This is a genomic window from Dongia sp., from assembly GCF_041905885.1.
In the GTDB taxonomy this organism is placed as follows: domain Bacteria; phylum Pseudomonadota; class Alphaproteobacteria; order Dongiales; family Dongiaceae; genus Dongia.
Window position 1 is genome coordinate 1 of sequence record NZ_JAYRKD010000004.1, and the last position, 109,096, is coordinate 109,096.

Genomic DNA, 109,096 nt, shown 5'->3' on the forward strand with positions numbered 1-109,096 from the left:
TTCTGCAAGCTCAAACACTTCAGGCGCATCGCCACTCGCTTCGACAAGCTCGCCAGGAACTTCCTCGCAGCCGTCGCTCTCGCCTCAACCCGCCTCTGGACCCGGTATTTATGAGTCCACTACCTAGCTCAGAAGTTCTGCGCCTCGACCGGCTTCTCGCGGCGGAAGAGGTGCTTCGGCCATTCGAAGAACACATCGAGGCCGAAGCGCCGCAGCACCAGCGCCATCACGATCGGCAGGAACAAGCCCGCCGCGGTGCAGGCGAGGAAGATCGGCCAGAAACTGTCCCAGCCGAACACCCGGACCAGGACCTGCCGCGTCAGCGACGAGAACACGACATGCGCGCAGTAGATCTCCAGCGAGAACTTGCCGAACAGGTTCAAGACCCAGTTCACCCCCGGCACATGCACCAGGAAGCGTGAGATCTGCAGGCAGGCGAGCACGCCGATGATCGAGGCCGGGATCGCGACCAGCTGGTATTTCGAGAAGCCGAGCGCGTCGGTGATCAGCACCGGCACCGCGATCGCCAGCGCGATCAGCACGCAGCCCATCACCGTCCCGAACGGAAATCCTTTCGCCCGCAGGATCCGGTTGAAGCCGATGCCGAACAGGAAGAACAGGAAGAGATAGGGCAGGCGCCGGATCTCCTCCGGGTCGAAGAAGGGAATGATCGCCAGGGCCAGGATCGAGATCGCGAAGGTGGTCTTCAACCCGCGCTTCAGCAGGAAATAGACCGCGACATAGTAGATGAACAGCGACTGCAGGAACCAGAGATGCGAGCCCGGCACGATGATCGTCAGCAGCACGTCGTTCAGGCTGCGGCTGTCGAATGCCGAGGGCTTCACATACCAGTAGATCGAATAGACATGGGCCCAGACGATGTAGGGCCAGACCACGCGCTGGGTCTTGCCGGTGAAATAGGCCTTCGGCCCTTTCCGGAGCGAGTATTCGACGAACAGGCCGGCGACGAACATCATCAGCGGCATGCGGATCATGTCGCCGACCGGGGTCCAGAAATCGAACAGACCCTTGGGCGTCAGCCCGGCATTGTTCATCGCCTGCAGGATGTGGAAGGTGACGACCGAGACCTCGGCCATGCCGCGGGCCATGTCGATCCAGGCAGTGCGCGACGGGGCCGCCGTCGCCTTGGGCAAGGGCCCCTGCTTCTCTGCCGCAACCGTGCTGACCATCCGATACTCCACCCGCAATGCGAGGGAGAATGCAGTGTTGCACTGCGGCAGACAAGATCAATCCGGTAGATTCCGCGCGGGAGACACCTCTCGCCGCTCACAATGCTGTAAAGCAATCGTCATCCCCGGGCTTGACCCGGGGATCTGGTTTCAAGTGGAGAGAGATGCCCGGGTCAGGCGCGGGCATGACGATTATGAGGTTTTCAGCGGATACATGAACTGGTTCCAGTAGCCGTCCGGCACCGGATGGCCGCCGACGCCATAGCCCGAGGGCCAGTTCTTGCCCGGCAGGTGATGGGTGCCGAAGACCTTGTCGAGCAGCGGGAAATGGACCGCGAAATTGACGTCGATCGCTTCCTTCTCGATGCCGTGGTGCCAATGGTGGAATTGCGGCGTCGCGATCACATGCTTCAGCGGGCCGAAGTCGAAGCGCACATTGGCATGCAGCAAGGTGGAATGGAGGAAGACGTAGAGGATATAGGCCTTGAGCGCCGTCTCCTCGAAACCCAGGGCATACATCGGGATGACGGTGAAGCCGCGCAAAGCCACGATCTCGAAGAGATGCATGCGCGAGCCCGCCATCCAGTCCATCGCCTGGGCCGAGTGATGCACCGCGTGGAACTTCCACAGGAAGGGGATCTGGTGGAACAACCGGTGCACCCAGTATTGCACAAGATCGGTCAGGAACATGATCTCGAGGAACTGCAGCCAGACCGGCTGGCTCGCCATCAGCGCGCGCAGCTCGGTCCATTGCGTGTTGGCGACCACGGTCAGCGCCGGCTTCAGCGAGAGATAGGTCAGCGACTGCACCAGCAGCGAGTTGACCAGGAAATAAAAGAGATCCGCACGCCAGTCCTGGCGGAAGATCGACTGCTCCTTCAACCGACCGAAGATCCGCTCCAGCGGAATAAAGATGATGCCGAGGAAGGCGAGGTTCATCAGGAACCAGTCGAGCCCGAAATAGACTCCGGTATCCAGCACGTCGCTGGTCTCCGCCTTGGATCCGCCGAGCAGGGTGGCGATCAGGATCCCGGTCACCGCGGTGAAGCCCATGATCTTCTGCCGGCGCAAGGCGAGGTTCAGCACCGCCAGCAGGAATCCCAAGATCAGCACGACGTGCAGCGCAAGCCGCACCAGCCCGACATCGAGCTGCTCGCGCAGCATCGGCGTGGTGAGGAGGTTCGGATAGCGGATGCAGAGCACGGTGATCAGGCCGGCCAGGGAACAGGCGAGCGCCAGAACCCCGCTGATCCAGCCGCTGCCGAATTTCCGCTCCTCGCGCTCCGATTGGAGATCGGCGCGCAAAGCCTGCCTGAGCTTACCCATGATTCCGTCCCCCAACATGCAGAGCCGAACTTGCAGATCTCGAAGCCATTCGCTTGACCTGCCCTAGACGCCTGCTCCGCAAGTCCGGTTCAAGTATTACAGCGGAATGAGGCCCGGCCGCGACGGTGATCCGACCGGTCGGTGATGCCGGTCACGCCGATCAGTTGATCCGGCTGCCGACCCGCTTGAGCGCCGGGGAAAAGTAGATCAGGAAGGGCCGGGCTACGAAGCGCTCCCGCGGCACGCTGCCCATTTCCGGCATGCGGCTGTCGTTGGAATTGTCCCGGTTGTCGCCCATCATGAAATAGGCATCCGCGGGCACCTGGAAGGGACCGACCTGGTCCAGGAAAGAGGCGTCGTCCTTCTCCAGGATCAGGTAACTGACGCCGCCGGGCAAGGTCTCGCGATATCGCATCATTTCCCCGAAGGTCTCGTCCGTGGCCGTACCTTCGGGCTTGCGCTCGACTTCGGCGCCGTTGATCCAGAGCCGTCCCGCCTTCATCTCGATGGTGTCGCCGGGCAGGCCGATCACCCGTTTGACGAAGTCGTCGCCGCGCGGCGTCTGGAAGATGGCGATCTCGCCGCGTTCCGGCGGATGCTCCCGGTAATAGTCCCGCCAGGCCCAGAAGTGGTCGCCGACCAGAAGGTTGGGCAGCATGCTGCCGGCAGGCGTGTTGTAGGCGCGGGCCAGCACCGACAACGCCGTCGCGCCGACCATCACCGCGAGGCCGAGTACTGCAGCCGGATAGAGCAGCCAGCTCCAGCCGCGCCGCACGCTGTTACTTCCGCACCACGACCAGGCAGTCGTGCTTCATCTGCTTGATGACCTCGCACTTGGCCGCGGCGGCGGCCTTATCGGCGAAGGGTCCGGCCTGGATGCGGTGATAGACTCCCTTGGTGCCGAGATCGACCGATTCCACGGTCAGCACCAGGCCGTCGAGCTGCATGCCCAGGGCCTTCTGCAGCCGGCTCCATTCGGGAGTCGCCTCGTCGGCATTCTTCACCGCCGCCAGCTGGATGCGGATGCCGGGAATGACCTCGCCGACCTTGCCGATCACGCCTTCGCTCTGCGCCGGTGCCGCGATCAGCGGCGTGCCCGCCGCGCGCCAGGACTGGACCATGCCTTCGGCCTGCTGCCGCTCGGCTGGTGACAGGCGCTTGGCGATGACGTCGCGGTTGGCTTCGGAGAGGGTCTTCAGCTGGGACTTGGGATCGGCGCCCTGGGCGGCGAGCGAGAACCAGCGATAGGCCTCGATGTTGTTGACCGGCACGCCCAGCCCCTTGGCGTAGATGATGCCGAGCCGCGCCTGGGCCTGGGCATAGCCCTGCTCGGCCGAGGCGGTCATCCATTTCAGCGACTGCTGCATGTCGCCGCCATGGCCGCCGAAATAGATCTCGCCCAGCAGGTATTCGGCGGTCGGGCTGCCCTGGTCGGCCAGAGGCTGCAATTCCTGGATCGCCTTCTCGTATTCGCCGGCCTGCATGAACTTGCGGGCCTCGTCCTCGCCGGCGGTGGCGAGAGGCGCGGTGCTTGTCAGGCCCGCACCCAAAGCGGCGATCACGGCAATCCATGCCGTGCCGCGTTGCAGGGTCAGGCGCATCGACAAGCTCCCACGATGGTGCGACTCAAGGGGACGCAGCATAGTCGAGCCGTCCGAGTCGGGGCCAGAGGTCGGATCACAAAAGCGGCAAGGGGCACGGCGGGTCTTTTGCGCCGGCGCGCGCTGGCGATAATGCTTCTCTTCTCTCCGATCCTTCCTTCCCCCGATTATCCGAAAACCAGGAGGCCCCGATGACCGAGCTCAAAGCCTATCTCCGTTCCCCTGGCCGCCGCGAAGTGCTGACCGGCTTTGCCGGACTCTCGCTCGCCGCCTTGCTCGCCGATCCGGTCCGCGTGGCGCAGGCCGCCGCCGGCTTGGAGACCGTCACCGTGAAGACGCCGAGCGGGCGCTCGGTCTCCGCGGCTTTGGCACTGCCGGCGACGACACCGGCCGGCGGCGTGATGATCATCCACGAATGGTGGGGCTTGAACGACCAGATCAAGGCGGTCGCGTCCGAACTCGCCGCCAACGGCTTCGTCGGTCTCGCCATCGATCTCTATGACGGCAAGGTCGCAACCGATCCCGACGGCGCGAAGGCGGCGATGGGTGCCGTCAAGGACGAAGAGGCGACCGAGACCACCAACACCTGGATCGATTATCTCTACGCCATGAAAGAGGTGAACGGGAAGGTCGCGACCCTGGGCTTCTGCTTCGGGGGCGGCTGGTCGCTGAATGCCTCGATCGCCCATCCGGTCGATGCGACGGTGATCTATTACGGCCGGGTCGACAAGCCGGCGGCGGATCTCCGCAAGCTCAAAGGTCCGGTGCTCGGCCAGTTCGGCAAGCAGGACACGTTCATCAACCCGGAGATGGTCAAGGCCTTCGGCGGGAACATGAAGGAAGCGAACAAGCCGCACGACATCTACAGCTACGACGCCAACCACGCCTTCGCGAATCCCACCGGCCAGAACTACGACAAGGAAGACGCGCGCATCGCCTGGGACCGGACGATCGACTTCCTGAAGCGGAATATCGGGTAGCAAGCAGGAATCTTCAGTCGCACCCCCACCCAACCTCCCCCGAAGACGGGGGAGGAGTGCACCGCGCCTGCCTTCTCCCTCACCCGTCTTCGGGGGAGGGTTGGGGTGGGGGTGCCCCAGACTGGCTTCGGCGTCGACGAACCAAGGTGCCTCACGCCACCGCCGGCTTGAGCTGCGCCGCATCCTGGCCCGGTCGCGCGATCAGCAGCGAGATCACCGCCGCCACCAGGCCGGTGAAGCCGGCGATGACGAAGGCCTGGATGTAGTTGCCCTGCCAGGAATGCATCCAGCCGGCGAAGGCCGCCGCCGCCGCGGCGCCGATCTGGTGGCCGGCGGCGACCCAGCCGAAGATGATCGGGGAATCGGCGGTGCCGAAATTCTCCTGGATCAGCTTCAGGGTCGGCGGCACGGTCGCGATCCAGTCGAGCCCGTAGAAGACCGCGAAGATCGCCAGCTCATAGAAGCCGAAATCGGAATAGGGCAGGTAGATCAGCGAGAGGCCGCGCAAGCCGTAATACATGAACAGCAGCTTCCGCGGGTCGAAGCGATCGGTGAGCCAGCCCGAAGCGGTGGTGCCGATCAGGTCGAAGATGCCCATGGTCACCATCAGGCCTGCCGCCTGCACCTCGATGATGCCGCGATCGCCGCAGAAGGCGATGAGATGCGTGCCGACCAGGCCGTTGGTGGTGAAGCCGCAGACGAAGAAGGTGGCGAACAGATACCAGAAGGCGCGGGTCTTCATGGCGCGCACCAGGGTGCCCAGCGAGAGCGCCACCAGGTTGCGCCGGTCCGGCGCCGGGTCGGCTTCTTCCGGGGTTGCGCCATAGCGGCGGAGCCCCAGGTCCGACGGCCATTCCGGCAGCAGCAGATAGACGACCGGGATCATCAGCGCGGTGCTGGCGGCGACCGCGAGCACCAGCGGCTGCCAGCCGCCCTGTTCCTGGAGCCAGGCCAGGCCGGGGATGAAGACCAGCGTGCCGCTCGCCGTGCTCGCCGTCATGATGCCCATGATCAAGCCGCGATGCGTGGTGAACCAGCGCGCGACGATGGTCGCCGCCAGCACCAGCGCGACACTGCCCGAAGCGACGCCGGACAACAGGCCCCAGAGCAGGATCAACTGCCAGGCCTCGGTCATGAAATAGCTGGCGCCGACCGAGAGCGACATCAGCGCCAAGGCAATGGTGACGACGCGGCGGATGCCGAAGCGCTGCATCAGCGCCGCGGCGAAAGGCCCCATCAGCCCGTAGCACAAGATGCCGAGGCTGGCCGAGAAGGAGATCGTCGCGCGATCCCAGCCGAAAGCTTTTTCCAGCGGCTGAATGAGAACGCTCGGCGCGCCGCGCTGCCCGGCGGCGACCAGCAGGGCAAGGAAGACCACGCCCACCACCACGAACGCATAGTTCTTCCCAAACGGCGCGCGACGCATTATCTTGTTCATGTAACTAACCGGTACGTATCCAAGGGAGCGCCTATATACGTACCGGTCCGTACGAGTGTCAACTGATGTTTTAGGCTGCTGATTTGGCTAGGAAAAGTTCAACTAAGGAATCCGCCCGGCCGGTACTCGCCGCCGACCGGATCCGCAAGACGGCGCGGGAGCTGTTCTACCGCGAGGGGATCCGCGCGGTCGGCGTCGATGAGATCGTCGCCAAGGCCGGCGTCACCAAGCCCAGCCTCTATCGCAGCTTCACCTCGAAGGATGAACTCGCCGCCGCTTACCTGCGCGACTATGACGGCGAGTTCTGGGCCCGCTTCAACCACTCGGCGGAAAAGCATCCGAACGATCCCAAGGCGCAGATCCTCGATTACATCCGCGGCCTCGGCGAGCGTGCGCAGCGTCCCGACTATCGCGGCTGCGGGCTGAGCAACGCGGCGGTCGAATACCCGACCGCCGATCATCCGGCGCGCCTGGTCGCCGAGAATCACAAGCAGCGTCTGCGTGCGCGCCTGACCGAGATGGCGAAGGGCATGGGTGCGAAGCGCCCGCCGGTGCTGGCCGACGGCCTGCTGCTGCTGATCGAAGGCGTCTTCGTCACCGGCCAGCTGTTCGGCGATCGCGGCCCGGCGATGCATGCGGCCGAGATCGCCGAGATGATGATCGAAGCCAGCCGCTGAACCATGGAGCTGCCGCGCGCCCTGCGCCAGGCGGTCGATGCGGCGCTCGAAGGCGTCGCCGCACGCGACCTCGCTGCCGCATCGGACCGCCTGTCCCAGCGCTATCGCGCCGAGCTGCGCGACGGCCGGCTGCATGTCGGTGACGGCATGGCCGCGCGGGCCTATCTCGCGGCCCGCTTGCCCGCGACCTATGCGGCGATCCGCGCGGCGATGGATGCGGTCGCCGCCGTGCGTCCGGACTTCTCGCCGCGCCAGCTGCTCGACTTCGGCGCCGGCCCCGGCACGGCGCTCTGGGCCGCCCATGATTGCTGGCCCGATCTCCAAGCCGCAGTGCTGATCGAGACCAGCCCGGCGATGCGCAAGTTCGGTGCGGAATTCGCGCCGCAGAGCGGCGTCGCCGCGATCGATTGGCGCGAAGCCGCGCCGGCCTCCGGCGCCAACGATCTGGTGACGCTGGCCTATGTGCTGGATGAGCTCGATGATCCGCAACGCGCGGCGCTCGTTCGGCAGCTCTGGTCCTTGACCGCCGACACGCTGCTGATCGTCGAACCCGGCACGCCCGCCGGTTACCGGCGCATCCTCGATGTGCGCGATCTGCTGCTGCAGCAGGGCGCGCAGATGGTGGCGCCCTGCCCGCATGCGCAGGCCTGTCCGCTCATTGCGCCCGACTGGTGCCACTTCTCCCGCCGCGTCGCCCGCAGCCGCGCCCATCTGCAGGCCAAGGGCGCCGAAGTTCCGTGGGAGGATGAGAAGTTCAGCTATCTCGCCGTCGCGCGAAACTCGGCGACGTTGCCGGCTTCCCGCGTCATCGGCCCGCCGCGCGCCGGCAGCGGCAAGGTCGAACTCAAGCTCTGCGAGCAGAATGGCGCGGCCGGTTCCGTGCTGGTCACCCGCCGCAGCGGCGATCGCTACAAGAAGGTAAGGCGCCTGTCCTGGGGCGATGCCGTCTTCTAGGCGGATTCTCTCTCGCCACTCCTGAGGTCGGCAAGACCGTACACGATTGTGTGAGCTTGGTCAAGTGGCGATCAACTCATTGACCCTGCAAGCAAATCCCACGACGCCGCCGCAAGATTGTTGCTCAGGCCGGTTTCCGAGCCCGCAGGGAGAAGCTGAGCGGCAGCGGCAGGCGGTCCTTGGGCAGCCGGTACATCCGGTCGCCGTCGTATTCCAGGCAGGGCCAGAGCTGCCAGGCGATCCGGTCATGCTCGTGGAACATCTCGATCGCCAGGCCGGCCTCGAGCAGTGCGCCGAGGATCTGCCGGAAGGGATGCGCCCATTCATGGGTCCGGGTATGCGCGAGCTTGGCCTGCTTGTTGGCGTAGGTGCCCTCCTCGTCGACCACCTGCGGCTCGTGATGTTCGAAATAGGGCCAGCCCGGGACCAGCGGGTCCTCGGCCTTCTTCTGCTCGAGGCTGAGCGCCATCGGATGCCCTTCCAGCAGATAGAGGACGCCGCCGGGCTTCAGCACCTCGGCCACCACGCGCGCCCAGCGGTGGAGGTCGGGCAGCCAGACGATGGCGCCCCAGGTGACGAAGGCGATGTCGTAGGTGTCACCCAGCGCTGCGACGGCGTCGTAGACGTTGCTTTGCACGAAACGCGCGTCGATCTTCGCCTCGGCGGCGAGTGCCTGCGCTGCCGCGACGGCATTGGGGGCGAAGTCGAGCCCGGTGACCTTGGCGCCGCGCCGGGCGAGCGAGAGGGTGTCGAGCCCGAAGTGACATTGCAGATGGACCAGGGACTTGCCGCGGATGTCGCCGATTTCCTCGGCTTCAATCGGGTGCAGCGTGTCGCCGCCCTGGCGGAAGGCCTGGGTCAGGTAGTCCGACGAATTGACATGGGTCTCGACCACGCCGTTCCACCAGGCGAGGTTGATCGCAAAGGATTCCAAGTCCGACATGATGATTCCCCGCATCCAAGCGTGTAATTGGTTCGTTCTAGTATCTGGGCGGCGCTGCGGCAATCCGCGCGGGAACGTGACTTGAGGGTGTCGCGCCGGCTGCCCATCTATGGTCGATCGGACAGCGAGGGTCCTCGCCATGCGCGAAGCGAAGAACATCCAGACCAAGACCAAGCTGGCGATCGTTGCGGTCGTCGCGATCGGGCTGCTCGGCATTGCGGCGCCCTTGGCGCTGGCCGATGGCGTCGGCGCACCGACCTCGGCCGCCGGCGGCGTCGGCAAGCCGTCGAGCCCGAGCCGGCCGGGCGCCGTCGGTCCGCAAGGCGGCACCAACGGCAGTTCGGCGCGCAGCGGCAGTGGGAGCTCGAGCTATGACTACGAGCCGCTGAAGCTGGCACCGCCGAGCACGGGCACCGGCAAGTTCGACGACCCGAAGTCGCCCTGCATCGGTACGACCGGTTTCGGTTCGAGCAGCGCCCAGCCTGGCCACGGCTGCTGATCTGAAAGTCTAGCGCTGTCCGGCGGCGGCGAAGCGACGCTGCGCCGGCGCGGAGTCTTCTTCGAACAGGGCGGCAAGCTGCTCCAGCACGGTACCGCCCAGCTGCTCGACATCGACCAGGGTGACCGCGCGCCGGTAGTAGCGGGTGACGTCATGCCCGATGCCGATCGCGATCAGCTCCACGGGTGAGCGCAGCTCGATCCAGTCGATCACCTGCCGCAGGTGATGCTCGAGGTAATTCCCCGGATTGACCGAGAGCGTCGAGTCATCGACCGGCGCGCCGTCCGAGATCACCATCATGATCTTGCGCTGCTCCGGCCGGCCGATCAGCCGGTTATGGGCCCAGAGCAAGGCTTCGCCGTCGATATTCTCTTTGAGAATCCCTTCGCGCAGCATCAGCCCGAGATTCTTGCGCGCGCGCCGCCAGGGCGCGTCGGCCGACTTGTAGACGATGTGGCGAAGATCGTTGAGCCGGCCGGGGTTGCTCGGCTTGCCGCCGGCGATCCAATGCTCGCGCGACTGGCCGCCCTTCCACATCCGCGTGGTGAAGCCGAGGATCTCCACCTTGACGCCGCAGCGTTCGAGCGTGCGCGCGAGAATATCGCCGGTCATCGCCGCCACGGTGATCGGCCGGCCGCGCATCGAGCCGGAATTGTCGATCAGCAAGGAGACCACGGTGTCCCGGAACTCGGTATCGCTCTCCTGCTTGTAGGAGAGCGGCAGCTCCGGGTTGACGATGACCCGCGGCAGCCGCGCCGCATCCAGGAGGCCTTCCTCGAGATTGAAATTCCAGGAGCGGTTCTGCTTGGCGAGCAGCCGCCGCTGCAGCCGGTTGGCGAGCTTGGCGACGACCGCCTGCAGGTGGCTGAGCTGCTGGTCCAGCATATGGCGAAGCCGCGTCAGCTCGTCGGCGTCGCAGAGCTCGGCCGCGTCGATCACCTCGTCGAACTGGGTGGTGAAGGCCTTGTAGGCGGGCTCGTTGCGGCCGCGGTTGAAGTCCGGCTCGTGGCGCTTCGACGGACGGCCGGGCTGCTCCTCGCCGGCCTCCATGTCCATGTCGGAATCCTCGGTGTCGTCGGCCTCTTCGGCCTCGGTCGCCTCGGCCTGCGCGGCGTCCGCTTCCATCTCGACGCTGGATTCCGACTTGTCCTTCTCGCCGCCCTTGGACTGCTGGTCGTCGGGCTGCTGCTGGTTGTCGTCCTGGTCCTCGGATTCCTCGTCGGAATCCGATTCCGCGTCCTCCTGCATGTCCTCGAGCTGCATATCCTGCAGCAGCCGCCGGGTCGCCTTGGCGAAGGCGCGCTGGTTGCCGATGACGTCGGAAAGCTGGCCGATATCCTCGCGCACCTGGGTGGTGAGCTCGCTCCGCCAGGCATCGACCATCGACTTCGCGGTCGAAGGGACGGCCTGGCCGGTCACCGCCTCGCGCACCAGCAGGCGCATCACCTCGGCGAGGTTGTTCTCCTGCTTGGCGTTGATCCGGGCATAGCCCTTCTGCCGGCAGTGCTCCTCGAGCTGGGCGGTCAGGTTCTGCTGCACGCCGGCCATCTGCTTCGAGCCGATCGCTTCCACCCGCGCCGTCTCGATCGCGTTGAAGATCTCGCGCGCGAGCGGAGTCCGCGGACTCTCCTTACCGTGGGTCTTGGCGTTATGATGCTTCAGCTTCAGGGCGATGGCATCGGCCTCGCCGCGGGTGCAGGCGACTTCGTTGGCCGGCATGTGGCGCGACGGCGCGGTCAGCCGCGCCTCGCCGCCCAAGAGGCCGGTCTGGCCGCCGCCGGCGGCACCCGGCGCGAAGCTCACCTGGACGTCGCTCTTCTCGCCGATCGCGCGGATCGCCGCACCCGTGACGCGGCGGAACTCGTCGATCGGGTTTTTGCTGCCCGTCATCGTCTAGTGCGCGAGCTGGGCCTTGGCGGCGCTGTCCTTCAGGTCGGTGCCGAAGCAGCGCTGGTAGTATTCCGCCACCACCGGCCGTTCGAGCTCGTCGCACTTGTTGAGGAACGAGACCCGGAAGGCGAAGCCGACGTCGTTGAAGATCCGCGCATTATCGGCCCAGGTGATCACGGTGCGGGGGCTCATCACGGTCGAGATGTCGCCGTTGATGAATCCGGCCCGGGTGAGGTCGGCGCAGGCCACCATCGCGTCGATGGTCTTGCGGCCTTCGGCCGTGTCGTATTGCGGGCACTTGGCGACGACGATGTTGCTCTCGTCGTCATGCGGCAGGTAGTTGAGGGTCGAGACGATGTTCCAGCGGTCCATCTGGCCTTGGTTGATCTGCTGGGTGCCGTGATAGAGGCCGGTGGTGTCGCCGAGGCCCACCGTGTTCGCGGTCGAGAACAGGCGGAAGGCCGGGTGCGGGCGGATGATCTTGTTCTGATCGAGGAGCGTCAGCTTGCCCTCGACCTCGAGCACGCGCTGGATCACGAACATCACGTCCGGGCGGCCGGCATCGTATTCGTCGAAGACGAGCGCGGTCGGGTGCTGCAAGGCCCAGGGCAGCAGGCCTTCGCGGAACTCGGTCACCTGCTTGCCGTCCTTCAGCACGATCGCATCCTTGCCGATGAGATCAATGCGGCTGATATGGCTGTCGAGGTTGATGCGAATGCAGGGCCAGTTGAGGCGCGCCGCGACCTGCTCGATATGGGTCGACTTGCCGGTGCCGTGATAGCCCTGGATCATCACGCGCCGGTTATGCGCGAAGCCCGCCAGGATCGCCATCGTGGTGTCGTGGTCGAAGCGATAGGCCTCGTCCACGTCGGGCACGTTCTCGCTGCGCTGGCTGAAGGCGGGAACCTGCATGTCGGAATCCAGGCCGAACTGCTGACGCACGGAAATGGTGATGTCCGGCAAGGTGGACTTGTCGTACGCCGAGCCGTTCTTCGCGGTGGAGGATTGCAGGGCCATCAGGGCGGATTCCAAAAACCAGAAATGGGGGGAAGTTCAAGCCAATTCAAGCACTTGGACAGGTCCGCCCAGAATCCGGCCGACCCGCCAAACGCTTGAACCGGCAAGCGTTTTAACGGCTTTGCCCTGTGCTGACTAGGGGGATGGCCGAAGGCCGGGGTTGCGAATTTGGTAAGGGTCGGCGCAGCATACTGGGACCGCAAGCAGGCTCGTTCAGCCCCCCACAGGAGCGAGGCGGTCATGGCCACCCAGGTTAGAGACAATCGAGACAATCCGGTCTGGAGCGATCCCGTTCCGCGCGCCCCCGTCGGCGGCAGCAAGGCCGTCATCCAGAGTTATGTCGAAGCCCTCAACGCCGGCGATTTCGGCCGTTTGCGCGGCCTGTTCGCGCCGGATGCGGTGATCTACGGCGCATTGGGCTGGGGCTCGCTCGACGAGGTCCTGCCCGGCTGGTACGACCTGCACCACGGGCTCCAGCTGAAGCTCGCGATCGAGGACATGATCGGCGAAGGCGATGTCGTCGCAGTGCGCTACCGCGAGAGCGGCGCCTTCGTCGGGCCGTATCGCGGGCAGACGCCGACCGACCGCAGCTACGAACTGGTCGCGATCGAGTGGTTCGAGGTGAGGGACGGGAAGATCCGCCGCCGCTGGGGCGCCCGGGATTCCGCATCCCAGGCGCGCCAGCTCGGCATGCAGTAGATGAAGCTCGCGCTTACTGAGATACGCCTATTGGGCGATCTCGTAGGGAACGACGATCTTGTCCTGGTGCGCGAAGACTAGGCAGTCGCGGCCGCCGTTGCGGGTCGAGCATTCGTTGATCGCCGCCTGCGGGGTGAGCGAGCCCACTTCGCAATAGGTGTCGGGGCAGCCGGTCAGCCCCCAGCCGCTGCCGTCGGTGGTGACGGCGAAGTAGCCGTTGCCGACCGGACCGGAATAGCTCTTCGGCATCAGCCAGTGCTTGTAGTTGATGAAGGCGTCCCAGACGCCCTTCTTGATGACGACCTTCTGGCCGCTCGCCACCTGGGCGACGGGCGCGTCCTTCTTGCCGGAGGAGCCGCAGGCGACCAGGAGCACGGACAGTGCGGCCACCGTGGCGAGCGCGATCGATCTCATGACGTGTAATCCCCTTGACTGAAATCGGTAGGCTTTCATACACGGCAATCGCCTGAAAAGCGATTCCCCTGATTTCGCAGCGGTGTGAGGATTCGGATCGGACGGCGCTGCCGGCCGGGCGGACGATTGGACAAGCCGGCCCGGCCATGGCATTGGAGGGAAATGGGGTCTCGGACCATCATCGGCCTGATCTTCGGCGGCGCCCTGTTCGCCGCCGCAGCGGCATCGCCGGCCTCGGCCGATGACAGCGACCTTTGCCTGGACGCCATTGCCCTGCAGGAAACTCAATACGGCATGCCGGCCGGTCTCTTGAAGGCGATCGCCCGCGTCGAATCCAGCGGCAGCCCCTATGGCGATATTTCCAAGCCCTGGCCCTGGACCCTCAATGTCGGCGGCACGGGCCATTACTACCCGGACAAGGAAGCCGCACTGACCGCGCTCACCGCCTACAAGGCCGAGAGCGACGTCAACATCGATGTCGGCTGCATGCAGATCAGCCTGCGGCATCACCCGAATGCGTTCCCGGACCTCGCGACCGCGCTCGACCCGGCGTCGAACGTCGCCTATGGCGCGCTGTTCCTCGCGGCCCTGCACGACAAGTCGGGCGACTGGATGATCGCCGCCGGGAACTACCACTCCAGCACGCCCGGCTTCGGGGACACCTATCGCGGCCTGGTGCAGGTGGCGATGACCGGCGGGCGTCTCTCGTCGCACAGCGTCAACGTGGTGCGGGCGACCATGCCGGACGGGCCGGCGATCATCAACATCAGCCAGGTCGGCGGCGAATTGGTGATCCGCCGCTTGACCACGATGGGCCAGCCGATCGAGGGCAGCGAGGCCGCGGCCGCCGGCTACGGCGCCGGCTGCAGCCATAGGCAGAACCAGCCGGCGATGAGCGCCGGCCAGGGCGTGCGCGTCTGGTCCGGCGTCTGCAAGGATGAGCCGGACGCCGGCAGCGCCGGCAACCGGATCACGATCGTCCAGCCCTGAGCCGCCGCGGCCCTTAGTGCAGGTGCCGGAGCTTGTCGGGGTTTCGCACCACATAAATTGCGACGATCTTGCCGTCCTCGATCTCCAGCGCGGTGGTCTGCAACTCGCCGTCGGCCTCGCGCGTGACGAAGCCGGGCAGGCCGTTGATGAATCCCGCGCGCAGCAATGTCGAGCCCTTCTCCCGGAACAAGGCGGCGAGGCGCTCCTGCACTTTCATGACCGCGTCGAAACCGAGGATCGGCGCGAGCGCCGCTGCACGCTTGCCGCCGCCATCGGCATAGATGCCGATGTCGTCGGCCAGCATCGCGCCCAAGGCCTGCATGTCGCCGCTGCGCGAGGCGGCGAAGAAGGCCTCGGCCAGCGCGATGCCGCGCTGCTTGTCCACCTGGTACCGCGGGCGGGCCTCGCGGACATGGGTGCGCGCCCTTGCGGCGAGCTGGCGGCAGGCCGCGGGATCGCGCTGGACGGTTTTCGCGACTTCCTCGAAGCCGAGGCCGAACACGTCGTGCAGCAGGAAGGCGGCGCGCTCACGCGGCGAAAGCCGCTCCAAGGCTAGCATCAGCGGCAAGGTAACGTCTTCCTCCACCTCCGCCTCGACGACAGGTTCGGGCAGCCAGGGGCCGATATAGGTCTCGCGCTGCGCCCGCGCGGATTTCATCTGGTCGAGGCAGAGCCGCGTCACCACCCGGCGCAGGAATGCCTCGGGCTCCAGCACCGCGCCGCGGTCGGCCTTCATCCAGCGGATGAAGGCCTCTTGCAGGATATCCTCGGCATCGGCGACGGAGCCGAGCATGCGGTAGGCGACGCGCTGCAGCTTCGGCCGCAGCGCGTCGAACTCCGTCGCATCGGCATCGTCGGAACGGGCCGGCGTCATGCGGCGGCGGCCTTGAGGCTGGCCTTCACCGCCTCGGGCTCGATCCAGAGCCCGAAGCCGACCGCGAGGCGGTTCCAGCCGTTGATGATGTTGATCATCAGCGTGAGCTTGACCTGCTCCTCCTCGCTGAACTGCGCCTTCAAGGCTGCATAGGCGCTCTCCTGGGCATGGCCTTCCGAGAGCTTGGTCAGCGCCTCGGTCCAGGCCAATGCCGCCCGCTCGCGTTCGCTGTAGCAGGGTGCTTCCCGCCAGGCCGGCAGCAGGTTGATGCGCTGCTCGGTCTCGCCCTTCTCGCGGGCGAACACCGTGTGCATGTTGAGGCAGTTGGCGCAGCCGTTGATCTGCGAGGCGCGGATCTCCACCAGGTGGACCAGCGCGGGGTCCAGGCTGCCGGCAATGGCGATCGACGCGGCCTGCCACTTTTTCATCGATTCGGGCGCGGCGGCGAATGGATTAAGCTTCGGTGTCATGGTCGTCTCCATGTTGCTACAAACACCATGACGAGCGAGGCACCCCGGGATGTGACATCGGGGCCGATTCTTTTTCGGAGGGGCCCATGGCCGAGACCAACCTATCGGGATCATGTTTCTGCGGTGCGGTCCGCTATCGGCTGACGCGGCCGCCCATGTTCGTCAATTGCTGCCATTGCCGCGACTGCCAGAAGCAGACCGGCGGCGCCTTCGCCATCAATGCCCTGATCGAGCGGAGCTGCATCGAGCTCGACGACGGATCGCAGGAGCCGCTGCGCATAACGATGCCGACCGAATCCGGGCGGCCGCACGACATCTATCGCTGCGCCAAGTGCCAGACCGCGCTGTGGAGCGATTACGGCCGCCGCGGCGTGATGGTCTTCGTCCGCGTTTCAACGCTCGACCAGGCTCATAACATCGTCCCCGATGCGCATATCTTCACGCGGTCCAAGGCTCCCTGGGTCGTCCTGCCGCCGGGCGCCCGCAGCTTCGACGTCTACTACGACATGAAGAAGGAATGGCCGAAGGAGAGCCTGGCGCGCCGCGCCGCCATCCTTGGTGCCGGATGAGCGGCGCTATTTCGACTTCGCCGCCAGCTCCAGGACCGCGTCGACCATCTTCTGCGGCGCCTCGCGGGGAAAGAAGTGGCCGGCGACCGGCACGACCTCGCGGCGATAGAAGCCGGTGAAATAGGGCGCGTGCTGCGCGGAGGTCTCGGGCACATCCACTTCGTCCGCGGCGCCATGCAGCACGACCGTCGGCACCGTGATCCTGGGGCTCAAGGCCAGGCGCCGCTCGATGTCTTCGTAAGCCGGATCGCTGGGCGCCGCCTGGTAGCGGTGGCGATAGGAGTGGATGACGATATCGACATAGTCGGGATTGTCGAAGGCGGCGCCGGTCGCGGCATAGGTCGCGTCGTCGAAGGCCCAGTTCGGCGACCACATCTTCCAGAGCAGCCGGCAGATGTCGTGGCGGTTGGCGGCGAGGCCGGCGACGCCGCGCGCGGTGTTGAAATACCACTGATACCAGAAGCGCCATTCCTGGTCGGCCGGTTCCGGCTTCACGTTCCCGGCGATGTTCTGGATGTTGTAGCCACCGACCGAGACCAGGCCGCGGGCCCGCTCCGGCCAGAGCGCCGCGGTGACGCAGGCGGCGCGGCCGCCCCAATCGTAGCCGGCGAGGAAGGCGCGATCGATGCCGAGCGCATCCATCAGCTCCTTCAAGTCGCTGCCGATGGCACCCTGCTGCCCCGAGCGCATCGTGTTCGGCGAGAGAAACCGGGTCGGCCCATAACCGCGCAAGTAGGGGACGATGACGCGATAGCCCAGCGCCGCCAGCGGCGCGGCGACGCCATCCCAGGTGCGCACGTCGTCGGGAAAGCCGTGCATCAGGAAGACCGGCGTGCCGTCGGCCGGCCCGCTTTCTTCATAGGCGATTTCGAGAACCGAGGTGCGGGCGCGCCGCAAAGTCGCGCTCGTCATGCTTCGGCCGCGGCGGCCTTCAAGGTGCCATAGGCCTGGTTGACCAGCTTCAGCTGTTCTTCGGCACTGGTATCGCCGCCGTTCGCATCGGGATGCAGCCGCTTCACCAGCGACTTGTAGCGGGCGCGGACCTCGGCCCAGGTCACCGGCGGCGAGAGCTCGAGCACGGCCAAGGCCGCCTCTTCCTTGCTGGCGACCCTCTGCTTTTGCCGGCGGCGCTCCTGCTCGGCGCGGTTCTTCGCGGCGTTCATGCGCGCGTTGACCGCCTCGCGCACGTCGTCCGGCATGAATTCCGTCTCGTCCATGGCGGCGAAGCGGCGTGCGGCGGCGCTGGTGCCCCATTGGCCGAGCGGCCAGGTCGGGCGCTGCCAGACCGTGTCGAAGCGCACTTGCTTCTCGATCTGATCGGTGTTCATGCCCGCGTAGAAATCCCAGGACTTGTTGTATTCGCGTACGTGATCCAGGCAGAACCAGAGATATTGGTTCAACTGGTCCGGCGATTTCGGCGCGCGATACAGCCCTTCGGCCTCACATCCGGCATGGTGGCAGCGCATCGACTGCGGCGGCGGATCGGGTATGTGATAGCGTTTGGCCATTGTTCCAGTATGGCGGAGTGGGGCGCACCGGTGCAAGCTGAGGCCCCATGCCGCGCCTGCATCGCTGCCGTCCGTGATTAGCCCCAGGTCGGGATTGTCTCTCGTGATCATGCAGATATGGTGACAATATCCGACCGGACAAGTTTGCGCCTGGGCAGGCAGGCGCGTGGGAGTGTGAATATGGGTGGTGCGGTGAAGGCGCGGATCGAAAGCAAGCTGAAGGCGGCCTTTGCGCCCGACGCGCTGGATGTGGAGGACCAGACCAATCAGCACCATGGTCACGCCGGCTGGCGCGAGAGCGGCGAGACGCATTTTCGGGTCGCGATCCGCAGCGCGCAGTTCTTGGGCCGCAGCCGGGTCGAACGGCAGCGCGCGATCTACCAGGTACTCTCGGAGGAACTGGCCGGACCGGTGCATGCCTTGGCGATTTCGGCCAGTGCGCCGGGCGAAGCGGAAGCCTGAACAATACCCGAAATTGGGCAGGGCCAAACTCCGGGGCAATGTTTCCTAACTTACTAGGATTGAAGCGAAAAACTCTACAACCCGGTTGACTTAATACTGAATAACATCTAGCGATAAGCGTACTCGATTTGAGTAGGGACGGCGTCGGCGCTGGTGGGATGACCAGGGCCGGTGAAATCGGGGTCGGAAGAAAAATGGCAAAACGGCCGAAGGCGGCAATGATTGCCCGCAACGTGACAGTGGCGGGCAGGCGAACCAGTCTGCGTATGGAACCCGAGATGTGGGATGCGCTGCAGGAAGCGGCCGCCCGCGAAGGGTTGAACCTGCACGACTTCTGTACCGGCGTCGCGAAGAAGCGCGGCGGCTACAGCATGACGGCGGCGATCCGCGTGCACCTGCTGAACTACTTCCGCGATGCTTCGACCGAGGCCGGCCATCGTGCCGCCGGCCACGGCAAAGCGAAGGCCAAGCGCTGAGCGATCAGTCTTTCGGCTGATAGAAATCCGGCCAGCTCTGCTTCACCACCTCGCTGTCCGCGGCGAGCGCGTGACAGGTGTCGATGAAGGCCGGCCGCTTCTTCCTGACGCCGCTGCTGTCGCCAGGCGCCGTTGCGGGTTGCGCGCGCCGCCGCCGTTGCTGCTCGCCATAGATGGTCTGGAACGCCACCGTCGCCAGCGCGCGCAACAGCTCGACATGATGGGTACAGCCTTGCACGCCGCCGAACTTCTCCTTCAGCAGCGCGCTCCAGCCGCGGCCGATCCGGGCACCCTTCAATGACGCGAAGACCGGCGTGATCGCCGGGCAGATCTCGAACGGCCCGGCGGCGGTCTCGGCATTCACCTCGAGGATCTGGAACTCCTCGTCGAGGGTGACGCGGATCCGCATGTCGTGCAGCGGCTCGTCGGCCTGGATCTCGCCGCGAAAATCGTTCGGAAAGGCATAGGTCTTCCGGTCGGTCATCCGGCCTTCGATGTCATAATGGCCGTCGGCGCGCCGATAGCCCTCGAAAGCGAAGTCGCGCTTGTGCAGCAGCTCTAGCCCTGCGGAATCCTCCGTCACGCCGCGGCTCCGGTCGTGCCGCCGCCGCCGGACTTCTTCGGCTGGATCTTCACGGTCACGGTCGTGTTCGGCGCGGATGCGGGCGCCGCGGTCGGCGTCGCGTCCGCCGTCGCGCCTTCCGCCTTAGGCTCGGTGGCCGGCGGCGTCAGCTTCACCCGGGTGATCTGGTTGCGGCGGCGATCGAGGATCTCGAAGCGGAAGCCGTAGAAGACGAAGACCTGCCCGACCATAGGGATGCGCCGCGCCTCGTACATGACCAGCCCGGCGATGGTCGAGGCATGCTCGTCCGGCAATTGCCAGCCGAACTCGCGGTTGAGGTCGCGCAGGGTCACGGTCCCGTCCATCACGTAGGACCCGTCGGCCTCGGCGGTGACGCCGCTGACCTTGATGTCGTGCTCGTCGGAAATGTCGCCGACGATCTCCTCGAGGATGTCCTCGAGGGTGACGATGCCCATCAGCGCGCCGTATTCATCGACCACGATGGCGAAATGCTCGTGGCGCGCCCGGAAGGCTTCGAGCTGGGCCAGCAGATCGGTGCTGTCGGGAATGAACCAGGGCTTACCGGCCAGCGCGACCACGTCGAGCTCGTCGAGCTTCCACTGATTGGCATGCATCGCGCGCAGCAGAGCCTTGGCATGCAGCACGCCGACGATGTTGTCGGGGTCGCCGCGATAGACCGGGATGCGGGTATGCGGGCTGCTCAGCGCCTGGTTCACGATCTCCTCGACCGGCAGGTCGGCGTCCAGCATGGTCATGTTGCGGCGATGGACCATGATGTCGGAGACCGGCACGTCGTCGAGGTCGAGGATCGAGTGCAGCATCTGCCCGGTATCCTGGATCTCCTCGGCCGAGCCGGCATGCAGCTCGATCGCGCCCCGGAGCTCCTCGATGCGCTCGGCGGCGCCGGGCTCGTTGACGATCTTCAGGCCGAACAGACGCAGGAAGCCGCTGCAGATCAGCTGCGTCACGTGGGTGACGGGATAGGTCAACGTGACGAAGAACTGCACCAGGGGCGCCACGGCCAGCGAGAAGCGATCGGCGTTGTTGATGGCGAAGGTCTTCGGCAGCACTTCGGCGAAGATGAACAGAAAGGCGGTGGCGACGCCGGCGGCGATCAGCGGCATGGCGCCCCGCTCGCCGAACTCGGCGCTCAGGAACGCGGTCATCAGCGCGGCGGTCGCGGCGTTGACGAAGGTGTTGCCCAGCAGTACGGTCGCGATCACCTTCTCCATCTTCTCGTGGAGCTTGGCTACCCGCATCGCCCGTTTGTTGCCCTGGCTGATCAAGGCCTGCATGCGGGCGCGGGAGACGGCCGTGACCGCGGTCTCGGATCCGGAGAAGAATCCGGAGCAGACCAGCAGCAATATCAGGCCGATGGCGTAGACAATCATGGCGTCATCCATTCATTGAGAACAGATCAGGCGGCGATGGCGGTTTCGAGCAGGGCCGAAATTTCATCGAGCTCGGCATGGGCCGGGAAGAAGGCCCGGCCGATGCCGTGCGCGAGAACGAAGGCGATGCGCCCGTCCTGCACCTTCTTGTCGCGGCCCATATGGCGGATCAGGCGCTCGGCCTGCCAGTCGCGGCCGTCGATCCAGTTGGGCGAGGTCGGCAGCCCGACGCTGGCCAGATGCCGCTGCACCCGCGCCGCGTCTTCCAGCGAGCAAAGGCCCAGCCGGGCCGAAAGATCGAAGGCCATGACCAAGCCGATCGCCACCGCCTCGCCGTGCAGCAGCTCGTCGGAATAGCCGCATTCGGCTTCCAGCGCATGGCCGAAGGTATGGCCGAGATTGAGCAGGGCGCGCGCATCCTGCTCACGCTCGTCGGCGGCGACCACGCGCGCCTTGTTCTTGCAGCTCTCCAGCACCGCGTGGCGCAAGGGTCCGTCGGCGCGCTCGATCACATCGACGCCGTTGCTCTCGAGCCAGCTCCAGAAGGCGGGATCGTTGATCAGGCCGTATTTCGCGACCTCGGCATAGCCGGCCAGCATCTGGCGGCGCGGCAGGGTGTCGAGCGTCGCGGTGTCGGCCAGGACCAGGCGCGGCTGGTGAAAGGCGCCGACCAGGTTCTTGCCCTGGGGCGTGTCGATGCCGGTCTTGCCGCCGACCGAGGAATCGACCTGGGCCAGCAGAGTGGTCGGGATCTGCACGAAGTCGATGCCGCGCAAGGCGACCGCTGCCGCAAAGCCGGTCAGGTCGCCGATGACCCCGCCGCCCAAAGCCACCAGAGTGGTACGCCGCTCGATGCCGAGCTCCAGCAGCTGCGTGAGCAGGCTCTCCAACCCGGCGAAGCTCTTGGTCTGCTCGCCGGCTTCCAGCACGATGCTGTCGATGGCGATGCCGGCGGCCTGGACCGAACGCTCCAGGCTCTCGAGATGGTGCCGCGCCACGTTGCTGTCGGTGACCGCGACGACGCGCTTCTGCTTCAGATGCGGCAGCATCAGCGAACCCGCATCCGCGATCAGGCCGCGGCCGATCAGGATCTCGTAGCTCCGCTTGCCGAGGTCGACGCTCAGCCGGTCGATCTTAGGTCGGTCGCTCATTCCGCTGCGTCCGAATGCAGATAGGCATCGAGCGCGTCGAGCACGCGGTCCATGGTCATCTCGGGCGGGCCATCGGCGCTGTCGACCGTGACATCGGCCTCGGCATAGACCGGATAGCGGATGTCCATGAGCTCGGTCAGCTTGGCGCGCTGGTCGACATTCTTCAGCAGCGGCCGGTCGTTGCGGCGGCCGACCCGCTTCAAGAGCTGCTCCAGCTCGGCGCGCAGCCAGATCGAGATCGACTTGTCCTTGATCAGCGCCCGGGTCTGCGGGTCCATGAAGGCGCCGCCGCCGGTCGCCATGACATGAACCGGGTTGTTGAGGAGACGCGCGATCACCCTTCGCTCGCCGTCGCGGAAGGCCTGCTCGCCATGCACCTCGAAGATGTCGGAGATGCTGCAGCCGGCGGCGGCTTCGATCTCGCGGTCGGCATCGACGAAGGGCAGCCCGAAATGCTGCGCCAGCCGCTTGCCGATGCAGCTCTTGCCGGCACCCATCAGCCCGACCAGGACGATGGTGCGGTCGAGATTGCCGCCGGGACTCACTCTGCTCATCCGTATCCGCCGTAGCTTCGCTGGAAACGCCGATCCGGCCCGTTCACCCGGGCGTGATCGAAAACGAGACTAGCATAGAGAACAAGCCCTATGGCAAGTTACCCGGCACCGCAGCCGGCCCGCGCCGGCAAAATGAAGCATTTCTTTTCAAGAACTTGGGCATGAATCGGATCATCCTCGGAGTCGTGGTCATCGTCGTGGTCCTGCTGGCGGGCGGGGTGGTCTTCCTCGGCACCTATCAGCAGCCGCCGGCCACTTCCAAGATGGAAGTCCAGGTCCCGAATGACCGGCTCACGCTGCAATGACCAGGCCCCGCGGCGGTCAGCCGTTCTGAGACCGGCCGTCTTCGCCGCGCTCGCGCTGTTGGCCGCCGCCAGCGGCGCCGCCTTCGAGACCGCCTGGGCCTTGTCCCCGCCGACCGAGCTCGGACCCTCCGCGCCGTCCACCAACAATCCGTCGCCGCCGGGCGGATCGGGCTCCTCGATCGATGCCCAGCCGCTGCCGGCGCCGACCGAGGTCCAGCCGCTCCCGCCGCCGGATGCGACCGGGCAAGAGCCTGGTGCGGCCCTGCCAGGTGCGACCTTGCCGGGTGCGGCTTCGCCGCCGCCAACCGCCGCCGTGCCGCTGCCGTCGATCGGTACCGACCTCGGACCCAATCTCTGGCTGGGCTCCGAAACCTCGCGGCTGATGTCGTTGATCTCGCAATTGCCGGCGCCGGTCACCGTGCCGGGGCCGCGCGATCTGCAACTCCGATTGCTGACCAGTTCGGCGGCACCGGCGGGCGCCGCCCCCGGCACCGATCCGCTGCTGGCCTTCAAGGCCGATCGGCTGAACGCCATGGGTTTTTCCGAACGGGCGATGGGCATGACCAGCGCCGCGGCGAATCTGCCGCCGGCCGATCCGCAGCAGGCGGTCGAGCAGGCGCTCGGCGCCGGCGATTCCGGCACCGCTTGCGCCACGGTCGATGGCGAGCTTGCCAAGATGGCGACGCCGGATCTGTTCTGGCGAAAGGCGCTGATCTACTGCCAGCTCGCGCGCCAGCAGACCGACCAGGCCTCGCTTGGCCTCGACCTGCTGCGCGAGATGCCGAACCAGGATGCGGCGACCAGCAACTTCGTCGCGGTCGCCTCGGTGGTGACCGGGGACGCGAAGCCGAAGTCGGTGAAGAAGATCGCCAGCGCCGATCCGCTGCTGGTCGCGACCCTGCAGCTCGCGGGACTGCCCGCGCCGGCCAAGGCGGCGGCCGTGGCGCCGAAGCCGAGCGGCCTCGCCGCCGCGGTTCTCACGTCGCGCGACGGCGCGCAGCCGCTGCCCAATCGCATCGAGGCCGCTGAACGCGCCTTCGCCGCCGGCCTCGTTCCGATCGAGGAGCTGATTGCGCTCTATCAACAGGCGCCGGCAGCCACCGGCGATCCGGTGGCGTCGCTGGCGGGTGCCGATACGCCGATGACGCGCGCCGCCCTCTACAAGGCCGCTGCTTCGGCTTCGACACCCGACGTGCGGGCGCGGCTGATCGGCGCGGGCTTGCAGCGCGGCCGGCTGCGCGGCGATTTCTTCACGCAGGTCGCGCTCTACACGCCCTTTGCGCAGCAGGTGCAGCCGGCGCGCAACCTCGCCTGGTTCGCGCCGGAAGCGGCGCGGCTGATGTTCCTCGCCGGCAACGACGATCGCGGCGCCTTCTGGCTGAACCTGGTGGAATCCGCGCCGGGCAATCCCGATCTCGCGCGCCAAGCGCCGGGCTTGCGCCTGCTGGGACGTCTGGCGCGCGGCAAGGGCGGCATCGTCGGCGACCAGGATCCGGTCGCGGCCTGGGCGACGTCCAGCGGCGCCGGGCAGGACAAGGCGGCGCAGGTCTACGCGCTCTTCGCCGGCCTCGGCCAGAAGATCGGCGGCTGGACCGGCTACACGCCGATCACCCAGAGCGGCAGCGTCGCAGCGCAGATCAACCAGGCCGCCATGTCGGGGCGGCGCGGCGAGACCTTGCTGCTCTCGCTGATCGCCTTCGGCGGCGACCGGCTCGCCGCCACCGATCCTGCGGCGCTGACCGCGGCGCTCGGCGGGTTGAACTCGGTCGGGCTCGGCAAGGAAGCGCATGACATCGCGCTCCAGGCCGCGGTGCTGATCGGCCTCTGACAATGGCCGAAACACCCTCAAGCGACACGCTGATCGAACGCTTCCTCGAGATGCTGAGCGCGGAACGCAACGCCGCCGCCAACACGGAAGCCGCCTATCGCCGCGATCTCGAAGATGCGGCCGCGTTCATGGCGTCGCGCAAGATCTCGCTCGGCGACACCGCCACGGCGGATCTCTCGGCTTACCTCGCGGCGCTGAAGAAGCGCGGTTTTGCCGCACGCAGCAGCGCGCGGCGACTCTCGGCGCTGCGGCAGTTCTTCAAATTCCTGGTCGCCGAGGAAGTGCGCGGCGACGATCCTTCCGCCGCGCTCGACGGGCCGAAGCTCGGCCGGCCCTTGCCGAAGCTGCTCGACGAAGACGAGATGGCGCGCCTCATCGAAGTCTGCGCCGCCCTGGACGGGCCGAGCGGCGCGCGGCTGAAGGCGCTGGTCGAGCTTTCCTATGCCAGCGGCTTGCGCGTCTCCGAGCTGGTCGGCATGCCCCTGGCCGCGGTCTTGCGCGAGCAGCCGGTGCTGATCGTGCGCGGCAAGGGCTCGAAGGAGCGCATGGTGCCCTTGAACGCACCGGCCCGCGCCGCGCTCACCGCCTATCTCGAGCAGCGCCAGGCCTTCCTGCCGAAAGGCCCCGATGGCAAGCCTGCGGTTTCGCCGCATCTCTTCCCTTCGCGCGGCCAGGAAGGGCATCTTACGCGCCAGCGCTTCGGGCAGTTGCTGAAGGATCTCGCCCTTAAGGCGAACATCGATCCGGAGCGCATTTCGCCCCACGTGCTGCGCCACGCTTTCGCGACCCATCTTCTCGACCACGGTGCTGACCTCAGGAGCCTGCAGAAGATGCTGGGCCATGCCGATATCGCGACGACGCAGATCTACACCCATGTCGCCGGCAAGCGCCTGGCCGAGCTGGTCGAGGCGCATCATCCTTTGGCGGCAAGCGCCCGGCGTAAGAAAGCCGAGCATTGACCCAAGGCCACGCATTGACCCCAGGATTGACAGCGCCCTGGATACCCGCCACAAACCCCGGAGCCGAGCCCCCGCGGCATCTTCCAGCATTCATTAGGAAAGAGTCCGCAAGGGACTAGGAGCAGGGCCAGGATGAGCTTCAAGATCGTCGACCAGGCACCGGCGCGCCTCAACCGCAGCGAATTGGCGGTGCCCGGCAGCCAGCCGCAACTCTTTGAAAAGGCCGCCAAATCGGCGGCGGATGTGATTTTCCTCGACCTCGAGGATGCAGTCGCCCCGGACGATAAGCCGCAGGCCCGGAAGAACGTCATCGCGGCGCTCCGTGATATCGACTGGGGAGCCAAGGTGATGTCGGTCCGGATCAACGGGCTCGACACCCATTTCATGTATCGCGATGTGGTCGACGTCATCGAGCAGGGCGGCGAGCGCCTCGACCTGATCATGATCCCGAAGGTCGGCACCGCGGCCGATGTCTATGCGACCGACATGCTGGTCACGCAATGCGAGGCCGCGGTCGGCCGCAAGAAGAAGATCGGCTTCGAGATGATCATCGAGACCGCGCTCGGCATGCAGAACGTGCACGAGATCGCGGCCGCCTCGAAGCGCAACGAGAGTCTCCACTTCGGCGTCGCCGACTACGCGGCCTCGACCAAGGCGCGCACCACCAATATCGGCGGCGCCAACCCGAACTATGCCGTGCTCACCGACAAGGACGAGTCGGGTGAGCGCGACGTGCATTGGGGCGACATGTGGCATTATGCCGTCGCCCGCATGGTGGTCGCGGCGCGCGCCAACGGTCTGCGGCCGATCGACGGTCCGTTCGGCGATTTCTCCGATCCCGACGGCTACAAGGCCGGCGGCAACCGCGCCGGCGTGCTCGGCTGCGAGGGCAAGTGGGCGATCCATCCGTCGCAGGTGGCGCTCGCCAACGAGCTCTTCACGCCCTCCGATGCCGAGGTGAACAAGGCGCACCGGATCCTCGAGGCGATGGCCCAGGCCCAGAAAGACGGCAAGGGCGCGGTCTCGCTCGACGGGCGCCTGATCGATCTCGCTTCGATCCGGCAGGCGGAAGTCCTGGTCGCCAAGGCCAGGCAGATCGCCGCCGCCGCTTAAACTTCTGAACGGACCCAATCTAGAAGACGGGCATGGCCACTTTCCTCGACTTTGAAAAACCGATCGCCGAGCTTGAAGGCAAGATCGCCGAGTTGAAGCATCTTGCCCAAGGCGACGAGGTCAACATCGCCGAGGAAGTGGCGAAGCTCCAGGCCAAGGTCGAGAAGCTCACCAAGCAGACCTATGCCAAGCTGACGCCCTGGCAGAAGACCCTGGTCGCGCGGCATCTCGATCGGCCGCATTTCGGTGACTATGTCGCCGGTCTCGTCACCGACTATGTGCCGCTGGCCGGCGACCGCGCCTTCGCCGACGACAAGGCGATCATGGGCGGGATCGGCCGCTTCAGGGGCAGGCCGGTCGCGGTCATTGGCCATGAGAAGGGCAACGACACTTCCGGCCGCGTCCGCCACAGCTTCGGCATGGCCAAGCCCGAAGGCTATCGCAAGGCCATCCGCCTGATGGAACTCGCCGACCGCTTCAAGCTGCCGGTGATCACCCTGGTCGACACGCCGGGTGCCCATCCCGGCATCGAAGCAGAATCCCGCGGCCAGGCCGAGGCGATCGCGCGCGGCATCGAGACTTGCCTGAAGATCGGGGTGCCGCTGGTCTCGGCGATCATCGGCGAAGGCGGATCCGGCGGTGCCATTGCGCTCGCCGCCGGCAATCACGTGATCATGCTGGAGCATTCGGTCTACTCGGTGATCTCGCCGGAAGGCTGCGCCTCCATTCTCTGGCGCAGCGGCGATCAGAAAGAGGTCGCGGCTGAAGCCTTGAAATTGACCGCGGAAGACTTGAAGCAGCTCGGCATCATCGACGAGATCGTGGCCGAGCCCCTGGGCGGCGCGCACCGTGCCAAGCAGGAGACGATCGAGCGCCTGGGTGACTCGCTCGCCGCGGCGCTCGGGCGCTTCGACAACATGGACGGCGACACCGTCCGCCGCGAGCGCCGCGAGAAGTTCCTGGCCATGGGCCGCGGCGGCCTCGCGGCCTAGGTCGCTTCGCCGCACCCCACACCCCAACGAAATTCGTGATCGGAATCCGGCCGCAGGGATTCTTTTCAGCTGTCGTACTACTTGCATCGGGGCCGCAATGGAGCCCCCGGCACAAGGAAATACGATGAATATCAAGCGTTTAGCCCTGCTGACTGTTGCCGCGACCACGCTCGCCACGGCGGCTTTCGCCGACGGTGGGAAGGGTCCGGGCGGCTTCCTGAAGTCCGCCGACCTCAACAAGGACGGCGTGATCGACCAGACCGAGTTCCAGCAGAGCCGCGACAAGTGGTTCGCCGATCTCGACACCAGCAAGGACGGCTACGTCAGCGCGGACGAGCTCAAGGCCTTCGGCGACAAGATGCACGCCGAATGGGCGAAGAAGCACGGCGACCAGGCCGACAAGCCGGACGCGAACAAGAAGCACGGCGACTTCTCGCAGCGCATCCTGGAGCGCGTCGATGCCGACAAGGACGGCAAGATTTCCAAGGCCGAGTTCGACGCCGAGGGTTCGAAGATGTTCGGGAAGCTCGACGAGAACAGCGACGGCAAGATCGCCGAGAGTGAGATGCCGCAGCGTCACTGGGCGAAGTTCGGCGGCAGGATGTTCGACCGCATGGACGCGGACAACGACGGCAAGGTGACCAAGGCCGAGTTCCAGGCCGCCGGCGAGCAGATGTTCCAGCGGATGGACAAGAACGGCGACGGCATCATCGAGAAGGACGAGATGCAGAAGCCGCAGGGCGATATGCCGCCGGCCGACGATCAGGCGCCGACTCCGTAAGCTTGCGGTCGCTGGGAGTTGATGAAGCTTGACGTGCGCGATGGCGGGTGCTCGGGTCATAATCGGAGTCATGCAGTGTTCGACAATTCTGTTGCAGTGATGCCGAGAATGGATCTGGCCGAGCGCCCGCCGCGCGAGTTCACGGCGGAAAACAACGACGACGGCTTGCTCTCGCAGATTGCCGAGGGCGACCGCCGCGCGTTTTCGCAGCTGATGGACCGCCATATCGACCGCGCCTTCGCGCTGGCCCGTCGCGTACTCGGCAACAAGAGCGACGCCGAGGACGTGGTCCAGGATGCGTTCCTGAAGGTCTGGCAGAAGGCGGGGCAATGGCAGCCCGGCCGCGCGCAGTTCTCGACCTGGCTCTACCGCGTCGTGGTGAACCGCTGCCTCGACCTGAAGCGCAAGCCCGTCAACGCCGCGCTCGACAACGTGGCCGAGCAGAGCGACGACCGGCCGGACGCCTACGAGGACATCGAAACGCGGCAGCGCAACGCGAAGATCCAGGCGGCGGTGGCCGACCTGCCGGAGCGGCAGCGGACGGCGATCGCCTTGAGCTACACCGCCGGGATGAGCAATGCCCAGGCGGCGGAGACGATGGAAATATCGGTGAAAGCATTCGAATCGCTCCTGGTACGGGCGAAGCGCGAGCTGCGGGGGCGGCTCGCCGGGGATGGAGAGGAATGACCATGCGAATGGATGAAGAGAAATTCGAGGCCGAACTCCGGGCTGCAATGGCGCCCGAGCCGGCCAGCCTCGCCTTGCGCCAGCGCATCCTGGTGCAGGCGACCCAGGAGAATCTCGCGCCGAAGCGCAGCGGCTGGTTCGCGGCCTTGGACCCGCGCGGCTGGCGCCTGCTGGAGCTGAGCTCGCTGGCCGCGGTGGCTTCGCTGGCGATCGGCATCTTCATGGGTGCCAGCGGCCTGGTGCCTGACAGCAGCACGACGACGAGCGTCGCCGCCACCGACAGCGGCAGCACGGTGGACCTGGTGGCACTTGCCTACGACGACAGCGGCCTTTCCGGAGACCTGCAATGACGATCTCCGGCTCGAAGGCGAAGTGGCTGATCGGCGTCGCCGCCGTCTCGCTTTGCGTCAACCTGTTCGGGGTTGGGCTCATCGCCGGCCATCGGATCTATGGCCCGGGCTTCTTCGGCCCCGGCGGTCCCGACGGACCGCGCCGCGGCATGGAAGCGATGATCGCCGGCGTGCCGGAGGATCTCCGGCCGATGATCAAAGAGAAGTTCGAGGCCGCGAAGCCGCAGTTCCAGGCGCAGCGCAAAGAGATCAAGGCCGCGCGCGACAAGCTGGCGGCGGCCGCGGAAGCCGATCCCTTCGATCCCGCCGCGTTCGACCAGGCCTTCGGCGATTTCCAGCAGGCGATGAGCGGCATGGGCAGCATCGCGCACCAGACCATTCGCGAGATCCTGCCGCAGATCCCGGCCGAGCAGCGCAAGCAGCTGGTCGAGAAGTGGTCGAAGCGCTGGGGTTCCAAGAGCGGCGACGGTCCCGACGGGCCGCCGTCGCCGCCGGGTGATGCGCCGGAGTGATCGTCTAGCCACGAGGTCGTCCGATGACCGCCGCACTGCTCGCCGCCAACCGCTTCGGACTGGGTGCCCGGCCCGGCGAGCTCAAGGCGATCGTCGGTGACCCGCGCGGCTGGCTGAAAGCGCAGCTCGATCCCGGCCACGCCGTGCCGGCGCCGATCGCTGCACTCCCCGGGACCGAAGCGCGGCTCGCGACCCTGCCGACCCTGATGGGGGATCCCGCCGAGGTGCAGAAGAAGCTCGCGCAGGCGGTGCTCAAGGCCGCGCGCGATCAGCTTCCGCAGGACAGCGCCGCGCGTCTGCAGGCGGCGATCACCGCGCAGACCCCGCTGGTCGAGCGGCTGACCGCCTTCTGGTCCAACCATTTCACCGTCTCCGGCGCGCGGCCGGTCGCCGCCGGGCTGATCGGGCCCTATGAGGTCGAGGCGATCCGGCCGCATCTCTTCGGCCGCTTCGTCGATCTCTTGAAGGCGGCGACTTTGCATCCCGCGATGCTGCTCTATCTCGACAACGCGATCTCGATCGGCCCAAACTCGCGCGCCGGGCAGCGCCGCGACAAGGGCTTGAACGAGAACCTCGCCCGCGAGCTGATGGAGCTGCACACGCTCGGCGTCGATGGCGGCTACAGCCAGGCCGACGTGACCGAGCTGGCGAAGGTCCTGACCGGCTGGACCATCCGCCGGCCCAACCAGCCGCAGCGCGCCATCGCCGCGACCCGCGGCAGCGCCGTCTTCATCCCGGCGATCCACGAACCGGGCGAGAAGTCGCTGCTCGGCCGGACCTATCGCGACACCGCCGAGAACGAAGCCGACGCGGCGCTGGAGGATCTCGCGCGCCACCCGGCGACCGCGCGCTTCATCGCGACCAAGCTGGCGCGGCATTTCATCGCCGATGCACCGCCGCCGGAAGCGGTGGCGGCCCTGGCGGACACCTTCGCGAAGACCGACGGCGATCTCACCGCGGTCTACGCGCGCCTCATCGACCTCGACGCGGCCTGGAGCGGGGAGGGCAAATACCGCTCGCCCTATGACTGGGTGGTCGCGATCTTTCGCGCCTTCGCCGCCGATACGCCGGATCGCGCCAGCCGCGCGGTGCAGGCGCTGAACCAGCTCGGCCAGCGGCTCTATTTCGCCCCTTCGCCGGCCGGTTGGCCGGATGATTCCTCCTCTTGGCTCGCACCGGAATCCCTGCTGGCGCGGGTCGACTACGCCGAAGCCGTCGGGCGCAGCAAGAGCGAGAGCGATCCTCTGCAGCTCGCCGACCAGAGCGTCGGCGCATCGCTCTCGACGGAATCGAAGCTCTCGATCCAGCGTGCGCCGAGCCGGAGCGATGCGGTGGCGCTGCTGCTGGTCAGTCCCGAGTTCTTGCGGAGGTAATGATGCTGAACCGCCGCCACTTGCTCTCCTTGACCGGCTCGCTCGCGGTGTTGGGCGCGTTGCCGGCGCGGCTGGCACTGGCCGATGCGCCGACCGACGCGCGTTTCGTGCTGGCGATCCAGCGTGGCGCGATGGACGGCCTGCACGCGGTGCCGCCCTATGCCGATCCGCATTACAAAGCGCTGCGAGGCAATCTGGCGCTGGCCGACGACGGCGGCGCGAAAGGCCTGCTCGATCTCGACGGCAAGTTCGGCCTGCACCCGAAGCTCGCTGCGTTGAAATCCTGGTACGACCAAGGCGAGATGCTGGTCGTGCATGCGGTGGCGACGCCCTATCGAGAGCGCTCGCATTTCGACGGCCAGGACTTGCTGGAGAACGGCAGCGCGCAACCGCATGCCGGCAATTCCGGCTGGCTGAACCGCGCGATTGGCTTGATGGGCGGCGACGACCGTCGCCTCGGCCTCGCCTTGGGTCCTGAAGTGCCGCTTGCTCTGCGCGGCGAGACGGCGGTTGCCTCCTGGGCACCGGACAAGCTGCCTTCGGCGGCGCCGGATTTCCTCAACCTGGTGCAGGCGATGTATGCCAAGCAGCCGGCTTTGCAGACCGTGCTGCGCCAGGCGATCGATGCCGACCGGTTGGCGCAGGCCGCGGTCGGCAGCACCGCCGGCATGGCTTCCTTCCGCCCCGGCAACGCGGCGCGCATCCTCGCGGAATCCGGCGGCAAGCTGCTGGCGCAGCCCAACGGCCCGCGCATCGCTGTGCTGGAATTGCAGGGCTGGGACACACATACCAATCAGAACGGCCGCATGGCCCAGGCGCTGGCGCAGATGAATGATGCGCTGGCGGCGCTGAAGCAGTCGCTCGGCCCGGTCTGGGCGAAGACCGTGGTGATGACCGCGACCGAGTTCGGCCGCACCGCGCGCCCCAACGGCAGCAACGGGACCGACCACGGCACGGCGACCGCGCTCTTCCTGGCCGGCGGCGCCGTCGCCGGCAAGCGCGTGATCGCCAACTGGCCGGGCCTGGATTCGGGGCGGCTCTACCAGGACCGCGACCTCGCCCCGACCACGGATTTCCGCAGCGTCGCCAAGGCGGTGCTGCAGGCGCATCTGGGACTGCCGCCGGAGGCCCTCGACCGCGTGGTGTTTCCGCAAAGCGCCGCCGCAAAGCCGATGGCGGACCTGCTGCGCAGCTGACGCGACAATCTTCACGCGGCACCCCCACCCAACCCTCCCCCAAAGATGGGGGAGGGCTTTGCGCCGCGCTTGCTTCTCCCTCCCCCGACTTCGGGGGAGGGTTGGGTGGGGGTGCCGCAGCCGCGATGCGAGCCGGCCTAAGCCGACTTCCGCTCGACCGCGAATTTCACCAGCGCCGCGCTGGTGCGGATCCTGAGCTTGCTCTTCAGCAGCGCCGCGGCATTGGCGACGGTCTTATAGGTGACGCCAAGCTCGCCGGCGATCTCCGCCAGGCTCTTGCCGTCGCCCAAGCCGTCGAGGATCGCCTTGTCGCGCTCGCCGAGCTCGGGCGTGTCCGGCTGCAGCCGGGTCATCGCCAGCGCCTGGGCCACGTTCTGGCCGAGATAGGTTTCGCCCGCCAGCACCTTGTCGATCGCGGCCAGGATCGCCGTCGGGTCGTCGTTCTTGGTGACGTAGCCCTTGGCGCCCTTGGCCATCGCGCGCGAGACGCGGCCGGAATCGCCATACATGCTGAGGATGATGATGCGCGCGGCGGCATTGTCGGCACTGAGCTGCGGCATCAGGTCGAGCCCGTTCCCATCCGGCAGATCGAGATCGAGCAGGACCACGCCCGGCCGATGCCGCTGGTTGAGCGCGAGCCCCGCCTGGCCACGCTCGGCTTCCAGCAGCTCGAAGCTCTTGCGCTGGGCCAGCAGCCGCCGCACGCCGGCGCGGATCAGCGGATGGTCCTCGATCAGAAGGATGCGCGTCAGCTCAGGCATGCGCCACCGCGAAGGCCGGCGTGCCGCGCTGTTGCGCGTCCGCCGGCGGCGCCAGCCAGGGAATGACCGCTTCAATGAGCGTGCCGCCGTCGGCGCCGTTCCCGACCGAGAGATTTCCGCCCAGCCGGCGCACCCGCTCGCCCATGCCGAGCAGGCCGAAGCCCATGCGGAAATCCGCCGGCAATCCGGCGCCGTCGTCGCGGATCGAGACAATGAGATCGCCGGCCTGCAGCGCCAGAGAGACCTCGACGGTCTCCGCCCGGGCATGGCGAAGCGCGTTGACCAGGCCTTCCTGCACCATGCGATAGACGGTGAGCGTGGCTTCTTCGCCGGCCCCGTCGATCTCCTCCTCGATGTTCAAGAGCCAGGTGACCCCGCGATGCCGCTCGGCCCAGGCATCGATCAGGTCGCCGATCGATTCGCTCAGCCTTGCATGTGCCAATGAGCCCGGGCGCAGCCGGTCCAGCATCCGGTAGTTCTGCTTCTGGATGTCGTCGATCATGCCGGACATGGTCGCGCTGTGCTGGCGGATCGCCTTGGGATCGCCGGTGTCGCGGATCAGGGCGAGCTCGGTGCGGATGCCGAACAGGGTCGCGCCGAAATCGTCGTGCAGCTCGCGGGCGATCTCGCGCCGCTCGGATTCCTGCACCGCGATCAGCTTGCCGATCAGCAACCGGTTGTCGCGCTGCGCCCGGTCGAGCGACTGCGCCAGGGCGTTGAACTTCTCGCCGATCCGCTGCAGCTCGGAGACGCGGAAGCGGCCGACCGGCGCGAACTCGCCGCGGCCGAGGCGATCGATGCCGAAGCTCAGCGCCTGAATCGGCCGCGCCACCAGCTGCGCGGTCCAGAGCAAGGCGATGAGGATCAGCAGCGAGGCGCCGGCCAGCAGGCCGACCAGGAACACGAGCTCCGACCAGACCTCGCCGATCTCGTCCAGGGGATTGCCGACCACGATCACCTCGCCGCGCCGGGCGCCCTGGATGGTGACCGGATAGGTCTCGACCGGCCGGTCGCTCTCGAAGAGATCGACGAACCAGTCCGGCGCCTCGATGCGCGGCGGCTCGGCGTGCAGCAGCGGCGGCGCGCCGCTGACGTCGGCGCTCGGCAGATAGACAAACTGCACATGCCGCACATTGGCGAGATTGCCCATCAGGTGCCGGATCTCGGCATCGGGATTCGGCGTGTTGCCGATGGTGCGCAGCGAATAGGCGACCAGCACGCGGCCGGTCTGCATGCCGGAGCGCGTCTCTTCGGCGATGCGCTCGCCCGCGCCCGAGAGCAGGATCGTCACGGCGAAGATGAGCATCGCCGGCAGGATCAGCAGCGGGATCAGGATCAGGCGCGCGCGGATCGATTGCAGTCGGGCGAGGCTTCGCATCTTGTCCGTCCTCGAATGATGTCGGCCGAGAGTAGAACGCCGCAGCGCCGAAGGCCTCGGGAAAAAGTCCCGAAGCGGCCGGGACTAATGGAATTTGCGCCACGCGCTGTGCGCCGCTCATAGTGACTCGCACCGATGGATCGCGGGTTGAACGCGAAATCCACCTTTAGGATGAGGGGGTTGGGCGATGCGCGCAGGATGGATGATGAGCGGCTTGGTGGCGGCGGCCTGGGCAATGATGCCGGGTTCCGCTTCGGCTTTCACGGCCTATGTCTCGAACGAGAAGGGCAACACGGTCAGCGTCATCGACCTCGACAAGCTGGAGGTGACCGCGACCGTCGAGGTGGGCGAGCGCCCGCGCGGCATCACCATGAGCAAGGACGGCAAGCACGTCTATATCTGCACCAGCGACGCCGACCATATCGAGGTGCTCGACACCGAGACGCTGAAGGTGCTGCACACCTTGCCGAGCGGCCCGGACCCCGAGCTCTTCGTGCTCTCGCCCGACGGCAAGACCCTGTTCGTCGCCAACGAGGACAACAACATGGTGACGGTGCTCGACGTCGAGGCGGGCGACGTCGCCGGCGAGATCGCGGTCGGCACCGAGCCCGAGGGCATGGCGGTCAGCCCGGACGGCAAATGGATGGTGAACACCTCCGAGACCACCAGCATGGCGCATTTCATCGACACCGCCACGCTCGAGGTGAAGGACAATGTGCTGGTCGACACAAGGCCGCGCTTCGCCGCCTTCACCCCGGACGGATCGAAGGTCTGGGTCTCGTCCGAGGTCGGCGGCACGGTCGCGGTGATCGACAGCGCCACCCGCAAGATCCTGAAGAAGATCGAGTTCGCGGTGCAGGGTGTGCGCAAGGAGACCTTGCAGCCGGTCGGCATCTCGCTGACCCCCGACGCCAAGACCGCCTTCATCGCGCTCGGGCCGGCCAACCGCATCGCCGTGGTCGACATGGAGAGCTACGAAGTGAAGGACTACCTGCTGGTCGGCCAAAGAGTCTGGCAACTCGCGCTCACCCCCGACGGCAAGACTCTCCTGAGCGCCAACGGCGAATCCAACGACGTCTCGGTGATCGACGTCGCGTCATTGAAGGTCCTGAAGTCGATCCCGGTCGGCGAGCTCCCCTGGGGCATCGCGATCAAGTAGCCGTTTCCCGGATGACCATTCACGAGTGAGCTTACAAGATCGGGGGCCGTCCACATATGGATGGTCCGCCTTCTACGAACGGGAGCTGTTTCAATCCCGTCTATTCGCTCCCAATCGACTGATATTCAGTTTCCGCGACGCGTCGTGGCGTTAGCATGATCTCAAGAGTTCCGTTCGGCCCGGGCGCTACGTAAAACTCACCCTCCAGCGGACTCCGAGAATAGCTGGCGCAAATCAGGAAGAAGGCTGGGTTGTTGCTCCATCGATCGAACTTGCACATCGGTCTATGAATCTGCCCGACGATCCGGAAGCTACCGTCGATCTGATCGATCATTAGGATGTCGCCGGTGCCCTCCCCGGAAGTCGGTCCGATTCCATTGTCCACAATGGCCCAGGCACGCCTATCCGGTGCCGCCTCGGGCAGAGTTTTGAGTGTAATCGTGCTTCCAGAGTTGATGTCGATCAGTTCGTACTGAATCCACTCGTGCTGGAACTTTTCAACAAGAAGTACTTGGCGCTGTGGATCGAAATCCCGAGCAAAATACCGGGTACAGTTATCGTAGTCGTTTATTTCGCAGCCACTGCGGTTGTCTTCGAAGACGCGCTGTCCGCCGCTTCTGAATCTGACAACGAGCTTCTGCTTTTGCCGTTCACCGATTGCGGGAAATGTGTCCAAGAGCTTCCGCTCGCGGGCGAGCGCGACATCAGGGTCATAGGCATACGCGCTCTTCGCCGCGCCGGCAAAGCTCGCCAGCAAGACCAGTAAGCAGAGTTTTCGCCGAATGCACATTTCGAACCCGCTGGAGAGCCGGGCTCGAATTATCCCCTAATACGCGAACTCCGCATAGACCGGATCGACCGAGCCGTTCCATTTGCCGTGGAACAGCTTCAGCTTCTCCTGGGCCGGGCATTCGCCGGAATCGGCGATGGTCTGCAGCACGTTCAGGAACCCGCTCTCGTCGGAACCGGCGAGGTCGCCGGACTTGCGGGCGTTGAGGCCCGCGCGGGCGATCTTCAGCACTTCCAGCGAGAGATCCTTCACCGTGCCCTTGCCGAACTTGGCTTTGAGCGCTTGTTTCGGCACCGCGGCCTTCAAGTTCGCGCGGTCTTCCGCGGTCCAGTTCTTCACCAGGTCCCAGGCGGCATCGAGCGCGGTCTGGTCGTAGAGCAGCCCGACGAAGAGCGCGGGCAGGGCGCAGAGCCGGTCCCAGGGGCCGCCGTCGGCGCCGCGCATCTCCAGGAACTTCTTGAGGCGCACTTCCGGGAAGGCCGTGGTCGCGTGATCCGACCAGTCGGCGGTGGTCGGGGTCTCGCCGGGCAATGCCGGCAGCTTGCCGTTCAGGAAATCGCGGAACGACTGGCCGCTGGCATCGATGTACTGGCCGTTGCGATAGACGAAATACATCGGCACATCGAGCAGGTAATCGGCATAGCGCTCGAAGCCCATGCCGTCCTCGAAGGCGAAGGGCAGCGGCCCGGTACGGCCGGGATCGGTGTCGGTCCAGATATGGGCGCGATAGCTCATGAAGCCGTTCGGCTTGCCTTCGGTGAAGGGCGAATCCGCGAACAAGGCAGTCGCGACCGGCTGCAGGGCGAGCGAGACGCGCAGCTTCTTCACCATGTCGGCTTCGCCGGAGAAATCGAGATTGACCTGCACCGTGCAGGTGCGGGTCATCATGTCGATGCCAAGCTTGCCCACCTTCGGCATGTAGTTGCGCATGATCTGGTAGCGGTTGCGCGGCATCCAGGGCGTGTCTTCGCGCGGCCATTTCGGGCGGAAGCCCATGCCGAGGAAGCCGACGCCGAGCTCCGCGCCGATCGCCTTCACCTGGCTGAGATGGTTGCCCACCTCGGCGCAGGTCTGGTGGATCGACTGCACCGGCGCGCCCGACAATTCGAACTGCCCGCCGGGCTCGAGGCTGACGTTGCAGCCGTCCTTGGTGAGGGCGATGACCTTGCCGTTCTCCTCGATCGCCTCCCAGCCGAAGCGGGTGAGGCCGGTCAGGATCGCGCCGATGCCGTTCGGGCCCTCATAGGGGATCGGTTTCAGGGTCTTGGCGTCGAAGACGAACTTCTCGTGCTCGGTGCCGATGCGCCAGGCGGATTTCGGCTTCGAGCCCGACGAGAAATACTCGACCAGCTGGGCTTTGGACGTGATGGGCTCGCCCTGTGACTTCGGTGGTGCCGACAAGCCGTACTCCCCAGGAAAATCCTGTTTGGAAAAATTCTAACAGGCAAGCCGCCGGAACCGGTGCCTGCCGAACCCCCGCTGCCGGGGCGCCCTACGGCCTGGGCGGCCGTTTCGCGCCGTCGCCGAGGATCGCCTGAAAGGCCGACAAGGCCGCCAAAGCAGCCGTCTCGGCGCGCAAAATGCGAGGCCCCAGCCCGACGGGCGTAACAAAGGGCAGTTTCTTCAGCCGGTCAAGCTCATCGTCCTGAAATCCTCCCTCAGGACCAATCAGGACAGCGTACTTGTGAGGTAATCTCACATCGGATGTTAGGGCGGATAACGCCTGGCCGATGGGAGCCGCATCTCCCGCTTCGGCGCAGACCAGGAGATGCCGGTCCTTGGGCCAGCCGGTGCGCAGGGCTTCCAGGCTGATCGGCTCCAGGACCTCGGGCACGGTCAGCCGCTCGGATTGCTCGGCGGCCTCGGTCGCGACCGTGGTCAGGCGGCTCTGGTTGATCCGGTTGCTGGCGCTGTGCTGGGTCAGGACCGGCTGGAAGCGCGCGACGCCGAGCTCAGTGCCCTTCTCGACCAGGAAATCCACCGCATCCTTCTTCAGGGGCGCGAAGCAGAGCCAGAGGTCGGGCTCGGAATCCTGGGCGCGGGTCTGCTCCACGGCCTCCAGGGTGAGCCGTCGCTTCTGGGCCTCGGCGATGCGGCCGCGGTATTCGCCGTCGCGGCCGTTGAACAGCAGCACCGGATCGCCGCTGCCCCGGCGCAGCACGTTGACGAGATAATGCGCGGCGCGCTCGTCGGCCTGGAACCGCGCGTTCTTCTGCAGGTGCTCCGCGACATAGAGTCTCGGAATCATCGTTGTTGTGGGCTCCCCGCCCAGCCACTAAGGTCCCGCAAATTATGAGCAGTGCCACCGACATTCAAGCCGGCGACTGGATCGACCGGCACGTTCCGGAAGCGATTCGGCCCTATCTCCGCCTCGCCCGGGTCGATCGGCCGATCGGCACCTGGCTGCTGCTGTTCCCCGGCTGGTGGTCGCTGGCGCTCGCGGCCCCGCCGGGCGGGCTGCCCGACGGCTATGTCATGGTGCTGTTCGCGATCGGCGCGCTGGTGATGCGGGGCGCCGGCTGCACCATCAACGACATCGTCGACCGCGACTTCGACAGGCAGGTCGCGCGTACCGCGACGAGGCCGCTGGCTTCCGGGGCGCTGAGCCTGAAACAGGCGCTGGTCTTTCTCGCACTCCAGCTCGCCGTCGCCTTCATCATCCTGCTGCAGCTGGAACCGCTCGCGATCAAGCTCGGCGTGCTCTCGCTGCTGCTGGTCGTCGCCTATCCCTTCATGAAGCGGATCACCTGGTGGCCGCAGGCCTTCCTCGGCCTCACCTTCAACTGGGGCGCGCTGATGGGCTATGCGGCGGTCACGAATGATCTCGCCTGGCCGCCGCTGCTGCTCTACGCCGCCGGCTTCTTCTGGACCCTGTTCTACGACACGATCTATGCCCACCAGGACAAGGAAGACGACGCGCTCATCGGCGTCAAATCCACCGCGCGCTATTTCGGCGACAAGACGCGCAGCTGGCTCACCGGCTTCGCGATCGCGACCATCCTGCTGCTGATGCTGGTGGTGATGACCGCGGGTCTCGGCTGGGTGGCGAAGCTCGGCGTCATCGGGGTCGCGCTGCATCTCGGCTGGCAGACGGTCTCCTGCAATTTCGACGATGCGAAGAATTGCCGCGACACCTTCTACAGCAACCGCTTCATCGGCTGGATCCTGCTCGCCGGGCTCGTCATCGCCAAGCTGATGCAGTGAGTGTTCCACCATCCACGCCGGAACAACGGCGCAGCTTCATCCAGTCGCAGACCGCGCTCGCGTCCCCGCCGCTGACGCCGGAGATCAAGCTCAACCTCGCGACCGAGATCACGCCGATCTGGGAAGCGACCGAGGCGACGCTCGAAGCCAACAACCTGCCGCCGCCCTATTGGGCCTTCGCCTGGCCCGGCGGCCAGGCGGTGACGCGGTTCCTGCTCGATCACCCGCAATGGGTCCGGGGCAAGCGCGTGCTCGATTTTGCGGCCGGCAGCGGACTCTCGGCGATCGGCGCAAGGATGGCCGGCGCCGAGCGCGTCCAGGCCAACGAGATCGACGACTTCGCGATCGAGGCGATCCTGCTGAACGCGGCGTCGAACAACATCGCGGTCGACGTGTTGCGCCACGATCTGATCGGCCGCAACGAAGGCTGGGATGTCGTGATCGCCGGCGACGTGTGTTACGAGAAGCCGATGTCCGACCGCGTCATCCCCTGGCTGCGCGGGCTCGCCGGATCCGGCGTCACCGTGCTGATGGGCGACCCCGGCCGCGCCTATCTGCCGGCGCAGGGCTTGGTGGAGGTCGCCAGCTACGACGTGCCGACCTCGAAGGAATTGGAAGACCGCGAGCTGCGCGTGACCCGCGTGCTCAGATTGATGCCTTAGGAGTTGCGTATGCAGGTTTCGGCGCTCTGGCTCTATCCCGTCCAGTCGCTGCGCGGGCAGAAGATGGAGGCGCTGGATTTCGCGCCGGACGGCCTGCGCCTGGACCGCTGGTTCGGCATCCGCGACGTCGAGACCGGCGGCATGGTCGGCTCGTCGATGGGCAAGAAGGCCTGGCTGCCGCTGATCACCTGGGATGCGGTCATCGTCGACGCTGGTGCGGCGCCGAAGGTCGAGATCCGCTTTCCCGATGGCGGTCACCTGGTGAGCGACGACGCGGATGCCGATCGCGTGCTCTCCGATCGCCTCGGCCGCGCCGTCGAGCTCAAGGGCAGGGACGGCATCAAGGCCGATCACCGCTACCGCATGGCCTCCTGCCACCTGCTCACCAGCGCCACGCTGAAGCGGTTGCGTGCAAGCTATCCCGAAGGCGATTTCGCGCCGGAGCGGTTCCGCCCGAACATGGTGCTGGATTGCGGCGACACGGTTGGTTTCATCGAGCAGCCCTGGCTCGGACACCTCATCCAGGCGTCATCCGGCGCGGTGCTGGAAGGCACCGAGGATTGCGCCCGCTGCGCGCTGACCACCCGCGCGCAAGGCGACCTGCCCAGCGACCCCAAGATCCTGCACACGGTGATGCTGGAAAACGGCACCAACGCCGGGATCTACGCGAAAGTCTCGCAGGCGGGACGGGTGGCGGTGGGGGATTTGATTTCGGTGGAGAAGTAGCGTGAGGGGTCACGTCGACCCCTCACCCTGTCCCTCTCCCGCAAGGGGAGAGGGGACGCTGTTGCGAGAATCTTAGAACTCTCTCACACCGCAGCGAAAAGAACCACCCTCTCCCCCTGCGGGAGAGGGCTGGGGTGAGGGGTCGACGGGTCTCTCCGTTCAGCCTTACAGATTCGGCTGCTTCGTCGTGCGCAGGTACGGCTTGATCTTCTTGTAGCCCTTGGGGAAGAGCTTGTCGGCGTCGGCGTCGCTGACCGCCGGCACGATGATGCAGTCTTCGCCGTGCTTCCAGTTGACCGGCGTCGCGACCTTGTAGTTCGCGGTCAGCTGCAGCGAGTCCAGCACCCGCAGGATCTCCTCGAAGTTGCGGCCGGTCGAAGCCGGATAGGTGATGATCAGCTTCACCTTCTTGTCCGGGCCGATCACGAAGACCGAGCGCACGGTCAGCGTGTCGTTCGCGTTCGGGTGGATCATGTTGTAGAGGTTCGAGACCTTGCGGTCGGGATCGGCCAGCAGCGGGAAATTCAGGGCATGGCCCTGCGTCTCCTTGATGTCGCCGGCCCAGGCCTTGTGGTCGGCCAGCGGATCGACCGAGAGGCCGACTACCTTGGTGTTGCGCTTCTCGAATTCCGGCTTCAGGCGCGCGACCTCGCCCAATTCGGTGGTGCAGACCGGGGTGAAGTCCTTCGGATGCGAGAACAGGATGCCCCAGCCGTTGCCGAGATATTCGTGGAACTTGATCTTGCCTTCGGTCGAATCCTGCTCGAAGTCAGGGGCGGTATCGCCGAGTTGCAGGGCCATGGTGTCCTCCTTCTGCCTTGTGACGGTCCGATGAAAAATCTGAATGGGACTATTGCTATTCGCCGGCGACGCGCAGAACGGGCTGCGGCCGCGCATAGTCCCGGTCATGGCGCAGCGACGGTATCATGGCCCGCGCCGCCGCCACCTTCGAAAAATCGAGTTCGGCTGTGACGATGCCCACCTGCTCGCCGGCTTCCGCCAAAATCTCACCCCAGGGGGCAACGATCAAGGAATGGCCATAAGTGCGCCGGCCACCGGCATGCTGGCCAGATTGCGCCGGCGCCAGCACGAAGGCGCCGGTCTCGATCGCGCGCGCCCGCAGCAGCACATGCCAATGCGCCTCGCCGGTCGGCACGGTGAAGGCCGCGGGGATGCCGATCAGTGCGGCGCCCGCATGGGCGAGATCGCGATAGAGCTGCGGGAAGCGCAGGTCGTAGCAGACCGTCATGCCGAGCGGCCCGAACGGGGTCGGCGCCAGCACCGCCTGCGAACCCGGCCGGATGCGCTCGGATTCGCGATAGACCTCGCCGTTCGGCAGGTCGACGTCGAACAGATGGATCTTGTCGTATTGAGCGATCAACCGGCCCTGGTCGTCGATCAGGAAGCTCCGATTGGCGAGCCGCTCCGGCTCGACCCGGATCGGCATCGAGCCGATCAGCAGCCAGACGCCGAACTCCTTCGCGAGCTTCGCGAAGAATGGCAGCCCGGGATGCTCATCCTGGGTGAAGGACTTGGCCAGCGCCAGTTCGCGGTTGGGCTCGATGATGCTGGTATTCTCGGGGGTCGCGATGAACTTCGCGCCGCCGGCCGCGGCTTCGCGAATCAGCGCCGCGGCGGCGTCGAGATTGGGCTGGACCTCGGGTCCGGCCGTCATCTGCACGCAGGCGAATTTCACCGCGGCGTCGGTCACGCGAAAACTCCCAGATTTGCGGTCGCGTTACTCCGCGGCCGGTTGGGCCAGCATGGGGGCGAGACCCCCGGCGCGGTCAAGCGCGTATAAATCGTCGCTGCCGCCGACATGCTTTCCGTTGATGAAGATCTGCGGTACCGAAGTCCGGCCGCCGGCCCGCTGCACCATCTCCGCCCGGCGCTTGGAATCCGCCATGACGTCGATCTCCTCATACGGCACCTGGCGGTCGTCGAAGAGACGCTTCGCCCGGTAGCAATAGGGGCAGATCATGGTCGTATAGATTTCGACTTTGGCCATTTCACACCATTGGGGTGGGACCAACCCTCCCACGGGGTTCCTTAATAGATCGCCTCTCCTGTCCATTTTGGCAAGGCTCGAGCCTCCTAATCGGCCCGCACCACCTTGGCCAAAGCCAGGACATCGACATTGCGGGCACCGGCCGAAATCAAGGCCTTAGCTGCCGACTCGACGGTCGCACCCGTGGTGATCACATCGTCGATCAAGAGAATGCGCCGGTTGGTGACCGCCACCGCCTGGCGCTCGGCGACCGCGATGGCGCCCTTCACGTTGCGGAACCGGGCGAGCCTACCGAGATGGCCCTGGCTGCGGGTCGCCCGGCGCCGGCACAGCGCCTCGGGCAGGACCGGCAGCTTGGCGGTGCGGCCGATCGCCTGGGCGAGCAAAGCCGCCTGGTTGAAGCGGCGGCTGGCAAGCCGGGTCCAATGCAGCGGCACCGGTACGATCAGCTCGGTCGATTCCAGCAACACGGCGCCGGCCCGGGACATCCAGCCGGCCAGCGCCGGGACGCTCTCGGTGCGGTCGGCATGTTTCAGCCCGATGACCAGGTCGCGGCTTTCGTCGTCATAGCGGAAGACGGCGCGGGCGCGATCATAGGCCGGGCGTTTCTGCAGGCAGGCGCCGCAGAGCGATTCCGCGCCGGCGTCGAAGGGGAAGGGCTGGCCGCAGCAGGCACAGCAGGGGGCGCCCAGCCAGGTGAGCTTGCGCCAGCAATCCGGGCAGAGGCCCTGCGCCTGGCTCAGGATATCGCCGCATTTCAGGCAGCGCGGCGGCAGCACCGCATCGAGCACGGTGCGGGAGACGCGGCCGGAGAGGCGCCCCAGATTCTGCAGCATGGGCGCCAGTCTAGCGGGCCGTCGCGCGATGCTCTAGTACTGCGCGCATGAGCACGCCCGGCACCCCGCCGAAGATTTTCGACCGCGCCCTGCTGCGCCGGCGCCGCGAACGCGCCGCGCGGGTCATCGATCCCAAGCGCGACTTCCTGTTCGCGGAATCCGGCGAGCGGATGCTGGACCGGCTGGACGACGTCACGCGGCGCTTTCCGCTGGCCCTCGACCTCGGCAGCCGCGACGGCCTGCTCGGCCGCCTGCTGCAAGGGCGCGGCGGAATCGAGGCCTTGATCCAGGGCGACCTTTCCTTGGGCATGTTGCGCAGGGCCGGCGGCCAGGTGCTGCAGCTCGACGAGGAAGCCCTGCCCTTCGCGCCGGAGAGTTTCGACCTGGTGCTGGCCAATCTAGCGCTGCATTGGACCAACGATCTCCCCGGCGCGCTGGCGCAGATCCGGCATGTGCTCAAACCCGACGGCCTCTTTCTCGGTACGCTGTTCGGCGCGGGGACGCTGGCTGAGCTCCGGAGCGTGCTGATGGAGGCCGAGATCGCCGAGACCGGCGGCGCCAGCGCCCGCGTGGCGCCTTTCGCCGATCTCCGTGATGCCGCCGGGCTGATGCAGCGCGCGGGCTTCGCGCTCCCGGTCGCCGATGTCGAGACGGTGACGGTGACCTATGCCGGGTTGATGCCGCTGCTGGCCGATCTCCGCGCCATGGGCGAAGCCAACATTCTCGATGCGCGGCTGAAGCGGCCGACCCGGCGCGCGGTGATCGCCCGTGCCGCGGCGCTCTATCAGGAGAAGTTCGCGATGCCGGATGGCCGGGTCCCGGCGAGCTTCCGGCTCATCTTCCTCACCGGCTGGGCGCCGCATGAATCGCAGCAGCAGCCGGCGCGCCGCGGCAGCGGCAAGGTCAACCTCGGCGAGGTGCTGCGGCCGGGGCGGGACTAGAAGCCCGGCGTGCCGCCCGGCCCCTGCTGATTTTCCGTCTCTCCGCTGCCGGCGCGGCGATGCTCGGGCGGATCGCTCGGGTCGCCGTCACCGCCGAGATCGGTCGAGGGGTTGGTGCCCCCGAAATCGCCGTTGCCGCCGCTTCCGAAAGTGGCGCCCTGGCCTTCCTCGATGTCCATGTCGTCATTGGTGACGTCGTTATGCCCATCGACGCTGCCTTCGTTGACCGTCGTATCGGTGGTGCCGTCCGGATGGACGTGCACGGTCACGTCGGTGCCGCGCAGCACCAGGGTGGCGGTCGGCGTCTTGATGACGGTCTTGCCCTTCGGCATCTCGCCGGTGACGAAGCGCAGGGTGCCGACCGAGATCTTGATCAGCGCATTGCCCTCGGCCTTGGTCGGATCGAACACGAAGGCGTCGATCAAGACCTTGGACTTCGCGCCGATCGCCAGCGTCGAATCGTCGATGAAACGGATCAGCGCCGAACTGCTTTCGACCGTCTCCAATTCCTCCTGGAACTGGACCGGGTCGCCCTGGCGCTTGACCGATTGGCTGCCTTGCGGCGGCACGCCGTAGACGGTGCGCTGGACCTGCGCCATGGCCCCGACCTCCGCCGCATCGGCGGCGGTGCTCATGAGAAGGCACAATCCGGCTGCGACGGCAGCGGCAAGTTCAGAACACCGGCCCACGCATCGTCTCCCCAATTGGAATCGATGCCTAGCTTACGGACTCCCTGGACCGGGGTCCAGCGCTTGCCGCCGCTGCGGGTCGCGTCAGATGCAGTCGCAGCCGCCGTCGTCGTCGCCGCTATCGTCGCCGCCCATGTCGGTATCCGACGTTCTCGCCGTGGCCGGCCGGTCCGGCTCCGGCGCATCGGCCCGGCGGTGCTCCGGCACCTCGTCGCCCCCGTTCTTGGCGGGAACGCTGCCGAGGCTCGGCGCGTCGTCGCTCTCAAAGCGGGTCGTGCCGTCGCTGCCGATGGTCGAGCCTTCCCCGGGCAGCATGTTGGTCACCTCGTTGGTGACCATGTTCTGCGCCTCCACCTTGCCCTCATAGACAGTGGTGTCGGTGGTCCCGTCGGGATGAACGTGCACCACCACATCCGTGCCGCGCAGCGTCAAGGTGGCGGTCGGCGTCTTGATGACCACGCCGCCCTTGGGCATGTCGCCGGTGACGAAGCGCAGGGTCCCGACCGAGATGTCGATCAGGGCGTTGCCTTTCGCATGCTCCGGGTCGAACACGAACGCGTCGATGACGACCTTGGACTTGGCGCCCAGGCTGAGCCGCGAATCGTCGATGAACCGAATCAGCGCGCCGCTTTCGTCCAAGGTCTGCAGGGTCTCCTGGAAGACGACCTTGTCTCCCTTGCGCTTGACCGCTTCGCTACCTTGCGGCGCCACGCCGTAGACGTTCTGGCGGACCTCTTCCATCGCGCCGACATCCATCGCCTCGGCGATGCCGGCACGCAACAGTACACTCATCGCCGCGACAGCCGCGGCGATTTTCCAACTCTTTTCCAACGGATGACTCCCCAGTCACAATTCGGCCGCGATTTCGGGCCGGTCTTTTCTCACGAAGCCTTCAGGGCGAAGGCAGGCACTCAGGTCAATTCAGTCTGCTCCAGTCACGGCCGCGGGCCGGGCCTGATCGAGATCAGCCCGGCCCGGCCGATGGGTTCAAGGTTTCTCAGCCGCCGAAGCCGCCGGTGCTGTTGCCGCTCGGTGTGCTGCGGGTGGGCTCGCTGCGATCGTTGCCGCGGCGCTGCTCCGGCGTGCTGTTGTTGTTGCCGTTGCCGGTCTTGGTGGTGATCCCGTCATCGACGGCCGGATCGCCGGTCTCGTCCTGGTCGGTCGCGCCGAATCCGGTGCTGCTGATCTGCAGGCTGTTGCCTTCGTCGACGATCGTATCCTCGTTGGTCAGCTTGTTGTGGACCTTGACGCTTCCTTCCTCGACCACCAGCAGCGTGTCGGTGCTGCTGGTCAGGACTTTGACGATGGTGCCGCGCAGCACCATGGTCGCGGTCGGCGTGTCGATGGTGGTCTGGCCTTTCGGCATCTCGCCGGTCACGTAGCGCAGGACGCCGGCCGGGATCGAGATCAGCGCCTTGCTGTTGGCGTCGCCGGGGGCATAAACGAAGTTGTCGACCACGACCTTGCTGCTGGCGCCGAGCGTCAGCTTCGAGCCGTCGTTGAACTTCACCAGCATGCCGCTCTTCTGCAGCGTCTCGAGCATTTCCTGGTAGACGACGCCGTCGCCACGGCGCTTGGCTTCGCGCGCGGCCGCCGGCGGCGTGCCGAAGGCTGCTTCCTGCACCGCCTCGACGTCACCCACCGGCGGGGTGGAAGCCGCGCCATAGGCGACGGCAATGGTGGCGGCGCCAAACAGGATGGTGGCGATGGCGGTGTGGATCGAGCGCATGATCGAATTCCCCTCAGCTACTGTTCCGACGCGATTGCCGCTGAGATAGAAGGGGTCCGGCATTCCGTCGAGTGATCTTAGTCACTTTCGGCTGCCGGGCGCGAACAACAGGATGTGTGTATCGCGCCCGGCTCCCGTCCTTGCAATCTGGCCGATCTGGTGCCCCGCAGCATCGTTTGGGCGGCACCAGTTAGGTTACTGCAGCTCCGCGGTGCTGGTGGTGACGCCGGCCGGGGTGATGTCCACGCTCTGGCCGGCGTTGTAGACCAGTTCCTGGCCGGTGGTCCGGGACCGCACGGTGACGACGCCTTCCTCCACCATCAGGTGGGTGTTGCCGCGCTCGTTCACGGCGACGGTGATGTCGGCGCCGTTGAGCTGCATGGTCGCGGTCGGCGTGTAGATGGTGGTGTGATCCTTCGGCATCGCGCCGGTCACGTAATGCATCCTGCCTTCCGGCAGCGAGACGATGGCGTTGGCCACCTTCTGCTCCGGCTTGTAAACATAGGCGACGACGAAGGCCTTGCTTTCGGCGCCGAGGTCGAGCTTCGAGCCGTCGGTGAACTTCACCTTCATGCCGCCGGACTTCGAGGTCTCCAGCAGCTCGCGATGCTGGACCGCATCGCCGGCCTGTTTCAGGGTCTTGGCGTGGCTGGGCGCGGTGCCGTACGCCATCTCTGCGACGGTCTCCACCACGCCGGCGTCGCTGGCCAGCGCCGCGCTGCTCAAGACTGCAGTGAAAGCGGCCGCGACTGCGGCGATGATCTGAGTACGCATCGAGAGGTCTCCTGGATAAGGTTAGTTTTCGATGAACGGCGGCGACATTTACGCGCCTCGAGCGAATGGGTCGAGTGACGTGCCGCACATGTTCAACCAACCGGCGTGATGCCGGTCACAGAGACCTGTTCAAAGCGGGGAGCAGCGCCGCGCTAGGCGCGCGCCGGCGCGATCCAGCGGTGGCGGGATCGCGCCGGGCATGCTGTCGGCCGGCTCAGTCGCCGTCGCCGCCGTCACCGCTCTCGCCGCCGCCCGACGAGTCGGACTGGCCGCCCGAACCCTCGGACGAGCGGTCGCTGCGACCGGTGCGCCCGGAATCGCCGGAGCGCTCCTTGCGGCGATATTCGACGTCGCTGCTGGCGTCGGTCGGCATCGCGTTCTCATCGCTGCTGGAGACATTGGCTTGGCCATTCTCGCCGGCCATCTGGTTGGCGGTGCCAACCTCCTCGGCGGAAGCCAGATTGGCCATCATAAGCCAAGCCGCAGATCCAATGGCCAAAAACAGTCGGGTATGCATGATCGGTCGATCTCCTTGTTGTGGGAAGATCCACATAAAGGCGACCGACTCTATGCAACAGTGAGCAAGCTCACCCCCATGCCTCAGGGGATCACAGCAGGTCCTGCAGCATCGCAATCAGCGGCTTGTCCGCCGGCGGCATCGGATAGTCGCCGAGCTTCAGCGGCCTGACCCAGGCGAGCGTCTGCCCTTCGCGCGGCCGCATCACGCCCTTCCAGCGCCGGCAGACATAGAGCGGCATCAGCAGGTGAAATTTCTCGTAGCGATGCGAGGCGAAGGTGAAGGGTGCCAGGCAAGCCTCGGTCACATCGATATCGATTTCTTCCTTGAGCTCGCGGATGAGTGCCGCTTCCGGACTCTCGCCCGGATGGATCTTGCCGCCCGGAAACTCCCAGAGCCCGGCCATGGCCTTGCCTTCCGGACGCTGCGCCAGCAGCACGCGCCCGTCCACGTCGACCAAAGCGACGGCGACGACGGTGAGGATCGGCAGAGCGGATTCAGTCATGGCAGGTGACATCAGACGGTGGTCGCCTGGGCCGCGGCCCATTGCGCGCGGGTCAATTGGCGGATGATCACCGGCAGCGGATGGCCGCGGACGTCGGACGGTCGCTCGCCGGCGCCGACGATGACGAAACCGTTCTTCTCCATCACCCGGTGCGAGGCATCATTGGTCGGCACCGCGGCGCCCCAGATCTCCGGCAGGTCGAGCTCGGTGAAGGCGAAGCGCACCAGCCGGCCCACGGCTTCGGTGGCATAGCCCTCGCCCCAATAGCGCTTGCCCAGCCAATAGCCGAACTCCATCCCGGTTCCGGCCTCGGCGGGCTGCAGGCCGATGCAGCCGACCAGCCGCCGATCGCTGTTGCGCTCGATCGCGAAGGCGACTTCCTCGTCGGGCACCCGGGTGCCGGACCAGGCGGCCCAGCGCTTCTGCTGGCTGGCGATGAACTCCTCAGCCATGCCGCGGTTATATGGGAATGGGATCGACGTGGTGTAGCGCACGACGTCCCAGTCGTTGACCTGCTCGGCGATCGAAGGGGCATCGGCTGCGTGGAGCGGCCGCAGGCGGAGCCGCTCGGTCGTCAGCTCAACTGCGATAGTCGGCATTGATCTCGATGTAGCGGTGGGTGAGGTCGCAGGTCCAGACCCGCGCCTTGCCCGTGCCGACGCCGACATCGACCTCGATCCTGATATCGCGGCTCTTGATATGCTTGGCGACCGGCGCTTCGTCGTAGTCGGCGACGCGCTGGCCCTTGGCGGCGATCAGCACGCCGCCGATCTTGATCGCGAGCTTGTCGCGCTCGGCCTTCTCGCCGGCCTTGCCGACCGCCATGACGATGCGGCCCCAGTTGGCGTCCTCGCCGGCGATCGCCGTCTTCACCAGCGGCGAGTTGGCGATCGAGAGCCCGATGCGCCGCGCCGCGGCGGCACTGGCGGCACCGGTCACATCGATGGTGACCAGCTTCTCCGCACCCTCGCCGTCCATCACCACCTGAACCGCGAGATCGGTCAGCAGGGTGTCGAGCGCGACGCGGAATTCCTTCAGCAGCGGATCGCCGGCCGATTTCGGCTTCGGATTCTTCGCCGCACCGGTCGCCGCCAGCAGCAAGGTGTCGCTGGTCGAGGTGTCGCCATCGACGGTGATGCAGTTGAAGGACCTATCCGCGCCCTTGGCCAGCAGCGTCTGCAGGATATCCGACGGCAGCTTCGCATCGGTCGCGACGAAGGCCAGCATGGTCGCCATGTCCGGCGCAATCATGCCGGAACCCTTGCAAATCCCGTTCAGGGTGACCGTGACGCCGCCGATCTTCGCTTCGCGGCTGGCGAGCTTCGGAAAGGTATCTGTCGTCATGATCGCCGCGGCGGCTTCCGCCCAGGCGTCGGCCTTGAGCGCCGCCTTCAGCGCCGGGAGGTTGGCGGTGATCTTTTCGGCCGGCAGCGGCTCGCCGATCACGCCGGTCGAGGCGACGAAGATCTCGCCGCGCTTGCAGCCCAGGGTCTTGGCTGCGGCGTCCACGCAGGCCTCGGCGGCTTGGCGGCCGAGCTTGCCGGTGAAGGCGTTGGCGTTGCCGGCATTGACCAGGATCGCCCGTGCCTTGCCGCCCTTGAGATGCTTGCGGCAGAGATCGACCGCGGCGGAGGGAGAGAGCGACCGGGTGAGCACGCCGGCCATGGTCGAGCCCGGCGCGAGCTCCATCAGCATGACGTCCGGGCGGCCCTTATAGCGGATGTTGCATTCGCGGATCGCCAGGCGCACGCCGGCCAGCGCCGAGAGTTGCGGCGCATGAGTAGGCGCCAACGGCGAGACCTTGTGGCTCATCTCATTTCCCCCGAAATGCGCGTGCCTCCCGTCGCGGAAGGCACGCGGTGCTCTCGCGCTGTCTAGCTTATTGCGGCTGGTTGCTGGGCGCCAACGGCAGTTTGTACTCTTCCTTGCCGTATTCGACCTTGGCCGCCTTGATCAGGTCCTCGACCTCGCTGTGGATCACTTCCTGGGTCTTGGCCTGGCGCAGGTCGTCCTTGCGCTGCTCGTATGGCGCCGGGGTCTGCATCCTTGAATCGGTGATCTTGATGATGTGCCAGCCGAACTGGCTCTTCACCGGCAGCTTGCTGACATCGCCGCGCTGCATGGCGAAGGCGGCGTCGGAAAACTCCTTCACCATGGTGCCCTTGGTGAACCAGCTGAGGTCGCCGCCCTGCTCGCCGCTGCCCTTGTCGATCGACTTCTCCTTGGCCAAGGTCGCGAAGTCGGCGCCGCCTTCCAGCTGCTTGATGATCTCCTTGGCCTCGTCCTCGGTCTTCACCAGGATGTGGCTGGCGCGGATCTCGATCTGCGGCGGATTTTCCGCCAGCGCGGCGTCGTAAGCCTGCTTGAGGGATTCTTCGGTGACCCGCTCGCTGACGATCTTTTGGATGTAGATCCGGCTGATCGCATCTTCCTCGGCCTGCTTGACGATGCGCTTCACTTCGGGATCGTCGGCCAGGCCCTGCTCGCGGCCTTTGGCCTCGACCAGCCGGATGCCGATCAGGCGGTTCAGCAATTGCGGGAACAGCTTGTCGATCTGCGCCTGGTACTGCGGCGGCAGGTCGGAGGCGGAATCCAGCACGTCCTGGCGGGTGATCTGCGTGCCGTTGATGGTCGCCACCACTTCCGCGGGATCGGCCGGGGCGGGGGCCGGCGCGCCGTTGGCGGTCGGCGTCGGGGTGCCTTCCGGCGCAGCCTCGGCCGGGGCCGCCGGCGTCTCGGTCGCCGGCGCCTGGGCGTCCGGCGCGGGGGTCGTGGTTTCCGTATTGGTGGTATTGGTCGTGGCGTCCTGGGCGCCCGCGGGGCCGCCGCTCAGAACCAATCCAGCAGTCGAGAAGGCAACGGCGCCGGCAAGCAGAGCGGCGCGAAACGACACATTTGGCATCAGCCGGGATCTTTCCTGGTTCCGGGGTTCGCGGGGCCGGCCTCTGGTTCCAACTCCCAGAACGAGGCCGGAAGGCGGCGTTTTGCGCCGCAAACGGGCGGCATCATGCCGAACCGCCCCACCCGATACAAGCGGAAACCCAGCCAAAGTATCCAAGGAAATCAACGCAAATCGATGAGATTCCCGTGACTTCCTGCTCCGTTGACAGGCCCCCTCCGGGGACCTATCTGTTGCCCACCTATAAAGCCGGAAATCAAAGGTTTTTTGAACATGTTCGCGGCGCTTGCCAAGCGGGTCTTCGGATCCGCCAACGACCGTTTCATCAAGTCTCTCAATTCGACGGTCGCGGCGATCAACGCGCTGGAGCCGGAAGTCCAGAAACTGGACGACGAGTCCTTGAAGGCCCGCACCGCCTGGCTGCGCGACCGGCTGGAGAAGGGCGAGACGCTCGACGACATCCTGCCCGACGCCTTCGCGACGGTGCGCGAGGCGGCGATCCGCACGCTCGGCCAGCGGCACTTCGATGTGCAGATGAAGGGCGGCGTCGTGCTGCACCAGGGCAAGATCGCCGAGATGAAGACCGGCGAAGGCAAGACCCTGGTGGCGACCCTCCCGGTTTACTTGAACGCGATCGAAGGCAAGGGCGTCCACGTCGTCACCGTCAACGACTACCTGGCCAAGCGCGATTCCGAATGGATGGGCCAGGTCTACCGCTTCCTGGGCCTCACCGTCGGCGTGATCGTGCATGGGCTCAACGATGCGCAGCGCCGCGAGGCCTATGCCTGCGACATCACCTACGGCACCAACCACGAGTTCGGCTTCGACTATCTGCGCGACAACATGAAGTTCCGCCTGGAGGACATGACCCAGCGGCCCTTCAACTACGGCATCGTGGACGAGGTCGATTCGATTCTGATCGACGAGGCGCGCACCCCGCTCATCATCTCCGGCCCGACCGAGGACAACTCGGAGCTCTACAACAAGGTCGACAAGCTGATGGCGCATCTGAAGCCCAGCGACTTCGAGAAGGACGAGAAATCCCGCCACGTCGCCTTCACCGAGGAAGGCACCGAGCATATCGAGCAGCTGCTGAAGGGCGTCGGCTTGCTGAAGCAGGGCGCGCTCTACGACATCTCGAACATCGCTCTGGTGCACCACGCCAACCAGGCTTTGCGCGCCCATACCCTGTTCAGCCGCGACGTCGATTACGTGGTGAAGGACAACAAGGTCGTTATCATCGACGAGTTCACCGGCCGCATGATGGAAGGCCGCCGCTATTCCGAGGGCCTGCACCAGGCGCTGGAGGCCAAGGAAGGCGTCGAGATCCAGAACGAGAACCAGACCCTGGCCTCGATCACCTACCAGAACTATTTCCGCATCTTCCCCAAGCTCTCCGGCATGACCGGCACGGCGATGACCGAGGCGCCGGAATTCTCCGAGATCTACGGCCTCGACGTGATCGAGATCCCGACCAACAAGGCGGTCAGCCGCGAGGACGAGGAAGACGAGGTCTATCGCTCGGCGCGCGAGAAATACGACGCGATCATCGGGGAGATCAAGAAGGCGCGCGAGCGCGGCCAGCCGGTGCTGGTCGGCACGGTCTCGATCGAGAAGTCGGAAGTGCTGTCGTCGCTGCTGAAGCAGAAGGGAATCCCGCACTCGGTGCTGAACGCCCGCTACCACGAGCAGGAGGCGCATATCATCGCCGAAGCCGGCGTGCCGGGTGCGGTCACCGTCGCCACCAACATGGCCGGCCGCGGCACCGATATTCAGCTGGGCGGCAACCTGCAGATGCGGGTCGAGCGCGAGACCGCGGGGATGACCGATGTCGCCGCGATCCAGGCGAAGATTGCCGAGATCAAGGCCGACATCGCCGCCAAGCGCGAGCAGGTCCTGAATTCCGGCGAAGTCCTGGTCATCGACGAGGCGAAGAAGAAGACCGAGACCTTCCCGGGCGGCCTGTTCATCATCGGCACCGAGCGGCATGAGAGCCGCCGCATCGACAACCAGCTCCGCGGCCGCTCCGGCCGCCAGGGCGATCCCGGCCGATCCAAGTTCTATCTCTCGCTCGAAGACGACCTGATGCGGATCTTCGCCCCGGCGCGCATGGACAGCATGCTGCAGCGCCTGGGCCTGAAGCAAGGCGAGGCGATCGTCCATCCCTGGGTCTCGAAGGCATTGGAGAAGGCGCAGCAGAAGGTCGAGGCGCGCAACTTCGACATCCGTAAGAACCTGCTGAAGTTCGACAACGTGATGAACGACCAGCGCAAGGTGATCTACGAGCAGCGCCGCGAGCTGATGGCCGCCGAGGATCTCAAGGAAGAGATCGCCACCATGCGCAAGGAGACGGTGGATCAGCTGATCTCCGCGCATATCCCGGAGAAGGCCTTCGCCGAGCAATGGGATGCCGCCGGCCTGCACGAGGAAGTGCTGCGCATCTTCGGCATCGATCTTCCGGTGGTCGACTGGGCCAAGGAAGAAGGCATCGCCGACGAGGCGATCCGCGAGCGGGTCACCGACGCGGTCGACCGCAAGGCGGCCGAGAAGGCCGCCAATATCGGCCCCGAGGTGATGCGCTCGATCGAGAAGTCGCTGCTGCTGCAGCTTCTCGACCAGAACTGGAAGGAGCACCTGCTCTCGCTCGACCATCTGCGGCACGGCATCGGCCTGCGCGCTTACGGACAGCGCGATCCTCTGAACGAGTACAAGCGCGAAGCCTTCGAGATGTTCGAGGCGATGCTGGATCGCCTGCGCGAGCAGATCACCACCTTGCTCGCCCATGTCGAGATCCGGGCCCAGGAGCCGGCGCCACCGCCGGCCGTCACCGCCGCGCCCGTCCCCGCGCCGCAAAGCGGCGGCGCACGCCAGGTGATCGCGCAGGGCGGGGGTGCCACCAACGGCGCCTCCCGCACCAAGGCCGACCTGCCGGCGGGCGTCGATCCCAACAACCCGGCGACCTGGCCGCAGCTCGGCCGCAACGCCGAATGCCCCTGCGGCTCCGGCAAGAAGTACAAGCACTGCCACGGCCGCCTGACGGCGTAACGACTCGACGCCTCGGCGGAAAAGCAACATTGCGGATTGCGGCGCGCCACCAGCGGTGAGCGCGCCGTAATCCGTTTAGACTATTGCCCATCGCGCTGCATTCCTCTCACCTCGCCCGGCTGAACCGCGATGAGGAGGCGAGGTCATGTCCAAGGCTGCTTGCTGCAGAGTTGCCCGCCGGATGCACCCCTGGCTCGGCTTCCTGGCGGGATCATGGCTCGCGACGGCGGCGGCCTTCGCCGGCGATCTCACCGAGGAGAACATGACCCAGCGCGACTTCAACGCGCTGACCGAAATGGCGCCGAGCGGTTCCACCGATACGCTGGAGGAAGCGCCGACCCCGGTTCACAACATCAACGAAGCTACCGAGAAATTCATCAAGGAGCCGAAGCCGGGCGCCCCGCCGATCGGCAAGAAGATGATCAAGGGCGAGGATTGGAAGGCCGAGACGGCGGAGCAGCGCAATGTCCATATCCGCAACATCCGCGAGAACGCGCCGCCCGGGAGCTGGGTGGTGATCTCCGTGCCCGACGGCGACGTATGGGTGTTCTTCGACGCCGAGCAGAACTACGTCTTCCTGAACATGTATGTGGTTCGCCAGTGGGGTGACTGGGAGAAGGCCGAATTGCCGGTCGCCGTGCCGCGTGGGCGGAAAGTGTCGCAGAGTGACCGTCGCGGCGGCAGCGGCGAAGGCGTGGCCTTCGCCCCGAAAGAGCCTTAGCCGGACTGCCTCGGGACATAGTCCGTTTGCATTATTGCCTCCGGCCCCCGCCTGCCCCTGACTAGGGGTGGGGACGCGAGCGTGTGGAGGCCGAGATGCGCGGTTTCGAGGGTGGCGTTGGCCGGACCCGGATCATTGTTCCGGCATTGGCGTCGTTGATCTTCGCTTTGCTTCCCGAAGTCGCTTGGTCCGACTCCACCGACCCGATCCCGGATATCGAGATCACCGCCGACGAGTTCGACGATACGATCGCCTTCACACCCGACGACGATACCGAAGCGGCAATTCCGCCGCTCGAGGTGCACGAGATCGACGCCGCCAAGGCCACCGCGGCCGGCGGCCAGAAGGTCGTGGACGGCCGAGTATGGCTCGACGCGGACGACTACGACCGCAACGACATCCTCAACGAGGTCGAAGCCGACCTGCCCAAGGACACGATCCTGGTCATCGACGTTTCCACCGGCGACATCTGGCAAGTGCCGCTCGCTGACGGTGCGCTGCTGCCTGACGGATTCCGCCCCTGGACCGACGAGGAATATGATTGGCTGGATGAGGATTGGTATCCGCCGCGCATCAGCTGGGGCCCGCTCACGGTCAAGGGATTCCTGCGGGTCGGCGCCGTCGACAAGCGCGAAGACACCAGCGATGAGATCGAGCCTGTCCGCTATCTCAAGACCTTCGGCCCGATCGGCCAGCAGGAGATCAGAAGCCTGCAGGGCCGTCAGGTGGCGCTGATGGCGACCTGGCTGCGGGAAACGCCGCTGCAGCGCTACCTCAGGATGGTGATGCTCTATAACTACTTCTCGCGGCTGCCGCAGTTCCAGGGCGCGGACAACCGGTTGATCTTCGCCCTCATGGTGCCGGACGGCGCGCTCTATGCGCTGCCCTATTTCCAGTATCGCGACATGCTCGCCCGCAGCGGCATTCAGGCCTGGTCGCTCTATGACATGGCGATGCTGCCGGTCGTTCTGACGCTGGTCGACCGGCAGATCCGGGGCGAGCGGCTGGTGATCGGCCCGCTGCGGGACTAGGCGGTCTTCAGCGTCGCCAGCAAGGCTGCGAGTGTCGCGTGCAACGCGTCGTCGCGGACGCGCGGCAGCAGCGCCGCCAGGATAGCCTCGGGTGCGCCGCCGTCCGGTGACGGCGGCGCCTCGACCCCGACCTGCCACAGCGCATAGTCGATGAGCGCTTGGCGTTCCGGCGCCAAGGCGCCCCGCAGGCAGCCGAGCGCGGCCGTGATCTCCGCCGGCGTCGCGAAGCCGGCATAGGCCGCATCGGCCTCATCGAGATAGCAGACCTTCGAGGCGGGGGCAGCCTCGGGCGTGAGCGCGCCGATCTCAGTCACGATCGCCGCCATCGCGATGTCATGCGGTTGCGGCTGGATGCTGGCAAGGCGGAACATGCTGAAGCCGACGCCGATCGCCGCGACCGCAGCGCCGGGCTTGGCCGCCCCCAATTTCGCGAGTGTCCGGTCGAAGAAACCGCCGCCGTAGCCGAGGCGATAGCCGGCGCCGTCATAGCCGACGATCGGCGCGATCAAGGTCCGTGGCTCGACTTCGGTCGGATCGGCAGGCACCGGAATGTCCCAGAAGCCGCGCTCCATCTTGGCGCCCTGGGTCCAGTGCCGAAAGGTGAGCGGCTCGCCGAGCTTCACGCAGACCGGCAGGCAGACCGCGATCCCCGCTGCGTCCAGTTCGCGCATCAGCGGTTTGAGATCGGGCTCCGCCTTGATCGGCCAGTAGAAGGAGATCGGCGCGGGCCGGTCCTTCAGCACCGGCTTCAATTGCTCGATCAGCCGACGCGAGAGATCCTCGCGCACCGCTGTCGTCATCGCGGCGCGCGCGGCCAGCAGCTTCTGCCGCGCTCCCTTGCGCCAGACGCGGACCTCCGGCCAGTTCATGCGGTGATCGCGGCGGCATTGGCGCGGATCGCCGCGATGGCTTCCGCCATAATGCGCTCGACGATCGCGCGGGCGGGCTCGATCGCATTGACCCGCGCGACCCCGTCGCCCGAATAGAGCGCCATGGCTTCCAGGTCGCCGGTGGTCCGCCGCAACGGCGAATTGGTGTCGAGGCGGTGGATCGGATTGCCGTCGTCATGACCGATGACCTCGCGCGGCATCTCATCCGGATCGTAACCCCAGAGCTTGTCGCCGGCGGCCTCGGTCTGGCTGTTCTTCAGGACCCGCACCGGCGCGCCCTTCGGCCAGTTGATCACGAAGAGATCGGTATGCACCGTCTCATCCGGCCCGGCCGCGACCAGGCGCTGCTTGTGATAGTCATGGGCGAAGGATTCGACGCTGGCGAGGAAGGCGGTGCCGCAATGGATGCCGTCGCCGCCCAGCGCCAGGGCCGCCGCCAGGCCGCGGCCGTCGACGATGCCGCCGGACGCGGCGACCGGCACCTCCACCGCGTCGGCGACTTCCGGCAGCAGCACCGACAGGCCGCGTCGGCCCCAGACATGGCCGCCCGCCTCGACGCCCTGCACGATGATCACGTCGGCGCCGGCATCTTCCGCCTTCTTGGCGTCGGCAACCGAGCCCACCTGGTAGAGCACCAGGCAGCCGGCCCGCTTGGCCTTCGCGATCGCCGCGGCATCGACATCCCAGAAGAAGCACATCGCCGGCACTCCGGCGTCGAAGCAGGCGGCGAGCTCGTCTTCCAGCAGCTTCGGCTGGGTGCAGGCGGGAATGAGGTTGACGCCGAAGGCGCGGTTGGTGCGCTGGCGGACCGCGGCGATCTCTTGGGCGATCAGCGCCGGGGATTCCCGGACCATGCCGAGCAGGCCGAAGCCCCCGGCCTGCGAGACGGCGGCGGCGAGCTCGGACCGCGCCGGCCCGCCCATCCCCGCCGAGATGATCGGATAGCGGCAGCCCAACCGCTCGGTCAGCGGGGTGGCGATGGTTTCCTGAGCCTCATCCATGGCGTCTCAACTCCTCTCGGCGAAATATAGTATCGCATTCCGATGCACGGGATAGCCTGGCCGCGCCTTCGAATAGTCCGTTTGCATTATTGAACCGCAAGGGGTCGCGCTGTGAAGTCCATGGCGGGGACGGCACGAATGGAGGCAGAGATGCATCTTTGGGCACGCTTACTCCTGATGTCGCTGCTGCTCGCATGGCCCTCTGGGGCGAGCTGGTCCGACGACGATCCACCCAAACCCACCCAGGACGAGGTCCGCGCCAACACGCGGATGGCCGTGGCACCGGACCAGACCGAACCGGCGCAGCCGCCGCAGCCGATCCATCCGCTCAGCAAGGCCCAGCGCAAGGCGCTCAAGGATGAGCATCGTGTCTACAGCGGCAAGGACTGGAAGGGGCTCACGCCCGAGCAGCGCGACGCCGTCATCCGCGGGCTGCGGGAGCGCAACACGCCTGGCTCGATCTTCCTGATCGATGTGCGGACCGGGGACATTTACAAGTTCGATCCGCTGCCGCCGACCGAGGACCGGAACAAGACCGAGGCGCAGCGGCTGTCGGAGACCTACGGGGTGCCGATCCGCTACTTCAACATGGAGACCGACCTCGTGGCCCTGCCGACCTCCGTCAGCAGCAGCGACTCGTCGCAGACCAATCGCAACAACCTTGACTACGCGTTGCGCGGCATTTCGCTCAAACCCTGACCGGTCGGGATCGCACGTCTGCGTCACTCTTTGGGAGGCAAAAGATGAAGCGCGGGGGTTGGATCAAGGCGATCGGCCTCATCATGGCGATGGTCACGACCCAGGGCGGCTGCATCGACCCGCGGGGGCAGTCCAATGCGAGGCTGCGCGACTACAGCCTGATCGGCGAGGAAAAGGCGATCGACCCGGAGACCGGCGATACCGTCGTCACCTCGCATTGGGAATACGAGGACGGGGTCACAACCACAACCAAGCGGCGCATTCCGCGCGGCCATGAGGATCGCCGGTGGGATCGGCCGCCGCCGCGTGTCGTCGATTGAGATCGGCGGTTGCGGGTGATGATTAACGGCGTATTCCGCGCGCCCTGGTGCTTCGGGCTATTGACAGGTCCCTGTCTGGAGCCTCACGCTGCATGCGGGGCGGTTGTCGTCTGTGTCGGTGGGGCTCGGCATGGAACAGGCATACGCGGTGGAGGACCTGATCGGCGGCATCTACGATGCCGCGGCCGATCCGGACATGTGGGCGAATGCGATCGGGCAGATCGTCGAAGCCACCGGCTGCCGCACCGGTGTGTTCTACGAGCACGACCTTGCGACCCATCAATCGCAGCCGCTCGGCTTCCATCGCTTCAACACCGAGTTCATGCAGGAGTACGTGGCGCATTACGGTGCGCTCGATCCCTGGAACGCGCGCGTCATGCAATGGCCGGTCGGCGTCGCTGCGCCGACCTATGCGCTGATGCCCGAGGAGGAGTTCCGCCGCACCGAGTTCTACCAGGATTATCTGCGCCGCACCGGCGCCTTCTACGGCCTGGGCGGCCTGGTCGAACGGGCCGACGGCCGGATCGCGGTGTTCGGCGTCCAGCGTGGATATGAGGATGGCCGTTTCTCGGCGGAATCGGTTGCGCTGGTCGGTGCCCTGATGCCGCACCTCAAACGCGCCTACCGCATGCACAGCGCGATCGGCCAGGCGCGGCGCGACCGCGAGACCTTCGAGGAAACGCTCCGCCTGGTCCCGCAATCGGTGCTGATCGTCGACCGCGACGCCCGCCTGGTCTTCGCCAACGATGCCGCCGGGCGGATGCTGGCTGCGGGCGACGGTATCCGGTTGAGCGCCGGGCGCCTGGGCGCCGCGCATCGCGACGACCGGGAGGCCTTCGCGGCCTTGCTCAACCCCGCGGGCGCCCTGGTGGAGACCGGCGCGGTCGCGGCCCTGCGCCGCCCGCTCAACCGCCGCCCGCTGCTGGTCCAGGCGGTGCCGCTGCGGATCAACGGCCGCTTCGATCCCGCCGGTCGTATTGTGCTGCTGATCGACCTCGATCCGCCCGCGCGTCCGTCGCCCGACCGTCTGGCGGCGCTCTTTGGGTTGACTGCGGCGGAGGCCAGGCTCTGGGCCGATCTCGCGACCGGCGCCACGCTCGCCGAGATCGCCCGCCGCCGCCAGGTCAGCGTCAACACCTTGCGGGTGCAGCTTGCCAAGCTGTTCGACAAGGTCGGCGTGCACCGCCAGGCCGACCTGGTGCGCCGTGCCATGGAATTGCGCGGGCCGGAGCCGGAGCGATGACGAGCGGCGCGGACCTGATTGGCGGCATCTACGACGCCGCGACCGAGCCGGCGCTCTGGAACGATGTGATGCTGCGGCTGGTGCGAAAGACCGGCGCCCGCAGCGGCATCTTCTACGACCATCACAACGTGACCCGGCAGTCCCGCATCCTCGGCATGGAAGGCTTCGAGCAGCATGCGCTCGAGCGCTATGAGCAGTATTACGGTGCGCTGGATCCCTGGCACAAGGCCGGGCTGTCCTGGCCGGTCGGCTCGGTGGCGCAGACTCCCTCGCTGATCCCCGACAGCGAGTTGAAGCGCACCGAGTTCTACCAGGATCACCTCCGGCCGCAGAAGCTGTTCTACGCGATGGGCGGCCCGGTCGAGCGCACGCGCAGCCATATGGCGGTGTTCGGCATCCAGGGCAGCTACGAGAACGGCTTCTTCTCGCCCGAGATCCAGGCGCTGGTGACCGCGCTGGCGCCGCATTTCCGCCGTGCCTACCGGATGCAGCAGGCCCTCGACAGCGTGCGCCGCGAAGGCATGGCGTTCGAAACGGTGCTGCATCTCTTGCAGCAACCGGTGCTGGTGGTGGACCGCGAGGCCCGGCTCAGCTTCGCCAACGCGGCCGGCGAGCAGCTGTTGCGCGAGGCGACGCTGCTGCGCCTGGTCGGCGGCCGCCTGCGCGCCGCGCACCGCGGCGACGTCGCTGCATTCGCCGCCGCATTGGCTCCGCAAGGCGCGGGCGACTCTGGCAGCCTGGTCTTGCGCCGGGCCGCCGCCAAGGCGCCGGTGATGGTCCGGATCATGCCGCTGCGCCGGCCGAACCGCGCCGAATGGTCGGGCCGCGTCGCGCTGATGGTGGAACTCCCGCCGCCGCCGCGCGGGCTCGACACCTGGGCCGCCGCCTTTCGCCTCTCCCCGGCGGAGACCCGGCTTTGGGCAGCCCTCACCGCCGGCCGGCGGCTGATCGAAATCGCCGACGAATCCGGTGTCAGCGTCAACACGCTGCGGGTCCAGCTGCGCACCCTGTTCCAGAAGACCGGCGTGCACCGCCAGGCCGATCTGCTCCGCCTCGCCCTCGAGGCCCCCCGCCCCACGAGCGATCCTGGGACCTAGCCCTCTCGCGGGAATTCACGGAGGCATTCTAACCTGATGATTTGCGGTTCAAGGGGCGTTCAACCGCAGCTTTTTGGCGGCCGGCCGCCGCTGCCAGACCGGAATCCTATGAAATCCGGAATTCCGGGTCGAAATCCTTATAATTTCCGGCCAATAGGCAATTCTCCCAGCCTTTTTGCGTGACAGTGGTCACTTCGGCCCGGTTTCCCCGGCATTTGAGCCAAACCCGCCCCGATCGCCCGGCGACAGATCTCCTGAACGACGACAACACACCCTTTCGAAACAGGAGAACATCATGGGCTTGCTCAATTTCGACCCGAAGATCGCGCAGCAGATCCTCGATCTTTCGCTGATGGGTTACTACCGCACTTTCGCGACCACCAAGACCGGTGACGCCGGCGCCAACACGCTCTACGGCAGCAACCTCGACGACAAGCTCGAGGGCGGCGCCGGCGACGACACGCTGAAAGGCGGCAGCGGCAACGATTGGCTGTCCGGCGGCGCCGGCAAGGACGTGCTGGACGGCGGTGCCGATGGCCAGGACGTCGTCAGCTACATCGACTCGCCCGATGCGGTCTACGTTGACCTGGGCAGCGGCCATACCGGCGACAACAACGCCCTCAACAACATCGAGGCCGACAGCGTCGGCGACACCCTGATCGACATCGAGGAGGTCAACGGCTCGCTCTACAACGACCTCATGGTCGGCAACGACGACGCGAACCAGTTCTACGGCTATGACGGCAACGACGAGCTCCATGGCAAGGGCGGCAGCGACGCGCTGCTCGGCATGGGCGGCGACGACAAGATCTTCGGCGGCACCGGCCTCGACTACATCAACGGCGGCGCCGGCGTGGACACCATACACGGCGAGGAAGATGCCGACACGATCGACGGCGGCGCCGACAAGGACTACCTGCATGGCGAGGGCGGCGTCGATACGATCAGCGGCGGCACCGGCGACGACATGATCTGGGGCGGCGACCAGGGCGACCATCTCTACGGCGGCTGGGGCGTGGACAGCATCTACGGCGGCGAAGGCGACGACAAGATCTACGGCGAAGGCGACAAGGACTGGCTGCGCGGTGAGAACGGCAACGACCAGCTGAACGGCGGCGCCGGCAACGACGATCTCGGCGGCGGCGCGGGCAACGACACCCTCAACGGCAACGAAGGCAACGACGAGCTCCGCGGCGATGCCGGCAACGACACCTATAACGGCGGCGCCGGCGACGACATCCTGAAGGGCGACGGCACCGCGCTCAACACCAAGGACATCTTCCAGTTCGACGTGTTCGGCGACAACGGCGACGACATCGTGCTCGACTTCGACCGCAAGAACGACGTCATCGACCTCGGCGATGCGACCAAGAACGGCGGCGATGTCACCGTCGCCCACACCCAGGAAGGCTGGTTGCAGCTGAACTTCGAGGGCGGCGGGCAGGTGGTGTTCGAAGGCAACGCCGAGCTGGCCACGGCCACCACCATGAACCACCTCGCCATGATTGCGAACGTGCAGTACGCCGACGGCATGGCTTGAGCGCACAGGCCGGCGGCGGAAGGCGGCGGGGCAGGTACCAGCGCCCCGCCGCTGCTTTTTGTCCGACCGGCCTTCTCGACGTGACCACCGTCACAGCGCCTGCCATTCGGTTCAGCAAAGCCGAACCTCATTCCCCGCCCGCGGCGACGCCCTTCAGGAACCTGCAACTTTCCTGACGGGAGACTTCGATGGCCCAGGTAACGAACCAACCGCCCATCCTGCAGAATCCTCTGCCGCCTGCCTACCCGACGGATTTCGACCTCGCCATGATGGGCTACTACCGCAGCTATGCGCAGGTCCTGACCGGGACCGCCGCGGCGGAGACCCTGACCGGCGGTGCGCAGAACGACAAGCTCATCGCCGGCGGCGGCGACGATGTCCTGGTCGGCGGCACCGGCAACGACTGGCTGGACGGCGGCGCGGGCGCGGACCAGATGTTCGGCGGCGGCGGCTTCGACGTCGTCTCCTACATCAACTCGCCGGACGCGGTGTTCCTCGACCTCGCCCAGCCCAACAGCGGCGACAACGACCCGGCCAACCCGGCCCAGTCGGATGCCTTCGGCGACACGCTCTCCGAGGTCGAGCAGGTCAACGGCTCGCTCTACAAGGACCTGATCGCCGGCGACGACAACGCCAACTGGTTCTATGGCTATGACGGCGATGACACGCTGCTCGGCAAGGGCGGCAACGACAGCCTCAACGGCATGGAAGGCAACGATAGCCTCACCGGCGACGGCGGCGAAGATGTGCTGAAGGGCGCAGCCGGCAACGACCATCTCTACGGCGGTTCCGGCAAGGATACGCTCGAGGGCGGCGCCGGCAACGACGTGATCTACGGCGGCAGCGGCCAGGACACGATCGACGGCGGCTCCGGCAATGACAAGATCTACGGCGAGGGCGATTCCAGCTCGATCAAGGGCGGCTCCGGCGACGACGACATCACCGGCGGCTCGTCCGGCGACAACATCGAAGGCGGCAGCGGCATCGACAGCATCTACGCCGGTGACGGCGAGGACTGGGTCTACGGCGACGGCGACCGGGACTATCTGCGCGGCGAAGGCGGCAACGATTACCTGTTCGGCGGCGACGGCAACGACAACATCGCCGGCGGCATCGGCGACGACTATATCGACGGCGGCAGCGGCAACGACAAGATCGACGGCGGCGACGGCGCCGACTGGCTGATCGGCGGCACCGGCGCCGACGAGCTCTGGGGCGACGGCACCGCGCTCGACACCAAGGACATCTTCCTCTTCTCCGTCAACAGCAACGACGGCAACGACGCCATCGTGAACTTCGACATCGACCATGACGTGCTGCGCTTCATGGGCGCCGACAAGTTCGACGGCTCCGTGAGCATCGACCACACCGCAAACGGCTGGCTGCTGATCGAATTTGCCGGCGGCGGGTCGGTCAGCTTCGTCGGCAACGAGGAGATGGCCTCGATCCAGAGCATGGCCGCGCTCAACACCTACGCCAACGTCCAGTACGACAACGGCATGCTGTGAGAACGCGGGACGCCGGCCTGGCCGCGCCGGTGCCGGCATAGTCCGTTCGCATTATTGCGGGGCACCCCCGCAAGCAGCGCTCAATCGATCCTCCGCGCCGTCCCGGCGAGCCGGTGACGCGCGCTGCGGGAGGGGACCCCATGTTGAAGCGCAAGCTCAAGTGGCTCATAACGATCATCGCGTTGTCGCCGCTCTCCGGCTGTCCTTGGCTGATGCACGGCCCCAACATCTGGCATGAGACCGGGCGGGTGGTGACCATCGATCCGGTGACCGGAGACAAGACGCGGACCTTCTTCTGGAAGAACGACACCGGTGACAGCGTGACCACGACCGACGTGATCCCCAAGGGCGAGGACACCGATCGGCGCAACGAGGTGCGGCCGCTCCCGGCATCCTCCGATCCGTGACGGCGATGGGCAGACATCTATAGACGTCGCTTGCTGTAACCGCCCGGAGGGGCGCTACTTCCAGATCGGCTTGCCTGAGCCCGGGAGGCCCAGGCTCTCCCACATCTCCGTGACGCGGTTCACCACATCCTGGTCCATGCGGATCGTGCGGCCCCATTCGCGCGTCGTCTCGGGCGGCATTTTATTGGTGGCATCGAGGCCCAATTTGCCGCCGAGGCCGCTCTCCGGCGAGGCGAAGTCGAGATAGTCGATCGGCGTGTCCTCGACGGTCACGATGTCGCGCACCGGGTCCATGCGGGTCGAGATCGCCCACATCACGTCCTTCCAGTCGCGTGCGTCGACGTCGTCATCCACCACGATCACGAACTTGGTGTAGATGAACTGCCGCAGGAACGACCAGACGCCCATCATCACGCGCTTGGCATGGCCGGCATAGGCCTTCTTCATCGAAACGACGGCGATGCGGTACGAACATCCCTCCGGCGGCAGCCAGAAATCCCTGATCTCCGGGAATTGCTGCTGGAGCAGGGGGATGAACACCTCGTTCAGCGCCTCGCCGAGGATCGAAGGCTCGTCCGGCGGCCGTCCGGTATAGGTCGAGAGATAGATCGGGTCCTTCCGCATGGTGATCGCGGAGATCGTGAACACCGGAAACGGCTCGACCGCGTTATAGAAGCCGGTGTGGTCGCCATAGGGCCCTTCGTCGCGATAATCATCCAGCGACACATGGCCCTCGAGCACGATCTCGGCGGAAGCGGGGACCTTCAGCGGCACGGTCTTGCAATCGACCAGCTCGACCTTCCTGCCGCGCAGCAGGCCGGCGAACTGGTATTCCGAGACCGTGTCCGGCACCGGCGTCACCGCGGCGAGGATGGTGCCGGGATCGGCGCCGATCACCACCGCGGCGGGGAAGGGCTCCGGCTTCTGGGCCTTCCAGCGCGCGTGATGCTGCGCGCCGCCGCGATGCTTCAGCCAGCGCATCAGGGTCTGGTTCTTGCCGACCACCTGCATCCGGTAGATGCCGAGGTTGAAGTTGTCCTCTTTCTTTTTCTTTTCCGGCCCCTTGGTGACGACCAGCGGCCAGGTGATCAGCGGCGCCGGCTCGTTCGGCCAGCAGCCCTGGATCGGGAAATCGGTCAAGTCGATCTGGTCGCCGGTCAGCACCAGGTCCTGTACCGGCCCATAGCCGACGGTCTTCGGCTGCATGGCGAGCACGGTCTTCACCAGCGGCAGCATCTCGAGCGCTTCCTTCCAGCCGCCGGGCGGTTCTGGCTGCTTCAGGAAGGCCAGGGTCTCGCCGACCTGGCGGAGCTCATGCGGCTCGCGGTCCATGCCCCAGGCGACCCGCTCGACCGTGCCGAACAGGTTGACCAGCATCGGGTGCTTGTAGGCCTTGCCGGTGCGGCGGCTGACCGGGTTCTCGAAGATAACGGCCGGCCCGCCCTCGGCGATCAGGCGGGTCTGGATCTCGGTCGCCTCCAATTCGGGATCGACCGGCGCCGTCACGCGCTTCAGGCGTCCGGCGGCTTCGAGGCGGGCGATAAAATCGCGCAGGGAATCATAGGCCATGGCGCGGCGAGACTAGCATGGCCAATATGCCGTCATGAAAGCGATTCCCACCGAGTTCGAAGATCTGCTCTCCCCCGCCGGCCGCCGCGTCCTCAATGGCCGCGATGCCGCGATCTGCGGCGCCCTGGCCGATCCCCGGCGTCGCTTCATCGCGCTGGAAGGCCTAGTCAAGAAGAGCGCCGCCGAAGCGCTGCGCAAGCTGCTGGAGCGGGAAATGCTGCCGCTCCTCAGCGAAATGGCGCTGCCGATTCCGCCCGAGACCATCTGGGAGATGAAGCATAACTACGAGGAATGGCTGCCGAAGACCGTGCGTGTGAAGACCGCCGCCCTGGAGTCGAAACGCGCCAAGTCCACCCGCCGCGCGAAAGAGCTCGGCCTGACCGACCTGCTGTCCTCGGAGAGCTTCGTCGCCTTCGCCGAAGCCGTCGCCGGCCGCAAGCTGAAGCCAAAGGGCGGCCAGCAGGTCCTCTGCTACGGCCCCGGCGACTATGCCGGCCCGCACAACGACCACCACCCGGAGGACCGGGGCTACGAGAAGGGCTATCTCGACATCCACCTTTCTCTCAGCGCGCCATCGGTCGCGCATCAGTATCTGGTCTACACCAGGTCCGGCCATTTCAGCGAAATCGTGCCGGTGCACGGCCTCGGCACGCTGACGGTCTATCGCCTGCCGTTCTGGCACCTCACCACGCCGCTCAAGGCCAAGCCCGGCCGCGAGAAGGACGCGCGGAGATGGGTGCTGCTGGGGACCTTCGGATTCAAGGAAGCGTGAGAGAAGTCCGCGAGAGCCTTCGCTTGCACCCCCACCTCACCTCCCCCGAAGACGGGGGAGGAAGACGGCGACGCGGTGCGCCCCTCCCCCGACTTCGGGGGAGGCTGGGAGGGGGTGCCGCAGACTCGATGTCTCTGAAATGTGGCCGCTACTTCAACCTTGCGGCCGCCAGCTCGCCCCACTCAGCATCGAGCGTGCCCTCAAAGAACTTGGCGCCCGCCGTGCCGTACCAATAGCGCGCGTTGCCTTCATCGCCTTCCTTGCGGTGGAGATAGGCATGCACGCGCGCGGCATCCTTTCCGGGTTCGTCGTCGATGCAGCCGTGCGCCTGATCCCAATCTCCCTTGGCATCCCACCACAAAGCCTGCAGCGCCGGCGTGAGACCGGCGGGCGGCGCGTCTGCTTTCAGCGATTGCTTGAAGGTCGTGAGATCCAAGGGTCACCTCCCCTTCAGCATCGCGCCGAGGATGCCGCGCACGATCTGTCGTCCCAGCGAAGAGCCGACGGCGCGGGCCGCCGACTTGGCGAAGGCCTCGGCCATGCCTTCGCGCTGCCGCCCGGCGGGTCGCGGGGTGGTCCTTGGTGCTTCGCGCGCAACCGGATAATCCTCGCGCCGCTGCGGCGCCGGCGCAGGCGCGGGCTTCGCTGCCTCGACCTTCGCCGTCAGCATCTCATAAGCGGATTCGCGATCGACCGCGGCGTCATACTTGCCCTTCATCGGGCTCTGCGCCAGCACCGCCTGGCGCTCTTCGGCACTGCACAGCCCGATCCGCGCCGTCGGCGGCAGGATCAGCATGCGCTCGACCACGGTCGGCGCACCCTTCGCGTCGAGGGTCGAGACCAAAGCCTCGCCGACGCCGAGCTCGGTGATCGCGGTCGCGGCGTCGAAGGCGGGGTTGGCGCGGAAGGTCTCGGCCGCGGCCTTGACCGCCTTCTGGTCGCGCGGCGTGAAGGCGCGCAAGGCATGCTGCACCCGGTTGCCGAGCTGGCCCAGGACGGTGTCCGGCACGTCGAGCGGATTCTGGGTCACGAAATAGACGCCGACGCCCTTGGAGCGAATGAGGCGCACCACCTGCTCGATCTTCTCCAGCAAGGCCTTCGGCGCCTCGTTGAAGAGGAGATGTGCCTCGTCGAAGAAGAAGACCAGCTTCGGCTTCTCCGGATCGCCCACCTCGGGCAAATCCTCGAACAGCTCCGCCAGCAGCCAGAGCAGAAAGCTCGCATAGAGCCGCGGCGACTGGATCAGCTTGTCGGCGCTGAGCACATTGATGAAGCCGTAGCCCGCGCGCTCGACCCGCATGAAGTCGGCGAGGTCCAGCGCCGGTTCGCCGAAGAAGCCGCCGGCGCCCTGGTTCTCCAGCACCAGCAACTGCCGCTGGATGGCGCCGATGGTCGGCTTGGCCACATTGCCGTAGCGGGTTGAGATCTCCGACGCGTTGTCGCCGATATGCTGCAGGATCGCCCGCAGGTCCTTCAGATCCAGCAGCAGCATTCCCTGCTCGTCGGCCAGGCGGAAGGCGATGTTGAGCGCGCCTTCCTGCACCTCGTTCAGCTCCAGCAGGTTCGAAAGCAGCAGCGGCCCCATCTCCGACACCGTGGTGCGGATCGGATGACCCTGTTGCCCGAACAGGTCCCAATACACGACCGGGAAGGAATCGCCCTGCCAGTCCTTCAAGCCCAAAGCGGCGGCGCGTTCCTTCGCCTTCGGATGGTCGCCGCCGACCTGGGATATGCCGGAAAGATCGCCCTTCACGTCGGCCAGGAAGACCGGTACGCCGTTGCGGGCGAAGCCCTCGGCCAGGACCTGCAACGAGATGGTCTTGCCGGTGCCGGTGGCGCCGGCGATCAGCCCGTGCCGGTTGGCCATGCGCAGCGCGAGGCCGAGGTCCTTGCCCGCGGCCGGATCGCGCCCGATCAGGATCGAGTCGGCCATCTCAGACCAGCGGGGTGCTTTCGATCGCGGTGCCGCCGGCTTCCTTGATCGCCTTCTGATAGGCGCGCTCGGAGCCGAAGGGTCCCTGCTTCTTGAACTCGGTGATCTTGGCCGGGCGGATCTCGCCGTTCGAGTTCGGCATCACCTTGAAGAAGCCGCCGTCGCGGCCGATCAGCGGGATGATGCGGTTCAGCCGCGAGAAGCGGCGCCGGTGATTGGCCGACTGCTCGCGCATCACCTTGCGCTCGTAGGAATCCTTCTCAAACACCATCTCATAGGCGATGATGAATTCCTTGATGAAGTCGGCCTCGACCACCTGCATGTTGGACATCAGCCAGCAGCGGTCCTCGAAGGTCCAATAGGTGGCCAGACCGACCACTTTGTCCTCGCGGGTGATGTAGGGATAGAACGGGAACGCGCGGCAGGCGAAGCTGCGGTTGTCGCGCTCGCAATGGGCCGGGCCCTTGCACTCGGCCGCCATGCAGGACTTGTGCATGTCCGAGAGCAGGTCCCGGTCGGCGGCATTGGTGATCTTGAACTTGTGCCAGAGGTCGGACCGGGTCTGCAGCAGCTTGAACTCGGTCTTGTCCATGATCGGGATGGCATGGCCGGTGGTGCAGCAGACCGGCTCGCCGTTGTTCAGCGGGGCGCAGTATTTGCCGCAGTCATAGCGCGACACGCTCGCCTTGAAACGGTCATAAAGCACCGCGTAATCCTGCGGCTGCATCCCTTCGATCTTTGGCAACACGGCCTCCTTGGCTCGGTTTCGCGGGGGTTCTGGGGCCCCGGAAACCTTCTTTTAAGACTGATCCGGCAGACTGGCCGGCTCGCGCTGCTGTGATCCGGAATGCCTTTTGTGCATAGGGCGTCTGTGACGGATCGCACTGCCGAGACTCGGGATTCTAGCGTAGAATCATCGGGATTGCAGCAGAACGGGTGGGTCCGGGGGTTATTTCGGACTTCCCAAACGAGACATAGGGATCATGAAGCGGTTTTGGGTGGTCGGCGGCATCTATGCCGACACCGGTTTCGACCGGGTCGCCGAGGGCGGCAAGGAAGAGCGCATCGGCCCGTTCCAGGATTATGCCGCGGCCAAGGCCGCCTGGCAGAAGCGCGCCTGGGAAACCGTGGACAATGCCAATGCCCGGTTCCGCATCGAGGAGGAGGGCGGCGAGCCCTGCTTCTGGGTGGTCGGCGGCTCCTACTGCGACACCAAGTTCGACGAGCCGGCCGCCGGCGGCGGCGAGGAATGGTACGGGCCCTTCGACGACTACAACGCCGCCAAGACCGAATGGTCGCGCCGTTCCTGGTCCAACGTCGATGACGCGATGTGCCGCTACCGCATCGAGAAGCTGGTGAAGGGCGAGCACCCGCATACGGCGAAGCAGCCGGTCAAAGCCCCCCAAGTCAAGGCACAGGCCGGGAGCCGCCGGTGAATTCATCCCATTTCTGGATCGAGGCCCTGGGCCTCGTCGCCGCCTGCCTGACCACGTCCTCCTTCCTCCCCCAGGCGATCCGCATCTGGCGTACCCGCTCGGCGCGGGACGTCAGCCTCGCCATGTATGTGATGATGGCGGTCGGCAACAGCATGTGGCTGACCTACGGCATCCTGATCGGCTCGATCTCGATGATCTTCGCCAACGCGACCTGCCTCCTGATGGTGGTCTCGGTGCTGGCCCTGAAAATCCGCGACATGCTGCAGCCGAACCTGCTGGTCGAGATCGTCGCCCATGAAGCGGCGGTCGGCGCCCCCGGCAAGCCGGTCAACACCAACGAAGTCCCCAACACCCCGCGGATTCCGCCCGCGGCGGCCTGACGTCACCCCGAGGCCGGCACCACCCAGCCGCGGTAGTGGATCAGCTTCGCGCCCCAGCTTAAGTCGATGTCGATGTCGAAGTGGAAGCGTTGCGCCTCCGCATGCTCGACCGCTTTCAACCGCGGCCAGAGCCAGCGCGGCACCGGCAGCCCTAGGGCCCGCATCCCGACCACGCTCAGGCTGACCCCATCCTTCACCTCGCCGACCGCGAGGTCGAAGCAGACGATCCCGAAGCGCTCCACGATGATCGGTGCCCCTTCCTTCCGGGCCGGCTCCAGCACCGTGAAGATGCCCCGGCCGTCGAAGTCGCGGTGCCAGATCTCGCGCCCGCGCTCGGCGATCACGGTCACCAGGGTTGGCAGGTCGCGACCGGCCGGCGGAAACTTGAACAGCCAGCCGACCAGCCGCGCATGCCAGGCGGGTCCGCGCTCGATGTCGCAGCGGCCCTGGCTTAGCAGGATGTCGAGCGCGCCATGCTGGCTCTTCACCGGCTTCGGCAGCTGATGGAACAGCCGGCCCAAGGTCTGCTGGAACAGCGGTTGCAGTGTCATCTTCCCCTCACGTCAACAGGTCGTCGAGCAGCCGCACGGTGGCGCCGCGATGATGGCTCTCCGGCACCAGCAGATCGCGCAAGGCCGGCTCGAGCTCCGGGCAGCGGAAGGCGAAGCCGATCTCCAGCGCCCGCTTCGGCAGCACCTGCGGTCCCTCCAGCAGGAGGCTCGCCCGCTCGCCCAGCAGCGCGCGCAACGGTGCCGCGGGAAGGCTCAGCCAGACCGGCCGATGCAGCACCCGGCCGAGCGTGTGCGCGAATTCCGCCTGCCGCACCGGCAGAGGTGCCGTCGCGTTGATCGCGCCGCTGAACAGCGGATCGGCGATCGCCCGCGCGATCATCTCCACCGCGTCGTCGCGATGGATCCAGCTTAGCCACTGCTGTCCGTCGCCGATCACCGCGCCGAAGCCAAGGCGGAAAGCGGGCAGCAGGCTCTTCAGCATCCCGCCCTCCGGCCCCAGCACCAGCCCGAGCCGGAGTCTGCAAACGCGCATCCCCAGGGCCGCGGCGCTGGCCGCCTCGCGCTCCCAGGCCCGGCACAACACCGCGGCGAAGCCTTCGCCGGCCGGCGCGAACGCCGCATCACAGCCTGCCCCGTACCAGCCGATCGCCGAGGCGCTGACCAGCACCTCCGGCCGCCGGCTGCGGGTCGCCAGCCAATCGACCAGCAGCCGCGTGACCCCGACCCGGCTCCCGACCAGCCGGCGCTTGCGTTCCTTGGTCCAGGCGCCGGCCATGATCGGCGCGCCGGCCAAGTTCACCACCGCGTCGATCGGGAAAGCCGGCGGCAGGTCGGTGAGGCGCGTCGTCACCAGCACTTCGGTCCCCAGCGCGAGATGCGCCTCGACCGCTTCGCGGGCCAGCACGACCACCCGGTCGCCGCGCTCGTGCAGGCGCGCGACCAGCGCGCGGCCGATGAACCCGGTCGCACCCGTCACCAGCACCGTGCGGCGCTCCAGCAGTCTCCCGGTCATCTTGGCCTCCATCGGTTAAGTCGGATATTTCTGAAAAGACAGAAATCATTCGGCAAAAATTTTTGCGGCTTTCTCACTCCCGCCGGCGGATCACCAGCCGCGCCACTTTCGCGCCCAGCCGCACCAGCTTGCTCAACACCGGAGTCGGCAGGGTCTTCACTTGGTCATACCAGAGCGTCGCGGTCTCGACGAAGGAAAGCACCGCCGCCATGCGCTCGGTCACATCCCGTGCAGTCGATGGATCGGCCTTGGCCTCGGCGACGCATTGGGCCAGGGTTCCCATGGTCGGATCGATCTCGCGCTGCTTCCGCTGCTCGATGATGGTGAGGGCGATCTTCCAGACGTCCTTCTCGGTCTCGAAATGGTCGCGCCGGTCGCCCAGCACATGCACCATGTTGGCAAGGCCCCAGCCCTGCAGCTCCTTCAGGCTGGTCGAGACGTTGGAACGTGCGATCGACAGCGTGTCGGCGATCTCCTCGGCGGTCAGCGGCTTGGCCGAGAGATAGAGCAGGGCATGGATCTGCGCCACCGACCGGTTGACGCCCCAGCGCGCGCCCATCTCGCCCCAGTGCACGACATAGCGCTCCATCGGCCGGGTCAGGTCCATCGTCTGGGACTTTCGGTAATTTCTGTCTCAACAGAAATATCGGACCGAACCGGGCCGGATGCAACGGTCACCTTGCCGCACCCTGCCGCTTAGGGGCGCACCGCCGCCATCCGCTGCAGCACTGCCGGCCGCGGCGCCATGACCTCGCCGCAGTGATAGGCCCCGACCACCAGCCCCTCGGCTTGCGCGAATTCCAGCAACTCGCCCGGCTGCAGCAGAAAGTCCGGGTTGCTCGGTTTGCCGAACCTCTCGTTGCCGATCCCGAAGGTCTCATAGAGCAGGACGCCGCCCGGCTGCAGCGCCGCGGCGAGCTTCGGGAACAGCGGCCGGTGCAGGTAGTTGGTGACCACGATCCCGGCGAATCGCCGATCGCCCAGCGGCCAGGGCGCGCCGCCTTCCAGATCGGCGGCGATGATGCTGATTTGAGCATCGCCCTTGAGGTCGGCGAGCCCCGACACGTCCCGGTCCACCGCCGTGACCGGATGGCCCAAAGCCTTGAAAAACCGCGTATGCCGCCCGCCGCCGGCGGCGAGATCCAGCACCGGGCCGCCGCGCGGAACGAGACGTGCATGCCGTGCAATCCAGGATGACGGCGGGCTGACTTGCATTGCTCACACCCAAAGATCAATTACTATGCCAAGGTCATGTTAGCCGGTCACCGAGCCCGTCTCGACCGGTGGATGGCAAGACACCAGATTGAAGTACATGCGGATAGACCGGCCCGGATCATGATCCTCTACGAGCTCAACTGCGATCGGCAACACAGCTTCGAAGCCTGGTTCAAGGACGGCGCCACCGCCGACCGCCAGCTGAAGAAGAAGACCGTCGAATGCCCGTCCTGCGGCAGCGTCAAGGTCGCCAAGGCCTTGATGGCGCCGCGCGTCGGCAAGAAGAGCAACAGCCGCGCGTTGGCGCCGGTTGAAACGCCGGCGGCGCCGAGCGTGCCCGCGCCGGCCCCCAAGGCGGCGATGATCCCCGCCGAGCTGCGCCAGGCGCTGCTGGAAGTCCGCAAGTCGATCGAGGCCAATTGCGACTATGTCGGCGACAAGTTCGCCGAGGAAGCCCGCAAGATCCATGAAGGCGAGTCAGAGGCCCGCGGCATCTACGGCGAAGCGACCGATGCCGAGCATGAAGAACTCATCGAGGATGGAATCGAAGTCGCGCGCGTGCCCTGGGTGAACCGCGGCGACGCTTGAGCCGCGCCATGCTTCGAAGCAGGAAGGGCCGGTTCATCGAACCGGCCCTTCTGCGTTTCGGCTATTCGCCGCCCTCGCAGGGGTCGGCGGACTTGGTTGTCTTGCCGATGCCTGTGTTCTTCATCAGGCCGCCGGAGATCTTCTCCAGCTCCTCGGCGCTCAACTCCTCTTTGCGCGGGCGTTGAGGAGACTTCGGGTCGGTTTTCTGGGACGACATGGCAGATCCTCCGTGTGATTGAAGGGTGCAGATCCGTCGCTGGTGGAGAGCCGGTATCGGCTATTCGCCGCCGCCGCAGGGGTCTTCGGTCTTGCTGCGCTTCAGGCCGCCGGTCACCTTGTCGAGGTCGCGGGTTTCGAGCTCGGCGTCGCGTTTCGGGCGCGCCGGTTGGGCGGGCGCCTTGCCCTGTTCCTTGGGATTCGTCGAGGTCATCGGGATCTCCTCTCGGATTTCAGGTTGGCCCGTCCCCACGGAAAGAAGGCGGAACATCCACAGGAATTGTTTGCCTTCCAACAAGACTGTAGTCTCGGCCGGCTTCGGGTTCAATCCGAAAGGAGGGCGATCTGGCCAGCAAAGGTGACCACTACGCCGCCGGCTGGCGCTGGCGGACCGACCTGCCCCTCCCGGCAGCCCTTCCCTGGCCGGCCGACCGGCCGGTCCCTCCGGACCTGACTTTCCGACCGGGCGACGTCCCAGGCGCCCTGACCGACCCGGTCCTCGACCTCGAAGCGCTGCAGATCGCCGCCGACGGCACCGCGCTGGTGCGCCTCGCCGGCATCGGCAACTTTCTCATCCACGAGTCGGAAGTGGTCTACGCCCTCGAAACCGAGCCCGCGGCGCCGGAGGTGACGGCGGCGGTCTACGGCAATGTGCTGGCCTGCATCGCCTGGCGCCGCGGCCAGCTCGCCTGCCACGGCAGCGCCGTCGCGATCGACGGCAAGGCGGTGCTGCTGCTCGGCCCGCGCGAGCTCGGCAAGTCGCTCCTTGCAGGCGCACTCGCCCGCCGCGGCCATGCCATGCTCAGCGACGAAGTCGCGGCGGTCGCCGGCGCCCGCTGCTATCCTGCGGGCTCGATGCTGTCGCTGGCCGACGACGCGCTCATCGCCGCCGGCATCGCGCCGGAAGGCTTGCCGCAATACACCAACTTCCCGATCGCCAAGCGGCTCTGGATCGCCGGCCCGCGGCCGGAGCCGCGCGCCTACCAGGTCGCCGCCGTGCTGCGCCTCAGGAAGGCCGAAGCCGATGCGCCGATCGAACCGGCGCGCCTGGAGAGCGAGCCCGCGGTCGAAGCCTTGCTCGACCAGTTCTATCGCCGCGACATGCTGCGCATCCTCGGGACCGGCCCCGGCGCGCGGCGCGAAGCGGAAGCCCTGGTCGCCGCCGCGCCGGTCTATCGCTACCCGGTGCCCCGCAGCCTCGCGCGCGTCGAGGAAGTCGCCGACCATATCGCCGACCTGGTTCGCTAGAACGCATCCGATCGACGTGCCAGACTCCCGCGCCATGAGTCAGGCGACCTTCCTGCCACACTGGATGCCGGATGCGCTCAAGGCCGCGCGCGCGTTGCGCGCGACGACCCAGGGCACGCGCGGCGCCAGGCACGCGCTCTATGTCGTGCTGCTGAAGGATTCGCGCAGCGCCGGCCGCTGGGGACTCTATGTCGGCGAGACCTCGCTCGATCCCGACATGCGCTTCGACCAGCACAAGACCGGCTACAAGGCGAGCCGCTACGTCAATCGCTTCGGCATCCGCCTGCTGCCGCAGCTCTTCGCGCATCTCAATCCGCTGAAGCGCTGGGAAGCGGTCGAGCTGGAACCGGTTCTCGCCGAAGCCTTTCGCAACGCCGGGGTGCCCTGGGTCGAGGGCGGCCATTGATGGCTTGCGGCGGCCCTGCAAGCGGTCGATAACGGTCTCCTGAAAGGATTCACCGGATGCCCAACCCATTCGACCGCATCGCCGAGATCGGCGTGCTGCCCGTGATCGCCATCGAGAATCCGGAGCATGCGGTGCCGCTGGCCGATGCGCTGCTCGCGGGCGGCCTGCCGGTGGCGGAGATCACCTTCCGCACTTCGGCGGCGGCCGAAGTCATCGCCCGCATGGCCAAGGAGCGGCCCGCTCTCTTGGTCGGCGCCGGCACTCTGCTCGACCGGATCTCGCTCGACATCGCCAAGAAGAGCGGCGCGCAATTCGGCCTGGCGCCCGGCTTCGATCCGGAAGTGGTCGATCACGCCGCCGATGCCGGCTTTCCCTTCGTGCCCGGTATCATGACGCCGAGCGAGCTCTCGGCTGCGATGCGCAAGGGCGCCAAGCTCTTCAAGTTCTTCCCCGCCGGCACCATCGGCGGGCCGGAGGCGCTGAAGTCGATCGCGGCGCCTTTCGCCCATCTCGGCTTGAAGTTCGTGCCGACCGGCGGCGTGTCGCTCTCGAACCTGCAGGACTGGCTGAAGGTCCCCGGCGTGGCCGCGGTCGGCGGCACCTGGATCGCCAAGACCGAGGACATCCGCAACGCCCAGTGGGACAAGATCGCCGCCAACTGCCGCGAAGCCCTCGCGGCAGTGGCAGCATCGCGCAAGGCCTAGTCGCGGCCCCAGACCCGGCGGTCGTTGAGCATCGGGAACTCATCCTGGTGCCAGGTCGGATAGGCGGGCTTCTGGTCGCTCGCGGCATCGAGCGCCTTCACCTGCTCAGGGGTCAGGTTCCAGCCGACCGCGCCGATATTGGCGATCAGCTGTTCCTCGTTGCGCGCGCCGATGATCAGCGTGGAGATGGTCGGCTTCTGCAGCAGCCAGTTCAGCGCCACCTGGGTGAAGGTCTTGCCGGTTTCCTTCACCACCTGGTCCACGGCATCGACGATCTTAAAGAGACGCTCCTCGTCGAAATGCGGCCCGGTCTCCGGGATCTGCGCCGCGCGGGTGCCGGCCGCCGCCTTCTGGCCGCGGCGGATCTTGCCGGTGAGCTTGCCCCAGCCCAAGGGACTCCAGACCACGGCGCCGATGCCCTGGTCGATGCCCAGCGGCATCAGGTCCCACTCGTAGTCGCGGTTCAGCAGCGAGTAATAGACCTGATGCGCGACATGGCGCGGGAAGCCGTGCTTGTCCGAGGCGCCGAGCGCCTTCATCAGGTGCCAGCCGTTGAAGTTCGAGGCGCCGATGTAGCGGACCTTGCCCTCGCGCACCAGCTGGTCGAGCGTCGCCAAGGTCTCCTCGACCGGCGTGTTGTAATCCTGGCCGTGCAGCTGCAGCAGGTCGATGCGGTCGGTGCCGAGCCGCTTCAGCGAGCCATGCACCGTGTCCAGCAAGTGCTGGCGCGACGAGCCGAAGTCGTTCGGGCCCTCACCGGTCGGGAAGGTCGCCTTGGTGGAGATCAGCAGCCGCTCGCGCTTGCCCTTGATCGCAGCACCCAGCACCTCTTCCGAGGTGCCGGCGGAATAGACGTCGGCGGTGTCGAACATCGAAACGCCGTGATCGAGGCAGACGTCGATCAGGCGGGTCGCTTCCTTGGCCTCGGTCGAGCCCCAGGCCTTGAAGAAGTCGCCCTTGCCGCCGAAAGTCGCGGTGCCGAACGAGAGCGCGGGCACGCGAAGGCCCGAAGCCCCAAGCCGTCGAAACTCCATGCGCTAATTCCCTTGTGAGAGTGTGGATGTACGCGATGTGTGTGTGAGACATCCGCGATACATCAGGAAAGCGACAAGCGCAATCGTCAGACAAAAGAAAACCCCTCCCCAAGATTGGGGAGGGGTTCGATCGATCGAGGGTCCTAGGCCGGCTGTTGCGGCTTCATATCCGCCTTGTCGATCCCGGCGACCTTGACCGGCTTCTTCATCGCATCGCGGCGGAAGGGCTCGCCGAGCTCCTGGTTGATCATCGCCTCGATCAGCGTGGTCTTGCCATGCTTCATCTGGTCCTCGATCGCCTTGGCCAAAGCCTTGGTCAGCTCGTCCATGGTGAAGCACTGCACGCCTTGGAGCCCGCAGGCCTTGGCGATGCCGGCATAAGAGACCTGCTCATCGAGCTCGGTGCCGACGAAATTGTCGTCGTACCAGAGCGTCGAGTTGCGCTTCTCCGCGCCCCACTGGTAGTTCCGGAACACCACCTGGGTGATCGCCGGCCATTCCTTGCGGCCGATCGCCGTCAGCTCGGTGACCGCGATGCCGAAGGCGCCGTCGCCGGAGAAGCCGACCACCGGCACATTCGGGCAGGCGATCTTGGCGCCGACCACCGAGGGCAAGCCATAGCCGCAGGGTCCGAACAAGCCCGGCGCCAGGTATTTCCGTCCCTCATCGAAGGTCGGATAGGCATTGCCGATCGCGCAATTGTTGCCGATGTCCGACGAGATGATGGCGTTGCGCGGCAGGGCCGCGGTGATCGCGCGCCAGGCCTTGCGCGGGCTCATCCAGTCCGGCTTGGCCTTGCGGGCGCGCTCGTTCCAGGTGGTGCCGGGATCGTCCTGCTCGTGATCCATCGAGGTCAGCTCCTGGGCCCAGGCCGACTTCGTCTGCGCGATGGTCGCCTTGCGCGACGCGCGATCGGTGTCGCCGGCATTGGGCGCGAGCTGCGCGTGGATCGCCTTTGCGACCTTGGCCGCATCGCCGACGATGCCGACGGTGATCGGCTTGGTGAGCCCGATCCGGTTCGGGTTCATATCGACCTGGATGATCGCAGCCTGCTTCGGCCAATAGTCGATGCCGTAGCCGGGGAGCGTCGAGAACGGATTCAAGCGCGTGCCCAAGGCCAGCACCACGTCGGCCCTGGCGATCAGCTGCATGCCCGCCTTGTTGCCGTTATAGCCCAAGGGTCCGGCGAACAGCGGATGCCCGCCCGGAAACGCGTCGTTGTGCTGATAGCCGCAGCAGACCGGCGCATCCAGGGTCTCGGCCAAAGCCTTCGAAGCCTCGATGCCGCCCGGCGACAGCACCACCCCGGCGCCGTTCAGGATCACCGGGAACTTGGCCTTGGAAAGCAGGGCCGCTGCCTGCGCGATGGCCTCGCTGCCGCCGGCCGGCCGCTCGAAGGCGAGGATCGGCGGCAGCTCGATGTCGATCACCTGGGTGAAGAGATCGCGCGGCACGTTGATCTGCGCCGGCGCCGAATGGCGCTTGGCCTGGGCGATGACGCGGGTCAGCACCTCGGCGATGCGGCTGGGATCGCGCACCTCCTCCTGGTAGGCGACCATGTCCTTGAACAGCGCCATCTGCTCGACTTCCTGGAAGCCGCCCTGGCCGATGGTCTTGTTGGCGGCCTGCGGCGTCACCAGCAGCAGCGGCGAGTGGTTCCAATAGGCGGTCTTCACCGCGGTCACGAAATTGGTGATGCCCGGGCCGTTCTGCGCGATCATCATCGCCATCTTGCCCGAGGCCCGGGTGAAGCCGTCGGCCATCATCCCGCCCGAGCCTTCATGGGCGCAGTCCCAGAAGGTGATGCCCGCCGCCGGAAAGATGTCGGAGATCGGCATGAAGGCGGAGCCGATGATGCCGAAGACATGCTCGATGCCATGCCGCTGCAACACCTTCACGAAGGCTTCTTCGGTGGTCATTTTCATGAGAGACGGTCCTGATTGAAGTCGTGCGATGGAGCCATGGTGCCACAGCCACGCGAAGCGGCGTAGGTCCATGGAGCCAGCCGCGATGGGTGCAGAGGCGAGCGGCTAAGTGCTTATGAAATCCCGGTTTCTTCTAGAATGATCGTCATGGTCCGCGAAGGCGGACCATCCACGAGTTCCGTTCCGCTCGCTACAACTCGTGGATCCTCCGCCTTCGCGGAGGATGACGGGCAAGAGAAGCTATTTGCCCGTCACTCCGGCAGCCCCGAGATCACGAACAGCGAGGATTGCAGCCCGGTCGCCTTGGCATCGCCGCCGAACACCTTGGCGAAGGCGGCCCGGCCGCCGCCGTTGCGGAACATCCGACTCAGCGCCCGGTCGACTTCCAGCCGGAAATCCTCGTCGCGCGGCAGCGCCAGCGCATAGGGCTCGAAGGACAGGAACTGGTCGGCCAGCAGCAGCTTGCCGTTCTGATTATGCTTCATCAGCATGAACTGCAGGATCGTGCGGTCGGCGAAATAGGCGGCGAGCGCACCGCTCTCCAGCTGCGCGAAGCCCTCGGAATGGTCCTGCACCGTGACGATCTCGGCGGCGACGCTGCGCGCCGCCAGGAAGGCCTTCAGGTCCTCCTCGGTGGTGGTCCCGCTGAGCACGCCGACCTTCATTCCGGCCAGCGCCTCGAAGCTGGTCGGTCCGCCCGGCTGGATCATCATGCCGGCGCCGCTGATGAAGGTGGCGATCGAGAAATCCATCGAGGCCCGCCGCCCCAGGGTCGCCGTGGTCGCTTCGCAGAGCAGGTCTGCCTTGCCGCCGGTGATCGCCTCGAACCGGTCGTCCGATGTGACCTTCACATAGGTGATCTTGAGATCGGCGAGCTTCAGCTCCGCCTTCACCGATTCCGCGACCGCGCGGCAGAGCTCGAGCGAATAGCCCTGCGGCTCGGCATCGCCCTCGCCCATGAAGGAGAACGGCGCCGCATCCGCCCGATAGGCCAGCCGGATCTCGCCTTCCTTGGCGATCCGGTCCAGCACGCCGTCGGCCACGGCGATAGAGGGGAGGGTGAACGCGGCCAGCACCAGGGCCAAGCCGGAAACGATCCGCATCATGTGAAGCTCCCCAGGGTTATGCCCCGAAGTCTATCAGCCGGGCTAACTGGGGCGCGAGTTGGCCTTTGGGCACCCCGTCGGCCACGCACCGTCTGCCGAATGAGAACCCCCTCCCCCAAGATGGGGGAGGGCCGGGGAGGGGGTTGACGCTTCCGAGCGCGCAACGCGGCCACTTACAAACTCACCCGTCACTTCCCCAGAAACTCCATCACGAACCTGATCGTCGCCGCCGGATTCTCATCCATGATCCAGTGCCCGGAATCCGGAATGACCCCGCCGGTCACGTCGTCGGCGGCGAAGCGCAGCACGTCGGCCATGCCGGTGCCGAAGGAATGGTCGCCGCCCAGCGCCAGCACCGGCATCTTCAGCTTGCCGCCGGCCGCCAGCATCGCCTTGTTGTCGAGCGCATCCTGGTTGAAGGCGGCGAACTGCTCGAAGGCGTCGTGCATGGCGCGCGGCCGCGCGTAGAGCGCGGCATAGTGGTCGCGCGTCTCCTCGGTGATCTTCGTGCGATCGAAGGAGAGCTCGTTGTAGAAGCGATCGAGATAGATCCGCTCGCGCCCCTGCACCAGCCGCTCCATGTCGGGGCCGCGGAAATTGAAATGCCACAGCATGGGACTCTTCAGGATCTCGTCCCAGGGCCCGATCCCCGGCAGCGGCGCATCGATCACCACCCATTTGGTGATCCGCGCCGGGAACCGTGCCGCCAGCGCATAGCCCACCATGTTGCCGATGTCATGCGTCACCAGGTCCGCGCGCTCGATCTGCAGCGCATCCATCACCCCGGCGATATCCAGCCCCTGGTTCTTCTTGATATAGCCGCCGTCGGGATGGGCCGAGAGCCCCATGCCGCGCAGATCGGGCACGATCACCATATGGTCGCGCATCAGTTCCGCCGCCAGCGGCGCCCACATATCCCCGGTATCGCCGAACCCATGCAGCAGCACCACCGCCGGCCCATGCCCACCGACCCGGACATGCAAGGTGGTGCCGTTGGTCGTGATCTCCTTGTCGATGAAGCCTTGCGGGAACTCGCCATAAGCCGAAGCGGGGGCGACGGGGGTGAGCAGCAGAAGCAGGGGGAGCAGCGCCATTGCCAGCAGGCGAGTCATGATTGTCTCCGGTTGGTGGGAGGTGATTTGAGGTGGAAGGTAGTACGCGTGCAGGCGGTCTGTCTGAGGGCGGCAAAAAATTGTTGCGTGCGGTGTCAGTTGTTTCGGCGCTTGTTAGAATAGCGTAATTAGACGCAATACTTTGCGTTCGGGAAGGTACTCGAGAGCGGCGAGTAGTCGAGTTGCAGGCCATGCGTCACCAGATGGCAACTCAATTATAATATTGAACTTCGTCACATTATATTCTGCATCCGCTGACAGGTTGTAGATGTAGCTTCCATCAATCTTTGAACGGATTAGAGCAGCCAACTGCGTATTGGATATACCAAGGATGCCCGCCCGAGTTAGTGAACTCGCCTTTGCCTTCTTTAAATAGTCGATTTTTGCGTCAGCTACTTCTATGGCAAATTCTCGAATATCATCTGGATTTGCGCTAACAGCGTTCAATGCGAATTCAGTATCAACTTCAAATCCAGGAAAGATGGGGCGCTCAATCTTGTAAGAGAGCAAAACGCCCATGAGGTCGGAAGCTATGCTGCGGCAGGTGTAGCCGCTTTCTTCGAATGGATAGCCGCTCGTGTTTACATCTTCCTCCATTGGTCGGTCGTCTTCGTGAGGCTGCAGAATAATACGCCCGTGCTTGATAAATGAGTTCACCAACATCGTAGAAAGGTACGTCTTGAATCTTGATGTGTAAGTGGTATCTGCAATTCCTACATATCCAGCATAACTACTCAATCCTTTATCAAATCTCTCCACCATCGCATCGGTCAGATTGTTAATGTAAACAATGAAGAACTGCGTGGGGTGTCGATAGACAACGGGTCGTCGTAGGTCGACTGCTTCTTCAAATGCAGAAAACAGTTTGTCGCTAGATCCACGTTGATCGAGATAGTCGCCCAACAGAACGCTATGATTGCCCTTTCCTTCGAAGAGAGGGATTACCTCCTTCATTACGTCATATCCATACCAAGACGACTTAATCGTTGTCGTGTCGAATATGAGCGCCACTTCTTTGCGGTTCTGCGAAGGAACGAGCGCAGACCTGAGTTTTTCATATTGGATGTTCTTGTCGGCAAGTGCCTCTTCAACGCACCTACGCATCCCCTGGATCTCTTGAAACATGCGAGCAGGGCTAAGCTTGAAATGCTCACGTACTACTTCGAGCATAATATGGTCTCGAGCGTTCAGGGTATGAAGTGGCTTCGTGAAGCTCATTCCGCTCTATGCTCGCTAAAGTCCAACGATAGACGCCGAAACGCACCTTCCGGAAAAAGAACATCGAATGTTGTTGCAGTAAGCCGATCGATCGGAATTTTACCCACCGCTTCGGAGCCATTACGATCACACTTTCCCCGAACTGACGGTCGCTCCAACAATTGTCTTAGACCTAGTGACTTGCATAACAATTCGAAAGCATGGGTCCAAATGCGCCGCTCACGTGGCTCGAGAAGGATCGTGTTGACGAGGTGTGGGAGATTTGTAATTTCGATATCTGTCGGGATACAAAGACGACCGATACGAACAGAGGCCAGTGCACCAAGCGCCCGAACTGTGTCGCGCGGCGAGGGTACCTCGTTCCAGTTCACGCCGCCGACGAGCGTCGCAATCTTATCCCATGCGGCACCCGCTCGGCCCTCGTCAGCGATAGTTAGCGCGGCATAAAACTCGTCCCGTAGGCTTGATAGTGACCTATCAGCCTCGACTAACTGGTCAAGGCATCGATCGTAGTTAGGTTGAATGAATGGCCGACTATTTGAAGACCCCCAGCTTATCTCCGCGGGCCCGACAATTGTATTTTGCCACGCGGGCTTGAAGCCGTTCGCCGCCGAGCTCGGTAGCAATCGATATAGCCGAAAGCGGGGTTCACCGGCCGCTCGCGCCGCTCTAAGAACGTCGCCATCCACGCAAAAGATTTGGCCGTCATTTCTCATATATATGTCGCGGAAGGTACGACGATCTAGGTCGTCTGAGCCTCCGAATATCCACATCAAACGGATCCCAGCTTTCTCATAGAATGCATCCCGGCGTGCGATTACAGGCATATGCGTCGTGGCTAGCTGTATCTCAAATGCCGCGGGACCTCCCTGCCAGTCCGAAGTAAAGACATCCGGATAGGCGTACTGGCCATCCTCTAGCTTTGTATACCGCCTAAAGAATACGCCTGCTTTCTCGCTTGCCGGGTCAAGAGACAAGATTTCTGCGACAAAGCGTGAGAGTGACTTATGGCGCTCTCCTTCTTGCTGGCCATGAAATTTCTCAGCGTCAATGGAGCGCATGCTCTCTGCAACAGCTCCAGACCACCGACAGTCGCTGTGATCGCCTTTAAAATGATAGAAATGCCGACGCCCATTAGCTGAAACTCGCCCATAGACAGCTTTGCGACAGTCCCCGCATCGAAAGAGCGGATTGGCGGTATTGCCTGTGCGCGTTGCTTCCACACGCAATTCTGTCCATTCAGCTTCTGACAAAGTCTGTATGTAAGTCGCAGCGTGAACAGCATTCGCGTTGAGATTGGTTCGAAGATCAAAGATCGCTTCGACTGTTAAGCCATCATTCTTTATTTTCCCCCTGTCGAACCTTGTCATCGATAGCGCCCGCCTGCCTAGGAAGTCATCACTTCATCCTGTGCATCAACTACGCTCGCGTCCAATAGGCCTTTGAGTTCCACGAACTCTCGTTTCCGATCGTCTAGTTGGGCAATTGCGGGTGCTCCAAATAGTGTCGACAGAAGGCGACGAAAAGTTTCAGCTCGGCAATTTCCTGCGTGTGACTTAAGATCGTCAAAATTCTTCGCCGGCTGATATGCGCCAAGAAATCCCGCCATTGTGGCGTTGGCGCTTTGAACAGTCCTTGCAAGATTTTTGTACGTCGCTATCGCATGATCAAGATCACTGAACTCGTCTAAGCTGGCCTTGATTGCTTTGAATGCCGCTGCCGGAGCAACAACACGGTAGCTATTGGCAGATGCAGTCTTTTTTATTTCGAACCCAAGGAACTCAACGGGTTCTGCTGGAGCATAGATCGCAGTCTTGGAGCCCGGAGAGATATCGGGAATAGTATGGTTCTTCTTCGCAAGCTGACTGCGAACCATTGGGAAGAAGGATCTGCATTCGTCCTCCGTCTTGGCGAAGAGGACAAAATCATCTGCGTATCTGACCAAGCGCGCGCCGTGTAACTCAAAGAGCCGGTCAAAATCTCTTAGAACAAAGTTTGAAAGCAGCGGTGATAGTGGCATCCCCTGTCTCAGGCCTACGCCCGGCTTGAGCCCTGCCGCGGCGATTTGAGCGGCCTTATATTTATTTGAGGTATCGACTTCGCAGTCGATCGCCGCTTGTAAGAATGGAAGCGAGCTTGACCGATGGAACTGCTTTTCTAGATTTGCCTTTAGGTCTTCCCGATCTATCTCATCAAAGAAGGATGCAATATCCGACTTAAAAGCCCAGGGAAACTCTGCGCGCAAGTTCTTCGCTTTCTTTATCGCTCTCGCAACTCCGCCCCCGCCACGAACAAAGCCAAAGCTTACTGAATTTTTTACTCGGAGCTTGTCACCTGTAACGAGATAATCGACGAAAAGCCTCTGTACCAAGCGGTCAGCAAGCGTTGGCACGCAAATAATGCGGATCTTGCCGCTAGCCTTCAAAAGAGGAACGGGTCGAAGTTTGCTGAACACAAACGGCTGCGTCAGCACGCGATCCTGCACGGCTTCGATGTTTGGATCGAGATTGCTACGGAATGCCCTCGGCGTGACTCCATCGACGCCGGGCGCTCCCCCACGACCGTGGGCATCCTTGGAGCTTTCCCACACTCGGCGCAAGTTCTGGATCGAAGCGATTCGAATTGGCCGTGGATATGCCGGGTAGTTCAAGGCCGTCCTCTCAGAGCAATCCGATTAAGACCCCTGCACTGAGAATTGGCTGGCTCCGCTAGGCTCGCGGGTCCGGCTATTCGCCGTAACCTCGCAGCTGCGGGACTTCTGCCGCTCCGCCTCGGGCTCTTCGCTTGGCCTGACGCCGTCGCCGGCGCAAGTCAATCGAAGGTCCGCTTTCGCAGAGCCATCAATCGCCACCTCAAGGGAAGCCGAAAGGTCAACCGACCCTCCGGACCCCGCCGCAAGGCGGAGGCTACAAAACCCCAGTGTAGTAAAGCACACTAAGGCCGCAATCGCAACCCAAAAGTTGCAATTGACGCGCGATTTTCGCGCTCTGCTCGTGGCCGGCGCCCGGCCATCCTTCTCAAATTGCCGCATAGCCTCTTCTTCATCTTCGGGGTCAAGAGGCCCCTCAAGGGTTGGAGATGAAGCGAGCTGAGGTCCGCTAGGCTCGCGGGTCCGGCTATTCGCCGTAACCTCGCAGCTGCGGGACTTCTGCCGCTCCGCCTCGGGCTCTTCGCTTCGCCTGACGCCGTCGCCGGCGCAAGTCAATCGAAGGTCCCGGATCGCCTACCCAATCAGGCAGCTTTTCGATCGGTGACCAAACGCTGCGGCAAGCAGCGTAACGACTCCTAGGTACACGATTCGCCGGTCAAGAACAAGAGCGGAACTTCCCTTAAGAAGTGCTCCTAAGCCGCGGCGTTGATCGCTCGCCCTCCACCTAGCCGCATACCACGCCTCGAACTGCCGCCACTGCGCTTCGAGATGCGCATCGCTCGGATTGAGACGCAGCGCGCATTCTGGATTCTTTCGCTCACCATCAGATGCGTGTAGTAGGACCAGTTCCGGCCCTTCCCCGAAGGGTTACGGTGATGGGGTGGACGGCCCCTGTACGGGCATCGATGTGCAAAGATGAGGTCGTTGGAAGCGACACATCATCTGAAGGAGCCGTCCATGGAAGAGATTACGGCGATAGGGCTGGATATCGCGAAGAACGTCTTTCAGGTTCAAGGAGTGGATGCGGCGAGTCAGATCGCCGCCCGCTAGTTTACTAAGTGCACCAATTGATTGACTGCCGCGCGGTGCTGTGTGCGACGATTCCGTGCATTTGGTAAACTGGTGCCGTAGTTGCCGTCTTGATCAGTCAGGACCGGAAGAAATCGCCGATTCTCAAATGAGCATCGACGGAGCGCACTAGGCGTCGAGGAATGGTCCCGCTAGGCCGCGATGAGCCGATCCTGCGAGAAATCCGAATTCACGCAGCGCCAAGCCAGACAAACCGCGCCGATCCTGCTATAGTCGCCACGCTGTTTGACATTGTGAGTGATGCTCTGAAAGCCCTCCCCGCAATGGGTCGCTGAACGGCCGAAGGTGAACCTTTACAGGGCCTTTACGCGGGCAGGGAATCTCTTTCGTTGCGCGGGATTGCGTTTCGCCTGCGGCCTCAAGCGCTTGCTCCGGATTTTCACCCCAAATATCGACCCCCGCCGTAAAGGAGGTGTTGCCGGTGCCGCGCGGGCTGAGCGGTTCGTCAACCCCGACCGGACCCCGACAGAATCACACGACCCCGACCGGACCCCGACGAGATCAACTCCAACGCAGACAACCGGACCGGACCCGGACAGGAGAAGCTTATTGTGCCGCCGAGGCACGGCACGCCAATGCGCCGCGCAATTCTGAAGGGATCGGCCGATCGTCGCTGCCCCGTGTTCCGTCCGCTCGTAAATGCCGCAGTTTTCCGCCGTTTTCTCTTGCGCCAACCCGGACAGGACCCGGACAGAATCAGGTTTTCATGCCGCTGAGACCGGCCTCACGCTTCGCGCCGCCCAATTCTGCACGCATGCACAGGGACAACACCGCCGTCTGTGTTCCGTCCGCCCACGAACCCCACGGTTTTCTGCCACTTCCTCCGGCGCCAACGCAGACAGGACGCAGACAGAATCAAAGTTTTCACGCCCCCGAGACCCGCCTTATCCATCGAGCCGCCCAATCCCACACGGACGCCCACACGGACGCACTGATAAGACCACCACCGCATGACCCCCGCCCGCCGCAATCTGCACAGCCTGTTCCTGCTCACCCCCGCCGCCCTGGTGATGGCGCTCTGCGGCGTCGTGCCCATGGCCTTCGTCGCCTACTATTCGCTGCACGACACCTTCGGCGGCAACAGCTTCATCTGGGTGGGCACCACCTGGTTCCGGCAGATCCTGGTCTCGCCGGACTTCCACGCCGCCTTGCTGCGCAGCCTCGGCTTCTCGCTGCTGGTGTTGGCGGTCGAGATGCCGCTCGGCATCCTGGTCGCGCTGAAGATGCCGGCGCGCGGGTGGCTCGCCTCCGCCTTCATCATCCTCTTCACCATCCCGCTGCTGACCCCGACCATCGTGGTCGGCTATCTCTGGGCTGCGATGACCCTGCCCAAGGCCGGCCTGCTCTACGAGCTGCTGTCGCTGCTTGGGCTCGGCCTCGACATGAACCACCCGGTCGTGGTCTGGCTGGTGCTCATCGCCATGGATGCCTGGCACTGGACCGGCCTCGTGGTGCTGCTCTGCTATGCGGGCCTGCGCGCCATTCCCGACGACTACTACCGCGCGGCGCGGATCGATGGCGCCTCCGCCTGGGCGGTGTTCCGCCATATCCAGCTCCCCAAGCTCCGCATCGTGCTGCTGGTCGCCGTGCTGCTCCGCTTCATGGACAGCTTCATCATCTACACCGAGCCCTATGTCGTGGCGCGCGGCGGGCCCGGCGTCTCCACCACCTTCCTCTCCCGCGAGCTGGTGCAGACCGCCCTGGTCGAGTTCAACCTCGGCGAAGGCGGCGCCATGGCGGTGGTCTATTTCCTGGTCGTGCTCTGCGTCTCCTGGGCCTTCTTCACCTTGGTGGTGTCGAAGAACAGCCTCGACCCGAAGCGGGCGCCGCTATGACCCAGCGTCGCCCCAGCCTCATCCCCATTCTCTACGCGCTGTTCATCGCGGTGCCGCTCTACTGGCTGCTGGTGATGAGCCTCAAAACCAATGCCGAGATCGGCAGCCGCTTTGCCGCCTGGCCGCAGGTCCCGACCCTGGAGAATTTCGCCGTCATCTTCAGCGACCCGGCCTGGTATCTCGGCTACGTGAACGCGCTCATCTATGTGCTGATGAATGTCGCGATCTCGGTCGGCGTGGCGATCCCCGCCGCCTTTGCCTTCGCGCGCTATCGCTTCTTCGGCAGCCGCGCCCTTTTCTTCGTGCTGCTGACCTTCCGCATGATGGCGCCGGCCATCCTGCTGGTGCCCTTCGTGCAGATCTTCTCTGATTTGGGCCTGATCGACACGCATATCGCCGTCGCGGTCGCGCATTGCTTCTTCAATGTGCCGATCGCGGTCTGGATCCTGGAAGGCTTCATCTCCGCGATCCCCCGCGAGATCGACGAGAGCGCGCGGATCGACGGCTACAGCTTGCTCGGCTATTTCCGCCGCATCCTGCTGCCGCTGATCGCCCCCGGGATCGCGGTCACCGCCTTCTTCTGCTTCATGTTCTCATGGGTCGAAGTGCTGCTGGCCAACGGCCTCACGGTAGTGGCCGCCAAGCCGATCAACGGCATCATGTCGCGGGCCGGCAGCGTCAACATCGCCGACATCCCGCTGCTGGCCGCGGCCGGCGTGCTGGGATTGATCCCCGGCTTGCTGCTGATCGTCTTCATGCGCCGCCACCTGGCGCGCGGCTTCTCGATGGGGCGGGTAGTCTAGTTCCCGACCCAGCCGGCGTACCAAGCCTTGAACTGCTTCCACGCTGCCTCGAGATGCGCCTTCTGGCTGGGCGAGAGGGCATCGCTCGGATTGAGATGGAGTGCGTATTCCTTATGCCCTTCGAGCACCATCAGATGCTTGTAATAGAGGACCAGGTCCGGCCCTTCGTCGAAGGTCGAGAGCACCCGCATCGCCTCGTCGAGCTCCAGTGCCTTCCGGCGCGCCGTGGCGTCGCCGGCCGCGGCCTTCTCGCAGAGGCTGATCAGGTGCAGCACTTCCTTCGGCAGCGCGTTGCCGACGCCGGTGATCGCCCCCTTGGCGCCGCAATTGACGAAGCCGTGCACCACCTGGGTGTCGACTCCGACCATCAGGGTCAGGGTCGGATCGCCGCTGGTGATGTTCTCCGCGGCATAGGTCAGCGACTGCGCGCCGCCGAACTCCTTGAAGCCGACCAGGTTCTTGTGCTTGGCCCGCAGCGCGAAGAACAGCTCGGCCTTGGTCTCGAAGCCGTAATAGGGGCTGTTGTAGATGACCGCGGGAAGATCGACCGCCGCTTCCAGGATGCCGGCGAAATGCGCGGCCTGTGCCGTCGCCGACGGCCCGCGCGACAGCACCCGCGGGATCACCATCAGCCCGGCGGCGCCGACCTTCTTGGCATGGGCGGCGATCGCCGCGGCCCGCACCGGGTTCTGCGCGCCGGTGCCGACCACCACCGGCACGCCGGCCTTCACCAGGGCCTCGACGCCCTGCATGCGCTGCTCGTCGGTCAGGAGCGGCCAGTCGCCCATCGAGCCGCAATAGACCACTCCCGACATGCCGAGCCCGACCAGCTCCTTGCCCTTGCGGGCCAGCGCCTCGAAATCCGGGGTGCGGTCGGCTTTCACGGGGGTCATCAGCGCGGGAATGCACCCGCGGAACACATTGGCGGCCAAGATCGTCTCCCTATCGGCAGGCTCAATTCGGGCCGGACTATAAGCCGACCGCGCGGCGGGGGGAAAGGGGCGTCGCTAGCGCTCCAGCACCGTCACGCCGTCATCCGTGCCGAGGACGGCCAGCGAGGCCAGGCCGACGAACAGGCCGGTCTCGACCACGCCGGTGATCGCCTTCAGCGCCGCCTGCAGTCCCGCGGCATCGGGGATGCGCTCGAAGCGACAATCGGCGACGACGTTGCCGCCGTCGGTCGTGAAGGCCGCGCCATCGACGCGCCGCAGCGTCGCGTTGCAACCCAAGGCCTCGAGCTTCTCGACCGCGATCTCCCAGCCGAAGGGCACGAGCTCGACCGGCAGCGGCGTCGCGGCCCCGAGCTGCCTGACCCGCTTGCTGTGATCGGCGACCACGATCATCCGGGCGCTGGCCTCGGCCACGATCTTCTCGCGCAGCATCGCGCCGCCCAGGCCCTTCACGAGGTTCAGCGTGCCGTCCTCGATCTGATCGGCGCCGTCGATGGTGAGATCGATCTTCCGATGCCGGGAAAAATCGCTGAGCGGCACGCCGACCTTTCGCGCCAAGGCCGCGCTCCGCTCGGAAGTGGGAATCCCGACGACGTGGAGCCCGTCGGCGACGCGCCGACCGATCAGCTCGATGGCGAAGCTGGCGGTCGAGCCGGAACCCAGGCCCAGCACCATCTTGTTCTCGATCATCGCGACGGCGCGCGCCGCGGCGTTGCGCTTCGCCGCGTCGAGGCTGGGGTCCAATCGCTTCAAGCGGCGCCCATGGTGGCGCGCCTTGCGATCTCGCGCAGGATGGCGGCGACGATTGTCTCGGGCGCGGGCGCGATATCGACCTTGATCGGCTGCTCGTCCCGCGTCGGCTCCTCGAGCTGCTGGAATTGGCTGTCGAGCAGGCTGGGGGGCATGAAGTGATCCCGCCGGGAGGCCATGCGGCCGCGGATGAGATCGTAGCTGCCGCGCAGGAACACCAGCGCGAAGCGGTCGCGCGGGATGCCGTCGAACAGGATGTCGCGGTAGGCGCGCTTCAGCGCCGAGCAGCCGATCACCCCGGATTCGTCGTCGGCCACCAGCAGCTCGATCTTCTGCGCGATCCGCGCCAGCCAGGGCATGCGGTCGCGGTCGTCGAGCGGCTGGCCGCTCTTCATCTTGGCGATCGCTTCCGGGGCATGAAAATCGTCGGCATCGAAATAGGAGCAGCCGAGATTCTCGGCCAGCAGCTTGCCGACCGTGCTCTTGCCCGATCCGGACACGCCCATCAGCACGACGACGATCGGATCACCGTTTTCCAGGTTCAATGCCATCCTCTGAAATCACTCCGCCCGCGCAAGTTCCTCGGGCGCGCGCGGAGTATAGCAAGCCCGCGTGGCGCGGCGAGGCCAATTCCGGCGACGCGTTCAGCGCACGCGGAAGAAGAAGATCTCGGCCGGATTGGCGTCGAGCATGAAGCCGGGATCCATCAGCGTCTCGGAGACCAGACCGGTCGGCGCGTGCACCGATTCCATCTTGCCGGTCATGTCCTTCCACACGATCTGCCCGTTGAACTTGCCGATGTTGAGCACATGGCCGTCGCCGTTCAGGTTCTGCCGCAGGAAGATGATGCCCTGCGCCCCGTCATCCGCCGCCCAAAGCTCGTCGAGAATCGACTGCTTGCTCGGCATCCGGTTGGGCCAGCCCATGTTCTGCAGATGCTGGCGGTCCGGCGGCAGATCCTTGATCACCCGGCCGCCGTATTTGCGCACCAGCACGTTGGTGATCGCCGGCCGGCTCTTCATCGGAAAATGGCTCACGTCCGGGTCCGCGGTCGGCATGGCGACATGGGGAATGCCCTTGTCCCAGGTCTCGGCCTGGGCCAGCGCCGCCGGGAAGCACTGGTTCTCCAGGCCCTCGCAGAACACCATCTCGGCGCTTGGCGTCCGCATCGGCTGCTGCGGCGCATTGGGGTCGAAGGGATTGCTGCCGCCGCCCGCGTTGCCCCCTTGTTGAGAATTGTTGCCGAACCCGCCGCCCTCGTCGTCGCCCCAACCGGGCTTGCGTGGCGGCGCCTGCGTCGCATCCTCCGCCAGCTTCTCGAACTTGCCGGCCCGCGTCTGCATCGCCTTCAGCCGCTCCGCCGCGCGCTCGGCCTTGACGATGGCTTGTGCCTTGAGGGCGGCGTCGGCTGCGCCCTTGGCCTTGCGCACGCAAGCGGTGACGCCGCCGCCGATCGCCCCGGTCCCGGCACTGGCCGCCTGGTCGACAGCGAACTTGGCGAAGAAGGCGGCGGGATCCTGCTGGATCTCGTCCACCGCCGCGACCGCCTGCTCATACATGCGTTCGTTGTTGGCGTTGTAGTCGCTGGCCAGGTAGTCGACCACCGCATCGACGGTCTTGGTCGCCGCGGCTCCCGGATCCTTCGCCGCGTCGGCAAGCTCCTTCAGCCGCATCTCGACGGTCTGCGACATCACGGTGAAGAAGCGGTCGGTCGCCGCCATCGTATAGGCGGTCGCGCTGTCCACCATGTGGTCGAGATCCTGCGCCGCCGCCATCAGCCGCGCATCGAGCGCGGGATTCTCCGGGTTGTCGCAGGACTCGTCGTCCGGCGGCTCGCCGTCATGCTTCTCGACCGAGCCTTTGAGCAGCAGCCCCGATCCGTCACCGGGTTCGTTCGCGGTGACCCCGTCGCCGGGCGGCGGCGGCTGCTGGTTGCCGCCGTTCTTCCGCCACTGCGCGAACAGCGGCACGAAGCAGCGGCCGGCCTTGTCCACCAGCGCCTTCGCCTTGCGGACCAGGCTGTTGCCCTGCTTGATCATCTGCTCGCTTTGCGGCGCCGGCGATTTGCGCCCGGTCTCGAACAGCTGGGCGGCCTGTTCCAGCAGGCCGCGCGCCGGCCCGAGATCTCCCCAGCAACTGCCGAGCCCGCTCGGCGCGCCGCCGCCCGATTTCGGACAGGCATCGCCTTCGTCCCAGCCGTCGCCGTAGACGACCTGATAGGCCTGCACCGCCGCCTTGGCGTTGCGGAGCGCGTGGTCGAAGCAGCGCATCGGATCGTCGCCCGGCTGCGACGGCGCGGCCGGGGCTTCCTCGGTGTTGGTGCTGAAGACATCGCTCTCTTGCGCGGCGGCGCGCGAGCCGGGTTCCGCCAGGACGAATGCAGCGGCAAGGCCAAGCACGAAGAGAGGACGAAGCGCGGCCATGGCGCCGGAAGGATCGCACGGCCCCGCGCCGGCGGCAATCCGCGGCCGGGACCGGCCGGCGACGTTCCTTCAGCGGCTGGCCTTGAAGGCCGCCAGGCGCGCGTCGCGCTCGGCCTGAAAGGTCGGGTTGAAGCTGCCGCTGAGGTCGGCGCGCTTCAGCACCTGGCCGCAGCTCTCGCACACCGTCCCCAGCCCCGCGGGCTTGCCGCATTGGCGGTGGATGAAGTCCACGGTGCGACCATCCTTCGGCGTCTTCAGCCAAGTCTCGCCCCAGGCCCGCACCGACCGGGCCTGCTGGCAAAAGCGAGCAGGCCCGAAATTCATCCAATCCAGTCCGAAAAATCTTGGAAAGCAGAAGAATCGCACGCAGCGCACCACGAACCCAGTGTGATTCGGAGGAACACCTGCCATCAGGCGCGCTTTCATGTCGCACTGCCGCGGCGGCGCAACGGGCGCTGCCGTCGCAGTTCCTTGCTTGGGAGCAAGACATGACGCGCGCGACCTCCGGCACCTGTTTCGCCTTCATCGCCTTGTTGATGCTGGCCATCGGGACCGCCGCACAGCCGGCCCATGCGACCTCGGTCGGCCTGATCGCCACCGGCGATGCCTATGCCGACACAATCAGCTCGACCGGGCCGACCTTCAACGCGGACTACGATTTCCAGCTCGACGGCAGCGGCGGCGGCGTGACCGTGCTGGCGACGGGTTTCGGCCAGACCTCGTCCACGACCGGGGTGGATCTGCTGGAATTGGCTCTCTACGACTCCGCCAGCAATTTGATTGCCTCGGCTGCCGGCTCGCCGATCGCCTTCTTCGACTCCTTCGCCCAATCGGGCCTGGCACTGGGGGCCGGCAGCTACCTGCTCACCGTCTTCGGCCAGGTTACCGCCGGGAAGCAGGCCTTCGTCTCGGTCTCGATCGCGGCCAACGTGGCGCAGACGCCGATCCCGGCCGCGGGCTTGTTGCTGCTGAGCGGCCTGGGTGCCCTGGGCGGCATCGCCGCGCGGCGCCGTACCAAGGCCAACGCCATCTAGCCTCGTTCCTGCCGCAGTACTCTTAGAGGCCCGGGTGGTGACGCCTGGGCCCTTTCTTTTGCACGCGCCCGCGGCCCGCTTGGTTCCATCGGTTAAGCACGATTCTGTGTTTTCTTCCTCGGAACGAGCGACGGGCCTACCGGCTTATCACGGCATCACCGCCGGCTGTCGGAACCACAGTCAACTCATCAACTGAAACTCCGAGGAGGATCAGGATATGCGCACCCAGATTCATGCCGCTTCCGTGATGACGTCGGTCGCCGCCCTGTTCGCGATGGGCCTGATGGCCGCGCCGGCCGTGGCCAACGACGCCCAGGACAAGGTGATCTCGACCTATTGCGACAACAACACCGAGTCCCAGGACTGCAACGACTGGCGCTACAACCGAGCCAGCTGGAGCCCCGAGCAGTACCAGACCTTCTACATGAAGTATCAGGCCGACCCGGCCTTCCAGTCCGCGGAAGCCGAGGCGGCATTCGGCCTGCCAGTCGGCGCGACGGCCTCGACCACCGAGGTCGACCCGGGCACCGCGCCGGTCAACGACAAGCTCGGCACCGCCAACATTGCCGTGCCGGTCAGCCCGAGCTCGAACACCCCGGCCGCCAGCCCGGCGCTGGACGGCACGGTCACCAGCACCCCGACCGGCAATGTCGTGAACACGGTTCCGGAAGTGGTCGGCGACAGCCCGACCCATATCCAGGACTGCCTGGCGACCTACAAGTCGTATGACCCGGCTACCGATACCTACATGGGTCTCAGCGGCGAGCGCCAGAAGTGCAAGCTCTGATCTGAGCTGACTTGAAACGACGACGCGGCCGGGATGAAGGTCCCGGCCGCGTTGCTTTTGACAAACCTCAAGCGGCGTTGCCGAGCACAGCCTTGCCGCGAACCAGCTCCGGGAAATCGCTGCGGTAGCGCCGCTCCAGTTCCGTCGTCAGGTCGAACTTGACGTGCAGGATGTCGGGCCGCCGCCGTCGGACATGGGCCGGCAGCACGTAGGTCGTTCCCTCGATCTGGACCTCGAGCGTCGTGCCCTCGGCAACCTCAGGCGCTGCGCCATGCAGCATCGCACCGCCTTCGGAGAGATTCTCGACCACCATCTTCTGCGTCGTGCCGGCGATCTTGATCGTGGCGCCGCGGCGATACTGGTAGCGCAGCTTGCGCCGGCGCTCCAGATTCTGCACCGAGGCGTTGATCACCTTGAGGATGGCTTCGCCGAGCCCGTCCACGCTGGAGCTCACCTCCGAGGACAGGTTACGCACCTTGCCGGCGCGCTCGCCGGTCCGCACCGATTCCCGCGACACGTCGCCGATCCGCTCCGCGACTTCCTGAGCCGCGACCGAGGTCTGGGTGACGTTGCGGGCGATCTCGGCGGTGGTAGCGCTCTGCTCGTCGACTGCGGCGGCGATCGCGGTCGAGACGCTTTCGACGCTGCGGATGGCGGTGACGATCGACTGCACCGCGGCCACCGCCTTGTTGGTGGCGTCCTGGACTTCCGCGATCTGGCCGGTGATGTCGCCGGTGGCCTGGGCGGTCTGGTTGGCCAGGGTCTTCACCTCGCTGGCCACCACCGCGAAGCCGCGGCCGGCCTCGCCGGCGCGCGCCGCCTCGATCGTAGCGTTCAACGCCAGCAGGTTGGTCTGGCTGGCGATCTGGCTGATCAGCCCGGTCACCTGGCTGATGCGTTCGACGGTCGCGGAGAGCTGGCCGATGCTGTGCTCGGCCGAGCTCGCGGCCTCGACCGCTTCCGCGGTGACGGTGCGCGAGACGCCGACTTGGCTGCCGATTTCGGCAATCGAGGCGCTCAGCTCCTCGGAGGCCGAGGCCACGGTCTGGGCATTGGCGAGCGCCTGGGTCGCGGCCGCGGCGACGGTCTGGCTGCTGCCGCTGACGTTGCCGGCGGAGTCCGACATGTCGTTCGCCTGGGTCGACATGTCGGCCGTGATCGAGGCCACGGTCGCGACGGCCGCCTTGGTCTCGCGCGTCACCGTCTCGGCCATGTGCAGCAGGGCCGAGGAACGGTCCTCCGCAACGCGCTCATCGTTGACCCGCCGCTCTTCCGCGGCATAGACCAGCTTGGCGCGCATCGCGCGGAGCGCCTTGGTCAGGCGGTGGAACTCCTTGACCGACGCGGCCGAGATCTCCTTCTGATATTCGCCGCGCGCGATCGACTCGAAGTCGCCGATGAACTGCTGGATCGGCTGGCGGATGCTGCGCAGGATCCACCAGCCTGCGGCACCGAGCACGACATTGATGATAAGGACAAGCCCGCCGCCCAGTGCGAGATGGCGGCTGAAGCTCGCCTGCGAGCCGGCGAAGATTTCCGCGCTGACATCGACCTGGAGCTGGATCAGCGGCTCGAGGTCGGCGAAGGCTTTCGCGAAGACCGGCTGCATGGCCACCGTCACATGTTGCTCCAGCGGGTCGAGGGATCCGGATTTTGCGAGCGCCGCGGCGGTGTCGAGATCCTTGCCCATGGCGGCCTGCAGGTCTTCACCGAACTGCTTGGCCAGTATGGCTTCCTCCGGCGTGAGGTAGGTCGCCATGTATTGATCCCAATGCTCCGTGATCACCTTGCGGTCGTCGGCGAGCGCCGCTGCAAGATCCGGAGCCGGCTGGCCGCTCCGAAGCGCTGAAATCGACTCTCGAGTGGAATCGACCGCTTCATGCATGTGCTGGGAGATGACGCTGAGCTGCTCCAGCGGACCCACCCGGTCGACATAGAGCGACTGAATCTCAGCGCTCGATTGCGACATGCTGGAATAGCCGAAGCCGGCCAGCGCCATGACCGCCACCAGCACCAGTGCGCCGATCAGGGCCATGCGGCCGCTGATGCCGCCGAGCAACTTGCGGACGCGGAACAGCGGCGTCTTCCTGACCGCGGCGCCGTCCTCGACGGTCAGTCCGCGTACCGCCTTGGTGCGGATCGCGGTGTAGGCCGCCTCCGCGGCGCGCACCTGCTCGCGCGACGGCTTGGTGCGGATCGAAATGAAGCCGTTGACCGCGCCGTTCTCGATCACCGGCGTCACGTTGGCCCGGACCCAGTAGAAGCCGCCTTGCTTGGTGCGGTTCTTGACCAGGCCTTCCCAGGGCTGGCCGGCCTTGATGTTGCGCCAGAGATCGGCGAAGGCTTCTTTCGGCATGTGCGGATGGCGCACGATGTTGTGCGGTGCGCCGATCAGCTCGGATTCCAGGTAGCCGCTGATCCGAATGAAGGCGTGGTTGACAAAGACGATGCGCCCGCCGGTATCGGTCTGCGATACCAGCATCTCGCCGTCCTGCATCTCCACTTCCTGGTTGGTGATCGGCTCATTCACGCGCATCGTTCGTCCTCGTCTCCAAAGAATCGCCAGAATCCAAATTTTGTAGCGCGCCTCAGCAACCGGCGCTTTGCTTTGGGTCAATCGGCCATAGATAATAATTCCTTAACAGCACGCTTACGTTGTGTTGCTTCGGTCCATCCGATGAGAAGAGGAGGCTTGATGCACGATTGGAAGCTCCCCTGGGACGGCGCCTGCCGTTGCGGCCAGGTCAAGATCCGCGTCAGCGCGCCGCCGATCATCACCGGCGCCTGCCACTGCACCGGCTGCCAGCGGATGAGCGCTTCGGCTTTCTCGCTCTCGGTCGCAATCCCGGCCGAAGGTTTTGCGGTGATTGCGGGCGAGCCGGTTATCGGCGGGCTGCACGGCGCGACCCGACATTACTTCTGCGCGCATTGCCTGAGCTGGATGTTCACCCGTCCCGAGGGCATGGACTTCTTCGTCAACCTGCGCACCACCATGCTCGACGGTGACCTGCCGGCGAAGCTCGCTCCCTTCGTCGAGACCTTCACCGCGGAGAAGCTTGCCTTCGCCGCGATCGGCGCGAAGCATTCCTTCCCCGCGCTGCCGCCGATGGAGGCCTGGGCGGAGCTGATGCAGGAATATGCCGCCTGGGTGGATCGGTGACTGAGTGCACGCCGCTGAAGCGGGCGGTGGTCTCCGGACCCGCCGGCCGAGACCGGGTCGGCAAGGATTTTGGGTCGACCGACCCTTCCAGGGGTGATTTTGCAAGGCCGAACGGCGCCCCGGACCGCCAGCGATATCAGATGCTTGGCCTGAATATTCCGATCACCACCGGGTGATCGCGCTTAGGTAGATATTCAACAATAATTAAGACTGGATTATCATAGTGCCACTGTGATTTGGCGGGGTGACGACGCCGGCCGGGGGGCCTGGGCGGGTGTGCCCCCATGGGATGCATACTCCGCTATGTCCATCCGCACCTTCCTCACCCTGGTGATCGCCGTCATGGGCGTGGCTTTGCTCGCCGTGGCCGGGGTGCGCAGTTTCTCCGACGCCGGGCGCAGCAGCCGCGCCGACGACGTCGTCGCCTTGGCCGATATCGGCCAGTCGCTGCTGCCGACCCTGATCTCGGCGCGGATCGAGCGCCGCACCCTGGTGGTGGCGTCGATGGCAACCGCCCCGGCCGCGGAAGCCTCGTGGCAGCGCCTCGCCGTGCACCGACCGATCACCGACAGCAAGAGCGCGGAAAGCATCGCCGCATTGCGCGCCTCGGCCCTGCCCGAAGGCGTGGCCCTGGCCGATCGGCTGGCCGCGGCCCATGACCGCTTCGCGGCACTCCGGCCGGAGATCGACGCCGCGCTACGGCTGCCCTTGAAGGAGCGCGATGCCAACCTGCTGGCGCGCTACAGCGACGACTCCCTGGATTACGTCCGCGCCATCAGCACCGCCGCCGACGCGGTCGAGCAGGCCACCACCCTGTTCGATCCCGAGATCGACCGGCTGATCTCGCTCAACCGCTCGGCCTCGGCCGCGCGTTACTATTCCAGCCTGATCACGCTGCGGATGGAGAGCGCGATCGCCTTCAAGCTGCCCTGGCGCGCCAAGGACATCATCGAGGCCGCCGAGGATCGCGGCCGCGCCGATCTCGCCTGGCGGCTGGTCGCCAGCGTCGGCGCCGATTCCGGCGTGCCGGACCAGCTGGTCAAGGTGATCGAAGCCGCCCAGGCCGCGCGCAGCAGCCCCGATGCCCAGCGTCAGGCCGCGGTGATCGCCGCCCTGCAGTCGGGGCGGCCCAGCGACATCTCAGTCTCGGAGCTGCAGGAGCTCAACACCGGCCTGCTCGATCCGCTCGACAACGTACTGAAGGAATCGATGACCGAGATGGTGGCGCAGGCCAAGCGCTACCAGCACGACGCCAAGGTGAGCTTCGCCATCACCGTCGCGCTGATGCTGGTCATCCTCTGCATGACCGGCTTCGGCATCGCCGTGGTGCACCAGCGCGTCAGCCTGCCGATCCGCCGCATCACCCGGCAGATGTCGCGGCTGCAGGAGTCCGGCAACAACTTGGCGGCCGAAGCCGAAGCCGCGCACGAGGCCGCGTTCGTGATCCAGGACACCGGCCGCAACGACGAGATCGGCGAGATGGCGCGCGCCTTAATCGTGTTCCGCCGCCAGGTCGAGGAGCATGGTCGCCGGCTGCAGGAGCACGAGATGCGCCAGTTCCTGGAGACGCTGATCGACGCCATGCCGGTCAGCATCACCTTCAAGGACACCGATCTCTGCTACCGCTACGCCAACCGCTCGCGCCGCCACGCGATCGGCGCCGTGATCAGCGAGGGCGATCCCGATCCCAAGCTGGTCGGCCGGCGCCTCTCGGAGGTGGTGCCGGGCGAAGCCAGCGAACGGGTCGAGGCCGCCGACCGCGAGCTGCTGGCGACCGGTCTGGCCCAGCAGTTCGAGCAGGCCCGCACCGGCCCGGACGGCCGGCCGGCGATCATCTGGTCCTTGAAGACGCCGTTCCGCGACGCCGAGGGCAACATCACCGGCATCATCACCTGTGGCGTCGACATCACCCGGTTGAAGCAGATCGAGGCCGAGCTGGTGTCGCAGCGCGAGAAGGCCGAGGCCGGCAACCGCGCCAAGATAGCCTTCCTCGGCAGCATGAGCCACGAGCTCCGCACCCCGTTGAACGCGATCATCGGCTTCGCCGACATGCTCTCGAAGGGCTATTTCGGCGCGCTGGTCAGCAAGCAGCAGGAATATGTCGGCGACATCCGCCGCTCCGGCGAGCATCTCCTGAAGATGGTCAACGACCTGCTCGATCTCTCCAACCTCGAGATCGGCCGCCAGGTGCTCGATATCGGCGCCTGCAACTTCGACAGCGTCGCGGTCGCGGCCTTGAGCATGGTGCAGCCGCAGGCCGAGCAGTCGCAGATCCAGCTCGACTTCCAGCCGACCGGCTGCATGGTCCGCGCCGACGAACGCGCCTTGACGCAGATCCTGGTGAATCTCCTGGGCAACGCGATCAAGTTCAGCCCGCGCGGCGGCCGCATCGCGCTGCGTGCCGTGCGCCGGCCGGAAGGCATCCGCATCCAGGTCGAGGACGCCGGCTTCGGCATGACCGAGCTGCAGCGTACCAGTGCCTTGGCCGCGAACCTGACCGCGCCGCCGACCCAGGCGGATCCCTACAAGGCGCGGCCCAAGGGCGGCGCCGGCCTCGGCCTCGCGATCTGCCGGCGCCTGATCGAGCAGCACAACGGCACGCTGGAGATCGAAAGCCAGAGCGGCCAGGGCTCCACCGTCAACGTCGTGCTGCCGGCTGCCTAGGCTGTGTCCCGTCATCCGGCCTCCATCGCGCGACGATCGCTGCCGATCCTCGGCTGGGCTGCTTCCTATCGGCGCGAATGGCTGACGCCGGACATCCTGGCGAGCCTCGCCATCTGGGCGGTGATGGTGCCGGAAGGCATGGCCTATGCCGGCATCGTCGGCGTGCCGCCCATCATGGGGCTCTACACCATCGTTCCGCCGCTGCTGGCCTATGCCGTGCTCGGCACCTCGCGCCTGCTGGTGGTCGGGCCGGATACCGCGACCGGGCTCATTTCCGCGCTGACCGTGGGCGCCATCGCGGTCCAGGGCACGGCGGAGTTCAATGCGCTGACCTCGACGCTCGCGGTGCTGATCGGCGGCTTCTTCCTGCTGTTCGGCATCCTGCGCATGGGCTGGGTCGCGGCTTTCGTGCCGACGCCGGTGATGCGGGGCTTCATCGAGGGCCTGGTCTGCGTCACCATCATCGGCCAGGTGCCGCATCTCCTGGGCATCGAGGGCGCCAGCGGCAACTTCTTCCAGAAGCTCTGGCAGGTGCTGCAGCATCTCCGCGATGCATCGCTGGCGCCGGTGCTCACCGGCCTGCTCAGCCTGGCGGCGATGCAGCTGCTGCGCCGCCTGCTGCCGCCGGTGCCGCGCGTGCCCGCGGCCCTGGCGGTCGCGGTGGGCGCGACGATCCTGGTCGGCCTGCTCGGCGGCGAGGCCGCCGGCGTCAGCCTGGTCGGCGCGCTGCCATCCGGCCTGCCGCAGCTGACCCTTCCGGTCCTGGATCCGGCCGTGCTGCGCCAACTGGTGCCCGGCGCGTTGGCGATCGTGCTGGTCGGCTATGCCGAGGCCTTGGGCGCGGCGAAGGCCGCCGCCGCTGATGGCGGCGGCGACATCGATCCCAACCAGGAACTGGTCGCGCATGGACCCGCCAACATGCTGAGCGGCCTGTTCGGCGGCTTCCTGGTGGTCGGCAGTCTCTCCAAGACCTCGGTGGCCATGGGTGCGGGCGCCCGCACCCAGCTCGCCAACCTCTGCGCGGCGGTCCTGTGCTTCCTCACCCTGGTTCTGCTGACGCCGCTGTTCCGCGGGCTGCCCCACCCGACGCTGGCCGCGATCGTCATCGCCGCCATGCTGCATCTCTCCAAGCCGCGCTATCTGCGCGACCTCTTCGTCCGCAACCGCTGGGAGTTCGGCCTCAGCGTGGTGGTGATCGCGGGCGAGCTGACGCTGGGCGTGCTCCAGGGCATTACCCTGGGTGTCCTGCTGGCGCTGGTGGTGGTGATCTACCGCACCACGCATCCCCGCGGCGCGGTGCTCGGGCAGGTGCCGGGCAGCGAGGCCTATCGCGACGTGGCGCTGCACCCCGACGCGCAGACCTTCCCGGGGCTGCTGATCTGGCGCGCCGGCGGCGACCTGTTCTTCGCCAGCGTCGGCCATGTCGCGCTGGGCCTGAAAGCGGCGCTGGCCGCCAGCCGCCCCGCCGCCAGGCGAGTCCTGCTGGACGCCGGCTCGGTCAACTTCATCGACACCAGCGCCTGCGACGCGCTGCTCGGCCTGATCAAGCAGCAGCAGGCGCAGGGCATCAGCTTCGCCTTCGCCCGCGTCCGCGACCCGGTGCGCGAGCGAATGCGGCTGGCCGGCATCGAGGCACTGGTCGGCCCCGACGGTTTCTATGAGCGGGTGACCGATGGTGTGCGCGCCTGGCTTCAGAATGAACGCGGCGCGGCTGCGTCGTCCGGCAAGGACTGAGTCCGCCCGGCTGCGCCGCTCAGTACTGCCCGCTGCCCCGGCCGACCGCGGTCACGATCATCGAGATCCGCTCGCCGTCTTCCGAGAGCGGCAGCAGCATTATCTCGTAGCGCAGCAGCTTGTCGTCGATGATGGCATCGCGCAAGGTGAAGCGCGGTTTTCCGGCCGCGATCATCGCTTCGTAGAAGCCGACCGTGAGGTCGCGCAGGTTCGCGGTGGGGAGCTCGTCCACCCAGGTGCCCGACATCTCCACCCCGGAGAGATCGCGCCAGAAGGTGCCGACCACGCGCATGCGATAGCGCCGCGGCTGGTCGCCGTGGACCTCGGTGAGCGCAATCCGGTCCAGCATGAAATGGAAGTCGAGCGGGTCGATATCGGCCCGCCGCGGAAACCGACGCTCCCCGCACCGGCCCTGCCAATATTCGAGCAGGCGCCGCAGATCGGGATGGGCGGGCAAGGAGTCCAGCCCGGTCCCGTGGTCGATCGCGAAATTCCGTTGGGTCGCGCTGTCGGCCAAGATTTCCCCGATATAGCCGAGGTCATAATGGCCAGCACCAGGTTCGAAAGCAACTGACCCGAGGTCCATGGGACCTCTGCGGCCGCCGGGACATGGAAAGGGCCGGGAGTTTCCCCCCCCGGCCCCGCCGCGCTTTTTGAGGCTGAAAAGACTGCGGCGGCGTTACGCCACCGCCGCCTCCAGGCTCGGATAGTCGATATAGCCCTTGGCATCGCCGCCGTAGAAAGTGGCGCGGTCGGCCTTGGCCAGCGGCGCGTTCTGCTTGAAGCGCGCCGGCAGGTCCGGGTTGGAGATGAACAGCGTGGCGAAGGCAATCAGGTCCGCGTTGCCGGACTGGAGCTGCTTCTCCGCCTCTTCCTTCGAGCCAAAGCCGGCCGCCGAGATGATGGCGTTGCGGAACAGCGGGCGGAAGAAGTCGGCGTCGATCGGGCCGCCGGGGACGTCGTCGCCCGGGCCGGCGCGGGTCACGTGCAGGTAGGCGAGGTTGAAGCGCTCCAGCGCTTTCGCTGCATGGCCGAAGATCGCGCGCGGGTTGCTGTCATACATGTCATTGAAATTGGTGTTGGGCGAGAGCCGCACGCCGACGCGCTCGCCGCCCCAGACGCCGACCACCGCCTCGGTCACCTCGATCAGGAAACGCACGCGGTTCTCGACCGAGCCGCCGTATTGATCGGTGCGGTGGTTGGTGCCGTCGCGCAGGAACTGGTCGATCAGGTAGCCGTTGGCGCCGTGCAGCTCCACGCCGTCGAAGCCGGCCTTCTTCGCATTCTCCGCACCGCGGCGGTAATCTTCGACGATGCCGGCGATCTCCGCGGTCTCTAGGGCGCGCGGCGTCACATAGGGCGTCATCTTGTAGTCGATGGTCATGCTCTCGCCCTTGGGCGCGATCGCCGAGGGCGCCACCGGCAGCGCGTTGTTCTCCTGCAGGGTCGGGTTGGAGATCCGGCCGACATGCCAGAGCTGCAGGAAGATGCGGCCGCCGGCCTTGTGCACGGCGTCGGTGACCTTTTTCCAGCCCTCGACCTGCGCCTCGGTGTAGATGCCCGGGGTGTGGACATAGCCGATGCCCTGGTGCGAGACCTGGGTAGCCTCGGTCACCAGCAGGCCGGCCGAGGCGCGTTGGGTGTAATAGGTCGCCGCCATGTCCGAGGGGACGAAGCCCGCCTTGGCCCGGCTGCGGGTCATGGGCGCCATCACGATCCGGTTCGGAAGGGTGTAGGGGCCGACTTTCACAGGATCGAAAAGCATGCGATAATTCCTTTGATTTCAGATGGTTGTGATTCGCGTGGAGGACTTGGAAATCCCTAAGTAAGTAATTACATACATTCTGAGCGGATGATTTCAAGCCCTGATCACCGGCACCGCGTGATGTTTCGAGAGCCATGAGCATAGCGGACCCTGACATCCTGGAAGACGAGACCGAGGCCGGCTGCCCCAAGGATGCCGGGGGCGAGGCCTGCACGGCCGCGCGCCGCCGCGACAAGGAGGCGACCAAGCAGGCGCTGATCGCCGCCGCGGTCCAGGTCTTCGCCCAGCGCGGCTTCGACGGCGCCACGACCAAGGAGGTCGCCGCGCGGGCCGGCGTCAATGAAGGGCTCATTCAACGCTACTTTGGGGGCAAGGCCGGCTTGCTGCAGGCGATCGTCGGCAATATGTGCGGCGAGCGGCTGACCGCCTGCCGCGCGGCGCCGCCGAGCGACAGCCTCAAGGCCGAGATCGCCACGGTGCTCAGGCACGAGATCCTGCAGGCCGACGCCAACCGCGATTTCCTACGGGTCTTCATCTCACGGGCGCTGGTCGATCCCGCCCTCGCCGCCAGCCTGAAGGCGCATTACAAGGAAAGCCGGATGCCGCACCTGGTGCACCGGCTGCAGCATTTCCGCGACAACGGCACGCTCGACCCCGCGGTCGATCTGGCGCAGCTCGCCGCCAGCATCACCACCTTCGCCTTCGGCCTGGGCTTCATGCAGCAGGTGGTACTCTCCGAGGATCCCAAGGTGCTGGAAGGCATGATCGACGGCATCGCCGAGACCATCGTGCGCGGCACCGCGGCACGCGAATAGATTCGCACCCCCACCCTAACCCTCCCCCTGAAGGGGGAGGGAATGGACCGAGTTCGTCTTCTTCTCCCTCCCCCTTCAGGGGGAGGGCCGGGGTGGGGGTACGAGACACCGCCACTTGCCTCGCACTGAAACACGCGGCACGCTCCCTCCCAGGGGACCTGCACATGAAACTGCACCGCGCGTTGACGCCGCTGTTGCTCTGCCTGCTCGCCGCCGCCTTTGCCGCGCCGGTATCGGCGGCGGATTCCGATTGGCGCGTGAAGAACCGGCTGCAGGGCAAGCTCAAGGACGGCAAGCCCGGAAAATCCGAGGACGTCTCCGGCATCGCCTGCGCGCCCGGCTCGCTGCCGCGGCTTTGCCTCGTCGTGGATGACGAAACCCAAGGTGCGCAGGTGGTGATCCTGCAACAGGACCTGCTGATCGCCGGCGATTTCATCCCCCTCATCGACGATGTCCATGACGGCAAGCCGCTGGAGCTCGATGCCGAGGGCGTCGCCTATGCCGACGGCTTCTTCTATGTGGCCGGTTCCCAGGGCCGCGCCCGCCATGAGGAGGATGCGGCGAAAGAGGCGAAGAACCTCGTCAAGGCCGCGGCGACCCGCAAGGTCTTCCGCATCGCGCTCGGCCCCGACGGTGTCGATCTCGCGACCGGCGCGCTTGCGGGCGAGCCTGCCGTCACCACCTCGACGGCGCTGGCGGAGCTGCTGGCCAAGGATCCGGTCCTGGCGGCGGCCTTCGATCGCCCGCTGGAGAAGAACGGCCTGACCGTGGAAGGCGTCGCGGTCAAGGGCGACCAGCTCTACGCGGCGATGCGCGGCCCGGTGCTCGACGATGGCAGCGCGGTGATCGCCCGGGTGCCGCTGGCCGCGCTGTTCGACGGCGTGGCGGGCGAGGCGACGCTGTTTCGTCTTGCGCTCGACCAGGACACCCAGGGCGACTCGCGCGGCATCCGCGATCTCACCGTCTCCGGCGACGGCTTCCTGCTGATCGCCGGGCCGGTGGACGACCCGCCGAAGAAACACGCGATCGCGGTCGGGGACTACGCGATCTATTCCTGGAATGAAGGCGCCGCCGAGAAGCGCCTCGACCTGCAGCCCTACGGCAAGAAGACCAAGCCGGAGGCTCTGCTGCTGCTCGACGAGAATGCCGCGACGGCCCGGGCGCTGCTGATGTTCGATGGCCCCAAGGAAGGCGAGCCGACCCCGGTCGAGATCCCGCTGCAATAGCGCTCAGTTCAGGAACCCGACCAGGCCGCGCACCGCGGCGATGGCACCGAGGCCCGCCAGCAGCAGGACCACGATGCGCCGATAGGTCTTGGCCGAAGCCTTGTCGAAGACCCGGTCGCCGAGCCAGTTGCCGACCAGCATCGCCGGCACCAGCAGCGCGCCGAGGACAAGCGCCGGCAGCTGCATCAGCCCGCCGACCGTGGCCGAGACCGCGCTCATCGCCGCCGAGACCTGGAAGAACAGGATCAGGCTGGCGCGCCCCGCCTCATGCGCGATCGGCACCGCGAGAAAGAGGAAGATGACGGAAGGCCCCGGCATCGCCGCGGCGCCGCCGGTCAAGCCCGCGATCGCGCCGAATCCGGCGGAGATTCCCGCATGCGGGCGCTGCGCGAAGCGGAAGCCGAGCTGCACCGCGCCGGAAGCCACGAGAACGGCGAGGCCGATCAGTACCCGCATCCAGTCGGCGGAGACTCCGGCCAGCAGCCAGGTGCCGAGCGGCGTGCCGATCGCGGCACCGGCGATGGTGGGGAGGAGCAGCCTCCAATCGACCTTGCGCCAGATCTTCGGGATGAGCTGCAGCCCGGCGATGATCGCGAGGATCATGATCGACGGCACGATCTCCGCCGGTGCGAAGAAGAGACTGAGCAGCGGCACGCCAACCACCGCGAGGCCGAAGCCGGTGAAACCGCGGATGAAGGCCGCGACGAAGATGCAGAGGCTGGCCAGCGCCCAGGTGGTGAGCGAGAGATCCATCAGCCGAGCAGGCGTCTCGTATGCCGCGCGATGGTCAACTCCTCGTCGGTCGGGATGACGCGGATGTCGAGCGCGCCGAGCCATTTCAGCTTCTCGGTCGCGCGGGTGCGGATCGGCGCTGCGTTCTCGCCGACCCCACCGGTGAAGATCAGCGCATCGACGCCTTCCAGCGCCGCGGCCAGCGAGCCGATCTCCCGGGCGATCCGCGTGCAGTAGATCTCGACCGCGCGCTTCGCGCGCGGGTCGTCGCTTTCCAGCAGAGTCTTCATATCCGCGGTGCCGCCGAGCGCCAGCAGCCCGCTCTCGTGGTAGAGCAGCTTCTCGAGCTTGGGGAGGTCGTAGCCCTCGCTGCGCATCAGGTGCAGCAGCACGCCGGGATCGAGCAAGCCGCCCCGCGTGCCCATCACCAGCCCGTCGAGGGTTGAAAATCCCATCGTGGT

Annotated in this window: 115 protein-coding genes and 1 pseudogene (1 of these 116 cut by a window edge); 52 read left to right on the forward strand and 64 right to left on the reverse strand. The window is 65.9% G+C overall.

Annotation, left to right across the window (positions count from 1 at the left end):
- A pseudogene (locus ACH2CY_RS04860) lies at window positions 1-114 on the forward strand (IS5/IS1182 family transposase); the annotation flags it as partial.
- 14 nt (window positions 115-128) lie between these two features.
- Here ACH2CY_RS04860 and ACH2CY_RS04865 read toward each other — a convergent pair.
- The 4 genes from ACH2CY_RS04865 to ACH2CY_RS04880 form a co-directional block, all read right to left on the reverse strand.
- On the reverse strand, window positions 129-1,190 hold the full coding sequence (locus ACH2CY_RS04865) for an acyltransferase family protein (RefSeq protein WP_395016568.1): 1,062 nt from the start codon (window positions 1,188-1,190) through the stop codon (window positions 129-131).
- Between the two features lie 192 nt (window positions 1,191-1,382).
- Entirely contained in the window at window positions 1,383-2,516 is a 1,134-nt protein-coding gene (locus ACH2CY_RS04870; protein WP_395016570.1) for a sterol desaturase family protein, read from the reverse strand.
- Window positions 2,517-2,676: 160 nt separating this feature from the next.
- Window positions 2,677-3,291, reverse strand: coding sequence for a signal peptidase I (gene lepB / locus ACH2CY_RS04875; protein WP_395016572.1), 615 nt, complete (start codon window positions 3,289-3,291; stop codon window positions 2,677-2,679).
- 4 nt (window positions 3,292-3,295) lie between these two features.
- Window positions 3,296-4,117, reverse strand: coding sequence for a tetratricopeptide repeat protein (locus tag ACH2CY_RS04880; protein ID WP_395016575.1), 822 nt, complete (start codon window positions 4,115-4,117; stop codon window positions 3,296-3,298).
- Window positions 4,118-4,308: 191 nt separating this feature from the next.
- Here ACH2CY_RS04880 and ACH2CY_RS04885 point away from each other — a divergent pair, with 191 nt between their 5' ends.
- Window positions 4,309-5,097, forward strand: coding sequence for a dienelactone hydrolase family protein (locus ACH2CY_RS04885; RefSeq protein WP_395016577.1), 789 nt, complete (start codon window positions 4,309-4,311; stop codon window positions 5,095-5,097).
- 151 nt (window positions 5,098-5,248) lie between these two features.
- Here ACH2CY_RS04885 and ACH2CY_RS04890 read toward each other — a convergent pair whose 3' ends face one another.
- Entirely contained in the window at window positions 5,249-6,535 is a 1,287-nt protein-coding gene (locus ACH2CY_RS04890; RefSeq protein ID WP_395016579.1) for an MFS transporter, read from the reverse strand.
- An 83-nt stretch (window positions 6,536-6,618) separates the two neighbouring features.
- On the opposite strand from ACH2CY_RS04890, the gene ACH2CY_RS04895 reads away from it, so the two are divergent.
- Window positions 6,619-7,212 (forward strand): TetR/AcrR family transcriptional regulator, encoded by a 594-nt coding sequence (locus ACH2CY_RS04895; RefSeq protein ID WP_395016582.1) that lies wholly within the window; start codon window positions 6,619-6,621, stop codon window positions 7,210-7,212.
- Window positions 7,213-7,215: 3 nt separating this feature from the next.
- Window positions 7,216-8,166, forward strand: a complete 951-nt coding sequence (locus tag ACH2CY_RS04900) for a small ribosomal subunit Rsm22 family protein (RefSeq protein ID WP_395016584.1) — start codon at window positions 7,216-7,218, stop codon at window positions 8,164-8,166.
- 124 nt (window positions 8,167-8,290) lie between these two features.
- Here ACH2CY_RS04900 and ACH2CY_RS04905 read toward each other — a convergent pair whose 3' ends face one another.
- Window positions 8,291-9,109, reverse strand: a complete 819-nt coding sequence (locus tag ACH2CY_RS04905) for a class I SAM-dependent methyltransferase (protein ID WP_395016587.1) — start codon at window positions 9,107-9,109, stop codon at window positions 8,291-8,293.
- A 139-nt stretch (window positions 9,110-9,248) separates the two neighbouring features.
- Here ACH2CY_RS04905 and ACH2CY_RS04910 point away from each other — a divergent pair, with 139 nt between their 5' ends.
- A complete protein-coding gene (locus ACH2CY_RS04910; RefSeq protein WP_395016588.1) occupies window positions 9,249-9,608 on the forward strand; it encodes a hypothetical protein in 360 nt (119 codons plus the stop codon).
- Window positions 9,609-9,617: 9 nt separating this feature from the next.
- Here ACH2CY_RS04910 and cobT read toward each other — a convergent pair whose 3' ends face one another.
- Both cobT and cobS read right to left on the reverse strand, forming a co-directional pair.
- Window positions 9,618-11,498, reverse strand: a complete 1,881-nt coding sequence (gene cobT, locus ACH2CY_RS04915) for a cobaltochelatase subunit CobT (RefSeq protein WP_395016591.1) — start codon at window positions 11,496-11,498, stop codon at window positions 9,618-9,620.
- Between the two features lie 3 nt (window positions 11,499-11,501).
- Complete coding sequence (cobS, locus tag ACH2CY_RS04920) at window positions 11,502-12,515, reverse strand: cobaltochelatase subunit CobS (protein ID WP_395016592.1); 1,014 nt, start codon at window positions 12,513-12,515, stop codon at window positions 11,502-11,504.
- A gap of 240 nt (window positions 12,516-12,755) precedes the next feature.
- On the opposite strand from cobS, the gene ACH2CY_RS04925 reads away from it, so the two are divergent.
- A complete protein-coding gene (locus tag ACH2CY_RS04925) occupies window positions 12,756-13,214 on the forward strand; it encodes an ester cyclase (RefSeq protein WP_395016594.1) in 459 nt (152 codons plus the stop codon).
- A 27-nt stretch (window positions 13,215-13,241) separates the two neighbouring features.
- Here ACH2CY_RS04925 and ACH2CY_RS04930 read toward each other — a convergent pair whose 3' ends face one another.
- The gene (locus ACH2CY_RS04930) at window positions 13,242-13,628 is read right to left on the reverse strand and encodes a hypothetical protein (RefSeq protein WP_395016597.1); all 387 of its coding nucleotides are present in this window, start codon (window positions 13,626-13,628) and stop codon (window positions 13,242-13,244) included.
- 162 nt (window positions 13,629-13,790) lie between these two features.
- On the opposite strand from ACH2CY_RS04930, the gene ACH2CY_RS04935 reads away from it, so the two are divergent.
- Window positions 13,791-14,618, forward strand: coding sequence for a transglycosylase SLT domain-containing protein (locus ACH2CY_RS04935; protein WP_395016599.1), 828 nt, complete (start codon window positions 13,791-13,793; stop codon window positions 14,616-14,618).
- 13 nt (window positions 14,619-14,631) lie between these two features.
- Here the strand turns inward: ACH2CY_RS04935 and ACH2CY_RS04940 are convergent, their stop codons facing one another.
- Together ACH2CY_RS04940 and ACH2CY_RS04945 are read right to left on the reverse strand one after the other, a co-directional pair.
- On the reverse strand, window positions 14,632-15,492 hold the full coding sequence (locus tag ACH2CY_RS04940) for a sigma-70 family RNA polymerase sigma factor (RefSeq protein ID WP_395016602.1): 861 nt from the start codon (window positions 15,490-15,492) through the stop codon (window positions 14,632-14,634).
- Window positions 15,489-15,962, reverse strand: coding sequence for a carboxymuconolactone decarboxylase family protein (locus ACH2CY_RS04945; protein ID WP_395016605.1), 474 nt, complete (start codon window positions 15,960-15,962; stop codon window positions 15,489-15,491). The genes ACH2CY_RS04940 and ACH2CY_RS04945 overlap by 4 nt, the downstream gene beginning before the upstream one ends.
- An 86-nt stretch (window positions 15,963-16,048) precedes the next feature.
- On the opposite strand from ACH2CY_RS04945, the gene ACH2CY_RS04950 reads away from it, so the two are divergent.
- Window positions 16,049-16,531 carry a GFA family protein gene (locus ACH2CY_RS04950; RefSeq protein WP_395016606.1) on the forward strand — a complete coding sequence of 161 codons (483 nt, stop codon included), beginning with the start codon at window positions 16,049-16,051 and terminating at the stop codon, window positions 16,529-16,531.
- A 6-nt stretch (window positions 16,532-16,537) separates the two neighbouring features.
- Here the strand turns inward: ACH2CY_RS04950 and ACH2CY_RS04955 are convergent, their stop codons facing one another.
- Window positions 16,538-17,443, reverse strand: a complete 906-nt coding sequence (locus ACH2CY_RS04955; protein ID WP_395016608.1) for an alpha/beta fold hydrolase — start codon at window positions 17,441-17,443, stop codon at window positions 16,538-16,540.
- A complete protein-coding gene (locus tag ACH2CY_RS04960) occupies window positions 17,440-18,039 on the reverse strand; it encodes a J domain-containing protein (RefSeq protein WP_395016609.1) in 600 nt (199 codons plus the stop codon). Before ACH2CY_RS04960 ends, ACH2CY_RS04955 begins: the two co-directional genes overlap by 4 nt.
- A 180-nt stretch (window positions 18,040-18,219) precedes the next feature.
- Between ACH2CY_RS04960 and ACH2CY_RS04965 the strand changes: the two genes are divergently transcribed.
- Together ACH2CY_RS04965 and ACH2CY_RS04970 are read left to right on the forward strand one after the other, a co-directional pair.
- Window positions 18,220-18,501, forward strand: a complete 282-nt coding sequence (locus tag ACH2CY_RS04965) for a BolA family protein (RefSeq protein ID WP_395016612.1) — start codon at window positions 18,220-18,222, stop codon at window positions 18,499-18,501.
- A gap of 218 nt (window positions 18,502-18,719) precedes the next feature.
- Window positions 18,720-18,977 carry a ribbon-helix-helix domain-containing protein gene (locus tag ACH2CY_RS04970; RefSeq protein ID WP_395017149.1) on the forward strand — a complete coding sequence of 86 codons (258 nt, stop codon included), beginning with the start codon at window positions 18,720-18,722 and terminating at the stop codon, window positions 18,975-18,977.
- Window positions 18,978-18,981: 4 nt separating this feature from the next.
- Here the strand turns inward: ACH2CY_RS04970 and ACH2CY_RS04975 are convergent, their stop codons facing one another.
- From ACH2CY_RS04975 to ACH2CY_RS04990, 4 genes are read right to left on the reverse strand one after another with little or no spacing between them, the layout of a single operon-like run.
- A complete protein-coding gene (locus tag ACH2CY_RS04975) occupies window positions 18,982-19,560 on the reverse strand; it encodes a DUF2889 domain-containing protein (RefSeq protein ID WP_395016614.1) in 579 nt (192 codons plus the stop codon).
- Entirely contained in the window at window positions 19,557-20,951 is a 1,395-nt protein-coding gene (locus ACH2CY_RS04980) for an HlyC/CorC family transporter (protein ID WP_395016615.1), read from the reverse strand. The genes ACH2CY_RS04975 and ACH2CY_RS04980 overlap by 4 nt, the downstream gene beginning before the upstream one ends.
- Before the next feature lie 26 nt (window positions 20,952-20,977).
- Window positions 20,978-22,102 (reverse strand): 3-dehydroquinate synthase, encoded by a 1,125-nt coding sequence (gene aroB / locus ACH2CY_RS04985; RefSeq protein WP_395016616.1) that lies wholly within the window; start codon window positions 22,100-22,102, stop codon window positions 20,978-20,980.
- The gene (locus ACH2CY_RS04990) at window positions 22,099-22,656 is read right to left on the reverse strand and encodes a shikimate kinase (protein WP_395016619.1); all 558 of its coding nucleotides are present in this window, start codon (window positions 22,654-22,656) and stop codon (window positions 22,099-22,101) included. The genes aroB and ACH2CY_RS04990 overlap by 4 nt, the downstream gene beginning before the upstream one ends.
- A 161-nt stretch (window positions 22,657-22,817) precedes the next feature.
- On the opposite strand from ACH2CY_RS04990, the gene ACH2CY_RS04995 reads away from it, so the two are divergent.
- The 11 genes from ACH2CY_RS04995 to ACH2CY_RS05045 all read left to right on the forward strand — a co-directional run bounded on the left by ACH2CY_RS04995 (window position 22,818) and on the right by ACH2CY_RS05045 (window position 32,752).
- Entirely contained in the window at window positions 22,818-22,961 is a 144-nt protein-coding gene (locus ACH2CY_RS04995; RefSeq protein ID WP_395016623.1) for a hypothetical protein, read from the forward strand.
- Entirely contained in the window at window positions 22,939-24,789 is a 1,851-nt protein-coding gene (locus ACH2CY_RS05000; protein ID WP_395016625.1) for a hypothetical protein, read from the forward strand. The genes ACH2CY_RS04995 and ACH2CY_RS05000 overlap by 23 nt, the downstream gene beginning before the upstream one ends.
- A gap of 2 nt (window positions 24,790-24,791) precedes the next feature.
- A complete protein-coding gene (xerD, locus tag ACH2CY_RS05005) occupies window positions 24,792-25,748 on the forward strand; it encodes a site-specific tyrosine recombinase XerD (protein WP_395016628.1) in 957 nt (318 codons plus the stop codon).
- A 132-nt stretch (window positions 25,749-25,880) separates the two neighbouring features.
- Complete coding sequence (locus ACH2CY_RS05010) at window positions 25,881-26,861, forward strand: HpcH/HpaI aldolase/citrate lyase family protein (protein WP_395016630.1); 981 nt, start codon at window positions 25,881-25,883, stop codon at window positions 26,859-26,861.
- 32 nt (window positions 26,862-26,893) lie between these two features.
- Window positions 26,894-27,853 (forward strand): acetyl-CoA carboxylase carboxyltransferase subunit alpha, encoded by a 960-nt coding sequence (locus ACH2CY_RS05015; protein WP_395016632.1) that lies wholly within the window; start codon window positions 26,894-26,896, stop codon window positions 27,851-27,853.
- A gap of 124 nt (window positions 27,854-27,977) precedes the next feature.
- Window positions 27,978-28,634 carry a hypothetical protein gene (locus ACH2CY_RS05020; RefSeq protein ID WP_395016635.1) on the forward strand — a complete coding sequence of 219 codons (657 nt, stop codon included), beginning with the start codon at window positions 27,978-27,980 and terminating at the stop codon, window positions 28,632-28,634.
- Window positions 28,635-28,742: 108 nt separating this feature from the next.
- Window positions 28,743-29,321, forward strand: a complete 579-nt coding sequence (locus ACH2CY_RS05025) for an RNA polymerase sigma factor (protein WP_395016637.1) — start codon at window positions 28,743-28,745, stop codon at window positions 29,319-29,321.
- Window positions 29,318-29,671 (forward strand): hypothetical protein, encoded by a 354-nt coding sequence (locus ACH2CY_RS05030; RefSeq protein WP_395016639.1) that lies wholly within the window; start codon window positions 29,318-29,320, stop codon window positions 29,669-29,671. The genes ACH2CY_RS05025 and ACH2CY_RS05030 overlap by 4 nt, the downstream gene beginning before the upstream one ends.
- Window positions 29,668-30,183 (forward strand): periplasmic heavy metal sensor, encoded by a 516-nt coding sequence (locus ACH2CY_RS05035; RefSeq protein WP_395016641.1) that lies wholly within the window; start codon window positions 29,668-29,670, stop codon window positions 30,181-30,183. The genes ACH2CY_RS05030 and ACH2CY_RS05035 overlap by 4 nt, the downstream gene beginning before the upstream one ends.
- A 23-nt stretch (window positions 30,184-30,206) precedes the next feature.
- Window positions 30,207-31,556, forward strand: coding sequence for a DUF1800 family protein (locus ACH2CY_RS05040; RefSeq protein ID WP_395016643.1), 1,350 nt, complete (start codon window positions 30,207-30,209; stop codon window positions 31,554-31,556).
- 2 nt (window positions 31,557-31,558) lie between these two features.
- A complete protein-coding gene (locus tag ACH2CY_RS05045) occupies window positions 31,559-32,752 on the forward strand; it encodes a DUF1501 domain-containing protein (protein WP_395016646.1) in 1,194 nt (397 codons plus the stop codon).
- Between the two features lie 137 nt (window positions 32,753-32,889).
- On the opposite strand, the gene ACH2CY_RS05050 is transcribed toward ACH2CY_RS05045, so the two are convergent.
- The gene (locus ACH2CY_RS05050; RefSeq protein WP_395016647.1) at window positions 32,890-33,513 is read right to left on the reverse strand and encodes a response regulator; all 624 of its coding nucleotides are present in this window, start codon (window positions 33,511-33,513) and stop codon (window positions 32,890-32,892) included.
- Window positions 33,506-34,891: a histidine kinase gene (locus tag ACH2CY_RS05055; RefSeq protein WP_395016648.1), complete on the reverse strand. Its 1,386-nt coding sequence runs from the start codon at window positions 34,889-34,891 to the stop codon at window positions 33,506-33,508. Before ACH2CY_RS05055 ends, ACH2CY_RS05050 begins: the two co-directional genes overlap by 8 nt.
- Window positions 34,892-35,096: 205 nt before the next feature.
- On the opposite strand from ACH2CY_RS05055, the gene ACH2CY_RS05060 reads away from it, so the two are divergent.
- Window positions 35,097-36,050, forward strand: coding sequence for a YVTN family beta-propeller repeat protein (locus ACH2CY_RS05060; protein ID WP_395016650.1), 954 nt, complete (start codon window positions 35,097-35,099; stop codon window positions 36,048-36,050).
- A 100-nt stretch (window positions 36,051-36,150) separates the two neighbouring features.
- Here the strand turns inward: ACH2CY_RS05060 and ACH2CY_RS05065 are convergent, their stop codons facing one another.
- The 3 genes from ACH2CY_RS05065 to ACH2CY_RS05075 form a co-directional block, all read right to left on the reverse strand.
- Window positions 36,151-36,840 (reverse strand): hypothetical protein, encoded by a 690-nt coding sequence (locus ACH2CY_RS05065; RefSeq protein WP_395016653.1) that lies wholly within the window; start codon window positions 36,838-36,840, stop codon window positions 36,151-36,153.
- Window positions 36,841-36,876: 36 nt separating this feature from the next.
- Window positions 36,877-38,241, reverse strand: coding sequence for a glutamate--cysteine ligase (locus ACH2CY_RS05070; RefSeq protein ID WP_395016655.1), 1,365 nt, complete (start codon window positions 38,239-38,241; stop codon window positions 36,877-36,879).
- 91 nt (window positions 38,242-38,332) lie between these two features.
- Window positions 38,333-39,088, reverse strand: a complete 756-nt coding sequence (locus tag ACH2CY_RS05075; protein WP_395016658.1) for a 16S rRNA (uracil(1498)-N(3))-methyltransferase — start codon at window positions 39,086-39,088, stop codon at window positions 38,333-38,335.
- A 44-nt stretch (window positions 39,089-39,132) separates the two neighbouring features.
- On the opposite strand from ACH2CY_RS05075, the gene ubiA reads away from it, so the two are divergent.
- From ubiA to ACH2CY_RS05090, 3 genes are read left to right on the forward strand one after another with little or no spacing between them, the layout of a single operon-like run.
- Entirely contained in the window at window positions 39,133-40,044 is a 912-nt protein-coding gene (gene ubiA / locus ACH2CY_RS05080; RefSeq protein ID WP_395016659.1) for a 4-hydroxybenzoate octaprenyltransferase, read from the forward strand.
- On the forward strand, window positions 40,041-40,706 hold the full coding sequence (locus ACH2CY_RS05085) for a class I SAM-dependent methyltransferase (RefSeq protein ID WP_395016661.1): 666 nt from the start codon (window positions 40,041-40,043) through the stop codon (window positions 40,704-40,706). The genes ubiA and ACH2CY_RS05085 overlap by 4 nt, the downstream gene beginning before the upstream one ends.
- A gap of 9 nt (window positions 40,707-40,715) precedes the next feature.
- Window positions 40,716-41,432, forward strand: coding sequence for an MOSC domain-containing protein (locus ACH2CY_RS05090; protein ID WP_395016663.1), 717 nt, complete (start codon window positions 40,716-40,718; stop codon window positions 41,430-41,432).
- A 165-nt stretch (window positions 41,433-41,597) separates the two neighbouring features.
- Here ACH2CY_RS05090 and ACH2CY_RS05095 read toward each other — a convergent pair whose 3' ends face one another.
- From ACH2CY_RS05095 to ACH2CY_RS05110, 4 genes are all read right to left on the reverse strand, one after another.
- Window positions 41,598-42,233: a peroxiredoxin gene (locus ACH2CY_RS05095; protein ID WP_395016665.1), complete on the reverse strand. Its 636-nt coding sequence runs from the start codon at window positions 42,231-42,233 to the stop codon at window positions 41,598-41,600.
- Window positions 42,234-42,288: 55 nt separating this feature from the next.
- Window positions 42,289-43,143, reverse strand: coding sequence for a carbon-nitrogen hydrolase family protein (locus tag ACH2CY_RS05100; protein WP_395016667.1), 855 nt, complete (start codon window positions 43,141-43,143; stop codon window positions 42,289-42,291).
- 27 nt (window positions 43,144-43,170) lie between these two features.
- A complete protein-coding gene (gene grxC, locus ACH2CY_RS05105) occupies window positions 43,171-43,440 on the reverse strand; it encodes a glutaredoxin 3 (protein ID WP_395016669.1) in 270 nt (89 codons plus the stop codon).
- Between the two features lie 86 nt (window positions 43,441-43,526).
- Complete coding sequence (locus tag ACH2CY_RS05110; RefSeq protein WP_395016671.1) at window positions 43,527-44,276, reverse strand: double zinc ribbon domain-containing protein; 750 nt, start codon at window positions 44,274-44,276, stop codon at window positions 43,527-43,529.
- A gap of 47 nt (window positions 44,277-44,323) precedes the next feature.
- On the opposite strand from ACH2CY_RS05110, the gene ACH2CY_RS05115 reads away from it, so the two are divergent.
- Entirely contained in the window at window positions 44,324-45,217 is an 894-nt protein-coding gene (locus ACH2CY_RS05115; protein WP_395016673.1) for a methyltransferase domain-containing protein, read from the forward strand.
- Here ACH2CY_RS05115 and ACH2CY_RS05120 read toward each other — a convergent pair.
- From ACH2CY_RS05120 to ACH2CY_RS05160, 9 genes are all read right to left on the reverse strand, one after another.
- A complete protein-coding gene (locus tag ACH2CY_RS05120; protein WP_395016675.1) occupies window positions 45,214-45,852 on the reverse strand; it encodes a FecR domain-containing protein in 639 nt (212 codons plus the stop codon). The genes ACH2CY_RS05115 and ACH2CY_RS05120 overlap by 4 nt on opposite strands.
- Window positions 45,853-45,990: 138 nt before the next feature.
- Entirely contained in the window at window positions 45,991-46,737 is a 747-nt protein-coding gene (locus tag ACH2CY_RS05125; RefSeq protein WP_395016678.1) for a FecR domain-containing protein, read from the reverse strand.
- A 166-nt stretch (window positions 46,738-46,903) separates the two neighbouring features.
- The gene (locus ACH2CY_RS05130) at window positions 46,904-47,635 is read right to left on the reverse strand and encodes a FecR domain-containing protein (protein ID WP_395016680.1); all 732 of its coding nucleotides are present in this window, start codon (window positions 47,633-47,635) and stop codon (window positions 46,904-46,906) included.
- 195 nt (window positions 47,636-47,830) lie between these two features.
- Entirely contained in the window at window positions 47,831-48,409 is a 579-nt protein-coding gene (locus ACH2CY_RS05135; protein ID WP_395016683.1) for a FecR domain-containing protein, read from the reverse strand.
- 214 nt (window positions 48,410-48,623) lie between these two features.
- Window positions 48,624-48,881 (reverse strand): hypothetical protein, encoded by a 258-nt coding sequence (locus tag ACH2CY_RS05140; protein WP_395016686.1) that lies wholly within the window; start codon window positions 48,879-48,881, stop codon window positions 48,624-48,626.
- A gap of 136 nt (window positions 48,882-49,017) precedes the next feature.
- Window positions 49,018-49,431: a (deoxy)nucleoside triphosphate pyrophosphohydrolase gene (locus tag ACH2CY_RS05145; protein ID WP_395016689.1), complete on the reverse strand. Its 414-nt coding sequence runs from the start codon at window positions 49,429-49,431 to the stop codon at window positions 49,018-49,020.
- Window positions 49,432-49,442: 11 nt separating this feature from the next.
- Window positions 49,443-50,030, reverse strand: a complete 588-nt coding sequence (locus ACH2CY_RS05150) for a GNAT family N-acetyltransferase (protein WP_395016691.1) — start codon at window positions 50,028-50,030, stop codon at window positions 49,443-49,445.
- Complete coding sequence (argJ, locus tag ACH2CY_RS05155; protein ID WP_395016693.1) at window positions 50,011-51,243, reverse strand: bifunctional glutamate N-acetyltransferase/amino-acid acetyltransferase ArgJ; 1,233 nt, start codon at window positions 51,241-51,243, stop codon at window positions 50,011-50,013. The genes ACH2CY_RS05150 and argJ overlap by 20 nt, the downstream gene beginning before the upstream one ends.
- 67 nt (window positions 51,244-51,310) lie before the next feature.
- On the reverse strand, window positions 51,311-52,333 hold the full coding sequence (locus tag ACH2CY_RS05160; protein ID WP_395016695.1) for a peptidylprolyl isomerase: 1,023 nt from the start codon (window positions 52,331-52,333) through the stop codon (window positions 51,311-51,313).
- Window positions 52,334-52,603: 270 nt separating this feature from the next.
- Here ACH2CY_RS05160 and secA point away from each other — a divergent pair, with 270 nt between their 5' ends.
- From secA to ACH2CY_RS05175, 3 genes are all read left to right on the forward strand, one after another.
- On the forward strand, window positions 52,604-55,375 hold the full coding sequence (gene secA / locus ACH2CY_RS05165) for a preprotein translocase subunit SecA (RefSeq protein ID WP_395016697.1): 2,772 nt from the start codon (window positions 52,604-52,606) through the stop codon (window positions 55,373-55,375).
- Window positions 55,376-55,520: 145 nt separating this feature from the next.
- A complete protein-coding gene (locus ACH2CY_RS05170) occupies window positions 55,521-56,096 on the forward strand; it encodes a hypothetical protein (RefSeq protein ID WP_395016699.1) in 576 nt (191 codons plus the stop codon).
- A gap of 95 nt (window positions 56,097-56,191) precedes the next feature.
- Window positions 56,192-57,127, forward strand: a complete 936-nt coding sequence (locus ACH2CY_RS05175; RefSeq protein ID WP_395016701.1) for a hypothetical protein — start codon at window positions 56,192-56,194, stop codon at window positions 57,125-57,127.
- Here ACH2CY_RS05175 and ACH2CY_RS05180 read toward each other — a convergent pair.
- Window positions 57,124-57,996 carry a 5-formyltetrahydrofolate cyclo-ligase gene (locus ACH2CY_RS05180; RefSeq protein WP_395016703.1) on the reverse strand — a complete coding sequence of 291 codons (873 nt, stop codon included), beginning with the start codon at window positions 57,994-57,996 and terminating at the stop codon, window positions 57,124-57,126. The genes ACH2CY_RS05175 and ACH2CY_RS05180 overlap by 4 nt on opposite strands.
- On the reverse strand, window positions 57,993-59,018 hold the full coding sequence (locus tag ACH2CY_RS05185; protein WP_395016705.1) for an NAD(P)H-dependent flavin oxidoreductase: 1,026 nt from the start codon (window positions 59,016-59,018) through the stop codon (window positions 57,993-57,995). Before ACH2CY_RS05185 ends, ACH2CY_RS05180 begins: the two co-directional genes overlap by 4 nt.
- 177 nt (window positions 59,019-59,195) lie before the next feature.
- On the opposite strand from ACH2CY_RS05185, the gene ACH2CY_RS05190 reads away from it, so the two are divergent.
- The 7 genes from ACH2CY_RS05190 to ACH2CY_RS05220 all read left to right on the forward strand — a co-directional run bounded on the left by ACH2CY_RS05190 (window position 59,196) and on the right by ACH2CY_RS05220 (window position 65,832).
- Window positions 59,196-59,717 carry a hypothetical protein gene (locus tag ACH2CY_RS05190; protein ID WP_395016708.1) on the forward strand — a complete coding sequence of 174 codons (522 nt, stop codon included), beginning with the start codon at window positions 59,196-59,198 and terminating at the stop codon, window positions 59,715-59,717.
- 44 nt (window positions 59,718-59,761) lie between these two features.
- Complete coding sequence (locus ACH2CY_RS05195; protein WP_395016710.1) at window positions 59,762-60,037, forward strand: hypothetical protein; 276 nt, start codon at window positions 59,762-59,764, stop codon at window positions 60,035-60,037.
- Window positions 60,038-60,167: 130 nt separating this feature from the next.
- The gene (locus ACH2CY_RS05200; RefSeq protein ID WP_395016713.1) at window positions 60,168-61,280 is read left to right on the forward strand and encodes a helix-turn-helix transcriptional regulator; all 1,113 of its coding nucleotides are present in this window, start codon (window positions 60,168-60,170) and stop codon (window positions 61,278-61,280) included.
- Complete coding sequence (locus ACH2CY_RS05205; protein ID WP_395016715.1) at window positions 61,277-62,377, forward strand: helix-turn-helix transcriptional regulator; 1,101 nt, start codon at window positions 61,277-61,279, stop codon at window positions 62,375-62,377. Before ACH2CY_RS05200 ends, ACH2CY_RS05205 begins: the two co-directional genes overlap by 4 nt.
- Window positions 62,378-62,672: 295 nt before the next feature.
- Window positions 62,673-63,917 (forward strand): calcium-binding protein, encoded by a 1,245-nt coding sequence (locus ACH2CY_RS05210; RefSeq protein WP_395016717.1) that lies wholly within the window; start codon window positions 62,673-62,675, stop codon window positions 63,915-63,917.
- A gap of 188 nt (window positions 63,918-64,105) precedes the next feature.
- Window positions 64,106-65,425, forward strand: a complete 1,320-nt coding sequence (locus tag ACH2CY_RS05215) for a hypothetical protein (protein WP_395016720.1) — start codon at window positions 64,106-64,108, stop codon at window positions 65,423-65,425.
- A gap of 140 nt (window positions 65,426-65,565) precedes the next feature.
- Window positions 65,566-65,832 (forward strand): hypothetical protein, encoded by a 267-nt coding sequence (locus ACH2CY_RS05220; protein ID WP_395016723.1) that lies wholly within the window; start codon window positions 65,566-65,568, stop codon window positions 65,830-65,832.
- A 54-nt stretch (window positions 65,833-65,886) separates the two neighbouring features.
- Here ACH2CY_RS05220 and ACH2CY_RS05225 read toward each other — a convergent pair whose 3' ends face one another.
- The gene (locus ACH2CY_RS05225; protein WP_395016725.1) at window positions 65,887-67,401 is read right to left on the reverse strand and encodes a UbiD family decarboxylase; all 1,515 of its coding nucleotides are present in this window, start codon (window positions 67,399-67,401) and stop codon (window positions 65,887-65,889) included.
- A gap of 34 nt (window positions 67,402-67,435) precedes the next feature.
- On the opposite strand from ACH2CY_RS05225, the gene ACH2CY_RS05230 reads away from it, so the two are divergent.
- A complete protein-coding gene (locus ACH2CY_RS05230; RefSeq protein ID WP_395016728.1) occupies window positions 67,436-68,173 on the forward strand; it encodes a hypothetical protein in 738 nt (245 codons plus the stop codon).
- 148 nt (window positions 68,174-68,321) lie between these two features.
- Here the strand turns inward: ACH2CY_RS05230 and ACH2CY_RS05235 are convergent, their stop codons facing one another.
- The 3 genes from ACH2CY_RS05235 to ACH2CY_RS05245 are packed head-to-tail and all read right to left on the reverse strand — an operon-like array spanning window position 68,322 to window position 70,851.
- Window positions 68,322-68,609: a hypothetical protein gene (locus tag ACH2CY_RS05235; RefSeq protein ID WP_395016730.1), complete on the reverse strand. Its 288-nt coding sequence runs from the start codon at window positions 68,607-68,609 to the stop codon at window positions 68,322-68,324.
- Between the two features lie 3 nt (window positions 68,610-68,612).
- Window positions 68,613-70,106 (reverse strand): helicase HerA-like domain-containing protein, encoded by a 1,494-nt coding sequence (locus tag ACH2CY_RS05240; protein ID WP_395016733.1) that lies wholly within the window; start codon window positions 70,104-70,106, stop codon window positions 68,613-68,615.
- Window position 70,107: 1 nt separating this feature from the next.
- Window positions 70,108-70,851 carry a hypothetical protein gene (locus ACH2CY_RS05245; protein ID WP_395016735.1) on the reverse strand — a complete coding sequence of 248 codons (744 nt, stop codon included), beginning with the start codon at window positions 70,849-70,851 and terminating at the stop codon, window positions 70,108-70,110.
- A 238-nt stretch (window positions 70,852-71,089) separates the two neighbouring features.
- Here ACH2CY_RS05245 and ACH2CY_RS05250 point away from each other — a divergent pair, with 238 nt between their 5' ends.
- Both ACH2CY_RS05250 and ACH2CY_RS05255 read left to right on the forward strand, forming a co-directional pair.
- On the forward strand, window positions 71,090-71,542 hold the full coding sequence (locus ACH2CY_RS05250) for a DUF4170 domain-containing protein (RefSeq protein WP_395016737.1): 453 nt from the start codon (window positions 71,090-71,092) through the stop codon (window positions 71,540-71,542).
- Window positions 71,539-71,922 (forward strand): SemiSWEET family sugar transporter, encoded by a 384-nt coding sequence (locus tag ACH2CY_RS05255; RefSeq protein ID WP_395016739.1) that lies wholly within the window; start codon window positions 71,539-71,541, stop codon window positions 71,920-71,922. The genes ACH2CY_RS05250 and ACH2CY_RS05255 overlap by 4 nt, the downstream gene beginning before the upstream one ends.
- Window positions 71,923-71,924: 2 nt before the next feature.
- Here the strand turns inward: ACH2CY_RS05255 and ACH2CY_RS05260 are convergent, their stop codons facing one another.
- The 4 genes from ACH2CY_RS05260 to ACH2CY_RS05275 form a co-directional block, all read right to left on the reverse strand.
- Window positions 71,925-72,473 carry a DUF4166 domain-containing protein gene (locus ACH2CY_RS05260; RefSeq protein ID WP_395016742.1) on the reverse strand — a complete coding sequence of 183 codons (549 nt, stop codon included), beginning with the start codon at window positions 72,471-72,473 and terminating at the stop codon, window positions 71,925-71,927.
- Window positions 72,474-72,480: 7 nt separating this feature from the next.
- Entirely contained in the window at window positions 72,481-73,446 is a 966-nt protein-coding gene (locus ACH2CY_RS05265) for a TIGR01777 family oxidoreductase (protein WP_395016745.1), read from the reverse strand.
- A 73-nt stretch (window positions 73,447-73,519) separates the two neighbouring features.
- A complete protein-coding gene (locus ACH2CY_RS05270; RefSeq protein ID WP_395016747.1) occupies window positions 73,520-74,053 on the reverse strand; it encodes a GbsR/MarR family transcriptional regulator in 534 nt (177 codons plus the stop codon).
- 89 nt (window positions 74,054-74,142) lie between these two features.
- Complete coding sequence (locus tag ACH2CY_RS05275; RefSeq protein ID WP_395016750.1) at window positions 74,143-74,661, reverse strand: class I SAM-dependent methyltransferase; 519 nt, start codon at window positions 74,659-74,661, stop codon at window positions 74,143-74,145.
- 120 nt (window positions 74,662-74,781) lie between these two features.
- Between ACH2CY_RS05275 and ACH2CY_RS05280 the strand changes: the two genes are divergently transcribed.
- Window positions 74,782-75,249 carry a DUF1178 family protein gene (locus tag ACH2CY_RS05280; RefSeq protein ID WP_395016753.1) on the forward strand — a complete coding sequence of 156 codons (468 nt, stop codon included), beginning with the start codon at window positions 74,782-74,784 and terminating at the stop codon, window positions 75,247-75,249.
- A gap of 61 nt (window positions 75,250-75,310) precedes the next feature.
- Here ACH2CY_RS05280 and ACH2CY_RS05285 read toward each other — a convergent pair whose 3' ends face one another.
- A complete protein-coding gene (locus ACH2CY_RS05285) occupies window positions 75,311-75,466 on the reverse strand; it encodes a bacteriocin (RefSeq protein ID WP_395016756.1) in 156 nt (51 codons plus the stop codon).
- Window positions 75,467-75,526: 60 nt separating this feature from the next.
- A complete protein-coding gene (locus ACH2CY_RS05290) occupies window positions 75,527-75,679 on the reverse strand; it encodes a hypothetical protein (RefSeq protein WP_395016759.1) in 153 nt (50 codons plus the stop codon).
- Window positions 75,680-76,008: 329 nt separating this feature from the next.
- Here ACH2CY_RS05290 and ACH2CY_RS05295 point away from each other — a divergent pair, with 329 nt between their 5' ends.
- From ACH2CY_RS05295 to eda, 3 genes are read left to right on the forward strand one after another with little or no spacing between them, the layout of a single operon-like run.
- A complete protein-coding gene (locus tag ACH2CY_RS05295) occupies window positions 76,009-76,713 on the forward strand; it encodes a hypothetical protein (RefSeq protein ID WP_395016762.1) in 705 nt (234 codons plus the stop codon).
- 34 nt (window positions 76,714-76,747) lie between these two features.
- Window positions 76,748-77,119 (forward strand): hypothetical protein, encoded by a 372-nt coding sequence (locus ACH2CY_RS05300; RefSeq protein WP_395016765.1) that lies wholly within the window; start codon window positions 76,748-76,750, stop codon window positions 77,117-77,119.
- A gap of 56 nt (window positions 77,120-77,175) precedes the next feature.
- A complete protein-coding gene (eda, locus tag ACH2CY_RS05305) occupies window positions 77,176-77,823 on the forward strand; it encodes a bifunctional 4-hydroxy-2-oxoglutarate aldolase/2-dehydro-3-deoxy-phosphogluconate aldolase (protein ID WP_395016767.1) in 648 nt (215 codons plus the stop codon).
- On the opposite strand, the gene ACH2CY_RS05310 is transcribed toward eda, so the two are convergent.
- From ACH2CY_RS05310 to ACH2CY_RS05340, 7 genes are all read right to left on the reverse strand, one after another.
- The gene (locus ACH2CY_RS05310) at window positions 77,820-78,857 is read right to left on the reverse strand and encodes an aldo/keto reductase (protein ID WP_395016770.1); all 1,038 of its coding nucleotides are present in this window, start codon (window positions 78,855-78,857) and stop codon (window positions 77,820-77,822) included. The two genes, eda and ACH2CY_RS05310, sit on opposite strands and share 4 nt — an antisense overlap.
- Window positions 78,858-79,000: 143 nt before the next feature.
- Window positions 79,001-80,782, reverse strand: a complete 1,782-nt coding sequence (gene xsc, locus ACH2CY_RS05315) for a sulfoacetaldehyde acetyltransferase (RefSeq protein WP_395016771.1) — start codon at window positions 80,780-80,782, stop codon at window positions 79,001-79,003.
- A 251-nt stretch (window positions 80,783-81,033) separates the two neighbouring features.
- A complete protein-coding gene (locus ACH2CY_RS05320; protein ID WP_395016773.1) occupies window positions 81,034-81,888 on the reverse strand; it encodes an amino acid ABC transporter substrate-binding protein in 855 nt (284 codons plus the stop codon).
- A 188-nt stretch (window positions 81,889-82,076) separates the two neighbouring features.
- The gene (locus ACH2CY_RS05325) at window positions 82,077-83,000 is read right to left on the reverse strand and encodes an alpha/beta fold hydrolase (protein WP_395016776.1); all 924 of its coding nucleotides are present in this window, start codon (window positions 82,998-83,000) and stop codon (window positions 82,077-82,079) included.
- A gap of 114 nt (window positions 83,001-83,114) precedes the next feature.
- Complete coding sequence (locus tag ACH2CY_RS05330) at window positions 83,115-84,218, reverse strand: hypothetical protein (protein ID WP_395016778.1); 1,104 nt, start codon at window positions 84,216-84,218, stop codon at window positions 83,115-83,117.
- Complete coding sequence (locus ACH2CY_RS05335) at window positions 84,215-85,588, reverse strand: DUF6035 family protein (protein WP_395016781.1); 1,374 nt, start codon at window positions 85,586-85,588, stop codon at window positions 84,215-84,217. The genes ACH2CY_RS05330 and ACH2CY_RS05335 overlap by 4 nt, the downstream gene beginning before the upstream one ends.
- 17 nt (window positions 85,589-85,605) lie before the next feature.
- Window positions 85,606-86,868: a reverse transcriptase domain-containing protein gene (locus tag ACH2CY_RS05340; RefSeq protein ID WP_395016784.1), complete on the reverse strand. Its 1,263-nt coding sequence runs from the start codon at window positions 86,866-86,868 to the stop codon at window positions 85,606-85,608.
- 2,039 nt (window positions 86,869-88,907) lie between these two features.
- Between ACH2CY_RS05340 and ACH2CY_RS05345 the strand changes: the two genes are divergently transcribed.
- Both ACH2CY_RS05345 and ACH2CY_RS05350 read left to right on the forward strand, forming a co-directional pair.
- Entirely contained in the window at window positions 88,908-89,792 is an 885-nt protein-coding gene (locus ACH2CY_RS05345; RefSeq protein WP_395016787.1) for a carbohydrate ABC transporter permease, read from the forward strand.
- Window positions 89,789-90,595, forward strand: coding sequence for a carbohydrate ABC transporter permease (locus tag ACH2CY_RS05350; RefSeq protein ID WP_395016789.1), 807 nt, complete (start codon window positions 89,789-89,791; stop codon window positions 90,593-90,595). The genes ACH2CY_RS05345 and ACH2CY_RS05350 overlap by 4 nt, the downstream gene beginning before the upstream one ends.
- Here the strand turns inward: ACH2CY_RS05350 and ACH2CY_RS05355 are convergent.
- The 5 genes from ACH2CY_RS05355 to ACH2CY_RS05375 form a co-directional block, all read right to left on the reverse strand.
- Entirely contained in the window at window positions 90,592-91,527 is a 936-nt protein-coding gene (locus tag ACH2CY_RS05355) for a dihydrodipicolinate synthase family protein (protein WP_395016792.1), read from the reverse strand. The two genes, ACH2CY_RS05350 and ACH2CY_RS05355, sit on opposite strands and share 4 nt — an antisense overlap.
- Before the next feature lie 75 nt (window positions 91,528-91,602).
- Window positions 91,603-92,298, reverse strand: coding sequence for a ribose-5-phosphate isomerase RpiA (rpiA, locus tag ACH2CY_RS05360; RefSeq protein ID WP_395016794.1), 696 nt, complete (start codon window positions 92,296-92,298; stop codon window positions 91,603-91,605).
- On the reverse strand, window positions 92,295-92,846 hold the full coding sequence (locus ACH2CY_RS05365; protein ID WP_395016796.1) for a gluconokinase: 552 nt from the start codon (window positions 92,844-92,846) through the stop codon (window positions 92,295-92,297). The genes rpiA and ACH2CY_RS05365 overlap by 4 nt, the downstream gene beginning before the upstream one ends.
- A gap of 93 nt (window positions 92,847-92,939) precedes the next feature.
- On the reverse strand, window positions 92,940-94,718 hold the full coding sequence (locus ACH2CY_RS05370) for a toxin glutamine deamidase domain-containing protein (RefSeq protein WP_395016799.1): 1,779 nt from the start codon (window positions 94,716-94,718) through the stop codon (window positions 92,940-92,942).
- A gap of 69 nt (window positions 94,719-94,787) precedes the next feature.
- Window positions 94,788-95,000 carry a hypothetical protein gene (locus tag ACH2CY_RS05375; RefSeq protein WP_395016800.1) on the reverse strand — a complete coding sequence of 71 codons (213 nt, stop codon included), beginning with the start codon at window positions 94,998-95,000 and terminating at the stop codon, window positions 94,788-94,790.
- 206 nt (window positions 95,001-95,206) lie between these two features.
- Between ACH2CY_RS05375 and ACH2CY_RS05380 the strand changes: the two genes are divergently transcribed.
- Window positions 95,207-95,752 (forward strand): FxDxF family PEP-CTERM protein, encoded by a 546-nt coding sequence (locus ACH2CY_RS05380; protein ID WP_395016802.1) that lies wholly within the window; start codon window positions 95,207-95,209, stop codon window positions 95,750-95,752.
- Window positions 95,753-95,969: 217 nt separating this feature from the next.
- Window positions 95,970-96,539 carry a BA14K family protein gene (locus ACH2CY_RS05385; RefSeq protein ID WP_395016803.1) on the forward strand — a complete coding sequence of 190 codons (570 nt, stop codon included), beginning with the start codon at window positions 95,970-95,972 and terminating at the stop codon, window positions 96,537-96,539.
- Between the two features lie 67 nt (window positions 96,540-96,606).
- Here the strand turns inward: ACH2CY_RS05385 and ACH2CY_RS05390 are convergent, their stop codons facing one another.
- Entirely contained in the window at window positions 96,607-99,075 is a 2,469-nt protein-coding gene (locus tag ACH2CY_RS05390; protein WP_395016805.1) for a methyl-accepting chemotaxis protein, read from the reverse strand.
- 159 nt (window positions 99,076-99,234) lie between these two features.
- Between ACH2CY_RS05390 and ACH2CY_RS05395 the strand changes: the two genes are divergently transcribed.
- The 3 genes from ACH2CY_RS05395 to ACH2CY_RS05405 all read left to right on the forward strand — a co-directional run bounded on the left by ACH2CY_RS05395 (window position 99,235) and on the right by ACH2CY_RS05405 (window position 104,097).
- Window positions 99,235-99,699 (forward strand): GFA family protein, encoded by a 465-nt coding sequence (locus ACH2CY_RS05395; protein WP_395016806.1) that lies wholly within the window; start codon window positions 99,235-99,237, stop codon window positions 99,697-99,699.
- A gap of 303 nt (window positions 99,700-100,002) precedes the next feature.
- Window positions 100,003-102,363: an ATP-binding protein gene (locus ACH2CY_RS05400; protein ID WP_395016809.1), complete on the forward strand. Its 2,361-nt coding sequence runs from the start codon at window positions 100,003-100,005 to the stop codon at window positions 102,361-102,363.
- 3 nt (window positions 102,364-102,366) lie between these two features.
- Window positions 102,367-104,097, forward strand: coding sequence for a SulP family inorganic anion transporter (locus ACH2CY_RS05405; protein ID WP_395016811.1), 1,731 nt, complete (start codon window positions 102,367-102,369; stop codon window positions 104,095-104,097).
- A gap of 19 nt (window positions 104,098-104,116) precedes the next feature.
- Here the strand turns inward: ACH2CY_RS05405 and ACH2CY_RS05410 are convergent, their stop codons facing one another.
- Both ACH2CY_RS05410 and ACH2CY_RS05415 read right to left on the reverse strand, forming a co-directional pair.
- Window positions 104,117-104,614: a PAS domain-containing protein gene (locus ACH2CY_RS05410; protein ID WP_395016813.1), complete on the reverse strand. Its 498-nt coding sequence runs from the start codon at window positions 104,612-104,614 to the stop codon at window positions 104,117-104,119.
- A gap of 162 nt (window positions 104,615-104,776) precedes the next feature.
- Window positions 104,777-105,862, reverse strand: coding sequence for an alkene reductase (locus ACH2CY_RS05415; protein WP_395016815.1), 1,086 nt, complete (start codon window positions 105,860-105,862; stop codon window positions 104,777-104,779).
- Window positions 105,863-105,996: 134 nt separating this feature from the next.
- Between ACH2CY_RS05415 and ACH2CY_RS05420 the strand changes: the two genes are divergently transcribed.
- Window positions 105,997-106,677 (forward strand): TetR/AcrR family transcriptional regulator, encoded by a 681-nt coding sequence (locus tag ACH2CY_RS05420; RefSeq protein WP_395016818.1) that lies wholly within the window; start codon window positions 105,997-105,999, stop codon window positions 106,675-106,677.
- A 164-nt stretch (window positions 106,678-106,841) separates the two neighbouring features.
- Complete coding sequence (locus ACH2CY_RS05425; protein WP_395016821.1) at window positions 106,842-107,903, forward strand: DUF3616 domain-containing protein; 1,062 nt, start codon at window positions 106,842-106,844, stop codon at window positions 107,901-107,903.
- Window positions 107,904-107,906: 3 nt separating this feature from the next.
- Here ACH2CY_RS05425 and ACH2CY_RS05430 read toward each other — a convergent pair whose 3' ends face one another.
- A complete protein-coding gene (locus ACH2CY_RS05430) occupies window positions 107,907-108,656 on the reverse strand; it encodes a sulfite exporter TauE/SafE family protein (RefSeq protein WP_395016823.1) in 750 nt (249 codons plus the stop codon).
- Window positions 108,656-109,096: the 3' portion of an acetate/propionate family kinase gene (locus ACH2CY_RS05435; protein WP_395016826.1), read on the reverse strand. 609 nt of this gene lie beyond the right edge of the window; the window shows 441 of its 1,050 coding nt (coding positions 610-1,050); the start codon falls outside the window, past its right edge — the gene reads right to left on this strand; it ends in the stop codon at window positions 108,656-108,658. The genes ACH2CY_RS05430 and ACH2CY_RS05435 overlap by 1 nt, the downstream gene beginning before the upstream one ends.

Bases quoted from the DNA above. Each gene is read 5' to 3' on its own strand.
- ACH2CY_RS04865 (WP_395016568.1), bottom strand. From the start codon at position 1,190: ATGGTCAGCACGGTTGCGGCAGAGAAGCAGGGGCCCTTGCCCAAGGCG.
- ACH2CY_RS04870 (WP_395016570.1), bottom strand. From the start codon at position 2,516: ATGGGTAAGCTCAGGCAGGCTTTGCGCGCCGATCTCCAATCGGAGCGC.
- ACH2CY_RS04880 (WP_395016575.1), bottom strand. From the start codon at position 4,117: ATGCGCCTGACCCTGCAACGCGGCACGGCATGGATTGCCGTGATCGCC.
- ACH2CY_RS04885 (WP_395016577.1), top strand. From the start codon at position 4,309: ATGACCGAGCTCAAAGCCTATCTCCGTTCCCCTGGCCGCCGCGAAGTG.
- ACH2CY_RS04890 (WP_395016579.1), bottom strand. From the start codon at position 6,535: ATGAACAAGATAATGCGTCGCGCGCCGTTTGGGAAGAACTATGCGTTC.
- ACH2CY_RS04900 (WP_395016584.1), top strand. From the start codon at position 7,216: ATGGAGCTGCCGCGCGCCCTGCGCCAGGCGGTCGATGCGGCGCTCGAA.
- ACH2CY_RS04905 (WP_395016587.1), bottom strand. From the start codon at position 9,109: ATGTCGGACTTGGAATCCTTTGCGATCAACCTCGCCTGGTGGAACGGC.
- ACH2CY_RS04910 (WP_395016588.1), top strand. From the start codon at position 9,249: ATGCGCGAAGCGAAGAACATCCAGACCAAGACCAAGCTGGCGATCGTT.
- cobT (WP_395016591.1), bottom strand. From the start codon at position 11,498: ATGACGGGCAGCAAAAACCCGATCGACGAGTTCCGCCGCGTCACGGGT.
- cobS (WP_395016592.1), bottom strand. From the start codon at position 12,515: ATGGCCCTGCAATCCTCCACCGCGAAGAACGGCTCGGCGTACGACAAG.
- ACH2CY_RS04925 (WP_395016594.1), top strand. From the start codon at position 12,756: ATGGCCACCCAGGTTAGAGACAATCGAGACAATCCGGTCTGGAGCGAT.
- ACH2CY_RS04930 (WP_395016597.1), bottom strand. From the start codon at position 13,628: ATGAGATCGATCGCGCTCGCCACGGTGGCCGCACTGTCCGTGCTCCTG.
- ACH2CY_RS04935 (WP_395016599.1), top strand. From the start codon at position 13,791: ATGGGGTCTCGGACCATCATCGGCCTGATCTTCGGCGGCGCCCTGTTC.
- ACH2CY_RS04940 (WP_395016602.1), bottom strand. From the start codon at position 15,492: ATGACGCCGGCCCGTTCCGACGATGCCGATGCGACGGAGTTCGACGCG.
- ACH2CY_RS04945 (WP_395016605.1), bottom strand. From the start codon at position 15,962: ATGACACCGAAGCTTAATCCATTCGCCGCCGCGCCCGAATCGATGAAA.
- ACH2CY_RS04950 (WP_395016606.1), top strand. From the start codon at position 16,049: ATGGCCGAGACCAACCTATCGGGATCATGTTTCTGCGGTGCGGTCCGC.
- ACH2CY_RS04955 (WP_395016608.1), bottom strand. From the start codon at position 17,443: ATGACGAGCGCGACTTTGCGGCGCGCCCGCACCTCGGTTCTCGAAATC.
- ACH2CY_RS04960 (WP_395016609.1), bottom strand. From the start codon at position 18,039: ATGGCCAAACGCTATCACATACCCGATCCGCCGCCGCAGTCGATGCGC.
- ACH2CY_RS04965 (WP_395016612.1), top strand. From the start codon at position 18,220: ATGGGTGGTGCGGTGAAGGCGCGGATCGAAAGCAAGCTGAAGGCGGCC.
- ACH2CY_RS04970 (WP_395017149.1), top strand. From the start codon at position 18,720: ATGATTGCCCGCAACGTGACAGTGGCGGGCAGGCGAACCAGTCTGCGT.
- ACH2CY_RS04980 (WP_395016615.1), bottom strand. From the start codon at position 20,951: ATGATTGTCTACGCCATCGGCCTGATATTGCTGCTGGTCTGCTCCGGA.
- aroB (WP_395016616.1), bottom strand. From the start codon at position 22,102: ATGAGCGACCGACCTAAGATCGACCGGCTGAGCGTCGACCTCGGCAAG.
- ACH2CY_RS04990 (WP_395016619.1), bottom strand. From the start codon at position 22,656: ATGAGCAGAGTGAGTCCCGGCGGCAATCTCGACCGCACCATCGTCCTG.
- ACH2CY_RS04995 (WP_395016623.1), top strand. From the start codon at position 22,818: ATGAATCGGATCATCCTCGGAGTCGTGGTCATCGTCGTGGTCCTGCTG.
- ACH2CY_RS05000 (WP_395016625.1), top strand. From the start codon at position 22,939: ATGACCGGCTCACGCTGCAATGACCAGGCCCCGCGGCGGTCAGCCGTT.
- xerD (WP_395016628.1), top strand. From the start codon at position 24,792: ATGGCCGAAACACCCTCAAGCGACACGCTGATCGAACGCTTCCTCGAG.
- ACH2CY_RS05010 (WP_395016630.1), top strand. From the start codon at position 25,881: ATGAGCTTCAAGATCGTCGACCAGGCACCGGCGCGCCTCAACCGCAGC.
- ACH2CY_RS05015 (WP_395016632.1), top strand. From the start codon at position 26,894: ATGGCCACTTTCCTCGACTTTGAAAAACCGATCGCCGAGCTTGAAGGC.
- ACH2CY_RS05020 (WP_395016635.1), top strand. From the start codon at position 27,978: ATGAATATCAAGCGTTTAGCCCTGCTGACTGTTGCCGCGACCACGCTC.
- ACH2CY_RS05025 (WP_395016637.1), top strand. From the start codon at position 28,743: ATGGATCTGGCCGAGCGCCCGCCGCGCGAGTTCACGGCGGAAAACAAC.
- ACH2CY_RS05030 (WP_395016639.1), top strand. From the start codon at position 29,318: ATGACCATGCGAATGGATGAAGAGAAATTCGAGGCCGAACTCCGGGCT.
- ACH2CY_RS05035 (WP_395016641.1), top strand. From the start codon at position 29,668: ATGACGATCTCCGGCTCGAAGGCGAAGTGGCTGATCGGCGTCGCCGCC.
- ACH2CY_RS05040 (WP_395016643.1), top strand. From the start codon at position 30,207: ATGACCGCCGCACTGCTCGCCGCCAACCGCTTCGGACTGGGTGCCCGG.
- ACH2CY_RS05045 (WP_395016646.1), top strand. From the start codon at position 31,559: ATGCTGAACCGCCGCCACTTGCTCTCCTTGACCGGCTCGCTCGCGGTG.
- ACH2CY_RS05050 (WP_395016647.1), bottom strand. From the start codon at position 33,513: ATGCCTGAGCTGACGCGCATCCTTCTGATCGAGGACCATCCGCTGATC.
- ACH2CY_RS05055 (WP_395016648.1), bottom strand. From the start codon at position 34,891: ATGCGAAGCCTCGCCCGACTGCAATCGATCCGCGCGCGCCTGATCCTG.
- ACH2CY_RS05060 (WP_395016650.1), top strand. From the start codon at position 35,097: ATGAGCGGCTTGGTGGCGGCGGCCTGGGCAATGATGCCGGGTTCCGCT.
- ACH2CY_RS05065 (WP_395016653.1), bottom strand. From the start codon at position 36,840: ATGTGCATTCGGCGAAAACTCTGCTTACTGGTCTTGCTGGCGAGCTTT.
- ACH2CY_RS05075 (WP_395016658.1), bottom strand. From the start codon at position 39,088: ATGATTCCGAGACTCTATGTCGCGGAGCACCTGCAGAAGAACGCGCGG.
- ubiA (WP_395016659.1), top strand. From the start codon at position 39,133: ATGAGCAGTGCCACCGACATTCAAGCCGGCGACTGGATCGACCGGCAC.
- ACH2CY_RS05090 (WP_395016663.1), top strand. From the start codon at position 40,716: ATGCAGGTTTCGGCGCTCTGGCTCTATCCCGTCCAGTCGCTGCGCGGG.
- ACH2CY_RS05095 (WP_395016665.1), bottom strand. From the start codon at position 42,233: ATGGCCCTGCAACTCGGCGATACCGCCCCTGACTTCGAGCAGGATTCG.
- grxC (WP_395016669.1), bottom strand. From the start codon at position 43,440: ATGGCCAAAGTCGAAATCTATACGACCATGATCTGCCCCTATTGCTAC.
- ACH2CY_RS05110 (WP_395016671.1), bottom strand. From the start codon at position 44,276: ATGCTGCAGAATCTGGGGCGCCTCTCCGGCCGCGTCTCCCGCACCGTG.
- ACH2CY_RS05115 (WP_395016673.1), top strand. From the start codon at position 44,324: ATGAGCACGCCCGGCACCCCGCCGAAGATTTTCGACCGCGCCCTGCTG.
- ACH2CY_RS05120 (WP_395016675.1), bottom strand. From the start codon at position 45,852: ATGAGCACCGCCGCCGATGCGGCGGAGGTCGGGGCCATGGCGCAGGTC.
- ACH2CY_RS05130 (WP_395016680.1), bottom strand. From the start codon at position 47,635: ATGCGCTCGATCCACACCGCCATCGCCACCATCCTGTTTGGCGCCGCC.
- ACH2CY_RS05135 (WP_395016683.1), bottom strand. From the start codon at position 48,409: ATGCGTACTCAGATCATCGCCGCAGTCGCGGCCGCTTTCACTGCAGTC.
- ACH2CY_RS05140 (WP_395016686.1), bottom strand. From the start codon at position 48,881: ATGATGGCCAATCTGGCTTCCGCCGAGGAGGTTGGCACCGCCAACCAG.
- ACH2CY_RS05145 (WP_395016689.1), bottom strand. From the start codon at position 49,431: ATGACTGAATCCGCTCTGCCGATCCTCACCGTCGTCGCCGTCGCTTTG.
- ACH2CY_RS05150 (WP_395016691.1), bottom strand. From the start codon at position 50,030: ATGCCGACTATCGCAGTTGAGCTGACGACCGAGCGGCTCCGCCTGCGG.
- argJ (WP_395016693.1), bottom strand. From the start codon at position 51,243: ATGAGCCACAAGGTCTCGCCGTTGGCGCCTACTCATGCGCCGCAACTC.
- ACH2CY_RS05160 (WP_395016695.1), bottom strand. From the start codon at position 52,333: ATGCCAAATGTGTCGTTTCGCGCCGCTCTGCTTGCCGGCGCCGTTGCC.
- secA (WP_395016697.1), top strand. From the start codon at position 52,604: ATGTTCGCGGCGCTTGCCAAGCGGGTCTTCGGATCCGCCAACGACCGT.
- ACH2CY_RS05170 (WP_395016699.1), top strand. From the start codon at position 55,521: ATGTCCAAGGCTGCTTGCTGCAGAGTTGCCCGCCGGATGCACCCCTGG.
- ACH2CY_RS05175 (WP_395016701.1), top strand. From the start codon at position 56,192: ATGCGCGGTTTCGAGGGTGGCGTTGGCCGGACCCGGATCATTGTTCCG.
- ACH2CY_RS05180 (WP_395016703.1), bottom strand. From the start codon at position 57,996: ATGAACTGGCCGGAGGTCCGCGTCTGGCGCAAGGGAGCGCGGCAGAAG.
- ACH2CY_RS05185 (WP_395016705.1), bottom strand. From the start codon at position 59,018: ATGGATGAGGCTCAGGAAACCATCGCCACCCCGCTGACCGAGCGGTTG.
- ACH2CY_RS05190 (WP_395016708.1), top strand. From the start codon at position 59,196: ATGTCGCTGCTGCTCGCATGGCCCTCTGGGGCGAGCTGGTCCGACGAC.
- ACH2CY_RS05195 (WP_395016710.1), top strand. From the start codon at position 59,762: ATGAAGCGCGGGGGTTGGATCAAGGCGATCGGCCTCATCATGGCGATG.
- ACH2CY_RS05200 (WP_395016713.1), top strand. From the start codon at position 60,168: ATGGAACAGGCATACGCGGTGGAGGACCTGATCGGCGGCATCTACGAT.
- ACH2CY_RS05205 (WP_395016715.1), top strand. From the start codon at position 61,277: ATGACGAGCGGCGCGGACCTGATTGGCGGCATCTACGACGCCGCGACC.
- ACH2CY_RS05210 (WP_395016717.1), top strand. From the start codon at position 62,673: ATGGGCTTGCTCAATTTCGACCCGAAGATCGCGCAGCAGATCCTCGAT.
- ACH2CY_RS05215 (WP_395016720.1), top strand. From the start codon at position 64,106: ATGGCCCAGGTAACGAACCAACCGCCCATCCTGCAGAATCCTCTGCCG.
- ACH2CY_RS05220 (WP_395016723.1), top strand. From the start codon at position 65,566: ATGTTGAAGCGCAAGCTCAAGTGGCTCATAACGATCATCGCGTTGTCG.
- ACH2CY_RS05225 (WP_395016725.1), bottom strand. From the start codon at position 67,401: ATGGCCTATGATTCCCTGCGCGATTTTATCGCCCGCCTCGAAGCCGCC.
- ACH2CY_RS05230 (WP_395016728.1), top strand. From the start codon at position 67,436: ATGAAAGCGATTCCCACCGAGTTCGAAGATCTGCTCTCCCCCGCCGGC.
- ACH2CY_RS05240 (WP_395016733.1), bottom strand. From the start codon at position 70,106: ATGGCCGACTCGATCCTGATCGGGCGCGATCCGGCCGCGGGCAAGGAC.
- ACH2CY_RS05250 (WP_395016737.1), top strand. From the start codon at position 71,090: ATGAAGCGGTTTTGGGTGGTCGGCGGCATCTATGCCGACACCGGTTTC.
- ACH2CY_RS05260 (WP_395016742.1), bottom strand. From the start codon at position 72,473: ATGACACTGCAACCGCTGTTCCAGCAGACCTTGGGCCGGCTGTTCCAT.
- ACH2CY_RS05265 (WP_395016745.1), bottom strand. From the start codon at position 73,446: ATGACCGGGAGACTGCTGGAGCGCCGCACGGTGCTGGTGACGGGTGCG.
- ACH2CY_RS05270 (WP_395016747.1), bottom strand. From the start codon at position 74,053: ATGGACCTGACCCGGCCGATGGAGCGCTATGTCGTGCACTGGGGCGAG.
- ACH2CY_RS05275 (WP_395016750.1), bottom strand. From the start codon at position 74,661: ATGCAAGTCAGCCCGCCGTCATCCTGGATTGCACGGCATGCACGTCTC.
- ACH2CY_RS05280 (WP_395016753.1), top strand. From the start codon at position 74,782: ATGATCCTCTACGAGCTCAACTGCGATCGGCAACACAGCTTCGAAGCC.
- ACH2CY_RS05285 (WP_395016756.1), bottom strand. From the start codon at position 75,466: ATGTCGTCCCAGAAAACCGACCCGAAGTCTCCTCAACGCCCGCGCAAA.
- ACH2CY_RS05290 (WP_395016759.1), bottom strand. From the start codon at position 75,679: ATGACCTCGACGAATCCCAAGGAACAGGGCAAGGCGCCCGCCCAACCG.
- ACH2CY_RS05300 (WP_395016765.1), top strand. From the start codon at position 76,748: ATGAGTCAGGCGACCTTCCTGCCACACTGGATGCCGGATGCGCTCAAG.
- eda (WP_395016767.1), top strand. From the start codon at position 77,176: ATGCCCAACCCATTCGACCGCATCGCCGAGATCGGCGTGCTGCCCGTG.
- ACH2CY_RS05310 (WP_395016770.1), bottom strand. From the start codon at position 78,857: ATGGAGTTTCGACGGCTTGGGGCTTCGGGCCTTCGCGTGCCCGCGCTC.
- xsc (WP_395016771.1), bottom strand. From the start codon at position 80,782: ATGAAAATGACCACCGAAGAAGCCTTCGTGAAGGTGTTGCAGCGGCAT.
- ACH2CY_RS05320 (WP_395016773.1), bottom strand. From the start codon at position 81,888: ATGATGCGGATCGTTTCCGGCTTGGCCCTGGTGCTGGCCGCGTTCACC.
- ACH2CY_RS05325 (WP_395016776.1), bottom strand. From the start codon at position 83,000: ATGACTCGCCTGCTGGCAATGGCGCTGCTCCCCCTGCTTCTGCTGCTC.
- ACH2CY_RS05330 (WP_395016778.1), bottom strand. From the start codon at position 84,218: ATGAGCTTCACGAAGCCACTTCATACCCTGAACGCTCGAGACCATATT.
- ACH2CY_RS05335 (WP_395016781.1), bottom strand. From the start codon at position 85,588: ATGACAAGGTTCGACAGGGGGAAAATAAAGAATGATGGCTTAACAGTC.
- ACH2CY_RS05345 (WP_395016787.1), top strand. From the start codon at position 88,908: ATGACCCCCGCCCGCCGCAATCTGCACAGCCTGTTCCTGCTCACCCCC.
- ACH2CY_RS05350 (WP_395016789.1), top strand. From the start codon at position 89,789: ATGACCCAGCGTCGCCCCAGCCTCATCCCCATTCTCTACGCGCTGTTC.
- ACH2CY_RS05365 (WP_395016796.1), bottom strand. From the start codon at position 92,846: ATGGCATTGAACCTGGAAAACGGTGATCCGATCGTCGTCGTGCTGATG.
- ACH2CY_RS05370 (WP_395016799.1), bottom strand. From the start codon at position 94,718: ATGGCCGCGCTTCGTCCTCTCTTCGTGCTTGGCCTTGCCGCTGCATTC.
- ACH2CY_RS05380 (WP_395016802.1), top strand. From the start codon at position 95,207: ATGACGCGCGCGACCTCCGGCACCTGTTTCGCCTTCATCGCCTTGTTG.
- ACH2CY_RS05385 (WP_395016803.1), top strand. From the start codon at position 95,970: ATGCGCACCCAGATTCATGCCGCTTCCGTGATGACGTCGGTCGCCGCC.
- ACH2CY_RS05390 (WP_395016805.1), bottom strand. From the start codon at position 99,075: ATGCGCGTGAATGAGCCGATCACCAACCAGGAAGTGGAGATGCAGGAC.
- ACH2CY_RS05395 (WP_395016806.1), top strand. From the start codon at position 99,235: ATGCACGATTGGAAGCTCCCCTGGGACGGCGCCTGCCGTTGCGGCCAG.
- ACH2CY_RS05400 (WP_395016809.1), top strand. From the start codon at position 100,003: ATGTCCATCCGCACCTTCCTCACCCTGGTGATCGCCGTCATGGGCGTG.
- ACH2CY_RS05415 (WP_395016815.1), bottom strand. From the start codon at position 105,862: ATGCTTTTCGATCCTGTGAAAGTCGGCCCCTACACCCTTCCGAACCGG.
- ACH2CY_RS05420 (WP_395016818.1), top strand. From the start codon at position 105,997: ATGAGCATAGCGGACCCTGACATCCTGGAAGACGAGACCGAGGCCGGC.
- ACH2CY_RS05425 (WP_395016821.1), top strand. From the start codon at position 106,842: ATGAAACTGCACCGCGCGTTGACGCCGCTGTTGCTCTGCCTGCTCGCC.
- ACH2CY_RS05430 (WP_395016823.1), bottom strand. From the start codon at position 108,656: ATGGATCTCTCGCTCACCACCTGGGCGCTGGCCAGCCTCTGCATCTTC.